Below are 112,387 nucleotides of genomic sequence, written 5' to 3'. Positions count from 1 at the left end.
GTGGCGGCAGAGCTCGAGCAACAGGGCTATGTGCGCGGCTGTCCGCTCAACAACCTCGCGCATGAACTGTCGCTGGCCGACGATGAATTTCGCTCGGCGCTGGCCAGGATCTTCGCCGGATGGCGGCAGGCGATCGCCGATAAGGTCCGCGCCGACCAACTGGAAGGCGGGGAGGGAGGGACCGATCCGGAGCGCTTTGCCGCGCTGGCTGTGGCGGCCTATTCCGGCGCCATGTCCATGGCCAAGACATCGCAGGATCCCGGGGTTTTGCGGGAGTGCTTGAAGGGATTGGAAGGGCTCCAGCCATCTTCGGTTGGACCGGCAGCAAGGCGACGCCGCAGGGTGTTGTTGCGGTAGACGCTGGCGGGACAGGATCGCCTTCGTTTGAAAACGTAAGAGCGCCTGCCACTATTCCTTCAGCGGCTTGATCGTCTCGAACCCCACCTCGCTCTGCGCGCTCGTTCCTTCGTCGTACCGCCGTGCCAGCACAGCCTGCAGGTCCGGCGAATAGAGCGCGGTGAAGGTGTCGATGACATTGCCATTATCGCCGGTGATCGTTTCGCCGACCACCAGCACATTGTATTTGCAGTCACCGAGCTTGTAGCTGTCCTTGCCCTTGACGGTCAAAGCCAGCGTCTCGGTACCCTTCGGCGCCTTCTTCGAAGACAGGCGCACGAATTCGGTCTTGCTCTTGGCGCCGGCCTTCAGCGGAAACAGCTTCTTCAAGTCGCCGAGCGGGATCATCGACAGCCGCCCGGTGTCGCTGTCGCGGAACACTTCGATCAACCCGGCATAGAGATACTGCGTCTGCGGCGAATCCGATTCGTACTTGTTGGCGACCGCGACCAAGCCGCCAGGCGCTGGCCGGAACTCGCTGCGGATGCCGGGCTTTTCGAGCACGAAGCCGGCTTTCGCGGATTTGCCGTCGACGCAGTCGGCAGCCTGCGCGGCGCCGGTGAGCATGGCGAACGTCATACCGATTGTGAGGGTCTTCATGCCTTCCTCCCCTGGATGCATGTTCCAAAGCAATGACAGACCCCCGCCGCGCTGTCGACCCAAGAGCTTTTCATGCCTTGGCATGAAAAGTCTCCAGGGCGCTGGACGGGCATTGAACTGGACGAGGCGGTTCAAGGATGTTTAATCGGGTCACGATGAAACGCTCTTCGCCAGCAACCATTTCGCGCCGCACCTTCATTGCCCGGATGGGGGGCCTCGCTGTCGCCTGCGCCTTTCCGCGCATGGCCTTCGGCCAGACCGGAAAGCGCATCCAGCCCATCAACGCCACCTTCCTCTTCATCGCCGATATCCATGCCTGCCGCATGGCGAGCGGGCTCAGTCCCAACTGCCTGCAGGAAGGCAAGACCGATGCAGCGCTTCTGCGCAACGTTGCGGCCCTGAACGCCATTGCCGACAAGAAGTGGCCGGCCGAGATCAACGGCGTTGCCACCGGCCTGCATTCGGCCGGCACCCGCATCGGCACGCCGCTCGGCCTCGTCACCGGGGGCGACATCACCGACGATGGCGGCGGCCAGGTCACCGAGCCCAGCGAAGGCACGCAGCTCCTGCAGTTCTCGCAGCGCTACCAGGAGGGCGTCGGGCCGGACCGCGTCCACATTCCCGTCTATGTAGGGCTCGGCAATCACGATCTCGACCAGAACGGCTCGCCGCCGCATGTCGACTGGTATCGCCGCGAATTGCGCGACTATGTCGAGGTCAACCACCGCCCCGGCGTGTTCTTCAAGCCGCTGGTGCCGGCGACCGAATACGACGTCGACACCGACTGCTATTCTTGGGATTGGGGCGGCCTGCATCTCATCCAGATGCACCGCTTCGCCGGCGACACCGGCCATGGCGCGCCGAGCAGCCTGCCCTGGCTGAAGCAGGACCTCGCCACCTATGCCGGCGACGGTCGTCCAGTCGTCCTGTTCCAGCACTATGGCTGGGATACTTTCTCGACCGAGCGCTGGGATCCGGTGAAACGCACCTATGATGACGACGGCGCGGGTCGTCCGCATTGGTGGGGCGAGGCCGACCGCCAGGCGCTGCTGGCCGCGATCAAGGGCTATAACGTCATCGCCGTCTTCCACGGCCACCAGCACGAAGTGCCGATGATCTACGAGCGCGACGGGCTCGATATCGTCAAGCCGAAGGCCGCCTATTTGGGCGGCTTCGCGCTGGCCAGGGTAACGGCCGACAACATGGATGTGGTGCTGGGCGAAGCGGCTGGCAACCATGGCGAGATCGTCTTCACCAACGCCTTCGCCAAGCAATTCCAGACATGAGGAAGGCCGCCTCGCGGCGGCCCCCGTCGTCAAGGCAAATGGCCAAGAGGTCAGAACGCTTTCTTGACCTTGTCCTTCACGTCGCCATAGGCCTTCTGCACCTTGCCGGCGATCTTGTCGGCGGCGCCTTCGACCTGGGTCCGCCGGTTGCCGGTGGCCTTGCCGGCCGCCTGCTTGACCGAACCCTTCATTTGCTTGGCAATGCCGGCGACCTGATCCCTGTTCACCATGCGCGCATCTCCTGGGTCTCGATCGGAGCCGGACGCGAGAACCGCATCCGGGTCTCATAACGTGCCGGAGCGGTTCGGGTTCCCGACGATAGCGTGGTCCTTGTACCGGTGGTTGCATCGAGCAATGCAATCCGGTTAGGGTTCGCCGCGGCTGCGGAGGGGCCAGCCCAGGGGGTATCGAGTTTGCATCTTCGCGTGGCCTTTGTCGCAGTTCTGATGGCCCTGGCCGGCTGCGTCGCAGACGATGTCGGGCCGATCAACGTGCTGACCACGCAAGCCGGCCACCCGTCGCCCACCTACATCCCCGATCCGGCCGATGACGGTTCGACCGTCGTCGGGCTGGCCTTCTCCGGCGGCGGCACCCGCGCGGCGGCTTTCTCCTACGGCGTGTTGCGGGCGCTGGACGATATCGTCATCGACGAACGGCCCAAACGCCGCACGCTGATCGACGACATCAGGATGATTTCGGGTGCCTCGGGAGGCGCCGTCGCCGCCGCCTATTTCGGCTACAAGGGCAGGGACGGCTATGGCGATTTTCGCGAACGCTTTCTCATCCAGGACGCGGAGGCCGACCTCAGGACATCGTTCTCGCCGGTCAACTTCGTCCGCGCCTATTATGGCGGCGTCAACGACCGCAGCGGTTTCGCCAGATGGCTGAACGACCATCTGTTCGACGGCGCGACATTCAAGGCCCTGCACAGACCGCAAGGGCCGATCGTCTGGATCAACGCCTCCGACATCTACAATCGCACGCCCTTCCTCTTCACCTACGACACCTTCGCCGCTCTGTGCAGCGACCTCGACAAGGTGCGGATTGCCGATGCTGTCGCGGCATCGGCCGCCGTGCCGATCGTCTTCGCGCCGATCGTGGTCTCGGCGACCAGTCCCCATTGCGGTTACCGCAGGCCGCAATGGCTGAACCAGGCGCTGGCCGACCGCAACGCCTCGCTGCGGCTCAAGGCCTACGCCAGCGCGCTGGATTCCTACCAGAACGCCGACCCGCTCGACTATGTGAAGCTGCTCGACGGCGGTCTGACCGACAATATCGGCGTCACCGGCTTCACGCTCGAGCGCTCCGCCGCGGGCACGCCTTACGGGCCGCTGTCGCCCTCGGCGGCGGTGCGCCTGAACACGCTGATCTTCATTGTCGCCGACGCCGGGAGCGACAGCGACGTGAGCTGGGCGAAGTCCCTGCACGGGCCAAAGGCTGCCGAACTCCTCGACGCCGTGACCAGCACCACGCTTGCCGCCTCGGTGCGCGACGAGTCCGATGCGCTGAAACTCGCCGTCTCGCAATGGAAGGGCGAGCTGGTGCGCTATCGTTGCGGGTTGCCGGCCTCGACAGTCTCCGCCTATCGCGGTTCGGCGGCCGGCTGGAACTGCCATGATGTCCGCCTTGTGGTCCAGCACCTGTCCTTTGCCGATGTCGACCCGGCGATGCAGGCGAAGCTCAACGAAATTCCGACCAGGCTGCGGCTGCCTGTCGACCAGGTAGACCTGACGGTCGAGGCCGGACGCAAGGCGATCGAGGTCAACCCTGACATAAAGGCGGCGGTCGCCGCGATCCAGGCCCGCGCCGGCGTCAGGTCGTCGGCGATGACGGCCGCCGAGGCGGATTGAAATCATCAGGAGACGGTTTTGGCGGAGTTCACCCTCTATATCGGCAACAAGTGCTTTTCCTCCTGGTCGCTCAGGCCATGGGTGGCGATGAAGCACCTGGAGATCCCTTTCGAGGAAGGCTTCGTGCGGCTGCGCACGCCGCAGACCGCGGCCAACCTCGCCAAGGTGTCGCCGACCGGCCTGGTGCCGGTGTTGAATCATCAAGGAAGGATCGTCTGGGAAACGCTTGCTATCCTTGAATATCTTGCTGAACTGTTCCCTGAGAAAAAGCTTTGGCCTGACGACCTTGGCGCCCGTCAACTGGCGCGTTCGGTGGCGACCGAGATGCATTCCGGCTTCCGTGAGGTGCGCTACGGCTGGCCGATGAATCTGCGCCGGCCGAAATCGCACAAGCCGCTCGATGCCGAGGGCGAGGCGCAGCGGGCCCGGATCGAGGCGATCTGGCGCCAGTGCCGCGAGCAATATGGCGAGGGCGGCCCGTTCCTGTTCGGCCATTTCACCGCGGCCGACGCCATGTATGCGCCGGTGGTCACGCGCTTCGACACCTATGGCGGCGAACTGGCGCCCGTCACCCGGGCCTATGTCGACGCGGTATTGGCGACGCCGGCAATGCGGCATTGGTATGCCGAAGCCGCCAAAGAACCTTGGCCTGAGCCCGGCCCGGACGAATAGAGCTATCCCGGAAGAGGGTATAACGTGCCTGGAATTGCGCAATGGATCCGCCCCAAGGGGCGACCGGCGGCAATAAGCTTTCGGAGAAGGAGCGATGGCCAGCAACGAAGCACCGCGTGAAGCCACGGCGTCGAAACTCTTCCATTGCCGTTTGATCCCGCCTCGGCCGGACTTCGCCTTCACCATGACGGAGGAGGAAAGGGCGCTGATGGGCCGGCATGCCGACTATCTGCGCGAGAAGCTTCGCGAAGGCATCATGATCATGGCAGGTCCGGTCGCCGATCCGGCCGGCCCATGGGGGCTTCTGATCCTGCGTGCCGGCAGCGAGGCGGAGGCGAGGGCCGTGACCGACGGCGACCCGGTGTCGAATTCGGGCCGCGGCTTCCGCTATGAGATCCTGCCGATGTTGAGCGTGATCATGTGAGGCCCGATAAAAACGCCTCTCTCGCGTTTTTATCGCTACCCTTTCCGGTCGGCCATTTCACAACGATGCGAGCTGCCAAGGAAGTCCTGGCCGCACGGGTTCGACTGAAGGGCAGGGCGGCGCAAATCGCGTCAACTGATCCGATGGCGGGCCTTCAAGCTTTGGCCGTGCGGCCTATGTGAAGGGGCGGGCCGGGTTCCTGGAGATTTCTCATGACATCCGCAAATTCAATACTCACAGGCAAGGTCGCGCTCGTCACCGGCGCTTCGTCCGGCATCGGCGAGACCACCGCCGCGGCTCTTGCCGCCGCCGGCGCGAAAGTCGCGGTCGCCGCCCGTCGTGCCGATCGCCTTGAAGCGCTGGTTGCCCGCATCGAGAAGGCGGGTGGCGTCGCTCTCGCCATTGAAGCCGATATCGCCAAGGCCGGCGACATCACTGCGATGGTCGACAAGGTCGTATCCGAGTGGGGGCGGCTCGACATCCTGGTCAACAATGCCGGCGTCATGCTGCTCGCTCCCGCGGCCGAAGCCGATCTCGACGACTGGCGGCGAATGATCGAGCTCAACCTGATCGGCCTGATGGCGACCACCAAGACGGCGCTGCCGCATCTCAAGGCCTCAAAGGGCCATGTCGTCAATGTCTCCTCGGTGGCCGGCCGCGTCGCCAACCCGGGCGCGACCGGTTACGCGGCGACCAAGTTCGGCGTGGTCGCCTTCTCGGAGTCGCTGCGCCGGGAGGTCTATGCCGACAAGGTGCGCGTCACCGTCATCGAGCCCGGCCTTGTGCGCACTGAGCTCGGCGATCACATCACCAACGCGCAATCCAAGGCCGGGCTAGAACACCGTCTCGCCACGATGGAAGCGCTGACCGCCGAGGATATTGCGAACGCCATTTTCTATGCCGTCAGCCAACCGCCAAGGGTCAACGTCAACGAGATACTTATCCGTCCGACCGATCAGGAGCGCTGAACAGCAAAACGCCTCTCGCGCTTTTACACGCGGGAGGCGCTTTTTGCTGTCAACCTTTCTCGATTGCTCTCGAATTGCTGACAGCATGGATAAAACCGGCAGCCGGCGAAAGAGTTCCCGGCAAGCGCAAAAAAAAATCCGCCGTCAATTATGTTGGTAGGATCGGCAGTTCGATGAATTGCCATATTGCTTTGTGCTCGATCATGGCTGAAGACCGGCGCGAGCGGAGAGAATGTCGATGGCCACCAAACGTGTGCCTCCAATCCAGATAGCCAGCAGTGCCACCATCGCCGATCTTGCCGATGGCCTGGACAAGCCGGTCGAATATGTCAGGCGCGTGCTTGAAAGGCTTGAGCGATGCAAGCGCGCCTTTGGCAATGCGCAGGTCCGGATCGCCGTGCTCAGTCGCGCCGAATGTCCGAACTATTTGATCGAATACGTCCGGGAGGATTCCAAGACGCTTCAGCGGACCACCCATCAGGATGCGGCCTATAGCGGCAGCACGCATCGTGAGCTTGGAACGCATCACATAGACGCGGCCGGGATGTGGTCGCCGGAAGAAATGAACATCACGGCGGTCTCGGCGCTGATCGGCCGCTTGCGTAACCCGAATGCGCCATCATCGCGCTTTTCCAACGAGGACTGATACATGGCCATAAAATTCGCCCCCAAGGACCAGCCGGCAGGGTCGCCTGCTACCGCGAAACCAGCCAGGCCTCCGCAGAAGGCGCCTGTCGAGGTTGCGACCGATCTGTTCAAGACGCCGGCCGAAGCACCGACGCGCAAGACCAAGAAGAAGTAATAGCCTTGCCGCAAGACCTCGGTCGCACCGCCTCCGGCCCTGCGCTGCTTGACCTGGCCGCTCAAGCCGGTTCGTCTCCGGACGTCGACCAGGTTGCCGTCTTCGATTGCCAGAGTTGCGGCGCTTGTTGTGCTTATGCAGCGGATTGGCCGCGCTTTTCGACCGAGGACGACGCCGAGCTCGAGCGCATCCCCGAAGCGCTGGTCGCCGCCGACCTGTCCGGCATTCGCTTCGAAAACGGCCGCTGCGCCGCGCTTCGCGGCGAAGTCGGCAAAGCGACTGCTTGTGGCATCTACGACGCGCGCCCGCATGTCTGCCACGCCTGCATGCCGGGCGACCCCGAGTGCTTGACGGCAAGGGCGGCGCACGGGCTGGCGATGCGCTAGGAGACGGCGCCGGCTTGCCCCGCCGCGCACCTCCCGGTACCTTCGCGCCGGGCAAGGCTGCGGAGGAAACCCATGAGCATCGAATTCCTGTTGACGTCGCTGATCATCGTGGCCTCGCCAGGCACCGGCGTCCTCTACACGCTGAGCGCAGGTCTTTCGCGCGGCGCACGCGCCTCGATCGTCGCCGCTTTCGCCTGCACGCTGGGCATCATCCCGCATATGGCGGCCGCCATCACCGGCCTCGCCGCTGTGCTGCACACCAGCGCCGTCGCTTTCGAGACGCTGAAATATCTCGGCGTCGCCTATCTGCTTTACATGGCCTGGAACACGCTGAAGGAGAAGGGCGGCTTGAACATCGACGAGAACGCCGCGCCGCGCTCGACCGCCAGGACCATCACCACCGGCATCCTGGTCAACGTGCTGAACCCGAAATTGTCGATCTTCTTCTTCGCCTTCCTGCCGCAATTCGTCAGCACCACCGAGCCGCATGCCTTTGCCAGGATGCTGGAGCTCTCCAGCGTCTTCATGCTGATGACCTTCGTCGTCTTTGCCGTCTACGGCGTGTTCGCGGCATCGGCGCGCAGCCATATCGTGTCGCGGCCGAAGGTGCTGACCTGGATGCGCCGCAGCTTTGCCGCCGCCTTCGTCATGCTCGGCGCGAAATTGGCGCTGGCTGACAGATAAGCCAGTCACTTATCCCTTCACATAGCCCATTGCCTCGACGATTTTGCCGTCCGCGACGCGCATCAGGTTGACGCCGCGCAGCGACTTGCCGTCGGACATCCAGAAGCGCCAGCGGATCGTGGCGCGGTCGCCGGCAACGTATGTCTCCTCGAGGTCGAAGTGGGTGCCGGGTCCGGTGGCGATCGCCGACCACAATTCGACGCAGGCCGCTTTGCCGGTGCGGCGGGCGCCGTCCGGCGCCGGCGTCGTGTTCTCGATCACGCAGTCTTCCGCCACCAGCTCGTCAAGTGCCGACGGATCGTGACGCTGGAAGACGTCGTTATAGCGCCGCATGATTTTCGCCGTCTCGACGGAGCGCTTGGCCGTTGCGATGTCGATGATCAATTCCTGGGTCATTGGATTCTCTCCCTGCGTTTCATTGAGCTGCCAGGCTCGCCTTGAGCGTGATAGTGGCGACGCCGGCCAATGCCCGCGAGACGAGGCAGGCCGCCTTGGCCTTCTGCGCCAGCCGCTCGAAATCCTCGGTCGAAATGCCGGCGACGTCGGCGTCCGTTTCGAGTTCGATGCGGGTGATCGTTGGCCCGGCCGTGGTGGCACCGAGATGCACCTTGGCGATCGTGTGGATGTTTTCGGCTGTATGGCCTTCGCCGCCGAGTATGGCGGTGAGCGCCATCGAGAAGCAGCCGGCATGCGCGGCCGCGATCAGTTCTTCCGGATTGGTGCCCGGGCCATTCTCGAAGCGGGACGGGAAGGAATAGGCGCCTTCGAACACGCCGCTGCCCAGCCGCAGCCGGCCGGATCCTTGCTTGAGCGTGCCTTGCCATCGGGCCGAGGCTTCACGGATTGTCATGGCTGGTCTCCTCTCTGTTTGCGAGAAAGCGCGGTGGTCAAACGCCTTCGATGACGACCTTGCCGAAGACGTTGCCCCGCTGGAAATAGCGGTAGGCCTCGCGCGCCCCGGCGAAGGGGAAGACCTTGTCGATGACCGGCTTCAGCCTGTGCGTGGCGACGGCGGCAAGCATTGCCTCCAGCCCGTTGCGGCTGCCCACGAACAGGCGGCCGATGGTGACGAGGCTGCGCTGGTACACGGCGCCGGGGATTTCGACCGATTTGCCGTTCTGGTCCTGCACGGTGAGCAGCACGATGCGCCCGTAAAGCGCGCTGGCGATCAGCGATTGCGGAAAAGTCGCCGGGCCGCCGGTCTCGACGGTCAGATCGATGCCGCCGGTCGCCTCGCGCAATTTCATGCCCCATTCCGGTGTTTCGGCCGCCGCGATCACGAGGTCGGCGCCGAGTGTCCGCAGTCTGTCGGCTTTCTCGGCGCGCGACGTGACGGCGGCGACGCGGCAACCCATGAGTTTGGCGAACTGCAACGCAAACAGCGCAACGCCGCCTGAGCCGATCACGAGAACCCATTGTCCGGGCTTTGGAATCTCCGCGCCGGTCAGCGCGCTCCAGGCGGTCAGCCCGGCGCAGGTGAAGGTCGCGGCCTCCTGCCAGGAGAGATGGACGGGCAGCCGCATCGCCCATTGCTCGTCGAGCAGCGCGTATTCGCTAAGCATGCCATCCAGCGTGCAACCGAGCTGGTCGACGACGCCCGGATGCATGCGGCCATCGATCCAGCGTACGAAATAGCTGCCGGTGACGCGGTCGCCTACGGCAAAGCGGCTCACGCCGTCGCCGACCGCGACGACTTCGCCGGCGCCGTCGCTCAATGGCACGATGCCCGCGCGGGATGCCAGAGGATAGGTGCCGTTGAGGATCATCGTGTCGCGGCGATTGAGCGAGGTGGCGTGCACCCGCACCAGAATCTGATTTGCCCCTGGCTTGGGCATTTCCGCCTCGCGCAACACCAGTTTGTCGGCGCCGCCTCGCTCCTCGAGCCGATAAGTTTGCATTGCAGCCTCCAAAATAAGTAGACCGATTTACATATTATGTAGACCGATTGTCATATTCGAGGCAAGTCCTATAATGCGGACTCCTGACAGAGGTTGACATTCGAGAGGTCGACGTTGGCGACGGACACACGCACCCGTATGATCGAGGCGACGGCGCGGCTCATCCGGCAGCGCGGCTATCACGGCACTTCGCTCAACGATATTCTGAGCGCCAGCGCCGCACCCCGCGGCTCGCTCTATTTCCATTTCCCCGGCGGCAAGGATCAGCTTGTCATCGAGGTGACGCGCGCCAGCGTTGCCGACGTCACGGAGCGGCTGGGCGCGGCGCTCTCGGAGGAAAGCGATCCCGCCGTTGCCGTGCATCACATCTACCAGTCGGTCGCGCGCATGCTGGAGGAGAACGAATTCTCGCTCGGATGCCCGGTTGCGCCGGTCGTGCTCGACGCGCCGAACAACGTACCGGATCTGGCAGAGATCTGCCGGTCGGCCTTCGAGCAGTGGATCGGCCTGCTGCGCCAGGCATTCGTCAGGGCAGGGGTGCCGGAGCGGCGCGCGCTGGCCTTGGCGCTACTGGTCGAATCCTCGCTCGAAGGCCTGATGGTGATCGCCCGCGCCACCCGCGACCGTACCCCGGTCTCGACCGTTGCCGACGAGGTGGCAGCGCTGGTCGAGCAAGCGGTGCTTGCCGGCAAAGTGGCGCAGCAGGCGGAGAGCGCCGCTTGAGCGGGCAGATCGAAAGGCCGACTGCAAAACCTTAAACAAAAAGGGCGCCTCTCAGCGCCCTTTCCGTATGCATTGGCCAGGTTGGCTGGATTAGAAATCCATGCCGCCCATGCCACCCATGCCGCCGCCGGGCATGCCGCCCGGCATACCGCCGGCAGCTTCCTTCTTCGGAGCTTCGGCGATCATGGCTTCGGTGGTGACGAGCAGGCCGGCGACCGAGGCCGCGTCCTGGAGAGCGGTGCGCACGACCTTGACCGGGTCGACGATGCCCATGGCGATCATGTCGCCATAGTCGCCGGTCTGGGCGTTGTAGCCGAAGGTCGCGCCCTTGTTCTCGAGGATCTTGCCAGCGACGATCGAAGCTTCCGCACCGGCGTTCGACGCGATCTGGCGGGCCGGGGCCTGCAGCGCGCGGCGCACGATGTTGATGCCGGCAGCCTGGTCGGAGTTGGCGCCGGTGGCCTTCACGTTGGCCGAAGCGCGCAGCAGGGCCACGCCACCGCCGGCAACGATGCCCTCTTCCACGGCCGCGCGGGTCGCGTTCAGCGCGTCGTCAACGCGGTCCTTCTTTTCCTTCACTTCCACTTCGGTCGCACCGCCGACGCGGATCACGGCAACGCCGCCGGCGAGCTTCGCCAGACGTTCCTGCAGCTTCTCCTTGTCGTAGTCCGAGGTGGTTTCCTCGATCTGCTGCTTGATCTGGGCGACACGGCCCTGGATCTCGGCCTTCTTGCCGGCGCCGTCGACGATGGTGGTGTTCTCCTTGGAGATCGACACCTTCTTGGCGCGGCCGAGCATGTTGAGGCCGACATTCTCGAGCTTGATGCCGAGGTCTTCCGAGATGACCTGGCCACCGGTGAGGATGGCGATGTCTTCCAGCATGGCCTTGCGGCGGTCACCGAAGCCCGGAGCCTTGACGGCGGCGATCTTCAGGCCACCGCGCAGCTTGTTGACGACCAGCGTGGCCAGGGCCTCGCCTTCGACGTCTTCCGAGATGATGAGCAGCGGCTTCGAGGTCTGAACGACGGCTTCCAGGACCGGCAGCATGGCCTGCAGGTTGGAGAGCTTCTTCTCGTGCAGCAGGATGTAGGCGTCTTCCAGATCGGCGACCATCTTGTCGGCGTTGGTGACGAAGTAGGGCGAGAGGTAGCCGCGGTCGAACTGCATGCCTTCGACGACTTCCAGCTCGGTCTCGGCGGTCTTGGCTTCCTCGACAGTGATGACGCCTTCGTTGCCGACCTTCTGCATCGCTTCCGCGATCATCTTGCCGACCGACTCGTCGCCATTGGCCGAGATCGTGCCCACCTGGGCGACTTCCTCGGAGGTCTTGATCTTCTTGGCGGCCTTGCCGAGAGCGGTGACGACTTCACCCACGGCGAGGTCGATGCCGCGCTTGAGGTCCATCGGGTTCATGCCGGCGGCAACGGCCTTGTTGCCTTCCTGGACGATCGCCTGGGCGAGAACGGTCGCGGTGGTCGTGCCGTCGCCGGCGATGTCGTTGGTCTTCGAAGCGACTTCGCGGACCATCTGCGCGCCCATGTTCTCGAACTTGTCCTCGAGCTCGATCTCCTTGGCGACGGTGACGCCGTCCTTGGTGATGCGCGGGGCGCCGAACGACTTGTCGATGACGACGTTGCGGCCCTTGGGGCCGAGGGTGACCTTCACCGCGTCGGCGAGGATGTTGACACCGCGCAGCATGCGCTCACGGGCGTCGCGGGAGAATTTTACGTCTTTTGCAGCCATTGTTAGCTCCTGACAGGGGCTCGGGAAGAGCCCGAAAATTCAATTGATGGAGAGGCCGATGATCAGCCGATGATGCCCATGATGTCGGATTCCTTCATGATCAGAAGGTCTTCGCCATTGAGCTTGACTTCAGTGCCCGACCACTTGCCGAACAGGATGCGGTCGCCGGCCTTCACGTCCAGCGGCACGAGCTTGCCGTTTTCGTCGCGAGCGCCGGAGCCGACGGCGATGATCTCGCCTTCCTGCGGCTTCTCCTTCGCCGTATCCGGGATGATGATCCCGCCGGCGGTCTTGGATTCGGATTCGACCCGGCGAACGACCACGCGGTCATGAAGCGGGCGGAACTTGGACTTTGCCATGTTGTCTTCCTCGAATGAGAACGGTGAGAACTGTTCCTCCATCCGGCGAGGCCGCCGGACATCAGTTAGCACTCACCAATAGCGAGTGCTAACGTGGCGCTGAAATAGGCTGGCGGGATATCAGAGTCAAGGCGCGCGCAAGGGGACTGCGGCGTGAAATTTTTCTTGCCAAGACGTGACGCTGAAAAAAACGGATCGTAGGCATGCACCAATACGGAAGCGCCGTGCTTCGCCGGCAAACGACGGCGAGCACGGCGTGGTGCGAAGGGCAAGCGGATCGGCGGCGCGGGCTAGCCGCCCTAGATGTTCATGCCGCCCGACACCTCGATGCGCTGGGCGTTGACCCAGCGATTGTCGTCGGAGAGCAGCGAGGCGATCATCGGCCCGATATCGTCGGCGACGCCGGCGCGACCGAGCGCGGTGACGCCGGCCACCATGCGGTTGATCTCGGCATTGTCGCGCACATGGCCGCCGTTGAAGTCCGTGGCGATCGCGCCGGGCGCCACGGTGTTGGCGGTGATGCCACGCTGGCCAAGCTCCTTGGCGAGGTAGCGGGTGAACACCTCGATGCCGCCCTTCATCATCGCATAGGCCGACGAGCCGGGGGCGGCGAAGCGGGCCAGTCCGCTCGAGATATTGATGATGCGGCCGCCGTCGTTGATCAGCGGCAGCAGCGCCTGGGTGAGGAAGAAGACGCCCTTGAGATGGGTGTTCATCAGCGTGTCGAATTCCTCTTCCGTCGTCTCGGCGATCATCTTGCGCAGGCCGGTGCCGGCATTGTTGACGAGATAGTCGAAACGATCGCGCTGCCAGGTCTCGCGAAGCGTCTTCTTCAGCGCTTCGACGAAGGCCGGAAAGGTGGCGACGGCGCCGGTGTCAAGCTCAAGCGCGGCGGCCCGGCCGCCTGCGGCCTCGATCTCGGCGATTGCAGCCTTGGCGTCATCGGCGCGCGACCGATAGGTGACGATGACGTCGACGCCCTTGTGGGCAAGGTGGATCGCGGTGTTGCGGCCGAGGCCGCGGCTGCCGCCCGTGATGAGGGCGATGGGACGAGTGGTCATGGCGAAATCTCCTTCTGTGTGGATGGAGATGCATATACTCGCCGGACCGGTCGATATAATCGGGCATGGATTGCCAACACTATTCAGTCTGTGCGAACAATCGGCGATGGACCGGTTCGACAGCATGCGGCTCTTCACTCGCGTCGTGGAACGGCGCAGCTTCACCGCGGCCGCCGCCGATCTTGGCCTGCCGCGCTCCAGCGCCACCGCGGCGATCAAGCAACTGGAAGAGCGGCTCGGCGTGCAACTGCTCCGCCGCACCACGCGCCATGTCACCACGACGCTTGACGGCGAAGCCTATTACCAGCGCTGCATCGGCATCCTCGCCGACATCGAGGACGCCGAGGGCGGCTTCGGCGCTCATGAGGTGCGCGGGCGCTTGAGCATCGACATCAACGGCAACATGGCCCGCACCTTCGTCATTCCGGAACTGCCGGCGCTGCTCGCCCGCTATCCCGGGCTCAGCGTGCATATCGGCGAGGGCGACCGCTTCGTCGACCTGGTACGCGAGGGCGTCGACTGCGTCGTGCGCGCCGGCACGCTGCCCGACAGCGACATGATCGCGCGCCGCATCGGCATGGCGCGTGAGGCGACGATTGCCAGCGCCGCCTATGTCGAGCGCCACGGCCTGCCGCGCTCACTGGATGAGCTTGCCGGGCACATGATGATCGGCTTCGTCTCGTCCCGCACCGGCCAGGTGATGCCTCTGGAATTCACCGTCGACGGCAAGATCCGCGAGATCGTCCTGCCGTCGCGCGTCACGGTTTCCAATTCCGACACCGCCGCCACGCTGGTGCGCCAGGGTTTCGGCCTCTACCAGGCCCCGCGCCGCCGCTTCGCCGCCGACATCGAAGCGGGCCGACTGATCGAGGTGCTGCCCGGCAATCCGCCGACGCCGACGCCGATCTCGGTGCTCTATCCGCCGAGCCGTCAGCTTTCGCCAAGGGTGAGGGTGTTTGTGGATTGGCTGGTCGAGATTCTGGGGCCGAAGCTGGATCCCTGATCGCGCTCAGAGGAACAACCTCAACTGCGTATGGATGATCGACCGGTAATCCTCGATCGTCCTCCGTCCGTCTGCCTCGTCCTGCGTCAGCGCCAGCCGCACGACTCCGCCGGCAAGCTGGAAGATCAGGAACACGACGCGCCCGAACGCCTCGCGTTGTTCAGACTTCAGCATCGGCGCGACGTGGTCGCAAAACATCTTGGCCTGAAGCCGCGTCTCGGCGATGTCGAGATGCTGCAGCGCCTTGTCGGCCTGGATGGCATTGTGCAGGTCCTGGATGGCCGGGTCCGCCGCGACGCGGGCGTGATAGTCGTCGAGCAGGCGGTCGGCCGCCGCGGTCACGTCGTCCAGCCCGCCTATCCCGGCGATGATCGCGCCGAAGCGCGCCCGGCTTTCCTCGGCAAAACGCTCGTAGAGCATCGCCAGGATCGCCGACTTGCTCGGGAAGTAATGATAGACGGTGGCGATCGGCCCGCCGGCCAGCGCGCCGACTTCCTTCATGGTCACCGCGTCGATGCCCTTTTCGCCGATCAGCCGCATGGTCGTGGCGAGGATCGCGTCGATGCGCTCGCGGCTGCGCTCCTGCTTCGGCCTCCGCCGCGGTTCCGTCGCCTTTCGCCTAGTCTGCGTCATGCGCCAAATCTCGTGGGGCTTTACGAATTCGCGGTTGACAAGAAACATGATCAAGTATCAGTTTCGCCAAATGCTGACAACTTGTCAGTTTTTCGATCGAGCTGCAAGGGAGGGCCTCGTGACCGCATCGCAAGCCGCGCAGGCGGACAATGGCGATTGGCTTGTCGGCAACCCGACGGGCCTGCAGCTGGCCTCGGCGCTGTGGATCGGTTCGGTCGGCCTGCTGATCCTCGGATTGCAGCCGGTGCTGCTCGGCGCGCTCTACGCCGAAGGTCACGTCACTGGCGACGAGCTGGCGCTGGTCGCCACCGCGGAGATGATCGCGATCGCCATCGGCTCTGCGATCGTGGCGATGCTGCTCCCTGCCAGGAACATGCGCTGGAAGAGCGCGGCGCTGCTCGTGCTGCTGGCGCTCGCCAATTTTTGGACCGCTTATGCCGGCAGCGCCAATGCGCTGATCGGCGCGCGCACGCTGGCCGGCCTCGCGGAGGGCGGGCTGGTCGCCGTCGCGACGGAACTGATCGCCCGCTCGCGCCGGGCCGAGCGCATCGGCGGCTATTTCGTTACGCTGCAGACCTTGGCGCAATGCGCGCTGGCGCTGATCCTCGCGCTCTATGCCGTGCCGCGAGCTGGCTCGGCCGGCGGCTTCATCGCGCTCGGCATCGTCTGCCTGCTTTCGCTCGCCGTCGCCTGGACCGTGCCGGACGACTATGCCGACCTTCCCAAGGAAGAGCAGTTCGCCAACGTTGCGACCGTGCCGGCGATCACCGCGCTTTTGTCGATCTTCTGCTATTTCATGTTCTTCGGCGCCGTCTGGGCTTTTCTCGAACCTATCGGCGCGCAGTTCGGCATCGACGGCCGCACCGTCGGCCTGATGGTTTCGGCAAGCCTCGCGGCGCAAGTGATCGGCGCCATGACCGCGACCGTCTTCGAGGCGCGCATCGACTATCGTTTTGCCATCACCGTCATCGGCATGGTGGCGGCGATCAGCTCGGCGCTGCTTGCCTCCGGCCCGGGTCTTTCGGTGTTCTGGGTGGTGGCGCTGGTGATGGGCTTCATCCTGCTCTTCATCGTGCCTTACCAGATCCGCCTCGCCATCACCGCCGACGAGACGCGCACCGCGGCACTTCTGGTGCCCGCCGCGCAACTTTTCGGCCTCGCCATAGGCCCAATTGCCGCTTCGCTTCTGATCGACGGCGCGAACTTCCGGTCGGTGCCGGAATTCGCCGCCGCGACCGCCTTGGCCAGCGTGCTTCTGCTCGGCGTCTTCGTGCTGGTCGCGCGGCGCCACGGCAAGGCCTGAGCGGGAGGACCAGGATGGCAAACGCCTGGAGCAACTGGTCCGGCTTCGTCACGGCGTCGCCGAAGCGGATCGCGACACCCGCCGATGTCGGCGAGCTGGCCGAGCTGGTGCGCTCGGCGCCCGGTCCGCTGCGCGTCGCCGGTGCCGGCCATTCCTTTACGCCGCTGGTGCAGTCCGAAGGCACGATCGTATCGCTGGAGAAGATTGAGGGGCTCGTTTCGCACGATGCGGCGAACAGCCGGGCGCGGGTGAGGGCGGGCACGCGGCTCGGCGCGCTGATGCACATCCTGCAGGATATCGGCCAGGGCCTGCCCAATATGGGCGACATCGACAAGCAGGCGATCGGCGGCGCGCTGGGCACGGCAACCCACGGCTCCGGCCCGACGCTCGGCGCCTATCACACGCAGCTGGAGGCGGTGCAGCTCGTCGACGGGCAGGGCAAGCTGCGCGAATACACCCGGGCAGGCAACCAGGACATGATCCACGCCACCGGCGTCGCGCTGGGCGCTTTCGGCGTGCTCGCCGAAGTGACGATGAACAATATTGCAACCTATCGGCTGCGCCGCCGCAAATGGGTGCTGCCGGTCGGCGACATGCTCAAGAGCTTCGAGACGATGATGGCCGCGCATCGGTCGGCCGAGTTCTACTACATCCCCTTCGCCGACTATGTGCAGTTCATCGCCAGCGATCTCAGCGACGCAGCGCCGACGACGCGGCCGACCGAAGACGACGAGGAAGGGCTGGCGACTTTGCGCAAGCTGCGGTCCGCGCTGCGCTGGCTGCCGTCGCTGCGCCGCGCCCTGATCAGGGGCGCGGTGAGGAAAGTGCCTGCGGAAGACTATGTGCAGGACTGGCTCAACGTCTACGCCAGCGACCGTCGCACCAAATTCAACGAGATGGAGTACCACCTGCCTTACGAGGAAGGTCCCAACGCATTGGCCGAGATCATCGCGCTGACGGAGAAGCACTTTCCGGAAGTCTATTTCCCGATGGAGGTGCGTTCCGTGGCGCCCGACGAGTTCTGGCTTTCGCCATTCTACAAAAGGCTGACCTGCTCGATCGCCATACACCATGATGCGGCGAACGATCCGCTGCCCTTCATGCGCGCCGCCGAGCCCATTTTCCGCAAGTATGGCGGCAGGCCGCATTGGGGCAAGATGCACAGCCTGAAGGCTGCGGATTTCAAGAAGCTTTATCCGCGCTGGGACGATGCGCTTGCCGTGCGCCGCGACATCGATCCGGACAACCGTTTCGTGTCGCCCTACATGGCCGGCCTGTTCGGCATCCAACCCGGCCCTTCTGGCATCCAAAGATGAGCGCCTATTTCGCCACCCTGTCCGACGCATTGAGGGCAGCCGACATTTTCCGGCCCTGCTTAGTGCTCGACCGCGACCGGCTGGACGGCAACATTGCGCTGGTGAAGGAGAGGCTGGCGCCGGGCTTGGCGGTGCGACTGGTCGACAAGTCGCTGCCTTGCATGCCGCTGCTCTCGCATGTCGCACGAGCGCTCGAAACCAACCGCTTCATGACCTTCCATCCGCCGGTGACGCAAGCCGTGCTCGACGCCTTTCCCGAGGGCGACCTGCTTTACGGCAAGCCGATGCCGGTCGGTGCCGCCAGGGCCGCGCTGACCAGGGGCGGCGCCGGCTGGTGGTCGCGCGTCTGCTGGCTGATCGACACGCCGGAGCGGCTCGCCGACTATGGCGCCTTGGCCGCCGCACTCGACACCGAACTGCGCTTCGCCTTCGAGGTCGATGTCGGCCTGCATCGCGGAGGTTTTCGTGACCCCGTCGAGATCAGGGCGCTCACGATACCGAAGCGCATGCGCTGCGAAGGCATCATGGCCTATGAGGCGCATGCGCCGGAGATACCCGGTCTGTTCGGCGGCGCGGCCAAGGCGCTGAAGCAGGCCTCTGCCAAGGCCGCGGAATTCGCCGCCGCCCTCGCTCCGGACCAGCGCCGCATCCTGAACATCGGCGGCTCGAAGACGGCGCTGCTGCATGGCGGCGGCGTCGCCAACGAGGTGTCGATCGGCTCGGCCTTCGTGCTGCCCAAGGATTTCGACACGCCCGGCCTGGGCGGCTTCCAGCCGGCGGCCTTCATCGCCACGCCGATCCTCAAGGCGCTCGATCCCATGCTGCCTGGTCCGCCGGCGGTTTCCAGGGCCTTACAGGCGCTTGGCCTCTTCCCGCGCAAGGGCTGCTATCTTTACGGAGGCAAATGGATGGCCGAGCCGGCGTTTCCCGAAGGCATGAAGCCGAACGGACTGATCGGTCTGTCCTCCAACCAGCAATTCATGGGCCTGCCGGCGGGTGCGGATGTAAAGCCCGGCGACTACGCCTTCCTGCGACCGACGCAGAGCGAGGCGGTGCTGCAGCATTTCGGGGCGATCGCGGTGTTTGCCGGCGGGCGGATCGTGGAGTTCTGGCCGGTGCTGCCGATGGGATGAGGGCGGTGCTATCCAGCCGCCGTCTCTCTCTCGTCGTTGGCCAAATGATACGGGTGGATCAGTATCTCTGCCGGGATATGCCATGCGCGATTGAGCTTGAACGCCATGTCCATGGTGATCGCGCGTTTGCGGCTCAGGATTTCGGAGGCGCGTGAAGATGAACCCAATAGCTGCACGAGCGCCGCCCGATTGAGGTTGGCCATTTCCATATGGGCGACAATTGCATCCACGGGGTCGGGTTCCTCGATAGGGTAATGCTTGGCTTCGTAGGCCTCGATAAGGGCAGCCAGGACATCGAAACGGTCGGCCTCAGGACTGCCGACCGCGGGTTCCTCTTCGAAATAGTGAGCAATCTCGGCAATTGCCCAATCGTAATCGGCCTCGGTCTTAATGGGTCGAATGTTTTCCATCACACCTTCTCTACGTCTATCTTGTCGTACTCGGCATGAGTGCCGACGAATTTGATCAGCAGCCGCTTGAATGTGTAGCTTACATGCACGACCAGGCGGTACTTGTTGCCTGCGATGTCGAAGACAACGCGGTTGTCAGCTACGAAGTCGACACTCGTCCCGAACTGCGCCTTGATGTCAGCTGATGTCTTCCACTCGACGTTGCTCGATGCATTGAACCAGGCGGTCAGCGGCGCTTTGGCCTGGGGGTGTTTGGTCCAGAATGTGACGAGCGTCTTCTTGCTGACGATTTGCATGGCCAGACATAGGCTTTTCCCATATCGGGAACAAGTGTCAAAATTACCAAAATGGGAAATCGGCTGCGCCGGCGCTTTTACGCTAATCGAGAGAGATGCGGGGTCGCAATTCTGATGTTTATTGACTAAGTCAACTAAATGGTTGATCCTGTTCAGGACAGGAGGAGATCCCATGACCATCCACGACCATCCCGGCAAGGAACGCATCGATACGGTACGTGCCTTCAATCGCTTCTATACCCGCCAGATCGGCCTGCTCGACGAGGGCTTGCTGAAGAGCCCGTTCTCGCTGACCGAGGCGCGGGTGCTTTACGAGCTTGCCCATCGCGACGGCCTCGTCGCCAGCGACCTGGTGCGCGACCTCGGCCTCGACCCCGGCTATGTCAGCCGGCTCCTCAAGAAATTCGAGGAGCGCGGCCTGGTCGAGCGCGAGGCAAGCGAGGCGGACGCGCGCCGCGCCTCGATCGCGCTGACGCCGGCCGGCAGGGAGGCCTTCGCGCCGCTCAACCAGGATTCGCACGACCAGGTGCGCGCGCTGCTCGATCGCCTGGTACCGGCCGACCAGGACCGGCTGGTCAAGGCCATGCGTACCGTGCAGGACCTGCTCGGCGACAGGCCTGAACCCAAGGTGCCCTATATCCTGCGGCCGCTGCAGGTTGGCGATATCGGCTGGGTCACGCGTCGCCAGGGCATGCTCTACGCGCAGGAATATGGCTGGGACGAAACCTACGAGGCGCTGGTCGCCGAAATCCTCGGCGAGTTCGTCAAGAACTTCGTCCCGCAATGGGAGCGCAGCTGGATCGCCGAGCGCGAAGGCGAAGTGGTCGGCTCGGTCTTCGTCGTGCGCAAGTCGCCCAAGGTCGCGAAGCTAAGACTGCTCTATGTGGAACCGTCGGCGCGCGGCCTTGGCATTGGCCGGCGGCTGGTCGACGAATGTATCACCTTCGCGCGTGCCAAGGGCTACAAGACGCTGACGCTGTGGACCAACGACATATTGGGCTCGGCCCGCCGCATCTACCAGGCCGCGGGCTTCAAGCTGGTCGACGAGGAACGCCATCATTCCTTCGGGAAGGATCTGGTCGGCCAGACCTGGAACCTGGAGCTTTAGGCTCCCTTATCCCAGGGGAGAAAGAGAAGGCGCCTCAACCCCTGATCGGCAGCCAGATCTTGCCGCCGCAGGAGCTGCCGATCGGCATCATCACCAGCTCGCTCGGCGCCTTCTTCGTCGTCACCATGCTGATGCGCCGCCGGGCATGATCTATCGCCCTGGACGGGCTTGCCCGACACCGCCGCCTGCGCTTTCATCGATCGCTAACCGTTCAGGGCGTTGCATAGCTGCCATGTCGGTTTGCCGGCTTTTGGCGTAAAGCATCTACTTGAATAGTAAGCACGCTTATTATATGTATCGCTCATGGTTTCAGATGGCATCGACAGATTGGGATTTTTGATCCACGACGTGCAGCGCCTGATGCGCAAGCGTTTCGAGGCGCGCGCCAGTGGGTTGGGTCTTTCCTCCGCGCAATGGCGACTGCTCGTCCGCGTCGCCAAGGAGGCCGGCGTCGCCCAGGCGCGGCTTGCCGAGCTCCTCGAAATCGAGCCGATCAGCGTTTCGCGCCTGGTCGACCGCATGGAGGAGGGCGGCTGGATCGAGCGCCGCCAGGACGCGACCGACCGGCGCGTGCGCATGATCTTCCCGACGGAGAAGGCAAACGCGGCCTATGCCGACGTCAAGAGCCTGGCCGGCGAGGTCTATGAGGAATCGTTGAGCGGCGTGTCGGCGGCGGAGCGCCGCGTCCTGATCCGCGTGCTGGACACCATCGTGCAGAATTTGACGGACGGCGAAACATCGTCTCTGGAAAAGATAAAGAATACGGAAGGCGCAGCAGCATGAACGCGGCAGCCAAGATAGAAGACGACAACGTCACCAAGCTTGCGCCGGCGCAGCCGGTCGCGGAAGCGCCGACGCAGCCGGCGGCCACTCCGGTCGCGGTGGCTCCCGAGCCGCAACCGGCCCCGGTCGCGCCAAAGAAGAAGCGCCGTCCCGGTCGCTTCCTGTTGATGGTCGCCCTGCCGCTCGCGCTGCTTGCGGGCGGCGCGTATGTCTGGGTGACGGGCGGCCGCTATCAGGAAACCGAGAACGCCAACCTGCAGCAGGCCAGGATTTCGGTCGCCTCCGACACGGCCGGCCGCATCGTCCAGGTCGGCATCGCCGACAACCAGCTGGTCAAGCAGGGCGACCTGCTCTTCGTCATCGATCCCGAGCCCTACAAGATCGCGCTGGCCCAGGCCGACGCGGCGGTCGCCGCCGCGCGCCTCAATGTCGAGCAGTTGCGTGCCGCCTACAGCCAGGCGACGGCGCAGCAAAAGTCCGCCAGCAGTGAGGTCGACTATGCGCAGTCGCAATATAACCGCGCCGCGGATCTAGCGCAGAAAGGCATCAACGCCAAGTCCTCGCTCGACCAGGCCCGCAACGACCTCGACAAGGCCAAGCAGCAGCTGGCCGTCGCGGAGCAGGGCATCATCAGCGCCAAGGCGGCGCTCGGCGGCAATCCGGACATCGAGACCGACAAGCATCCGACCGTGATGTCGGCTTTGGCCGCGCGCGACAAGGCCGCCTACAACCTGTCGCAGACGACGGTGAAGGCGCCGGCCGACGGCGTCATCTACCAGGCCGCCTCTTTCAAGGTCGGCCAGTATGTTTCCGTCGGCACCCCCCTGTTCGCGCTGGTCGAGACCGGCGACACCTGGATCGACGCCAATTTCAAGGAAACCCAGCTCACCAACATGAAGCCGGGCCAGAAGGCCGAGATCGTCGTCGACACCTATCCGGGCCGCACCTTCGAGGCGACCGTCAAGGCGATCGGCGCCGGCACGGGCGCGGAGTTCTCGCTGCTGCCCGCGCAAAACGCCACCGGCAACTGGGTCAAGGTCACGCAGCGCATTCCCGTGCGCCTGGAGCTGACCGATCCCGACGCCAAGATGGCGCTGCGCACCGGCATGAGCGCCACCGTCACCGTCGACACCGGCGTGGCGCGCGGCCTGCCGTCGATCTTCGGCCATGCCACGGCAGGGGAGCAGTAACGACAGCGGCGCCCGCCGGGACAAGGCGGGCAGGGGATTGGTCTGATGGCAGGAGTGGCGAGGATCGGCACGGCAGGCCGCTTGGCGGCTTGTTCGAAAGCTGGGACCTTGGCGCGGACCCGTCGGTCCTCAGGTTTCCGGGCGGCAGGCATCCGCTCCAACAGAGACTTTCGGTCGATGTAACCCCCACATCGATAGTCGCGTCCCACCGCGATGAAGGTCTCTCAACGGAAGGCTCGCCGCCCGGAAACCTAGAGCCGGATGATTTCAGGTCTGTTCGACCTGAAATCTGAATCCGGCTCTAAATCAAAGAGATAGAGCATGATGTCATCCGAAAACCGCTCCACACTTTTCGGCATCATGATCTAGTGTACACGTTTTTGTTACCTGCTGGAAGTTCAGCATTATGAGCACGCCCGAAGCCTTCAAAGAAGTGCCGCATCGCGGACTGATCACGGTCGCGCTGATGCTGGCGACGATCATGCAGGCGCTCGACACCACGATCGCCAACGTGGCGCTGCCGACCATGACCGGCGACCTCGGCGCGTCGCCCGACAACATCAACTGGGTGCTGACCTCCTATATCGTGGCCGCCGCGATCATGACGCCGGTCACCGGGTGGCTCGCCGACCGGCTCGGCCGCAAGGAACTGTTCCTCGGCTCCGTCGTCGGCTTCACCATCTTCTCCATGCTCTGCGGCCTCGCCTGGAGCCTCGAGACGATGGTGCTGTTCCGTCTGCTGCAGGGCGTCTTCGGCGCTGCCATCGTGCCGCTGTCGCAGACCTTCCTGCTCGACATCAACCCGAAGGAGCGCCACGGCCAGGCGATGGCGATCTGGGGCGCCGGCATCATGCTGGGGCCGATCCTGGGGCCGACGCTCGGCGGCTGGCTGACGGAAAACTTCAACTGGCGCTGGGTCTTCTTCATCAACCTGCCGGTCGGCATCCTCGCCTTCCTTGGCATGGCCGCCTATCTGCCCGTCATCGCCAAGCGCGTGCGCGGCTTCGACTTCTTCGGCTTCGCCATGATCTCGCTCGGCGTCGGCGCGCTGCAGCTTCTGCTCGATCGCGGCGGCGAGGTCGACTGGTTCAACTCGGCCGAGATCTGGATCGAGCTCGGCCTGTCGCTCACCGGCTTCTGGGTGTTCATCATTCATACGGTGACCGCCGAGCATCCCTTCATCGACCCGAAGATCTTCCTCGACCGCAATTTCGTGACCGGCCTGGGCTTCATCTTCGTCATGGGCGTGCTGATCCTGGCTTCGATGTCGCTCCTGCCGCCGATGCTTGCCAACATCTTCGGCTACCCGACCGTGACGATCGGCGTCGTGCTGGGGCCGCGCGGCATCGGCACCATGATCTCGATGCTGGTGGTCGGCCGCATCATGCACAGGATCGATGCGAGAATCCTCGTCGCCATCGGCTTCCTGCTCACCGCGCAGTCGCTCTACACCATGGCAAGCTTCACGCCGCAGATGGACAACTGGCTGATCCTCTCTTCGGGTGTCATCCAGGGCCTCGGCATGGGCATGGTATTCGTGCCGCTCTCGACGGTCGCCTTCGCCACGCTCGACGCGCGCTACCGCACCGACGCCACCTCGCTGTTCAGCCTGGTGCGCAATCTGGGCTCTTCCATAGGCGTGTCGGTGGTCGCGGCGCTGATGGTGCGCAACACGCAGATCAACCACACCGAGCTTTCGGCCTTCATCAACCCGTATAATCCCAATCTGTGGGCGGCCTCGCCGGCGGCGGCCAGCGGCGATCCGGCCGCGCTTTCGCAGGTCGACTTGGCCGTCAACGCCCAGGCGATGATGATCTCCTACATCAACGACTTCAAAATCCTCATGGTGATGACACTGGCCGCGATTCCCTTCGTCATCCTGCTGCGCAAGCCCAAGGCGGCGCCGGCGGGCGGGGCGCCCGCAGCCCATATGGACTAGGACCGCCACGCCGGTTGGTCCTAGATCGCAACCAGGACTGGCTGCATCGTTCCAGCATTAAGCGGTTGGATGAACGCGATGCAGAACCCGTCATTTCCCGTATTCGATCTAGGACAATTCGAGAGCGCGAGCGCTGCGCGGAAGAAGGCGCTCGGCGGCGAGGTCGACCACATCTGTCGCGGCACCGGGTTCCTGGCGATCAAGAACCACGGCGTTCCGCAATCCGTCATCGACGCCGCCTGGTCCAAGGCGAAGGCTTTCTTCGACCTGCCGCCCGAGGAAAAGCAGCGCTCGAAGGCGCCCTACAAGGGTTATCCCTACGGTTATCTCGGCCCCGAGCTCGAAGCGTTGGCAAAATCCCGCGACGTCGACACGCCGCCGGACTTGAAAGAGAGCTTCAACGGCGGGCCCCTCTGCCTGCCGCCGGGCATCAAGGACCCGGAGGCACTGGCCTTCTGCTATGCCGAGACGATCTGGCCGGGCGAGCCAGAAGGCTTCGTCGAAGCGTGGAAGGCCTATTACGCGGCTCTCGAGGACCTGGCGCTGCGCATCATGCGGGTCTTCGCCACCGCGCTTGGTCTGCCGGAAACCTATTTCGATCCTTTCCTCGATGCGCCGATCAGCGCGCTGAGGGCGCTGAACTATCCCGAGCAGCGTGTCGCGCCGAAGCCCGGCCAGATCCGCGCCGGCGCCCATACGGACTATGGCAGCCTGACCATCCTCCTGCCGCAGCCAGGGTCGCGCGGACTGCAGATCGTCACGCCGAGCGGCGAATGGGCCGAGGTGCCGCCGATCCCCGGCGCCTTCGTCATCAACATCGGCGACCTGATGGCGCGCTGGACCAATGACCGTTGGGTGTCGACCGTGCATCGCGTCGTCAACCCGCCGGCGGACGAAGGCGGCAGGGATCGCCGGCAGTCGATGGCGTTTTTCCACCAGCCGAACTGGGACGCCGAGATCGCGGTTCTGGACGCATGCCTGGCCGAGGGAGAAGCGCCGAAATACGGGCCGGTGCGCTCAGGGCCCTACCTGATGGGCAAGTTCAAGGCGACGACAAAGTAATGCATGTCGCCCAAAAGTGCATAGCGGTTTTGGGATAACGACATGCGCCAGACAAGAAGGCCGGCGATTTACCTGCCCAGCACCAACGACCAATAGCGCAGGGCGGGATCGCGGCCGTCGCGCACATAGGCCAGTCCGAAGCGGCTGAAATCCGGGTCGAGCATGTTGCGGCGGTGGCCGTCCGAATGCATCCAGATATCGAACAGCTTCTCAAGGTCGAAGCGGCCTTCGGCGATGTTTTCGGCCGCCGCGCCGCGTACGCCATTGTCCTTCATGCGCGAGGCGAAATCCTTGCCCCAGCCGGTGGTGTGGCTCATGCGCTCGCGCGAGGCCATGTAGCCGGCCTGCTGCAGCGCGGCCTGTTCGAGCTGCGCGTCGGGAGCGAGCGCCGGCAGCCCGGCGGCGCCGCGGATACTGGCAAGCGTCGCCGTGGCCGACGAAGAGACGCCGGCGCCTTCGCCGGTCGGCACTGTGACGGTGCCGCAGGCCGAGATGCCGGCAAGCGCCGCCAGGCCGGCGGCCTTGAGCAGCGAACGGCGGTTCAGGTCGGGGAGGGCTGTGATGGCGATGCTCATCTGGCCTCTGATACCGGCGATCATGGCTTTTGCCGGGCAGGGGATGAAAGGCAAGGGATGAAAATCGTCTGAAGCGGCGACTTTTCCCGGAAGATCGGCTATGATGCGGTCGTTCTTGAAGTGGCAGCCACGGGCGGCCACCGCAGGCGGTGACCGGCCCGCGTTGATCTGGCGCATGATTGCTTGGCGAGAACCTGCTGGTTTTCGGGCTCATGCACTGACGAACGGAGGACGGTTATGGCCGGTTTTCATGTCATGTCGGACGCCTATGGGATGCATGTGCAGCCCACGGTGCGCCGCATCTCCACCTCGGATCTTTGGGACGCGCTGAAGCTCGGCGCCGAGGATTTCTGGGCCAAGCCCTCGCACTATGTGTTTCTGTGCCTGATCTATCCGATCGTCGGCCTGATCCTGACGCAATGGAGCTCGGGCTCGAACGCCATCCAGCTCGTCTATCCGCTGATGTCCGGTTTCGCTCTGATCGGCCCGTTCGCGGCGATCGGCCTCTATGAGATCAGCCGCCGGCGCGAGCTCGGCATGAGCAGCCGCTGGCATCATGCGCTGGACGTGCGCCATTCTCCGGCGCTGCCGTCGATCGCGGTCATCGGCATTCTGCTCTTTGCGCTGTTCCTTTTGTGGCTGTTCACCGCGCAGTCGCTCTACACCAGCCTGTTCGGCGCCGAGCCGCCCGCCTCGGTCGGCGCATTCGTGCGCGACGTGCTGACGACCGGCAAGGGCTGGACGCTGATCCTCGTCGGCAACGCCGTCGGCTTCGTTTTCGCCGTCGTCGTTTTGGCCACCACGGTCATTGCCTTCCCGCTGCTGCTCGACCGCGACGTCGGTGCCGTCTCGGCGATCGAGACCTCGGCCCGCGCTGTCATGGCCAATCCGCTGACGATGGCGCTCTGGGGCCTGACCGTCGCGGTGTTGCTGGTGATCGGCTCGATCCCGCTGTTTGCCGGACTGGCCGTCGTCATGCCGATCCTTGGCCACGCGACCTGGCATCTCTACCGCAAGGTGGTCGAGCCGGAGCAGATCCGGCCTGTACGCCGGCCGATGTAGGACGGCAGCGTTCTTGGGGTGGCGGCTATCTCTGAGCTTCGGTCGCCATCTTCAAAGCCAGCGCCGTTAGCACCGTGCCCATCATCCAGCGCTGGATGACCAGCCAGAACGGCCGCCCGGCGAGGAAATTCGCGATCGAGCCGGCCGTCACCGCGATGATGGCGTTGACGGTGAGGCTGATCGAGATCTGCGTCACGCCGAGCACCAGAAGCTGCGACAGGACATGGCCCTTGGCCGGATTGATGAATTGGGGCAGCAGCGACAGATAGAGCACGGCCACCTTCGGATTGAGCAGGTTGGTCATCAGCCCCATGACGAAAAGCTTGCGCGGCTTGTCCCTGGGCAATTCGCGAACCTGGAAGGGCGAGCGTCCGCCGGGCTTCAGCGCCTGCCAGGCGAGCCACAGCAGATAGAGCGCGCCGGCGAAGCGAAGCGCGTCATAGGCGTAAGGCACGGCAAAGATGAGCGCGGTGATGCCCAAGGCCGCCGAGACCACATAGAACAGAAAGCCCAGCGCCACGCCGCCCAGAGAGATCAGTCCGGCTTTCGGCCCTTGCGACAGTGACCGCGAGATCAGGTAGATCATGTTCGGGCCTGGCGTAAGCACCATGCCGAGGCAGATCAGCGCAAAAGTGAGATGGTTGGCGGCGTCGGGCATCGGGGTCTCCGGAAGGTACCGGAGATGTGCGCTGCGTTGTTAAAACTCGCAAGGGCTTGTGATTGGCACCCGTTGCGCCAGCGCAAGGCGTGGCGAGATTCAGGTCAGGCCGAGTCGAAAATGGCGGTTTCCGAGAACCGGAGCGGAGCGTACTTAAAGTACGTGAGCACCGGAAGCGCAGGAACCCGCCATTTGCAGGCCGGCCTCACCTGAATATCGGCATGCCTTACCCGACCACGCGCAGATTCGACAACTCGTTGGCAATCTCCTTGAAGTTGTCGGACAGCGTCGCCCCGGTGGCGTTCCAGAACAGCTTGGCCGGTTTGCTGGGGTCGGTCGGATCCTTGCGGAAGCGGGAATCGGACGAGCAGGCCTTCAGCGCGGCCATCGCCTTCTGGTCGCTCGAGCTGGTCGAGGACATGTCGAGCGCGACCGTCATCACCATGATCTTGCCCGCCTTGGCGTTGTCGCACAGCTTCGCCATCTGCTCGTTCATCGCCGCGGTGTAGTTGCTCGACGAATAGTTGAACTGGCCGATGGCGCTCGACGTGCCGCCGAACAGGCGGGTGACCGAAGTGCCGTTATAGCCGACGCCGGTATAGCCATAGGCGGCATAGGTCGACTTGTTGCCGGCCGGGTCGGGATTGACCGTCGAATAGGTGTTCTCGCCGTCGGTGAGCACGATGACGACCTTGTCGTTGCCGCGCTCCGTTTCCAACCGTCCCTCGGTGAAGGGCGGGGCGCTCGACACGGTGCGCCAGCCCCAGGCCATGCCTTCGGGCACATTGGTGTTGCCGTTGGGCTGCATCAGGTCGATCGCCGCCTTGATGGCCGCAAGCCCGTCCGTGGTGGTGACGTCGGTGAGCGGCGTGATCGGCGTGGTGGTGCAGCTATAGTTGGGGCCCGCGCCCTTCGACAGCACCGGCGCATCGATCGGCCGGGGCATGAAATACTTGGCCATATTGGATTGGCGCGTCTTACCTGTGGTGCTCGACGGGTCGTCGTTCCACCAGCTGTTGGCGGCGCCGTAGGTGACCGGGTTCGGCTCGTCGGGATCCTGCGTCACCTTCCAATGGTTGCCGGGTTCGTCGGGCGCGAACATCGGCACGAACATGGTCGCAGGATCGCCGACGCCGATGCCGGTGTTGTTGGGACCGCCCGAGGCTGGCGTGTCGTCGACATTGTAGGGATAGGGACGCACCTCCACGCAACCCTGCCAGCTGGCGAACGGGCCATAGGTGTCGTTATAGTCATATTCGTTGTGGCTGCGCTTGCAGGTGTTGTCGGAGCGGTATTGATCGCAGACGACACGTTTGCTGCCGACGATGCGCTCGTGGCTGGTCACTACCTGCATGTCGCGATAGAGCGAGAAGCGGCTCAGCACCTGATCTTCCGTGTCGCCCCAGCCGGTGCCCTTCTTATACCAGATGCCGCTGATCTTCTGGGCGTATTTGTCGGGCGCATTCAGCGTCGACCAGTCGAAATTCTCGTTCGCTACCGGCGACAGCCCATAGACGTCCATCCAGGGGGCGTTGTCGTTGTCCGGCCCGACATTGACCGAGGCCGCGAACGGCACGAGGCTGAACTGGACCGGCTTGTCGATCTGCTTGATCTGCGACGCCTGATGGGCCAGCGTGTCGACGAGCTGCTTGGCGGCCTGCTTGAGCAGATCGATGCGCTTCTGTCCCGTGCCTGTGCCGGGCGTCGTCATCGAGCCCGAATTGTCGAGCACCATCGCCACTTCCAGCGTGTTCTTCAGCCGCACCTGGGAGCACATCTCGATCTGGATTGGCTTATGCGCATCGCCATCCGACGCGCCATTGAGCAGCGCCGCCGCCGGATAGAAATAGGGATGATAGGTAAGCGTCGCGCAAAGCTTCATCAGGCCGCCGCCGGTCTGGTTGCTCGGCAGCGTGACATCGAGCGAAAAGTTGCCGGGGTCGATACCGTTGAGGTTGGAATTGAAGAAGCCGACCGCGTAAGCCCTGATCTGGTCGTCGGTCGCGCCTTGCGAAAGCCGCCCCGCCGCGGCGAAATTGGCGGCGTCGAGCGCGTGCAGCACCATCTGTTTTTCGCGGTTGAGCTCGCCGAAATCGACACCCATGGCCACTGCGCCCATTATTGGGACCATGGCGACCGCAGTCATCAGGGCATAGTTGCCGCGGCGGTCGCGGCAGAAGTGACGCCAGAATTCACGCATTTCAGGTAAGCGGCCCCCCGCCGACGGATTTTCGCCGGACTACACTTCCACAAAACGCTGAAGGACCGGTTTGGCAAACCGCTCGATTGCTTAACGGCGGCTTCACGAACCGCTAACCAAACCAGTTGCCGTGGCATGGCCTGCAATGAAAAACGCCCGCCTCGCGACGGGCGTCGTGGACCGTTTGCCGTGCGGCTCAACTGACGATGCGCAGGTTCGACAGTTCGTTGCCGATCGCCTTGAAGTCGTCCGACAGCGTAGCGCCGGTCGAATTCCAGAACAGCTTCGCCGGCTTGGTCGGGTCGGTCGGATCCTTGCGGAAACGCGAATCCGATGAGCAGGCCGTAAGCGCCGAGATCGCCTTCTTCTCGGCGGTTTTTTGATTGCTGAGATCAAGGGAAACCGTCATGACGATGATGTTGTTGGCCTTGGCGTTGGCGCACAGCGTTTGCATCTGCTCGTCGAGAGCGGCGGTATAGTTGGCGTCCGTATAGGTGCTTTTGCCGACGGCTGAGCTGGTATTCATGAACAGGCGGGTCACCGAGCCCGAACCGGGATATGCCAGTCCTGTATATCCATAAGCGGCATAGGTTGATCTGTTCTTGGCGTAACTGCCATCGTTTACGGAACTATAGGTGTTGGCGCCATCCGTGAGCACGATGACAACCTTGTCGTTGCCTTTTTCGTTATTATCTCGGCCCTCGGTGAAAGGCTCATTGCTGGAGAGAGTTCTCCAGCCCCATGCGAGCCCCTCCGGCACGTTGGTGTTGCCGGTAGGCGTCATCGCATTTATGGCATTGAGGATTGTCTGCTTACCGGCGGTCGTCGTCACATCCTGCAACGGTGTGATCGGGCTCGTCGTGCAACCGGCATTGGGACCATCGTCTGCGGACACGGTCGAAGCGTTGTACGGTTTGGTTAGAAAATATTTCCGCATATCCGCCTGGCGTTTAGTCACTGCCAGACTGTCGCTCGAATCTATCCACCAATTGTTGCTGTAGCCCCAGGAGTTTGTGCTGGTGCGTGTGCTGTCGGTCCACAGATTACCTGCCTCGTCTGGCGCGAACATGGGAACGAAAAGCGTCGCGGGAGTGCCTGCCGCCGGAGTCGTGTCGTCAACATTATAGGGGTACGGCCGTGCCTCGACACAGCCTCCCCAAGCCTCATAGGGAGCAGTCGTGTAAGTGTATGTCTGGCATGAGCCGTTGCTGTTCCTTTTAGAGCAGGTTCGCGTAGTGGCCATGATATCGTCGTAAAGACTGAAGCGCGTTGCCTTCGTATTTTGGCTTGCGCCCCAACCGCTGCCGCGCTTGTAATAGATATCGCCGACTTTCTCGATGTACTTGTTCGGATCATAACCGGATCCAGTCTTGTACATCTGTGACCAATCGAAATCCTCATGATGGATGGGCGAAATGCCGTCCTGGTCCATCCAACTCTTGTCCTTGTTGGACGGGCCGACATTGACCGAGGCGGAGAATGGAACCAGCGAGAACTGCACAGGCTTGCTGACCTGCCGCATCAAATCGGCCTGCCCGGCCAGCATAGTCACCAATTCGGTAGCGGCGGTCTTGAGGAGTTCGATTCGTTGTTGGCCGGTGCCTGAACCGTTCAGGCTCATCGATCCGGAATTGTCGAGCACCAGCGCTACTTCCAACGTGTTCTTGAGGCGGATTTCCGATTTGGCCGAGAAGTTGAGGTTCGTCTGGCCGGGTGTTCCGCCAAGCAGTGCGACCGCGGCCGGCAGGAAGTAAGGTTGGTACTTGAGGGCGGCCTCCAGGACCAGCGTGCCGCCGCCCGCATTGTTGTTCGGCAGGGTTACCGTCAGCGTCGTGTTTGCCGGAAGGACGTGCCTGAGATTGGCCTCGAAGAATGTTTGGGCATAGGCCTTGGCGTCGGCATCGCTCGCGCCGGCGACGATTTGCTGTGCCGTCGCGATGCCGGCGGCGTCGAGCGCATTCAGCGTCTCCTGCCGCTGTCGCACCAACTCCGTATAGTCGACTGCCAGCGCCACGCCGCCCATCAGCGGTATCATGGTGATGGCCGTCATCAAGGCGTAGTTACCCCGCCTGTCGCGAAAAAAATCGAGGATCATTGCGCTTACCCCCGCCAAGGACCCATATTGGAATACGACCATGGTCGCATCTGGTTTGCTACCATGGTCATAAATCGTTAAATTTCAGCTTTCGCGAAATTATCAAGAATGCGTCGCCTCTTTGACGGCGCGTTAACCCTGCGCTTCCGGGCTGGCAATGTCGGCTCGCTTTGTGGAAATGGGGAAAGCTCGTGACAGGGCGGAGCGCTTCGGTTATGCGGGACCGGCCGTGGCAGCCTCTGAACCAAGGGTGGCTGTAAGCGGTCTTGCCAGGATCAAAATCAGGGACACGGCATGGCGAATCCGCCTGACATCATCACTTCGCTCGACGATCTGGCGGGGCGCTACGCGGCCATCCTGTGCGACGTGTGGGGCGTCGTGCACAACGGCGAATGGCATTTTCCGGCCGCCGCCGCGGCCCTTGCAAGGGCGCGCGCGGCCAAGCTGCCAGTCGTGCTCATCACCAATTCGCCGCGCCGCAGCGCCGACGTCGTCGCCCAGATGAAGGTCATCGGGGTTCCCGCCGATGCCTGCGACCGGGTCGTTACGTCGGGCGATGTGACCCGCGACCTGATCGCCGATGGGCCCAGGAAGATCTTCCACATCGGTCCCGAGCGCGATTTCACCCTCTATGACGGGCTCGACGTCGATCTCGTCGAGGAATTCGAGGCCTCTGGCATTGTCTGCACGGGCCTTTATGACGATGAGGTCGAGAAACCCGCCGACTATGCCGAGCTGCTGAGGCGGCTGCGTGCCCGCAATCTGCCGTTCATTTGCGCCAATCCGGATATCCTGGTGGAGCGCGGCGAGCGCACCATCTGGTGCGCCGGCGCGCTCGCGCGGGATTATGCGCAACTGGGCGGCCGCACATTGATCGCCGGCAAGCCCTTCGCGCCGATCTACGATGTCGCCATGAAGGAGGTCGCCGGCCTTCTCGGCCGGTCCGTCGAGCGCAGCGAGGTTCTCGCCATCGGCGACGGCATGATGACCGATGTCAAGGGCGCGGCCGACAACGGCTTTGATGTGCTCTATGTCTCCGGAGGCATCCATGCTCGCGACTATGGCGATCCGCTGCGGCCCGATCCGGAAAGGCTGGCCGGCTTCCTTGAAAAGCACGGCTACCGGCCGGTCGCCGTCATCCCGCGTCTGCAATAGGTTGGTGGTTTGGACATGACGGGCGCCTCGACATGAAGCAAGCCTTCGAACGTCTTTCGGCAGTCGCGCCGCTGCCCGCGCATCTGCGCGGCGGCATCGTGGCGATCGGTAATTTCGACGGTGTCCATCGTGGCCATCAGTCCGTCCTGGAGCGCGCGCTGACCGAAGCCCGCCGCAACGGCGTGCCGGCCCTGGTGCTGACCTTCGAGCCGCATCCGCGCAAGGTGTTCCGGCCACAGGTGCCGCTTTTCGTGCTGACGCCACCGCCGATGAAGGCGCGGCTGCTCGCCGGCCTCGGCTTTGCCGCTTTGGTCGAGCAGCCTTTCACGCGCGATTTTGCCTCGCTCTCGCCCGAGGCTTTCGTGACCGATGTGCTGGAGAAGAACCTCGGCATCCGCCACGCCGTCACCGGTTTCGACTTTCACTTCGGCAAGGACCGCCAGGGCGGCCCGGCCTTTCTGATGGCGGCCGGAGAACGGCACGGCTTCGGCGTGACGCTGGTCGACGCCTTCCGCGATGAAGGCGCCGAGGTGGTCTCGTCGAGCCGCATCCGGGAACTGCTCGCCGAGGGCAAGGTGGAGGAGGCCGCCGGCCTGCTCGGCTACCGTTTCACCGTCGAGGCCGAGGTGATCGGCGGTCAGCAGCTTGGCCGCACGCTGGGCTTCCCGACCGCCAATATGCGGCTTTCGCCGGAAGCGGCCTTGAAGGAAGGGATTTACGCCGTCCGCTTCCGTCGCGCGGATGGCACGCTCCACGACGGCGTTGCCAGCTTCGGCCGGCGTCCGACCGTGGACGACAACGGCGCGCCGCTCCTCGAAACATACGTCTTCGATTTTTCCGGTGATCTCTACGAAGAAACCTGCGAGGTGTCGTTCTTCGGCTTCCTGCGGTCCGAGCTCAAATTCGACGGTCTCGACGCGCTGGTGGCGCAGATGAAAAACGACGAGGCGGAGGCGAGGGCGCTGCTGGCGGGCGTGCGCCCGCTCTCGCAACTGGACGCCGAGATCGCGTTCTAGATCGTCTTCGGACGTAATCGTCGATTCAACCAGATGGCTCATCCGACTGGTGAAGCAGTTCAACTGAACACGCCGCTTCTCTTGAATGCGGCTGTTCTGATGCTGCGGCAGCGACGTGATATCTGGCGTAAAGGGGACAGATTTGATCGACCTAGAGTATTTTTGTATATTTTTATTTATTTAAAAATAATTTTTACGAGATTGTATTTAAATATATTGAGAAAGATTTTTAACATGCAATATGGTAACTTTTATAGGTAATTGTTCGTTCGTTATTGTACTTATAAGTCAGACTGTCTGTAATTTGGGTAAAGAGCGGAAAATTTGTTATTTTTCGCAGGGATTGAGAGTTTCTAATTATTCATGTAAAGAACTTGTGTGGCGGAGGGGTGGAATGATCGATAGACGCAGCCTGGTGATTGGCGGCACAACAATCGTTCTGGCCGGCTATGGCATCTCCGCCCCAATGAAAGTCGGACGGTTACAAGCATGGGCTATGCGAACAGGTCCGGGGCCAGGGTTGCCGCAAAGTTATCCCCTTGATCATACAGCTGTTGTAGGTGTCACGACGTCGAAGCAGTGGGGGTGCTTCGGTCGAACCGCAGCTGAAGATGGTGAAGAAAAGCGGATAATCGCCGAAGCTGACGGAGATGAGTTGTGGGCAACCGAGATCGGAGGAGCCGATGGCTCGGCTGGCATCGAACTGGATGTCACCGGAGCTTGCCAACAATGCTCTAACCGCTTGCTTTTGCCTGCAGGTATCGACGTAAACAAGGCGCACGGAAATGAGATTACGACGCCGTTGTTTGGCAAATATGGATTTGGCATTCCAGCACTTGTTACCCGCATCAAAGACGGCGCCCATGCCGTAAATCAAAACTTCCCTGGCCGGATATCGGACCGCGCAGTTGCGGCTGCTGTGAAACATGTCCAAGTGAACAACACCGAAGAATGGTCTGTCGTCGAGGGATATCTGGAATCGCTGTTTCGTCCTTCGCTGGGGCCAGATTGGCCTGCGTGCAAGGCCGACCTCTCGCACGTGTACTACGCTCTTTATAATTATCGAGAAGCGCTGTTCAGCCAGTATTCGAAGGGTCACATCACAAAGGCAGATTTCGTGACCCGTCTTCAGGGTGCGCTGAGCGGAGCCATTCAGTTGGTCGCCGAGATCGTAACACCAAGCAAATCGAATGCGGCTGTGGCGATCTTGCCCGAGGTCCAAGCTGCGTTTGTGCTGCACAACAATTGATCAGTCGGGCAGCGGAGGGGAAGAAAATGCATATCGCTCTTATGTTTGCCTCGCCTCTGCTGAGCCTTGCACTGGTGGCTACGGCCCAGGCCGAAGGGCATTTCACGGGTAATCTTACATTTCACCCGGTTGGATGCGAGAAGGTCCGTGAATGCTACCTTGATGAGACCTTTCACTATGTCGATAGCAAAGGGGGAGATTGGGAGGCCCAAAAGGATGACAAGACTGATGGCGCGTCGATCCCGGACTGGGCGCAGCGCATTGTCGGGTACCCTTTCGATCCAAGTTTCATTCGCGCGGCCGTCATTCACGATCACTATTGCGACCGTCATGTCCGAAGCATGTTGCAGACGCATTGGGTATTTTACGATGGGTTGCTCGCCAGCCATGTCTCGCCAGCCAAGGCTAAGATAATGTATGCGGCAATCTTGATCGGTGGGCCGAAATGGATTGATCTCATCCCCGGCAAGCCTTGCAAGCAAGGAGCCACTTGCATTCAACGCGTGTCAAAGGTTCAACTACCAAGTGAGGCATATGTCACAACCGCGGAGGACGCCCACAGCGTAATTGCTCGTGGACCTCAATACGACGAGCCGCAGGTGAGGGCGGCTATTGAAGAAATTCGCCGGAAAATCGAGTTAAACCCGGAAGCTGTTTCCGAAGACGATATCCTCGCGGAAGCCCGCAAACTTCCTCAAAATCAATTCTTCTTCGATAATATCGACGGGGTCGTCATCAACCCACCTCAAAATGATGTTCGACAATAGGTGAGGTGTACTGGAGGTGCGAACCAGCAGCGTTTGACGGTCCTTGTCCGCGCCGCCTGCTCCTACCGCTTCAGCGCCAGCCCGATGGCGATGAAGCTCCAGCCCTGGAAGACCAGGTCGATGGCCAGGAACATGCCGAGGATCCACAGGCTGTTGACCGGCCATCCCACGGCGATGATCAGGCCGAGCAGGATGCTGATGACGCCGGCCACCAGCAGCCATCCCCAGCCTTGCTCCGGCCTGTGGTTGAAGGCGACCCAGGACCTGAGCAGCCCGGAGGCGATGAGCGCGATTGCGAGCAGCAGCGTCAGCACCGCCGAGGCGAGCAACGGGTTGTCGAAGGCGAAGAAGCCTGCGACGGCGTAGAGCAGGCCGCTCAGCAGCCAGTAGAAGAACCGGCCCCAGGTCTTGACGCCGAAGGCATGGATGATCTCGATCACGCCGGCCATCAGCATCAGCCAGCCGACCACATAGACCGAGGCGACGGTGGCGATGAACAGATTACCGAACGCGATGCCGCCGAAGATCAGCAGCAACACGCCGAGCGCCACGAACCATCCCCACTTGTCCCGCGTCTGGCCTATCGCGTCCTTGAGAGCGTCGCCTGGCAGAGTCATGGTTTCATCTCCCTCGAAATTCACCACCGGTTGTGCGGCTAAGGGAAGCTAAACTGAATGGCACTGGCCGTCCAGCAACACGGGCCGAACCGCAGGCGGCCGGTCGTCTATGACCGTAACGCGGTCACTCTTACACCGGACCTCGTCTTTGAACGGCGCAAGCGTCGCCTCCAATGTCTCCCGGCCGGCCTGCTCCCAGCTTCGCGCCACGAATTCTCTAGCCTTCGCTTCGTATGGAGCACGGGCCGCGGGCGAGATGATCCACTCCCGCATAGTGCTTTCCCATCCTTCGACGTCGAGCGGATCGAGGCAGAGTCCTGACGAGCCGACCACTTCGGAGATGGCTCCGCCCGTCGAGGCGATCAGTGCCTTTCCGTAGGCCAGCGCCTCGACGGGTGGCAACCCGTATCCTTCATAGAGTGACGGGTACACGCAGAACGCACTGTTCTGGTAGAGGATGGAGAGCATTGCGTCGTCGACATTATAGAGATGAATCAGGCTTTTGCCGTAGCCGGGATGGCTGTGAAGCTTCTCCAGGATTCCGTCGACCATCCAGCCGCTGCGGCCGACGAAAACCAGCTTCATGCCGCTGCGCGCGACCGTTCCATCCAGGACGAGGCGTCTCCAGACATCCATGAGCAGCGAATGGTTCTTGCGTGGTTCGATGGTGGAAACGAACAGGATGTAGCGATCCGTCTCGATCCCGTCCGGCGGGCGGCCGTCCGCCTTCGATTTGCGGGCGCTGTCGCAGCCGAGGGGGACCAGTTTCAGCTCCGGCAGGTGGATGCCGAGCTTGGCGGCATAGTCCTCTACATCGGTGGTGACGCGCCTCGACGTCAGGACGAAGCGGTCCGCAAGCCCGGCCGCCAGGTTCACATAGCCCGTGAATCTCTTGACGTCGTGCGGCTTGTACCATTCGGGAAACTGGATCGGGATGATGTCGTTCAAGAGCAGGATCAGCTTTGCGCCGGCGGGGCGCGCATCGCTCGAAATGACCGCGACGTCGGTATGCGCCCAGTCGCTGTTCATCAGCAGCAGATGGTCGCCGGGCGAGAGATCGTATTTCTCGCCTGCCACGGTCCTGAGCGGGACGATCCGCACGCGTGAGCCGTCCTCGCGAGCGACTTGCCGCCGCTCGTTTTCCTTCATCAGCCGGTTTTCGATCCGTTCGAGGAAACGAAGGAAAGGGTTGCCGGGATTGCGCCGGCCGAACGCGCCGATTTCCGTTATCAGGACCCGGCGCGGCTTCATCATCGCCATCAGCAATTGCCGTGCCCAGTTCGGCCAGCGATCGTAAAACCGCATCTTGATGCGGGCCGGATCCGGGTAAAAGCTCATGTCGCACGAAATGTCGCCGGCGATGATTTCCGCCGCCATATCAGGCGAAACCTGTCTGAGGACCCGCTCGATCGGGTCGAAGACCGTGAAGGCCACCTCGGAGGCCTTGAATGCAGCCGCCGCGGCCGCGTAGTGGCGTTGCACGCGGACCAGGCCGACCGGAGGCCCGAGCCAGCGCACCATACTCGTGAGATCGACGACAAGACGCATCATTCGGGCCAATCAGTTGAGCCGCATTCTTGGTGGACGCGCGATCATCCTGCGCCAGGCCAATCGAGGTCCGAGGGCGAGTGTCTTCAAAGAAGGGGCGCCGACAGCTGCGAGGAACAGCAGCTTCAAAGTGAGGGCCATCGGTATGTCCGCGGTTCGCAGCATCAGCTCGATGTCGCGCCTTTCCAGGCTGGAGACGCCGACCCCCGTGGCCGCGCGCGATGCCAGAAACGCTGCGATGGCCTGCGCGGGCTGGCCGTTCGCGTCGAACGGCTCGGCGCGATGGCGACGCAACAGCGCCGACTGCCGGGCCAATGCCGCGGCCGCCTTTTGCTGGTCCTGCTTTAGGCGCGATACTTGTCCCGGATGCGATCTCAGCTTCACGAGCGGCATTTCCATGTTGGCCAGTTTTCCCGTCTCGGAAAGCCGCAGCCATAGATCGTAGTCTTCGGCATAGGTGAACGCGCGACGGTAGCCTCCCGCGCGCCGGACGGCCTCGGTCTGGAACATCACCGTCGGGTGAAGCATGGGATTGTACCTGGCGAGCGCTTCCCGCAACGGGTCGTTGCCGGTAGGCACGTCGATCGGCCTCAGCAGCTTTCCGTCCCGGTCGATCTGCAATCCCGCCGTGCCGAGCAGCTGCAAATCGGCATCCGCTTCGAAACACGCCACCTGCAGGCGCAACCTGTTGGGCAGCGAGACGTCGTCGCAATCCATGCGCGCCACAAGAGGGGCCTGCGCGAGCGAAATCCCCATGTTCAGCGCATCGACGATCCCCTTGCCGCTGTTGGCGACAACTTTGACGCGGCTGTCACGGTCGCCGATCGAGGCCGCGATCGCGGCGCTGTCATCGCAAGATCCATCGTCCACGACGATGACTTCGATATCCGCCAGATCCTGATCCAGGATGCTTTGCAGGGCCTCGCCGATATATTGCGCGCCGTCTCTCACCGGAATGATCACGCTTACTGTCGGCAACAGAATAGTCCTTGCGATGGCCGGCCGGGATCGAATGGCCGTTGAATTGTCGGATGCCGGCAGCCTGGCGTCAAAATTCCAATTCCAAAGTTCCGTCGATCTGTCGACTGTCAATTTCCATGTCGAGCCGATCCGGGCGAGATCTCAAGAGCGGGGGCGAGCAGCCGCAGGACCGCTTCGCGCTTTTTCGCCTTCAACGAGAGGTCGCCGTCGAGGCCGACTTCATGAAGCCAGCTTCCCCGCCATTCGCAATAGGCCTGTCTGACATCAATCCCCGGCAAGACGGCGAATGCGGTTATCGGCCGTTGCGGCACCGTGTTCGGGTCCACATGTCGATAAAGCACCTCCCAATTGGCTCCGCCGGTGTCGAGACCGGCGAACCAGTCGAGCCCGAAATCGAGAGGCTCGCGGCCGACGGCGTCGAATCGAAAGAAACAATAGCCGGCCCACAAGAACCATCGCGCGCCTGCCCAGCGCAGATCGCCGTAAAAAGCCGTGGCTTCAAGAGGTTCGAAGGGGTCGCATGGCTGCGTCGGAAAAAGATCCTGGTCCAGGAATCCGAATGCGGCCGGCGCGGCAGGCTCGAGCACATTGTGCCACATCCAGTTGAGCGCCGCGCCATGCGACCGGCTCGGGTTTTTCACAGTCCACGGATTGGCGGGCAGCCTGACATAGGCGGCGCCATGGTCCGCGCATATCTGCCTGTTCTCGCGCGCGAAAGCGTCACCGATGCTGTTGTCGGCCACAATGTGGAGGTCGTGACGAACAAGTCCTCGGGTCAGCCGCAACTGCAGGTCCAGGCACCGAGGATCGTCGAAGGCAACAGTAAGCAGCACATGGCGGCCCCGGGCGGCATCGCGGATACCCGGAATGTCGTCACCCTCGACCGGTTGATGCACAAACCTCCGGTCGATTTTTCGGTAACGGGCAGTCTTGATGGCATGTGTCAGCGGCTGCAGCCTCAGCCATTGCCGCCAGTCGTATTCGCGCAGGGCCTTTGGCACGGTATGGCGGCTTTCAGTCGAATCGGGCCTGGCAATAGCGATCGACCGGGGGAATTTGCATGAGCGCGCTCCAACTGGTTTTGGAAAAGCTCGAACGCGACAGCATCCAAGTCTCTTGATAACCGATTATATACAGAATATTCGTATTTTCGACACGACTGACATTTAAGCGCCCTGCTTGTTTTTTGAACGGAGAAGTCCGGGCGCACCCGGAGTCTCTTCGTCGATCTTGGGGGGTAAGGCGGCGCTCCGGAAAACGTGATGAGAATCTGCTGTGCGATCTCTGCCCTCTTCATGAACGGGGGTCTGCAGAGAGATTGTCTGAATATCAGCGACCGACTGGTTAGGCGCGGCCATAATGTAACGATCCTGACGACGCGCCAAGTCGGCCATGTCGAGAGTTCGGCGACGATAAAAGTCCATCCGGCGCGTGTTCTCTCCAACCCGGGCACCGAATATGCCTTGGGAAGGACCGTACTGGCGGTCCGGCGCGACTTCGACTGTGTGGTCGGTTTCAACAAGATGGCCGGCCTGGATATCTACTATGCCGGCGACCCGCCTTATTTTGCGTCGAAGCTCGGATGGTGGCGGCCGTTCTCGCCCCGCTTCATGCGCCAGCAGAACCTCGAATCGATGATCTTTGCCCCCGGCAACACTGTGCAGATCATCGCGCTCAGCGAACACCAGGCAGCGCTTTACCGCGACTTCTGGCGGACCGAGGAATCCCGCATTCACGTCGTCGGGCCGACGCTCGACCCGAAACGGCGCCGACCGGAGCTGCTGACCGGCGACCGTAATGAAATCCGCGATCGTTTCGGGCTTCCTCGTGAGGCCGCCATTGCCTTGACCATCGCCAACAAACTGAAGGTGAAAGGTCTTGACCGGGTGGCAAAGGCTCTTCAATCGGTCCCGGACATCCATTGGCTGGTCGCCGGTTTTCGCAAGAACGGCGAAGAAGAAACCCGTCTTCGCGGCCTGATCGCCAAATACGGCATATCGGAACGGGTCACGCTGCTGGGCATCCAGGAAGATATCCCGGCGATCGTGGTTGCGAGCGATTTCATGCTGCACGCGGCGCGTTTGGAAAATACCGGCACGGTGATCCTTGAGGCGCTCGCGAACGGCCTGCCGGTCATCGCCTCGGACGCGTGCGGATATGCAAAATATGTCGAAGCCAGCGGGGCGGGACTGGTGGTGCCCAATCGCGACGATCCCGAAATCTGGCGGCAGGCGATCCGGAAGGCCGGCGACCCGGCGGTCCGCGCGCAATGGCACCGGGCGGCCCTTGCCTACGGAGCGTCAAACCCGCTTACCGGCGGACTGGAAGCGGCCTGCGATCTGATCGAGAACTTGCGCCGCAATGGGCGTGTTGGCTGAAGCGCGTCGCGATCTTTCAGATCGCTCCATGCGCTTTAGGTTTTCGATTTTGCGCATGTCTTTATCCCGAAACCGGTTCCCGCTTTCGGGGTCGGTTGGTCTGCCGGGGGCGATGTTACCGGTTTTAAGTCAAATTTTACCGAACGCACGGCATGGCTTGAGCGCTGGCGGGTAGTGCCGTCGGCGCGTTTCGCGTAAGGGGTGACGATGCGTATTGTCGGGAAGATTCCGCTGGCCGTTGCCATGGGTTTGTTGACCGCGCCTGCCGCGCAGGCGGGCGAGGGCAGCTGGATTTCCGGCAACTGGTATCTGACATTGGGCGCCACCGGCCTCGTCGCGCCGAATTTCGAGGGCGGCAAGAAATATATGTTCAGCGCCCAGCCGATCATATCGCTCGGCAAGGTCGGCCCCGAGGCGCGCTTCACCTCGCGCAACGACAACATCTCGCTGGCGCTGATCGATGACGGTTCCGTTCGCGCCGGCTTGACCGGCAAGTTCATATTCTCGCGCGACAGCAAGGACGAGCTGAAAGGCCTCGATCCGGTGCGCTGGGGCGGCGAGGTGGGCGGCTTCTTCGAATTCTATCCACTGGATTGGGTAAGGGCGCGGGCGGAGCTCAGGCACGGTATTCGCGCCCATAACGGTTTCGTTGCGGATATCGCCGCGGACGCCTTCTACGACATCACGCCGACGATGCGCATTTCCGGCGGCCCGCGCGTCTCCTTCGCCTCGTCCAACTATTTCGACGCCTATTACGGCGTCAACGCCAAGGAAGCGGTTGCTTCGGGCTTGAGCGAGTACCATCCGGGCGGCGGGCTGAAGTCGACGGGCCTCGGCGGCGCGATCACATGGAAGGTGACCGAGCCGATGACGGCGAGCGTCTTCACCGAATATTCGCGCCTGATGGGGCCGGCTGCCGATTCCAGCCTGGTGAAGGAACGGGGCGACCGCAACCAATGGACCTTCGGTGTCTCGACCACTTACCGCTTCAATTTCACCATGTAGGCCGCGAAAGCGGCTTCATGCCTTGAAATCCGCGCTTTATTCCTGCCGCGCCATCCGCTAAAAGCCACGCCATGACGAGCTTTTCGCGCCTTTTCGCGATCGCGATACGAATTACGGGCCCGGTGTTCCGGGCGGCCTGAGCGCCGCTGGAGCCGCCGGGAGTTTTCGCGCGCGCCCCTCGCGTTTTTTCATGAACATCAGCGCATATCGCCCGAAGGTGGCTTCGGTTTTGGGAAAACGATATGCGTCAAAGCAAGACTTGAACGCCCGGCTTTTGTCGTCGGGTACCCTGAGATGGCAGATCAATGACCGACACCGTTGAGACGATCGACTATTCCAAAACGCTCTATTTGCCGCAGACGGATTTCCCGATGCGCGCCGGGCTGCCCGAGAAGGAACCTGGCCTGGTCAAGCGCTGGCAGGACATGGACCTTTACAAAAAGCTGCGCGAGGAGGCCGCCGGCCGCGAGAAATTCGTGCTGCATGACGGCCCGCCCTACGCCAACGGCAACATCCATATCGGCCATGCGCTGAACAAGATCCTCAAGGATGTCATCAACCGCTCCTTCCAGATGCGCGGCTACGATGCCAATTACGTGCCGGGCTGGGACTGCCACGGCCTGCCGATCGAATGGAAGATCGAGGAGCAGTATCGCGCCAAGGGCAAGAACAAGGACGAGGTGCCGGTCAACGAGTTCCGCAGGGAATGCCGCGACTTCGCCGCCAACTGGATCAAGGTCCAGGGCGGTGAGTTCCAGCGCCTCGGCGTCGTCGGCGATTTCGACAATCCCTATACGACCATGGCTTACCATGCCGAGTCGCGCATCGCCGGCGAGCTTTTGAAATTCGCCATGTCGGGTCAGCTCTACCGCGGCTCGAAGCCGGTGATGTGGAGCGTGGTCGAGCGCACCGCGCTTGCCGAGGCCGAGGTCGAGTATCAGGATTACGAAAGCGATACGATCTGGGTGAAATTCCCGGTCGCGAGCCTCGCCCAGCCGGTCGCCGGCGTCGCGCCGGCGCTGGATGGGGCAGCGCTCGATCTGGTCGAGGCGCATGTCGTCATCTGGACGACCACGCCCTGGACCATCCCCGGTAACCGCGCCGTGAGCTATTCGCCGCGCATCGCCTATGGCCTCTACGAGGTGACGGCGGCCGAGAACGCCTTCGGCCCGCAGCCCGGCGAGAAGCTGATCTTTGCCGACGCCTTGGCCGAGGAATGTGCCGCCAAGGCCAAGGTCACGTTGAACAGACTTCACAGCGTAGCGCCGGAACAGCTTGGAAAGCTTACGCTTTCGCATCCTTTCAAAGGCCTGGGCGGCGGCTATGAATATCCGGTGCCGATGGTGGCGGGCGAGCATGTCACGGACGATGCCGGCACCGGCTTCGTGCACACCGCGCCCGGCCATGGCCGCGAGGACTTCGACGCCTGGATGGAAGCGGCCGCTGACCTTCGGGCACGCGGCGTCGACACCACGATCCCCTTCACCGTCGACGATGCCGGCTTCTTCACCAAGGACGCGCCGGGCTTCGGTCCGGGACGCGAGGGCGGTGCGGCGCGCGTCATCGACGACAACGGCAAGAAGGGCAATGCCAACCAGGCGGTCATCGACGAGCTGATCAAGCGCAACGCGCTTTTCGCGCGCGGCCGGCTGAAGCACAGCTATCCGCACTCGTGGCGCTCCAAGAAGCCGGTCATCTTCCGCAACACGCCGCAATGGTTCGTCTATATGGACAAGGACCTCGGCGACGGCACGACGCTGCGCAGCCGCGCGCTGAAGGCGATCGATGACACACGCTTCGTGCCGGCGGCGGGCCAGAACCGTATCCGCGCCATGATCGAGGAGCGCCCCGACTGGGTGCTGTCGCGCCAGCGCGCCTGGGGCGTGCCGATCGCCGTCTTCGCCGACGAGGACGGCAACGTGCTCAAGGACGAGGCCGTCAACCAGCGCATCATGGACGCTTTCGAGAAGGAAGGCGCCGACGCCTGGTTCGCCGAAGGCGCCAAGGAGCGCTTCCTCGGCAATCACGATGCCTCGAAATGGCGCCAGGTGATGGACATCCTCGACGTCTGGTTCGATTCCGGCTCGACGCATGTCTTCACGCTGGAAGACCGTCCGGACCTCAAATGGCCGGCCGACGTCTATCTCGAGGGCTCGGACCAGCATCGCGGCTGGTTCCATTCCTCGCTGCTCGAAAGCTGCGGCACCAGGGGCAGGGCGCCCTACGACACGGTCATCACCCATGGCTTCACCATGGACGAGGAAGGCCGCAAGATGTCGAAGTCGCTCGGCAACACCGTCGTGCCGCAGGATGTCATCAAGCAGTCCGGCGCCGATATCCTGCGGCTCTGGGTGGTGACGACCGATTATTGGGAAGACCAGCGCCTCGGCAAGAACGTGCTGCAGACCAATATCGACGCCTACCGCAAGCTCAGGAATACCATCCGCTGGATGCTGGGCACGCTTGCCCATGACGACGGCCAGGATGTGCCGGTCGAGGCCATGCCGGAACTGGAGCGGCTGATGCTGCACCGGCTGTCCGAGCTGGACGAGGTGGTGCGTCAGGGCTACGACGCGTTCGAGTTCAAACGCATCACCCGCGCGCTGCTCGACTTCATGGTGGTGGAGCTTTCGGCCTTCTATTTCGATATCCGCAAGGACGCGCTTTACTGCGACGGTCCGTCGAGCCTGCGCCGCAGGGCCGCCGTGCAGGTGGTGCGCCACCTCTTCGAATGCTTGGTGAAGTGGCTGGCCCCGATGCTGCCCTTCACCACCGAGGAGGCCTGGCTCGACCGCCATCCGGAAGCCGTCTCGGTGCATCTCGACCAGTTCCCGGCGATCCCGCAGAATTGGCGCAACGAGGCGCTGGCCGAGAAATGGCGCAAGGTGAGGCAGGTGCGCCGCGTCGTCACCGGCGCGCTGGAGATAGCGCGCGCCGAGAAGCTGATCGGTTCCTCGCTCGAGGCCGTGCCGGTGGTCACCATAGACGACGCCGCGCTGGAAGCCGCGATCGCCGATGTCGATATGGCCGAGATGGCGATCACCAGCGACCTCGTCATCAGCCGCGGCAAGGCGCCGGAAGGCGCCTTCACGCTCGACGACGTCAAGGGCGTGGCGGTTGTGGTGGAGAACGCCGAGGACCGCGGCCTGGTCAAATGCGCGCGCTCCTGGCGCTACACCGCCGACGTCGGCCAGGATCCGGAATTTCCAGATGTCTCGGCCCGCGACGCCGCAGTGTTGCACGAGCTGCAGGCTCTTGGACGGCTGTAATCCTGTTCATAAGCCGGTGCACAAATGCCACGCACGGGCGGCCTCAAACCGCCCGTGCGTTGCCCTTAACAAGTGGTTGAGGTAAACACGCGACACTCCGGCAGACAAATTGTCGCCGGATTTCCATCGCAAGTGCGGGGAAGAAGGGGACCGTGCCGTTGGCCGGTGGCGACCGAAAGGCTGTTAGAGTGGGACTTTTTGGCATGACCGACAGAACGTTTGCGCGCGCCGCGCTGGTGGCGCCGCTTGTGGTATCGGCCATCGCCCTGTCGGGCTGCATGAGCTCGCCCACCTACGGAACCGACAAGACGGCTGCCGCGCAGCTCTTCGATGATGTCTCCGGTGCTGCCTCGATCACGCCGAAGCGCAAGGATCCGATTGATTACAAGCCGCGCCCCGACTTGGTGAAGCCTATCCCGGGGCAGAAGGAAAACTTGCCGCCACCGCAGGAAAGCATCCAGACGGCAAGCGCCGATTGGCCCGAATCGCCGGAGGCGCGCCGCGCCCGCATCCGCGCCGACGCCACCGCCCACCAGAACGATCCCAGCTATCAGCCTGAAGCCGCCGAGGACGTGCAGACAGATCCCGAGGCAGTGAAGAAAGCGATGGCGGAATCTGGATCCAGCCACCCCCCGCGCTGGTCGCCGGATGATTCCAGCGTTACGCGTCGCAATGAGATTCAGCGCCGGCTCGCCGAGCAGAAGCAAGGCGACCCGACCGTTCGCAAATATCTGAGCGAGCCGCCGCTCGCCTATCGCCAGGCTGCCACGACGGCACCGCAGAACGAGCTCGGCGAGGACGAGTACAAGAAGGAGCGCCGGCTCAAGGCGCAGGCCGAAGGCAAGAAGAGCGGCTGGTTCGACTGGCTGGGTCTGTAAGGGCTGCCCTGGGGCTATCTAGGTCCCGCGTTTTTCCCGAAAGAAATCCTTGAGGATGAGGGCGGCTTCGCCCTCGCCGATTCCCGGATAGATGTCCGGCGCGTGATGACATGTGGGCGAGGCGAAGAAGCGCACGCCGTTGACCACCGCGCCGCCTTTCTCGTCGCCGGCGCCGAAATAAAGCCGCCTGAGCCTGGCGAAGGAGATCGCGCCGGCACACATGGCGCAAGGCTCCAGCGTCACATAGAGATCGTGGTCGGTCAGTCGCTCGCTGGCGAGCTTCCGGCAGGCCTCGCGTATGGCCAGCATCTCGGCATGCGCCGTCGGGTCCGAAAGCTCGCGTGTGCGGTTGCCGGCTTTCGCGACCACGGTGCTGCCGCTGGCGATCACCGCGCCGACGGGCACTTCGCCACGGCGGGCGGCCGCTTCGGCTTCTTCAAGCGCCAAGGCCATGAAATCCGGTCGTTTCAAGCGATTTCCATTCCGATTACTTCTCGCCACCCGAGAGTGATCCTGTTATCTAGCGCGAGACCCAGAAAACCGGAATCGGTTTTTGCCGCGCTGGCAAATGCGCGAAAATCAAGATGACACTGCCTGCGTTGGGCGTCCGAAAGGGCGCGCGGCGCCGTAGCAGGCGAAGACGAGCAAAGTAATGGACGACGACAAGAAATCTTCACGCGGGCCGCGCAAAGGTGGCTCGAAGCCAGCCGGCCCGCGCGGCGGCAAGCCGGGCTTCGGCGCCAAGAAGCCATTTGCCAAGCGTGAACGGCCGATGGCCGCCGAAGGCGAGCGCGACTTCAAGCGCTACAAGCCGCGTGAGACGGGTGAGGGTGCGGAGCGCGGCGAACGGCCCTTCCGCAAAGGTCCGCGCCCGGAAGGCAAGCCGTTCGAGAAGCGCGAGGGCCGCAAGCCCTATGCGCCGCGCGGGGAGCGGCCGATGGCTGCGGAAGGAGAGCGCCCGGCGCGCGACTTCAAGCGCAGCTACAAGCCGCGCGAGGTCAGTGAAGGAGCCGAGCGCGGCGAACGGCCGTTCCGCAAAGGCCCGCCGCGCGACGGCAAGCCCTTTGAGAAACGCGAAGGCCGAAAGCCCTATGCTCCACACGGCGACCGGCCGGCGGCAGCCGAAGGTGACCGCGGCGAACGCCGTTTCGACCGTCCCAAGCGCGAGTTCGGCGATCGGCCCGGACGCGACTTTGCCGATCGGCCCAAGCGTGATTTCAGCGATCGTCCGCGCGCCGCAAGGCCGGAAGGCGGTTTCAAGCCACGACCGCGTCCCACGGAAGCGGCGCCGGAGAGCGGTGAGCGCATCGCCAAGCGGCTGGCGCGCGCCGGCATCGCCTCGCGCCGCGACGCCGAGGAGTTGATCGCGGCGGGCCGCGTCAAGGTCAACGGCAAGGTGCTGGACTCGCCCGCCTTCAACGTCAGCGCCAGCGACGTCATCCATCTCGACGGCATGGAGATCCCGCCGATCGAGCGCACGCGTCTCTTCCTGTTCCACAAGCCGGCGGGCGTCGTCACCACCAACCGCGATCCGGAAGGCCGCAAGACCGTCTTCGACGTGCTGCCGTCCGACCTGCCGCGATTGATGACAATCGGCCGGCTCGACATCAACACCGAGGGCCTGCTGCTGCTCACCAATGACGGCGGTCTGTCGCGCGTGCTCGAGCTGCCGGCCACCGGCTGGCTGCGGCGCTACCGCGCGCGCGTCCACGGCAAGGTCGAGGAGAGCGCGCTGGCGAGCCTGCGCGACGGCATTGCCGTTGATGGGGTCTTCTACGGTTCGATCGAAGCCTCGCTCGATCGCGAGCAGGGCACCAATGCGTGGCTGACCCTAGGCCTGCGCGAAGGCAAGAACCGCGAGGTGAAGAACATCCTCGGCGCGCTTGGCCTCGAGGTGACGCGGCTGATCCGCATCTCCTACGGGCCGTTCCAACTCGAGGATCTGCCGGAAGGCCATGTGCTCGAGATCAAGGGCCGCGTGCTGCGCGAACAGCTCGGCGAGCGGCTGATCGAGGAATCCGGCGCCAATTTCGATGCCGAGATCCAGAAGCCGTTTTCCAACAAGCCGGTGCGCGGTGGCGGTCCGCGCCGCGAAGAGGCCGACCGGCCGAAATTCACGCGCGACGGCGACCGCCTGCCGATCGGCGAGGGCGGGCTGATCAAGGCGCGCAAGCGCCGCGAAGGCAGCCGCGACGAGGCGCTGAGCAAGCTCTCGACAAAACCGGACAGGGCGTTTGGCGAGCGCGGCGCAAAATCCGAGCGCGGCGGGTTCGGCGACAAGCCCCGTTTCGGCGGCAAGAAATCCGAGCGCGAGCAGCGGCCGATCGAGCCGCCGGGCCAGCGCAAGGCCAATGTGTGGATGGCGCCGGGTGCCCGGCCGATCGGCAAGGGCAGGGCGGAAGCCGACGCCGCCAGGGCCGCCGAGGCGAAGGCGCGCAAGGCGTCCTACAAGCCGGGCGGCAAGGGCAAGCCAGGCGCAAAGCCGTTCGGCAAGCCTCGCGGCGAGCGTCCCGAAGGCGATGGCGGCGACAGGCCGCGCGGTCCGAAGAGGGGCGGCGATGCGGATCGTCGGCGGTGAGTTCCGCGGGCGTCCGCTGGCGACGCCGAAAAGCAATGCCATCCGCCCGACCACCGACCGCACCCGCGAGGCCGTGTTCAACGTCCTGGCGCATCGCCACGCTGAAAAGCTGGAAGGCGGCCGCGTGCTCGACCTCTTCGCCGGCACGGGCGCGCTCGGACTTGAGGCGTTGTCGCGCGGCGCCTCCTACTGCGTCTTCATCGAGGAATCGACGGAGGGGCGAGGCCTGATCCGCGAGAATGTCGAAGCCTATGGCCTCACCGGCCGCACCAAGATCTTCCGCCGCGACGCCACGCATCTCGGCGAAGCCGGCACGATCTCGCCCTTCGGGTTGGTCTTTGCCGATCCGCCCTATGGCAAGGGGCTCGGCGAGCGCGCGCTGCGCTCGGCCAAGGCCGGCGGCTGGCTTTTGCCTGGCGCGCTCTGCGTCGTCGAGGAGGCTGCCTCGGCGCCGTTCGAACCGGGCGCCGGTTTTTCCGTGATCGACGAGCGCAATTACGGTGAAACGGTCATCCGCTTCATCGAAGCCGGCTAGGTTGTTTTAGCAACGCCTCGAAAATGCCGAACAATTCGCTTTGCCTCGCTGGCGAACCTTGCCTATCGTCGCGCAATCGGAACCGGAGACCTTGATGACACCAACGGGGATTGGGCTGCGAGCGGCGCTTCTTGTCGGCACGCTGGCGCTCGCTGCGGCTCCGGCCCGCGGGGCCGACGATGGCGAGGTCAAGGATTTCCTGCTCGACAACGGCATGGAAGTGGTCGTCATCCCGGACCACCGCGCCCCGATCGTCACGCACATGGTCTGGTACAAGATCGGCAGCGCCGACGAGCCGCCCGGCAAATCCGGCATCGCGCATTTCTTCGAGCACCTGATGTTCAAGGCCACGACCAACCACGCCGCGGGCGAATTCGACCGCGCCGTGTCCGAGATCGGCGGCTCCAACAACGCCTTCACCTCGTATGATTATACCGCCTTCCACGAGACGGTGCCGCCTTCCGCCCTCGAACAGATGATGGGCTTCGAGGCCGATCGCATGCGCAACCTCATCCTGACCGACGATGTCATCAAGACCGAGCGCGACGTGATCCTCGAGGAGCGACGCTCGCGCATCGACGGTAATCCCCAGGCGGTGCTCGACGAGGAGGTCGATGCGACGCTCTGGCAGAACCAGCCCTACCGCATTCCGGTGATCGGCTGGATGCAGGAGATGGAGCAGCTGAACCGTCCGGACGCGAAAGCCTTCTACGACGCCTATTATCGGCCGAACAACGCCGTTTTGGTGGTGGCGGGCGATGTCGATCCCGACGCGGTGAAGGCGATGGCCGAAAGGACCTACGGTAAGGTCGCTCGCGGCCCGGACCTGCGGCCGCGCATCCGCCCCGTGGAGCCCGAGCAGAACACGAAGCGCACGGTGACGCTGACCGACGCGCGCGTCTCGGTGCCGAATTTTTCGACGCAATGGGTCGTGCCCTCCTATCACACGGCCAGGCCCGGCGAAGCCGAGGCGCTCGACCTGCTTGCCGAGATCCTCGGCGGCGACAACCGCAGCAGGTTGTACCAGCAGCTCGTCGTCAAGCAGGGTATCGCTTCCGAGACCGGCGCCTACTTCCAGGGCACCATGCTCGACGCCACCAACTTCACCGTCTATGGCGCCCCGCGCGGCGACGCCAGGCTTGCCGACGTCGAGGCGGCGGTCGATGCCGAGATCGCCCGCATCGTCAAGGACGGCGTGAGCGACGATGAATTGGAGCGGGCCAAGACCCGTTACGTGCGCTCCATGATCTTTGCGCGCGACAAGCAGGACGACATGGCCAACATGTATGGCTCGACGCTTGCCACGGGCGGCAATGTCAAGGACGTCCAGGAATGGCCGGACCGCATCCGCAAGGTGACCGCCGATGACGTCAAGGCGGTCGCGGCCCGCTACCTGGTGCTCGATCGCTCCACCACCGGCTACCTCTTGCCGCAGCAACAGGCGGGGAATTGATGATGAGCCTGGCAATCGTAACGGCAAAGAGCGTCTCTTCCCCAGAGGCGGAAGGTGGCAGGGTCTACCGCGCCGTCGCCACCCTTTGCTTCGCCCTGTTCTTCCTTTTGCTGCCGGCGCTGGCGCATGCCGAGATGAACATCCAGGAGGTGAAGTCGAAGAAGGGCGTCACCGCCTGGCTGGTGGAAGACCATTCGATCCCGCTGATTGCGATCCGTTTCGTCTTCGACGGCGGTTCGGCACAGGATCCCGCCGGCAAGGAAGGCCTGGTCAACCTGATGACCGGCCTGTTCGACGAGGGCGCCGGCGACCTCGACAGCGAGGCCTTCCAGCTGAAGCTCGACGATGCCGGCGCCGAGATGAGTTTTCAGGCGGCGCGCGATGGCACCTATGGCTCGATGCGCATGCTGTCCGACCAGAAGGACGAGGCTTTTGGCCTGCTGAAGCTGGCGGTGAACAGCCCGCGCTTCGATCAGGCCCCGATCGACCGCATTCGCGCCCAGATACTCTCCGGCATCCTCGCCAATGAGCGGGACCCCAACACGATCGGCCAGCAGCGCTGGCTGCGCGCGATCTACGGCCAGCACCCGTACGCGCGGCCGGACGAAGGCAACAAAGGCAGCCTCGCTTCCATCACCGCCGACGACCTCAGGGCCTTCCACAAGGCGAATTTCGCCCGTGGCGGCCTGCGTGTGGCGGTGGTGGGCGATATCGACGCCGCCACGTTGAGCGGCAAGCTTGACGAGGTGTTCGGCAACCTGCCGGACAGGCAGACGCTGGCGCCGATTGCCGACATCAGGCCGAAGCTCGGCCAGCAACTCGAAGTGAATTACGACCTGCCGCAGACTTCCCTGCAGCTTGCCTGGCCGGGGGTGAAGCGGAGCGATCCCGATTTCTACGCCGCCGTGCTGATGAACGAGATTCTCGGCGGTTCGACATTCACGTCGCGGCTTTATGAGCAGGTGCGCGAGAAGCGCGGCCTTGCCTACAGCGTCAGCTCCGATCTCGTCGATCACGAGCATTCCAACGCGCTGGTGGTGACGACGGCGACGCGTTCCGACCGCGCGGCCCAAACGCTTTCGATCGTGCGCCAGGTGGTGAAGGACATGGCCGAGAACGGCCCGACCGAGGAGGAGCTCGCGGCGACCAAGAAATACATGGTCGGCGCCTACGCCATCAGCAATCTGGATTCCTCCAGCTCCATCGCCGCGACACTGGTGGAGCTGCAGATCGATGATCTCGGCATCGATTACATCAAGCGGCGCGCGGCTCTCATCAACGCGGTGACGCTGGCCGACGTCAAGGCGGCGGCGAGGAAGCTCCTGTCGGCGGATCCCGCGGTGATGGTCATCGGGCCGCCGCTGGTGCTGGTGGCGGGAGGCGGCAAGGGATGAGCCCGACCTTCGGGGTGGCCTTCGGCGGCGGTGGCGCGCGCGGTCTTGCGCATATCCATATCATCGAGGCTCTCGACGAGCTTGGCATCACGCCGGCGGCGATTGCCGGCTCGTCGATCGGCGCCATCATGGGCGCCGGCATGGCGTCGGGCATGAAGGGTACCGAGATTCACGATTACGCCCGGTCGATCCTCGGCAGTAGGGCCGAAGTGGCGGCGCGCATGTGGCGCTCGCGGCCGGGCACGATCGCGGAGGCCATGCAGGGCGGCATCCGCGTCAGCCAGTTCAACATCGAGCGCATTCTGAAGGCTTTCCTGCCCGAGGCGATTCCGCAGACGTTCGAGGCGCTGAAGATCCCGCTCAAGGTGACGGCGACCGATTATTTCGGCCACAGCCTTGCGGTGTTTGCCGAAGGCGACCTGCATTCGGCGCTTGCCGCTTCGGCGGCCATTCCGGCGGTCTTCCGGCCGGTGACGCGCGAGGGCCGCGTGCTGATCGATGGCGGCATCTACAACCCCGTGCCTTTCGACCTCATCGAGAAGGATGCCGACATCATCATCGCCGTCGATGTCGTCGGCGCGCCGAGCGAGGCCGAGCGCAGGCATCCGACCACCGTCGACCTGATGTATGGCGCCACCCAGCTGATGATGCAGTCGATCATCGCCAACAAGCTCAGGCAGCATCCGCCGGATATTCTGATTCGGCCGAATGTCTCGAAATACCGCGTGCTCGAATTCCTCAAGATCGAGACGCTGATGGCCGAGACTATCGAGATCAAGGACGAACTGAAGCGCGCCGTCGAGAAGGCCGTGGAAGCGCATGGCGGCAGGCAAGGCCAGAAGAAAGTGGTCTGAGGGCGTCGGCCGGTTTCGCCGTTTCGCGGCGTGGGAACGACTGAGGTCTGATAAGCGTGGCGCAAAGGTCCCTCGTAAAATAAGACCTAAGAATAGCATCAAGTATTCTTTACGCTGATTGGCCTTAGCTGCCTGCAAGTTTGACTATTGTCATTAACTCTTCATCGAATTGCCCGTTGACGCACGCTGCGGTAGAGTTAATAATATCCTAATATAGAGTAGCGTGAACAATCTCCCGACCGGCAACAACGAGTACCGCGCTACTGGGGGTAGGGGAAACACAGCGCGGTGTCTGTGCCGCGTTAGCCGTCATCATCCGATCGCCAGCCGTCGTGAGCCGTCATCTGCTGCTCGCTGGCCGGAGTCGGTGAGCGCGGCTTGCCGGACGCCAAGCTGATCCTCCTCACTGAATTCGGGCACCGATCTCGGCGCCTTTGGCATGGGGTAGTTCGCCGCCCTGGGCGGCCAAAAGGGGCGCGCATGCGCCCGCGGAGGATGGACATGAGTCTCGATATAGGTTTCGGCGTTCTTCTTGATGCAACCACCATTGGCTCGGGCACGGGCAACTATGATTCCTTCCTGCGTCTGCAGGCGACAGGTATCGAGGAAGGATTCAATACGGATCAGAACGGAAATGTTCTCGACGACAAGTCGTCGTTCACGCACAGCCTGCAATATGGCAACATTCAGTCAATCAATGTCGATGGAACCGATTACGTCGAGTTTCGGCTCGATCTCAACGAAAGCAACAACGCTACTAACGCTGATATCACGCTGACTGGTTTGAAGATCTATATTTCAAGTGCTGACGCTACCCTTGCCGATTACAATGATGGATTTGCTGGGTTCACGACCGTCTTCGATCTTTCCGACCCCCAGCTCCTCATAGACTCCAATCACGGATCTGGTACGGACGATTATCGGGTTCTCATTCCCGTTAGCCTTTTCGAATCCAAGGGGGTGACGGCGGACTCCTACGTGACGCTCTTTTCGAGCTTTTCGGGGGCGAACGGCGGCTTCGAGGAATGGCGCACAATCACGACCTCCAGTGGTGTTGAGGATCAACCCGCGATCGCTATCGACAAAGTGACGGTGGACGGCTCCGCATCGGGCGACGGCCTGACCGTGCTGGTCAACGACGCGATTTCCTGGCAGTACACGGTGACCAACACCGGCAATGTCGCTTTGTCGAATGTCGTCGTCACCGACGATAAGGGCGTAGCGGTTTCCGCCGTGCTCGGTGTCGACGCCTCTCACAATATCGGCGACGTCAATAATAACGGGCTGCTTGACGTCGGCGAAGTCTGGAAGTTCACCGGTTCCGGCCAGGCGATCAAAGGCGACTATTCCAATATCGGTTCGGTCTCCGCATCGGCAAACGGCACCACGGTCACCGACTCTGATGGCTCCAGTTATTTTGGCGCCGATCCCGAGATCGCCATCAACAAGGTGACGGTGGACGACGGGATCAAGGGCGACGGCCTCAATATCCTGTCGGGTGAGGCAATCTCTTGGGAGTACACCGTCACCAATGCGGGCAATGTCGCCCTGTCGGGTGTGACGGTGACCGACAGCGATTCCAGCGTGACGCCGGTAGCTGTGTTTGGGGCCGACAATGTCCACAACATCGGCGACACCAACAACGACGGCCAGCTCGATGTCGGCGAGACTTGGATCTACACGGCCAGTGGTGTGGCAGGCAAGGACTCCTACAGCAACATCGGGTCGGCCTCGGGTTCATTCACTGACGACGCTAGCCACACCAGGACCGATACGGAGACTGACGCCTCCAGCTACTTCGGCGCCGATCCCCATATCACGCTCGACAAGAAGACGAATGGCGTCGACCACGGCCTCAACATCTTCCAGGGTCAGGCAGTCACCTGGACCTACGATGTCACCAATGACGGCAATGTTGCCTTGGCCAACGTGGTCGTGAAGGATGACAACGGCACTTCCGGCAATACTGGCGACGACTTCAATGCGACGGCCATCACCAGTGGCGGGTTCAACACGGGCGACACCAACGGAAACGGCCTGCTCGACCCTGGCGAGACGTGGCATTACCAGGCCACGGGCACGGCGCAACTAGGCAACTATGTGAACAATGCCACTGCCACGACCGACGCGTATACCGATACGGCTGGTCATCCGCGCACGCCGAGCGCCACTGACAGCAGCGACTATGAGGGCTTCTCCAACAAGGCGTTGACGCAGGGTTTTTGGGGCAGCCATACCGACGCCTGGGACAATATCGCCAACAACGAGGGCAATCCGACCAAGAGCGCCGTCGCCAGTGGCGTTTTGTCTAGCGTGGATGTCAACCCGCGCACTGACGGCTACCTGCTGCTTGGTGACACCAACGCCAACGGCGTCGCTGATGACCAACACGATCTGCTGATCTCGATAAACCTAGCGAAATCCATCGAATCCGCTTCGGCTGGCGGCGACGCCCGCCTGATCATGCTGCAGCAGGCGATCGCCACGCAGCTCAACATCAACAATGGCGTCGCCCAGCCCAACAACCTCATCGACGAAGCAGTGATGTGGCTGAAGGGACAGGGCGCTTGGGCCGGTCTCGGCGTCAATGTCGATACCAACAACGACGGCATAGTCGACCAGAACGGCTCGGCGCTGGCGGGCAGCGCTGTGAAAACGAGCTCCACGGCTTGGACGAAATATGTCGACGTTACCGATGCCAGCACAGGCATCACGGACTGGAACGGAGGCAAGGAAGCCGACGGCGAAGGCCTGAAGAACGCGCTGATGTATTTTAACCAGGGCCAGTTAGTGACCTCCGGCCCTGGCGGCCATGTCGCCTGGTTCGACGGCAGCAACATCGTCAACGAGCACCCGAACACGCTCGACCAGTTCTGGGTGACGTTGCACGAGGTGGGAGGCCTGACGGGCATCAGCTGAGCGTTGTGGTGTAATCGGCCTTAGCGAAACCGGCATGGCAACAACCGGCATCTTCGGCGCAGGGCGGGCGAGAGCCAGGCTGGCAGGCCTCGCCCTCCTCATCCTCGGCGTGGCGATTCTTGCGAGCTGGTCGCTCTCAAGGGGCGCGGTGTTTGGCGCAACAGCGATCGCCGGCTTCGGCGGCCTGATCTTATTTCGCGCACGTCCGGCCGATTTCGGTGGGCGCGACGCGGCTGCGAAAGTTGCCGCGTCCGTCCGGTCGGCCGGAAAACCTGCCAAGCGCCCGCAAGGCTCGGAGCTTGCCGAAGCCCTTCGCGCCTGCCGCTCCGCCTTTCTTGCGGTCGGGTTGTTCAGCGGCGTGCTCAACGTCCTGATGCTCGCCGGCTCGCTCTATATGCTCGAGGTCTACGACCGCGTGCTGCCGAGCCGCAGCGTGCCGACGCTCATCGGCCTCTCGGTCCTGCTCCTCGTCCTCTACAGCGGGCAGGGTGTGCTCGAATTCGTGCGCGGACGCGTATTGGTCCGCATCGGCGGCGCGCTTGACGAAGCGCTCGGCGGCCGCGTCTATCAATCGATTTTGCGCCTACCGCTTAAGACGGGCCGCGACGGCGACAGCTTGCAGCCGATGCGCGACCTGGACAGCATCCGCGTCTTCCTGTCGGGCAGCGGGCCAACGGCACTTTTCGACCTGCCCTGGCTGCCGCTCTATTTGTTCATCATCTTCATGTTCCACTGGCTGCTTGGCGTGACGGCGCTCGTCGGCGCGATGGTGCTCGTCGCGCTCACGATCATGGCCGAACGGCTGACGCGCAAGCCGGTGTCATCGGGAACCTCGAGCGGCATCCGCCGCAACGGGCTGATCAGCGCTGCCAATCGCAATGCGGAAGTTGTTGCCGCCATGGGCATGGCCGGTGGTCTTACCGCGCTGTGGGAAGATGCCAACCTCGATTACATCGCCGAGCAACGCAAGGTGAGCGACGTCGCAGCTGGTTTCGGCGCGGTGTCGAGGGTGCTGCGCATGCTGCTGCAGTCGTCGATGCTCGGCCTTGGCGCCTGGCTGGTCATCGAGGGGCAGGCGACGGCGGGTATCATCATCACCGCCTCCATCCTCAGCGGCCGCGCGCTGGCCCCGGTCGATCTTGCGATCGCCAATTGGAAAGGCTTCGTCACCGCTCGCCAGGGCTGGCAGCGGCTGAACCGCGTGCTGGCGGCGTTGCCTGCTGAAACCGCGCCGATGCTGCTGCCGCCGCCGACCACGAATGTCAGCGCGCACAACGTTGGGGTCGCTGCGCCGGGTAACCAGCGGCTGCTGGTTCAGGACGCGAACTTTGCCATGGAGGCCGGTCACGGCGTTGGCATCATCGGGCCGAGCGGCTCGGGTAAATCCACGCTGGTGCGCGCGCTTGTCGGAGCGTGGCTCCCAGCCATAGGCAGGATAAAGCTGGACGGCGCCGACCTCGATCAGTGGTCGCAGGCCGAGCGTGGCCGCCACATCGGCTATCTGCCGCAGGACGTGGAGCTATTTGCCGGGACGGTGGCGGAGAACATCGCCCGTTTCGAACCCGATGCCGATGCCGGCGCCATCATTGCCGCGGCGAAGGCGGCGGGGGCGCACGAGCTCATCGTCGGGTTCCGTGAAGGCTACGAAACCGAGATCGGCGACCATGGCGAGGCGCTGTCGGCCGGCCAGCGCCAGCGCATCGCGTTGGCGCGCGCGCTCTATCGCGATCCTTTCCTCGTCGTGCTGGACGAGCCGAACTCCAACCTCGACATGGACGGCGAGCAGGCCCTCATCAAGGCAATGTTGCGTGTGCGCGAACGTGGCGGCATCGTCGTGATCGTCGCGCATCGGCCCAACGTGCTGACAGCCGTCGATTTCGTGCTGGCGATGAACCAGGGACGCATCCACGCCTTCGGCCCGAAAGACGAGGTATTCGCCAAAATGTTTCCGACGCTGCGGTCCGTGCCGGCTGCCGCCCCGCCGTTACGAGTGGCAGCCGAGAACGCTCCGCGCGCTCTCGGCGACGGAACGGAGGGAGGGCGCTGACATGGCTGCTTCGGGCGCGTCCCATGCCTCGATCCGCTTCTATACGCGGCTTGGCGTCGGCATCGTAATCTTGCTTGCCGGCGGCGTTGGCGGCTGGGCGTCGGTCACCGAGATCGCCGGCGCGGTCATCGCCCCCGGCACCCTCGTCGTCGATTCTCACGTCAAGGACGTGCAGCATTCCACCGGCGGCATCATTGCGGAGATCGATGCCCGGGACGGCGACCGAGTGAAAGCCGGCGACCTTTTGCTCCGCCTCGACCGCACCGTGCCGGCGGCAAACCTTGGCGTGGTGAGCAAAGCGCTCGACCAGCTCGCCGCGCGCAAGGCGCGCCTCGATTCGGAACGCCGCGGCAGCGACGCCATTATCTTTCCGAACGAGCTTTTGGAGCGCGTTGCAGATCCTGACGTCGCCGAGGCGGTGGCTGGCGAAAAACAGCATTTCGAGACGCGTCGTACATCGCGCGCGGGTCAGAAGAGCCAGCTCCTGGAACGCATCGCCCAACTGGAGAAGGAGATCGTCGGCGACACGGCACAGGCGCAGGCAAAAGGAAAGGAGATAGAGCTTGTGCAGAAGGAGCTCGCTTCCGTGCGAACGCTTTGGGCCAAGAAGCTCATCTCGATCGACCGGCTGACCCAGACCGAGCGAGAAGCCACGCGCCTAGACGGTGAGCGCGGCCAGCTTATCGCGGCCCAGGCTCAGGCGCAGGGGCGGATCGCCGAGACCAAGCTGCAGATCATCCAGATCGATCTTGACCTCAGCACCGAAGTGAACAAGGACCTGCGCGATGTCGACGGCCAGATGGGCGAGCTTCTGGAGCGCAAGGTCGCCGCCGAGGATCAATTGAAGCGGGTCGACATCCGCGCGCCGCAGGACGGTATCGTGCAGCAGTCGATCGCCTATACGGTCGGCGGCGTGGTGAAGCCAGGCGAGACGATCATGCAGGTCGTGCCCGACAATGACAGTCTGGCGGTGGAAGCCAAGATCGCGCCGAGCGACATCGACCAGCTGTGGGTCGGTCAGCCCGCTTCGCTGCGCTTTTCGGCCTTCAACCAGCGCACCACGCCGCAGATCGACGGCGTGGTCGAACGGACCTCGCCCGACATCACCACCGACCAACGCACGGGCGTCAGCTATTACACGGTGCGCATCACCACGACCGCCGCGGAGGTCGCGCGGCTCGGCGAGGTCAAGCTGGTCCCTGGCATGCCGGTGGAATCCTTCATCAAGACCGAGGATCGCTCGGTGATGTCTTATCTGGTCAAGCCGCTGCAGGATCAGATCAGCCGGGCCTTTAGACAGTAGCTTCCGAGTACCATCGTTGCGGGGTCGAATCTCGCGTTCCGATCGTCACCCATTTTCAGCGCCCAAAAAAGAAAAGCCCGCCGAATGGCGGGCTTTCCTGCTTTGGCTGGAGGCCTTTGCTTAGTTGAACTTGTACTTGGCGTCGATCCGCACGGTGTGGAAGGACGGCGTCGTGTTCGCGATCCCGCTCGGGATAGGGAACACGTCCGAGAAGTCTTCCTTGGCGAACTGCGAGTAGCGATATTCGATACCCACAGTCGTCTTTTCCGACAGGGCCGTTTCCAGGCCCGCGCCGACCGAGAAGCCGCTGGAGCCCCAGTCGACATCGAGCGGTGCCGGTGCATCAAGCTTGAAGTGTTGCCAGCTATAGCCGGCGAGCGCATAGGCCAGCGTCGCTTCGTTGACCTTCATGCCGATACGGCCCAGCACGTCGAAGCCATAGTCGGCGTTGAGGCTGATCGAGTCGACGCCACCACCCAGGAGGCCGCCCAGCTCAAGCTTCGATTTGATGCCGGAGAGGCGCGCGTCCACGAGACCGCCGACCACCCAGCTGCCCATGTCCTGATCGTAGCCGATGCTGGCCTCGCCGAACACGCCTTCGCCGCCCAAGCCGTTGAACTTGACGTCAGCCGGCGGAATTTCAACCTGATGCACGACCGCGCCGGCACCAAGCCCGCCGCCGACATAGAAGCCAGTCCAGTTGTAGGAAGGCGTCTCGAAGCTCGCGGCGCCGCCATCATTGGCATTGAAGCGGTAGCTGGCAGCAACCTCGAAGGTATGACGCGAGGTGTCCAGATTGAGCGTACCATCCGGTGCCCCAAACTGGGAAAGCAGATCGTCCTTCGTGCTGAAGCGCGTGTAGCGGTACTCGCCCTTGAGCGTCCAGTTGTTGTTGATGGCGGTTTCGAGACCGGCGCCGACGAAGTAGCCGCCCTGATCCCAATCCATGCCGAAACCGGCATTGGTGTCGAGCTTGTACTTCTGCCAGGCATAGCCGCCCAGGACATAGCCCAGCGTGCTCGGCGTCAGCAGGTAGCCGGCGCGCACGCCAACGTCAAAACCGTAGGTTTCCTTGATGTCGGCGCTGAGACCCCCAAGGGCACCTACATCCAGCGAGGTCTTGATCGTGCCGACATGCGCGTCGATCAGGCCGCCGAGCAGGAAGCGCTGCGAAACCATGTAGTCGTAGCCGACGGTTGCCTGTCCGTAGATGCCTTCACCACCGATGCCGTTCAGCGAAAGACCCGGGATGAAGTCGCTGCTGAGCTTGTGCACATTGGCGCCGGCGCCGACGCCGAAGCCGACATAGACGCCGCTCCAGTTGAAGCCGGGAGCCGCCTGCTCCTGGACGTCGGCGGCATGCGCGGCCGACATCAAAGCGACGGCCGAAACAGCGCCCAGCAGAACGGATTTCGCGGAAAGACGAAGAAACATAGCCCATAACCCCAAGTTAAAACCCGGCGATCTTCTAGCAGGGGTTGTCGAAATTAGTGGTGGCAGAAATGCCACACCCATAGGCAAACTACCGCAACGGCAGGCGCAATTCCGGCGATGCTCCCAGAAAAGGTCGGTGAGCTGCGGAAGGGCGGCAGGGTCTGGTCCGACCACTTGTCCGACACTGGACCAGTCGCGGGAAATGACCCTTGCGCGACGTTGGGCTTCAGTCTAGTCTTCCCTTGAGAAAACCTTTTCCCAAACCACTATTTCGACGTCCGCCCCCGGGTCCGAATGGAGCAGGTTTCTGTGAGAAAAGGTTTTCTCAACTTGGGAGGTCCTGCGCCGAAAATGGTTTCAGACGCCGAATCAGCGCCTGTCTTTGCCAAGCCGCCCGTCACTCTGCGCGAGGTGGCGGCGGCCGCCGGCGTCAGCGTGGCGACGGCGTCCAAGGCGCTGAACGGGCAGGGGCGCATGACGGCGGAGACGCGCGAGCGCATCCGCGAGACGGCGCGGCTGCTTGGCTTCCGGCCGAACAGCCTGGCGCAGAGCCTGTTGCGCAAGCGCTCCTTCACCGTCGGCCTGCTCACCAACGATACATACGGCCGCTTCTCGCTGCCGCTGATGGCCGGCGTTTCGGATGCGCTGGTCGACAAGGGCGTCTCGGTGTTCCTGTGCAATGTCGAGGACGACCCAAGGCTCGGCCAGCTGCATGTCGAAGCCATGCTCGACAAGCGTGTCGACGGCATCGTCGCCACGGGAAAACGCATCGACCGCCATTTGCCGGTCGATCTCTCCAATCTGCGCATTCCAGTCGTCTACGCTTTCACCCAGCCGGATCCCGGCGCGGTCGGCCTGGTCTCCGACGACGCCGGTGGCGCACGGCTGGCGGTGGAACACTTTTTGCGGCTCGGGCGCCGGCGCGTCGCCCATGTCACCGGGCCGGCGAGTTTTGCTGTGGTGCACACGCGGGCCGAGGCCTACCGGGACGTCCTGAGGGAAAACGGCCTGGCCGTCGGCGAGCCGCTGCTGGGCGCCTGGTCGGAAGGCTGGGGGCATGAGGCCGTGGCGAAGCTGTTCGGCAGGGCGAACAGGGAAGGCTGGCCGAACGCTGTCTTTTGCGGCAACGACCAGATCGCGCGCGGCGTCATCGATGCGCTGCGCGAGCGCGGCATCCGCGTGCCCGACGATGTCGGCGTCATCGGCTTCGACAATTGGGAGATCGTGGCCGAGGCGACGCGCCCGCCGCTCACCTCCGTCGACATGAATTTGGCGAGCCTCGGCCGCGAGGCCGGGCTTGCCCTGCTTTCGCTCGTCGACGGCCAACCGGCCGCGCCGGGCATCAGGAAACTGCCGTGCCGGCTGGTGGTGCGTCAGTCAGGATGAGCAACAAGGCTACGCGTCCGCCGGGCGGCGTGGCCGAAACAGGGAGGAGAACCATGAGGAGGAGTAACGTGAAGACCATGCTTGCCAAGCTCGCGCTTGCCGCGGCCGTCATCGGCGGCGGCCTGCAGGCGGCGTCCGCCGAGACCGCCAACATCTGGGTGCGTGCCGACGGCTCGAACTTCATGCCGCGCATCGTTGACGCCTTCAACAAGGCGAACAAGGACCAGATCAAGCTCGACATCATTCCCAATGCCGAGATCATCCCGAAATATGGCGCCGCCGCCGCCGGCGGCACCGCGCCCGACGCGCTCTCGCTCGACCTGATCTACACGCCGTCCTTCGCCGCCGCCGGCCAGTTGGAGGACATCACCGACTGGGCGAAATCCTTGCCCTATTTTTCGAGCCTCTCGCCTGCGCATGTGAAGACCGGCACCTATAAGGACCGCATCTACGGCCTGCCGTTCTCGGCCGATGCCTCGGTCCTGATCTGGAACAAGAAGCTGTTCAAGCAGGCGGGGCTGGATCCCGAGAAGGGGCCGACCAACTGGGCCGAGATCGAGGCCGACGCCGAGAAGGTCAACGCGCTCGGGGGCGACATCAAGGGCTTCTACTTCTCCGGCAATTGCGGCGGCTGCAACATCTTCACCTTCACGCCGCTGATCTGGGCCTCGGGCGGCGACATCCTGTCCGAGGACGGCTCGAAGGCGACACTCGACAGCCCGCAGCTGCGCGGCGCGATCGACCTCTACCGCTCGATGGTCAAGAAGGGCCTGGTGCCCGAGGGCGCCCAGACCGACACCGGCGCCAATTTCTTCGCCGCCTTCGCCGGCGGCAAGATCGGCATCTCGCCATCCGGCGCCTTCGCCATCGGCGCGCTCAACACCCAATACCCCGACGTCGACTATGGCATCACCTTCCTGCCGGGCAAGGATGGCGGCTGGTCGTCCTTCGCCGGCGGCGACAATTTCGTCGTCACCAAGGGCACCAAGAAGATCGCCGTGGTGAAGGAGTTCCTGGACTTCGCCTATTCGCTGGAGGGCCAGACCATCCTCGCCAAATATGGCAGCCTGCCGGTGCGAAACGACATCGCCAAGGACGCGCTGAAGGACCTCGACCCGCGCTACCAGGTGGCCGCGGAGGCGATGGCCAAGGGCAAGACGCCCTATTCGGTGGTCTTCAACGACCTGATCAACTCCGCCAATGGTCCGTGGACGCAGATGATCAACGAGGTCTTCTTCGGCGACGACGTCGACGGCGCCATCAAGAATGCGCAGGATACGATGCAGTCGATCATCGACCAGGCGCCGAACAAGTAGGCGCCTGCCTTAACCTCCCCCTCGAGGGGAGGTCGGACCGCAGGTCCGGGTGGGGTCGCCCGCGAAGCGCTCAACGCTATCTCCCCGTTGGCGCGTCGCGGAGGACTTCACCCCCGGCCTGCGGCCGGACCCTCCCCGAGCGGGAGCGAGATATGGCGCATACCCGGAGACCAGGCATGAGTTCGATCGCAATAGCGCCGGCGCCTTACCTCCCCCTTGAGGGGAGGTCGGACCGCAGGTCCGGGTGGGGTCGCTGTGGCAGTGCTCGACGTTCATTGTCGTTGGCGCGCGTCGCGGAGGACCCCACCCCCGGCCTGCGGCCGGACCCTCCCCTCGAGGGGGAGGGGGACGCCGCGCCAACGGAAGAGCGGCCATGACCGCTATTGCAGCAACCTCGGTCCGCGCCAAACCCCGCGCCACCACCAGCCTGCGGCAGTGGGTGGGTCTCCTTTATGTCCTGCCGGCCGTCGCTTTCGTTGTCGTCTTCTTCGTCATCCCGCTCGGCATGACGGCGTGGATGTCGCTCCACAACTGGCCGCTGATGGGGGAGCATTCCTTCATCGGCCTCGACAATTACGCCGCTATCCTGCGCGACACGCGCTTCTGGAACGCGCTCAAATTCACCTTCTACTACACGGTGATCGTCACCATCGCGATCTTCGCCGTCGCCTTTCCGCTGGCGATCTTCATCGAGCGGCCGCGGCCGCTCACCAATCTCTACCGCACCGCTTTCTTCATGCCGGCGGTAGTCGGCTTCGCCTCGGCGAGCCTGCTCTGGTCGTGGCTGCTCAACGTCGATTCCGGCCTGTTCAGCCCCGCCGCTTACGGCCTCGGCCTGACCGCAAGGAAGGTCAATCTTCTCGCCACGTTCCAGCCGGCCTTCTGGTCGATCATCGCCATGGTGGTCTGGAAGGTCGCCGGCTTCACCATGATCATCCTGATGACCGGGCTGCAGTCGATCCCGCAGGACCTGCAGGAGGCGGCGGTCATCGACGGGGCAGGGCCGGTCGCAAGGTTCCGGGCGATCACCTTGCCCTTGATGCGCCGCACGCTGGCGCTGGCGCTGATCCTGTCGGTCGCCGGATCGATCCTTGCCTTCGACCAGTTCTACATCATCCTGCGCGGCGGCCCGCGCAACCAGACGCTGACGGCGGTCTACTGGATCTTCAACCAGTCCTTCGTCTCGTTCAAGCTCGGCTACGGCGCGGCGCTCTCGATGGTGCTGCTGGTCATCCTGGTGGCGCTGAGCCTCATCCAGCTCTGGCTGCTGCGCAAGCCCGAGGGGCTCGACTGATGGCCGAGGCGATGTCGCGCAACCGCAAAGTCGGTTTCAGCCTCGCCAGGCATTCTACCGGCATGATCGCGTCGGTGCTGTTCCTGGCGCCGATCGTGTGGACGGTATTGTCGACCTTCAAGCCGGCTCAGGAGGCGCGTCAGCCGCCGCTGCCGCCATGGCCGACCACCGGCTTCTCGATCGAGAACTACGAGACGCTGAACAGCTTCGGCGACGGGCTCTGGGTCTCGGCGCAGAACAGCATCTACGTCTCGGTGATGACGGTCCTGCTCTCGGTGCTGGTCAGCGTGCTCGCCGGCTATGGCTTCTCGCGCTTCCGCTTCCCGTTCCGGGATTTCTTCTTCGTCCTCATCCTGTCGACGATCATGATCCCGTTCCAGTCGATCCTGACGCCGATCTTCCTGGTGCTGACTAGGCTCGGCCTGCACAACACACTGACCGGGCTGGTCTGCGTCTATGTCACGCTGCAGCTTCCCTTCTCGATCTTCATGATGCGCAACGCTTTCGACGCCGTGCCGCGCGAGATCGAGGAGGCGGCGCGCATGGACGGCGCCAACAACGTCACCATGCTGATCAAGGTGATGCTGCCGCTGGTCTGGCCGGGCGTCGTCACCATCGCGCTCTTCGCCTTCCTCGGCGCCTGGAACGAGTTCCTGGCGGCGCTCGTGCTGATGACCGACCAGTCCAAATTCACCTTGCCGGTGATGATGACCGCGCTTCAGTCCGGCCGCTTCGGCGCCATCGACTGGGGCGCGGTGCAGGCCGGAGTCACGGTGATGATGGTGCCTTGCCTGATCCTGTTCCTGGCGCTGCAGCGCTTCTACATCCGCGGCCTCATGGCCGGGGCCGTCAAGTAATTCGAATGGAGTGAAATCATGACCGCATCGCAGCCCGCCGCGCAGACCGGCACCTCCGCCAGGCCGAAGCTCGCTTTCCGGCCGTTGCCAGTGCCACAGGTCGATGTCCGCGGTTTCTGGGGCGACCGGGTCGACGCGGTCGCCGCCAAGACCGCCGGCATCCTCTATGACCGCTGCGTCGAGGCGCGCATGCTGGAGCAGATCGACCCGGACCGGCCGTCGCCGGGTGTCGTCATCCCGTTCCATGTCAGCGACGGTTTCACCTCGCGCACCGTGACGACGCAGATGTTCTGGGATTCCGATTGGGGCAAGACGATCGAGACCGCCGCCTATTCGCTCTACCGGCGCCGCAATCCCGATCTCGAGAAGAAGATCGACGCCGTCATCGACATGTACGGCAAGCTGCAGCAGGAGGACGGCTATCTCTCCAGCTGGTACCAGCGCATCCAGCCCGGCCTGCGCTGGACCAACCTGCGCGACTGCCACGAGCTCTATTGCGCCGGCCATCTGATCGAGGGCGCGGTCGCTTACTTTCAGGCGACGGGAAAACGCAAGCTGCTCGACGTCATGAGCCGCTACGCCGACCACATCGCCGACACCTTTGGTCCCGAGCCCGGCAAGCGGAAGGGCTATTGCGGCCATGAGGAGATCGAGCTGGCGCTGGTCAGGCTCGCCCGCGCCACCGGCAAAGACAGATATATGAAGCTGGCTAAGTATTTCATCGACCAGCGTGGCCAGCAGCCGCATTACTTCGACGAGGAGGCGATGGCGCGCGGCGCCGACCCCAAGGATTTCCACTTCAAGACCTATGAATACAACCAGTCGCACAGACCGGTGCGCGAGCAGGACAAGGTCGTCGGCCACGCGGTCAGGGCCATGTATCTCTATTCAGGCATGGCCGACATCGCGACCGAATATGGCGACGATACGCTGAAGGTCGCGCTCGAGCGGCTCTGGGACGATCTGACGACGAAGAGCCTCTACGTCACCGGCGGCCTCGGTCCCTCGAAAGACAATGAGGGTTTCACCAATGACTACGACCTGCCCAACGAGACCGCCTATGCCGAGACCTGCGCCTCGGTCGGCCTGGTGTTCTGGGCGAGCCGCATGCTCGGCATGGGCCCGAACGCGCGTTACGCCGACATGATGGAGCGGGCGCTTTACAACGGCTCGATCTCGGGCCTGTCGCTCGACGGCTCGCTATTCTTCTACGAGAACCCGCTGGAGAGCCGGGGCGGCCATCATCGCTGGAAATGGCACCGCTGCCCGTGCTGTCCGCCCAATATCGGCCGCATGGTGGCCTCCATCGGCAGCTACTTCTACGGTCTCGCCGACGATGCGCTTGCCGTGCACCTCTATGGCGACTCGACCGCGCGCTTCGAGATCGCCGGCCGGCAGGTGAGCCTTGTCCAGACCAGCAACTATCCATGGGACGGCGCGGTCGCGATCGAGGTCGGGCCGGAGGCGCCGGTTACGTTCACGCTTCACCTGCGCGTGCCCGCCTGGTGCCGCAAGGCGGCACTTCGGGTCAACGGCAAGCTCGTCGATCTCGAAGCGGCGACGGTCGACGGCTATGCCGCGATCCGCCGCGAATGGCGTCAGGGCGACAAGGTCGAGCTCGACCTCGAAATGTCGATGGCCCGCCTTTTCGCCAACCCCAATGTGCGCCAGGACATCGGCCGCGTCGCGCTGGCGCGCGGTCCGCTCATCTACTGCGTCGAGGAGACCGACAATGGCGGCGGGCTGCACCGGATCGCCTTGCCGCGCGAGGCCAGGCTCGAGGCCCGCAAGGAGCCGAACCTGCTCGGCGGCATCGTCACCCTCTCAGCCATCGGCAGCAGGGCCGAGACGGAAAACTGGGGCCACAATCTCTATCGACCAGAGCCGCCGGCGGCAGAGGAGACGACAGTCAGGGCAATTCCGTACTTTGCCTGGGACAATCGCGATCCCGGCGAGATGCTGGTCTGGCTGAGGGAAGGGTAGGCGCGCCGCCGCTACAAATGCACAAAGGCCGTCAGCGGCAGGTGGTCGGAGGCAACGCGCGACAGCGGCGTGTCATGCGCCTCGACCGCTGAAACAAGGTCGTGCCGGTTGCCCAGGATGCGGTCGAGCGCCAGCACGGGCAGGCCCGACGGGAAGGTGGGCACCGCCGGCGGCGTCGGCCCGAAGGTCGTGTGCAGCGTGTTCAGCGCCGAGCGGTTGCCGAGCCGCCATTCGTTGAGGTCGCCCAGCAGCAGCGTCGGCCTTTCGTCGGCGCTGCTCATGATGTCGAGCACGACGCGGGCCTGCTCGGACCGCGAGCGGCGCAACAGGCCGAGATGGGCGGCGATGACGCGCAGGCTGCGTTTCTCGTCGAGATCGATCTCGGCCACCAGCGCGCCCCGCGGCTCCAGTCCCGGCAGCTTGATCTGGTGGACGTCGCGCACGCTGCCGCGCTTGAACAGAAGCACGTTGCCGCGCCAGCCATGGCCCTTGCCGTTGCCGATGACCGGCACCGGAACCAGCCCGGTATCGTGTTCCAGGCGGGCAAGGTCGAGCAGCCCGGCCCTGTCGCCGAAGCGGTTATCGGCCTCCTGCAGGGCGATCACGTCGGGGCTGATCTCTCGGATGACGCGCGCCGTCCTTTCGGGGTCGAACCTGCGGTCCGTGCCGATGCATTTGTGGACATTGTAGGAGGCAACGACGATCTCGGCGCCATTGACACGCTTGCGCGGCGTCGCCTTCGCCTTACGCGCATTTCTGGCGCGGATCGACAGGAGCACGGTCTCCGGTAGGCTGCGTCCTTTGATGTCGTCTATCTCCATGATCCTGCTGCTCGATTTCCTGCGCTAAAGATAGGGCGATCCCAGCCACAGCAAACGGTCGAAGACTCGGATTGCGAATGGTCTTGCCTTCAGCGTCTGCAGCGTCACCGGCTGTGCCGTGGAGATGGCCGCGCCGATGCGGGCGTCGATCTCGGCGGCGAAGTTTTCATCCAGGACTTCCATGTCGATCTCGAAATTCAGCCTCAGCGAGCGCGCGTCCAGATTGGAGGAGCCGACATAGGCCCACACCCCGTCGATCGCCATCAGCTTCGAATGGTCGAACGAGCCTTCATGGCGCCAGACGCGGCAATAATGCTTCAAAACCTGGTCGAACTGCGCCGTCATCGCATGGTCGACGAGGAAAAGGTTGTTCACCGCCGGCACCACGATGTCGATTTCGACACCGCGCCGGCCGGCCGTGGTCAGTGCGCTGATGAACTCGCGGTCCGGCAGGAAATAGGGGGACATGATGCGGATCGACTTGCGGGCGACCGAAAACGCGCCCATCAGCAGCTTGAGATTGGTTTCGTTGGAGGCATCCGGCCCGGTCGCCACCGCGCGCACCAGCATCGGCTGCCCCGGCGGCGGCACGGCGCGCTCGACCTGCCACGGTCCGTCCTTCAAGGTCTCGTTGCCGGCGAAGCGCCAGTCCTCGGCGGCAACCGAGAACAGGTCGGCCACCACCGGTCCGGTGACCACGAAATGCGTGTCGCGCGAACTGTCTGAACCGGCGAATTCCGCCGAGAATCCCTTGCGGATGTTCATGCCTCCCGTGAACGCCACCGTGCCGTCGACGACCAGGATCTTCCTGTGGGTCCGGAGATTGGCATAGGGAAGTCTCAGGCCCATGACGATGTTGCCGTTGAAGAGATCGACGGTGACGTCGGCCTCCCTGAGCTGCTTCAGGATGCTGGGCACCGAGTAGCGCACGCCGACGGCGTCGATCAGCACGCGTACGGTGACGCCGCGCTTGACGGCGTTGCCGAGCGACTGGACGAAAAGCGCGCCCACCGCGTCATTGTCGAAGATGTAGGTTTCCAGAAGCACGCTTTTCTGCGCGGCGTCGATCGCCCGGCACATTGCCGTATAGGCTTCGTCGCCGGTCTTGAGCACGGCGATGGTGTTTCCCGAGGTGAGGAGGCGCCGCGCCACCCTGTCGCCAAGCGTCTTCAGCCCGGTGAAACGCTGGCCGTATTCGGCGTTGATCAAAGCTTCGAGCGCGACGTCGCGGTCATGCCTTGCGGCGGCGGCCTCCGGCGAGACCGGCCGCATGGCGCTGATCGTCGCGCGGCGGATGCGGTTGATCCCGGCGATGGCGTAGATAATTGCGCCGAGGAAAGGCGACAACAGCATCACGCCCACCCAGCCGGTAGCCGCGCGCACGTCTTCCTTCGTCATGATGGCGTGGACGATGCCCACCGCCGCCATCGCCAGCGAAAGGACCAGGATAAGCGTCGACCAGTGACTCGCAATCGCCTCGAACATCGGCCCGACTATTGTGCGAGCCGGTGCGGAAGGCAATGCGCGCGGTCAAGGCTATTTCGGCTAATGCGCGCCAGCGCGGTGATGGACCGCTGCAATGTCCACGGCGCACGCCATTTTCCTGGTTTGCCGCATGAAGAATGTCACGAGGCGGACGCGGCGACTTTGGGGCGTGTTCCGCGTCCGAACTCGACGTCCCAACTGCGTTCCGCCGGCGCGGCTTCGCCGCTCAGCCCGAGTTTCGGGAAAAGCAGCTCCGCGACGTTGAAAGCCTCTTCGAGATGCGGGTAGGCGGACGCGATGATCGTTTCGATGCCGATCTCCTGATACTCGCGGATTCGCGCCGCGACATTGTCGGGATTGCCGACGAGCGCGGTTCCGGCGCCGCCGCGCACCAGCCCGGGACCGGCCCACAGATTCGGACCGATGACCAGTCTGTCCCGCCGGCCCTGATGCAGCGCCGACATGCGCTTTTGCCCTACCGATTCCGAGATGTTGACGAAGCCGTTCTGGGCCTCGGCGATCAGCTCGTCGGTCACGTGGCTGATCAGCCGGTCGGCGGCGGCCCAGGCCTCGTCCTCGGTTTCGCGCACGATCAGATGAATGCGCAGGCCGAAGCGGATCGTGCGGCCTTGCGCCGCCGCCGCTTTTTTCACGCGTCCGATCTTTTCGGCAAGCTGGTCCACCGGTTCGCCCCAGCTCAGATAGGCGTCCACATGCTTGGCGGCGATCGCGATGCCGGCATCGGAAGAACCTCCGAACCAGAGCGGGGGATGCGGTTGCTGGATGGGCGGGAAGGAGATGTCGGTGCCATGCGCCGAAAGGTACTTGCCCTCGAAATCCGCCGGCTCGCCTGACAGGATGCGCCGCCAGATGGTCAGGAACTCGTCCGTCTGCGCATAGCGCTCGTCGTGAGCGAGCTTGTTGCCGTCGCCGGCGAGGTCGGCTGGATCGGCGCCGGTGACGACGTTGAGCAGCACCCGGCCGCCGGAGATGCGGTCCAGCGTGGCGGCATGGCGCGCGAATAGCGCCGGCGTCCCGCTGCCCGGCCGCAGCGCCACGAGGAACTTCAGCCGTTCGGTAAGCGGGATCAGCCCGGCGGCCACGATCCAGGCGTCCTCGCACCGTGTTCCGGTGGGCAAGAGCACGCCCTTGAAGCCAAGCCGGTCGGCGGCTTGCGCGATCTCCTTGAGATAGCCGAAGGTTGCCGGCCGGTGACGCTCGTCTGTGCCGAGATAGGGGCCGTCGCCATGGGTCGGAAGATACCAGTAGAGATCGAGTGGACGTGCGTTGTTGCCGGACATCGGATTGTCTCCTTCAGCGATTGCGGAATCCGTGGGAGCAGGCCTCAGAGCTTGCCTTTCCAGGGGATGAGGCGGTGTTCCAGCCAGCGCATGCCGCTGGTGAAGGCGAAGGCGAGGATGGCGATGACGATGAGGCCGACGAACACGACGTCGGTCGCGAGGAAGTTGGCCGCGGACATGATCATGTAGCCGAGCCCGGATTGGGCTGCGATCAGCTCGGCCGCGACCAGCGTCGACAATCCGGCGCCGATGGCGATCTTCAGGCCAGTCAGGATTTCCGGCAAGGCGGATGGCAGGATGATGCTGGTGAACAGTTGCAACCGGCTCGCCCCGAGGGACAGGGCGGCATTGATGCGCTCCACGGGCACCGATCGGACACCCGCCTGAGCGGCGAAGCAGATCGGGGCAAAGGTCGATAGCGACAGGAGGACGATCTTGGAGGTCTCGCCGATGCCGAGCCATATGATGAGCAGGGGGAGATAGGCCAGCGGTGGCAAACCCCAGTAGAGATCGATCGGCACGCTGAAGATGCCTCTGACCCAGCGATTGAGCCCCATCAGCAGGCCAAGCGGAATGCCCACGAAGATGCCCACGCCGAGTGCCGCGGCAATGCGGCCGAGGCTTGCCAGCGTGTGGTCGAGCAGCGTGCCGTTGGCATAGCCGTCGGCCGCGACGACGCTGAACTGGGTCAGCACATCGGCCGGCGACGGCAGGAACAGCGGCGACGCCCAGCCGAATTGCGCAGCCAGGAACCACAAGGCAACCAGCGCGGCCAGCGTGACCAGGCTGATGCCGAGCGTCTTTGTCGATGCGGGCCGGCGCGACCGGAACGACGGCTTTCGTTCAGTTGTCGCGGGCGGGAACGAGGTTCCGGAATTGGCGGCAAGCGTCATTGCAAGGTTCCTGTATGGGCGGCTTCCGGCTGATGGATGAGCGAGCGGATTTCCTGTCGCAGTTCGATGAAACGCGGGTCGGACTGGATCGGTCCGATGTCGCCGTTTTCCGCGAAATCGCGAACGAAGTCGGCGTCGAACCGCGCAACGATGCGGCCCGGTCGGGGTGACATCACAACGATGGTCGTGCCGAGCGTGAGGGCTTCCTCGATCGAATGGGTGATGAACAGGATCTGCTTGCCGGTCTTGGCCCAGACCGAGGCCAGAAGCTGCTGCATGGTCTCGCGCGTCAGGCTGTCGAGGGCGCCGAACGGCTCGTCCATCAAAAGGATCTTTGGGTCGGTGGCCAGCGCCCGGGCGATGCCGACGCGCTGGCGCATGCCGCCCGACAATTCATAGGGTGGCTTTTCCGCGAAATCGGCGAGCCCGACCAGTTCCAACAGGTGCCTCGACCGCTCGCGACGTTCGGTGCGCGACACGCCTCGGTATTTCAGGCCGAGCGCAACGTTGTCCAGCACGCTGGCCCATGGCAGCAGGGTATCTTTCTGGAACACGACGCCACGATCGCCGCCGGGCGCCACGATTTCCCGTCCGTCCAGCGTGATCGTGCCTTCGGAGAGCGGCAGGAAGCCGGCGATCGCGTTCAGCAATGTCGACTTGCCGCACCCGGAAGCACCGACCGCGACAACGATCGAAGCGGGAGCGATATCGAGCGTGACGTGATCGAGCGCATGCACGTCCTGGCCATCGGAAGCCGGAAAGGTGACGCTGGCATCGCGGATTCGAAGCATGGTGACCTCCAGGCGGTCCGGCTGGCGCGCCAGCCGGACCGCGCTTTCTTCAAGGGTTGCTAGTTCGAGGCCTTGGCCACTTCCGCATATTGCGGATCGGCGAAAGCCGCGTAGCTGTCCTTGACCGAGGTGATCTTGTGCTGATCCTTCAGGAAGCCGGCGGTGTCCTTGAGGATTTTCGCGACTGCGCTCTTCTCTCCGCCGCCCAGCCATTTGCTGGAGACCTGTTCGTCGAGCGGCGGAACGACCGTCGTCTTCAACTGCTCCGAATTCTCGGCGGGCGTGCCGCCTTGCAATTTTGCAATCAGCTTGGCGTTCTCTGACTCCGGGCCCCAGGCGGCCGGGTTGCTCAGATAAGCCTGGTTATAGCCGTCGATCAGCCGCGTATACTGGCCGAGGAACTCCGGATTGGCCTTGGCGAACGCGCCCGTGACGACCAGCGCGCTGAAGGTCGGCGCGCCGCGATCGGCGACCTGGCCTGCCGTGAGCAGAACCTTGCCGTTCTTCTTGAGCTCCGAAAGAGCCGGATCCCAGACGAAGCCGCCGTCAATGTCGCCGCGCTTCCAGGCCGCGACGATCTCGGGCTGTGGAATGGCTATGACCTGGGTTTCCTTTTCGGAAATGCCTTCCTGCTTGAGCACGGCCAGAAGCTGGTAGTGGTCGGTCGAGACCGGGGCAGCGGCGAGCTTCTTGCCGCGCAAATCCGCCGGCGACTTGATTTCGGGCCGCACCACCAGGGCCTCGCCGTCACGAGAGACCGACGAGACGTAGAACGCCTTCACGTCGATGCCCTTGCTGACCGCCGCCGAGAACGGGCTTGATCCGACATCGCCGATCTGGACGTCGCCGGATGCGATGGCTGCGAAAATGTCGGCGCCGGAATTGAAGCGGCGGAATTCGATGTTCCAGCCGGTCTTCTTGGCAAGGTCGCCATTGGCGATGCCGAGATTATAGGGGTTGGCGCCGGTCTGGTACGCTATGACGACCTTCTTGCCGTCGGCCGCGTCCGCCGCGGTGTGGACGGAGGCCAGGGCAAGCCCGAAAAGGGCGGCGGAAATCAATTTTCGCATGGGCTTTAATCCTTTGAACAGGGGGCGGAGCCTCGATTGCAGCCAACCAGAGGGCCGTGAATTAAAGTCCACTAAGATTATAGAATTAGACAGGAACGGTATTTCGAAAGCGCGGTCCCCGACGAAAAAGAATTGAGCTGAAATGCGGGGTGACACCAAAGCGGCATTCTATGCGGGCGAGGTCTGTGCGTTGCGCATGCCAGCCAGAGCGAGGCCAGGGCGGGGCCTATGATCGGCCGGCGGCTTGCTGCCTGGCGGCGAGAACCGCGGTCATCCGTTCAGCCAGCTCCGCGACCGGCCCGGTCTTTTCCCAGGCATAGAGCGAGACCGCCATCGAGGGCTCGGCGCCGAACGCCGCATAAGGCTGGACATGCCGCCCGGCCACCGTGCTTTTGGGCAGCAACGACAGGCCGAGCCCAGCCTCCACGCCGACCAGCACGTTGCGCAGGCTGCTGCCGGAGAAGGCGATGTACCAGCGGCGTTGTTCGCGTTCGATCCGCTCGAACATGGCCTCGCGATAGAGCCCGCCGGGCGGAAAGGCGACCAGCGGGATGGGGTCGGGCCAATCGGATTGCCGGTTCGCGCTTTCGAACCACGCCATGGGTTCGGGAAAGCTCGCCCGGCAGTCGGGCTCGGCTGCGGCTTCCTTGACCACCACGATGTCGAACTCGCCGGCGCGGTAGCGCCGCGTCAGGTCGCGGCTCAAGCCGGCGGTGACATCCAACCGCGCCGCGCGGTTGTCCCTGGCGAAACCGCCGAACACGTCCGCCATCTGCGAATTGACGATATCCTCGGGCACGCCGATCCGCACGGGCGAGGTGCCGGCCGGATCGCCAAGCGCCGTTTCCGCTTCGTGCTGCAGGGCAAGGATGCGCCGCGCGTAGCCGAGCAGGCGCTCGCCCGCGGCCGTCGGCCGGATCGGCCTTGTGTCACGGTCGACAAGGCCCTGGCCGACCGCGTCCTCGAGCCGGGCAAGCTGCTGGCTGATCGTCGACTGCGTCATGTTGAGCCGCTCCGCCGCCTGCGTGAAGCTGCCGGCGTCGGCAATCGCGATGAAGGCACGCAGAAGGCGCGGATCGAGCATCTTTCCCATTTCCTCGGTGCATCGGTGCGCAATCATTTAAAACCATAATGCAATGAATGCATATATTTAATTTCTAAATGCCGTTGCGCGGACCTATCTGGAAGTGCGGACAAGGCCATGCGTTGGCCGCTGCCGCAGGAGCCAGGAATGCCTCGTCTCTTTTTTGCCTTTGCCTTGCTGGTGCTCGCGTCCGTTGCGGCGGTCGCGTCAGGAGAAACCATGCGCACGACCCCTTTGCACGCCGCGGCCGCCGCCGATGACGTGGACGCCATCGGCAGGCTTTTGTCGCAAGGCGCCGCGATCGACGCGCGCGACGGCACCGGCGCCACGCCGCTGCTCGTTGCCACGCACGACAACAGAATTGCCGCAGCCGGGGCGCTGATCGCGGCCGGAGCGGACGTCAACGCCAAGGACAATATCGAGGACAGCCCTTACCTCTACGCCGGCGCGCGCGGGCATCTGGAAATCCTGAAGCTGGCTCTCGCGCATGGCGCCGACCTGAAGAGCATCAACCGCTATGGCGGCACCGCGCTCATCCCGGCGTCCGAGCGCGGCCATGTAGAGACCGTGCGCACGCTGATCGAAGCCGGTGTCGACGTCGACCATGTCAACAAGCTCGGTTGGACCGCGCTGCTCGAGGCGATCATCCTCGGCGACGGCGGCGAGCGCCATCAGCAGATCGTTTCGCTGCTCATCAAGGCCGGGGCCAACGTCGATCTCGCCGACGGCGATGGCGTGACGCCGCTGCGGCATGCGCGTGACCGAGGCTTCAAGGAGATCGAGAAGCTCCTCCTGGCCGCTGGCGCGAGGTGAGAAAAATGGACGGCGCCATGAGCGGACAGAAAGGTATCGAGGCCGCTTCCAGCCGTTTCCTCATGCTTGCCGTTGTGGCCCTGGTCGGGCTCAACCTCAGGCCGTTCATCACCGGCATCGGCCCGCTGGCGGCGGGCGTGCGGGCCGAGACGGGTCTCGGCACCCAGGGCATCGCGCTGCTGACGCTGGTGCCGATGCTGCTGATGGGGATTTTCGCCTTTGCCGGGCCGTTCGTGCAGGCGCGTATCGGCGCCAGCCGGGCGGTCATCGCGGCGCTCGCCATTCTCGCCGTCGCATCGTTCCTGCGCCTCTTCGTATCGACGGGCCTCGATATGGTGGGCACAGCCGCCTTGCTCGGCCTTGGGGCAGCTGTTGTCCAGGCCGTGTTTCCAGGCATCATCAAGCGGCAGTTCCCTCGCAGTGTCAGCCTCGTCATGGGGCTTTATTCCTCGATGCTGATGGGCGGCGGCGCGCTTGGCGCGCAACTCGCGCCGCTGATCGCCACGGCCTCGGGCGACTGGCATTTCGGGCTCGCCTGGATGGCGTTGCCGGCTTTGGTCGCGGTGGCGCTCGCCTTGGCCTGCTTGCCGCGAGACGCCGCCCGCCCGCAAGGCAGGAACGCGACGGCGAATTTCCTCAGGCGGCCGCGCACCTGGCTGCTGATGGCCTGTTTCGGCCTCGTCAATGGCGGCTACTCGACCTCGGTGGCATGGCTTGCGCCTTATTATCAGGAGCAAGGCTGGACGGCCGCTTCCAGCGGCGGCCTGCTGGCGGTCATGGCCGTCGGACAGGCGTTTTCGGCCCTGCTGCTGCCAGCCCTTGCCGGCAAAAGCGTGGATCGCCGGCCATGGCTCTGGCTGACCTTGGCCATGCAGGCGGTTGGTTTTGCAGGGTTGATCCTGCAGCCCGGGACCGCGCCCTTCGTCCTCGCGCTGTTGCTGGGAGCGGGGCTCGGCGGTTCCTTCTCGCTCACCATGATCGTCGCGCTCGAACATCTGCCGGATCCGGCGGAGGCCGGCGCGCTCTCGGCCATGATGCAAGGCGGCGGCTTTCTCGTCGCCGCGATACCGCCCTGGATCGTCGCGGTGCTGCACGACATGACCGGCGGTTTTCGCGCCGGCTGGCTGCTGCATCTGGCCTGTATCGCCATCGTGACGGTGCTGACCTTCCGCCTTGCGCCTGACAGCTACGGACGGTCCATGAGGCTCTCAGCGCTTGGCGCGTCAGCGCCCTAGGTTCGGCTGCACAGGGCCGGACTCTAGCGATAACCGGCCTCGTCGGCGCGATGCAGTTTTGGGCCGCGTTCCTGGATCGGTTCCAGAGCCTTTTCCACCGGCACATTTGGGGCCTCATGGATGCGTGTCAGCGCGCCTGCCGGGTTTCGAGCCCATTTGACAGCATTGACAAGCACCCGCCTGACATTGGCGTCATGATAGGTCGGATAGGTCTCGTGGCCTGGACGGAAATAGAAGATATTGCCCGCGCCGCGCCGCCAGGTCATGCCGGAACGGAACACTTCGCCTCCTTGAAACCAGGAGATGAAGACCGTTTCGAGCGGCTCCGGCACCGAAAACTGTTCGCCATACATCTCCTCGTTTTCGAGAACGAAATTCTCGTCGAGGCCGGCAGCGATCGGATGTCGTGGGCTGATGACCCACAGGCGCTCGCGTTCGCCCGCCTCGCGCCACTTGAGCGAGCAGGGGGTGCCCATCAAACGTTTGAATATCTTCGAGAAATGCGCGGAATGCAGGACGATCAGACCCATGCCCTCCCAGACGCGTTTCGCGACACGTTCGACAACCTCATCCGCTACCTCGCCATGGGCTCTGTGGCCCCACCACAACAGCACGTCGGTCTCATCGAGGCGCGACTGCGGCAGACCATGCTCGGCTTCCTGCAAGGTGGCGGTGGTCGCCTCGATCCCCGGATCGCTGTTCAGCGCCCCGGCGATGGTTGCATGCATGCCTTCGGGATATATCCCGCGAACGACTTCATTGGTGTTCTCGTGGATATTTTCGCCCCACACGACGGCACGGATCGGCATATTGGCTCTCCTGGAATTTTGCGATGGATGGGCGGGGAAGGCCTCGATGATCTTCCCACTGTTGGATTCACGGTGCGTGTGCCACGCTATCGCGGACAATGAGCTCCGGCTCGATTATCGTCTGGGTCGGCTGTGCCTCGCCGTTCTCGATGATGTTCAGGAGCGCACGGCACGCGGAACGCCCCCAGGCGCGGCGCGGCAGCCTCACGGTGGTAAGCGAGGGTGTCACCGCGGCTGAGTACTGCATGTCGTCGAAGCCGACGACTGATATGGTTTTGGGCACTTGGACACCGCTCTTGGCAAGGCCGTGGAGCACTCCTAGCGCGACTTCGTCGTTGTGCGCGAAGACCGCGGTCGGCATGGGATCCATCCCGATAATCGCCAACGCGGCTCTCATCCCGTACTCCATCGACAAATTGTCGCTGAGAATGAGGCTGTCGTCGGCGGTGACGCCGGCAGCCTTCAATGCGTCGTTGAAACCTTTATGACGTTGGGCGATGCCGCTGGCCCCGAGCGGACCGCAAACCTGCGCGATACGTCGATGACCATGTGCCAGAAGGCATTCGGCCGCGAGGCCGCCTCCTTTTGCAAAGTCGATCGTAACCAGCGGAAGGTCCGCTTCCGGGAACGGGTTGCAACTGACGAGCTTCAACCCGATGGCCGAAGCCACGTTCTCATAATAGCCGACGTTCAGGATCAGCCCGTCCGCACGCCCTCGGCGTATCATGTCGAAATATTTGTCCGCGGACCGCGGACCGCCTTCGGTATCGCCCATGAGCACGATGTAGTCGTTGGCGCGGGCCTCCTCTTCGGCACCTTTGAAGAAGTCGGCAAAGAACGCGTTGCTGATATTCGAGACCAGGACCACGATCGTCCGTGTCGAGCCCCTGCGAAAGTCGACGGCCAATTGGTTGAATTGGTAGCCGACGTCATTCGCGACCGCGATTATCCGGTCTCGCGTTTGCGGGCTGACGTCGTCCGGCTTCGCAAAGGCACGAGACACGGTCGCCAGGGAAACGTTTGCAAGCCGCGCGATGTCGCGAAGAGTCGGGCGTTTGTTCTCGGTTTCAATCAAGCCGCGCTCATTTTGTTGTTCCTGTCGATCGTCTTGCCGGTTTCGTCGAACAGATGGAGATGCTTCCGGTCCGGCTTGAGGCCAACCGCCTCGCCGACGGCATACTCTCTTTGGCCGTCCAAATTTGCAATCAGCGAGCCGACCTCCGGCACCCGAACGTGCATGATCGTGTTGCTGCCCAAACGCTCGACCAGGGAAACCGTGCCTGTCCATAGCCGATCGTCTCCGGCGGCGGCCACATGTTCCGGACGAATGCCGACGACATGAGCGCCATTCTGCGCCGCCCAAGCTCCTTTTATGAAGTTCATCTTCGGTGAGCCGATAAAACCCGCGACAAATGTATTGAGCGGGCAATTGTAGAGCTCCATTGGAGTTCCCACCTGCTCGATCCTGCCGCCATTGAGGACCACGATCTTGTCCGCCATCGTCATTGCCTCGACCTGATCGTGAGTGACGTACACCATCGTGGTTCCCAGCCGATGATGCAGCTCGCTCAGTTCCACCCTTGTCTCGGAGCGCAGTGCGGCATCAAGATTTGAGAGCGGCTCGTCAAGGAGAAACACCTGCGGATTTCGTACGATCGCCCGGCCGATCGCCACGCGCTGGCGTTGTCCGCCCGAGAGTTGGGATGGGCGGCGATCCAGCAATTCGGTCAGCTTCAGGGTTGAGGCCGCCGCCTCGACCTTGGTCTTGATTTCCGTCTTGGGGCGCTTCTCGAGCATCAGGCTGAACGCCATATTTTCCGCGACGGTCATTTGCGGATAGAGCGCATAGGACTGGAACACCATGGCGATGTTGCGCTCTTTCGGCGAAAGCCCGTTGGCAACCCTGCCTCCGATCGACAGTTGCCCCCCGCTGATTTCTTCCAGTCCGGCGATCATGCGCAGGAGAGTCGATTTTCCGCACCCTGAGGGCCCGACAAAAACGACGAACTCTCCATCCGCGATCGATAGGTTGATGCCGTGTATGACCTGGTTCGGGCCAAACGTCTTCATGATATTCTTGAGTTCGAGGGCGGCCATCTGACCTCTCCTAATGTCCTTTGCGCACGGCGACGATATGCTCGACATAGCCCGGGCGCGCTTTTTGCAGTTGCCGTGGTTCCCTGCCTGCAATCATTTCCGAAATGTCGTCGGCGATCATCCGTCCGATGAGGTGCCGTCCTCCTTCCACTGCCGCCGCCCGGTGCGGGGACAGGATCGAGTTGGGCAGGGACCGGACAGGGTCGTCGAGGGAAACAGGCTCGCTTGGAAAGACGTCGATGGCGACACGTATGTGCCTGTCGCGGGCCGCCTTCATCAGCGCGTCGAAATCCACAAGGTGCGCGCGGCTGATAAGCACCACCAGCGTTCCTCGTTTCATCCTGCGGATTGCCGTCTCATCGACCAAACCTCGGTTTTGGTCGGTCGGCGTCGCGGCTATGACGACGCAACGGCTGTGCTCGATAAGTTCATCCAGGCTCATGAGCTCGACGCCCGGAATCGTAACGTTCTCAGCCTTGAGCCAAGGGTCGAAGGCTGCGATCCTCGGCGAAAAGGGCTGAAGCAGACGGGTCAGCTCGCGGGCGATGGAACCGTATCCCACGAAACCAACCGTCTGATCATAGAGCGAAAAATCGGTCGTCGGATTGTCGTCCAGCCAATGCTCATATCCGGCCTGGAACGCGAGATGTTCCTCGACCATGCCTCGACCGCCGGCAATCATCATTCCCAACGCCATCTCAGCCACTGAATTGCGGAAACCCGGCGCGCAGCTCAGAACGGACACTCCCCTTTCGAAGCAAGCCTGATAGTCGACGCTGGGCGGAAAATTGCCCGAGACCTCGATGATCGCTTGCAGGTTCGTCGCCTGCGCCAGGCGTTGCCGATCCATCATCGGACGCGAGGCGACCAGGAACCTCATGGTTTCAAGATTGGCGTCCAACGTTTCCTGGGGCATCGACCAGTTGGTGCCGCCAATAATATTGCAGGCGCTTTCGAGCCGGCGATAGTCGGATGCGGAGAATAGTTCCTCGAGTTTGCGCCAATATTGGTCGAGCACAAGAATTGGTTTCACAATTGTTTCCTATTTGACTGCGCCTTGGGTCATGCCTCTGACGAAGTGGCCCTGAAAGATGAGAAAGAGAGCCACCACCGGGAGCGCCATGATCACGGTTCCGGCCGACAGGCCGGAAATGTCCCGGGTCTGTGAGCCCTGGAAAAACAACAGGCCCACCGCGAGCGTTCTTTTGGAATCTTGCGGCAGAAGCAGCAGGCGCAGGAGCAGATCGTTCCAGCTCCACACGAATTCGAGAAGAGCAGTGGTGATCACGACGGGAACCGAGGCCGGCATTATGATGCGCCGATAGATTTGCCACTCGCTCGCGCCGTCGACCCTGGCGGCTTCGTGGAGCGCCATCGGGATTTTCTTGAAGTATGACTCGAAGAGGAACACGAAGACGGGCAGGGCGAGCGCGACGTCCGAAAGGATGACGCCCAGATGCGTGTTTATGAGCCCGAATGTCCGCACCGTGGTGTAGAGCGGCAGCACGATCGCGGCGGCCGGCACCATCATTCCCAGCAAAAACCAGAGGCTGAGGGCGGTCTTGAACTTGAGGCGCAGAAAGTGAAGCGCGTATGCCACCATCGAGGCGAGCGCGATCATGATGGCGGCATCGACGATCGAGATCAGCGCCGTGTTTATGAAGTACCGGCTGAACCCTCCGTCCGTCCAAACGCGAATGAAATTCTCGAATGTCGGATGGGCTGGCGGAAGCCAGGCAGCTTCACCCTGCTCGGTTGCCGGCTTGATCGACGCAAGGAGGGTGAGAACCGACGGCAAGGTCATCAGCACAGCGAATGCGATGAGAAATACCAGGACGAGCAGAGGCATCTCAGCGCTCCCGACGCTCTTGGAAATTGAGGTAGATCGCGGTGATAAGGGTGACGATCACGAGAAGCGCCACGCTGATCGCGGAGCCATAGCCGTATTCGTTCTGCAGCGCGCCGCGCTTGTACATGTAGGTCGCCAGGATCTCGCTGGACCGGATCGGGCCGCCTTGCGTCGTCGACCAGATCAGGTCGAACGATTTGAATGCGTGGGTGAGCGTGAGGATAAAAACCACGGCAGTGATCGGCTTCAGAGCCGGCAGCGTGACATAGCGAAAGAGCTGGTATCTGTTCGCGCCGTCGATGCGCGCGGCGTCGTAGAGGTCCTCGTCGACGGCCTGCAGCCCCGCCATGAAGATCATCACGCTCAGCCCTATGCTGGACCAGCAATGTGCGATGGCGAGCGCTGGAAGGACGAGAGAGGGCACGCCCAGCCATGGATGGGCCAGGAAACTGAATCCGAGATCCCGAAGCACCTCATTGATGACGCCGTAGGGCTGGTACATCCATCGCCAGATGACCGCCACCGTGACAGGCGCGAGCACGATCGGCACCGTGATGGCGGTTTGCAGGAGCGCTCGGCCGCGGGCCACGCGCGAAAGCAAGGTTGCAAGTATCAGCCCCAGGCCGACATTGATCACAACGATGATCGCGGCCCACCAACAGGTGTTCCAGAAGGCCTCCAGGAAGATTGGATCGAAAAAGAGCTGGATATAGTTCCGCAGGCCGACCCACGTCTTGACGGGGCTGATGCCGTCCCAGTCGGTAAACGAGAACCGGACGACCGACAGCGTGGGCAGGAACGAGAAGACGAGGTACAGCACGCAGGCCGGCAGCAGAAAGGTCGTGGGGGTCAACCAATCGGATCGCCGCCCGCCTTCCGCCAGGGTCATGGCCGAAGCAGTCATTTGAGTTGTCCTTTGAAGACTGTGGCTTCCCCCGCTCGTATCGGCGGGGGAAGCAGCCGCTTTGTCGCCTATTTCGCGATGCCACCCGGCGCGAGGATGGTTCCGGCCTTCTTGGCCGTTTCCCATTCCTTCTCGATGGACTGGACGAACTGGTCGGGTGTCATCGAGTCGAGAAGGAGCGCCTGCAGCCCATCATAGGTGACGGTGGTCAGGTTCGCCGGCATTACCGTGTCGAGATAGGCGGGTACCGTCCCATTCGCGCGCACCTGGTTGATGCTGTTGTTCATGTCCTGGAGGAGGGACGGGATCTTCGCCTCCTTCAACTCGGCCTCGAGAGGGCCGACCGGCACCGTTCCTTCGTTCAGCAGCGTGACGCGCCCCTCCTGGCTAAAGAACATGTAGTTCAGGAAATCCGCCGCGGCATCTTGCTTCGTGGAGGTCTTGCGGATGTACCAGCCCGACCCGATCGCCTCCGTCGGATAGACCTTTTGGTTCGCCTCCAGCGGCGGCATCTGGAACACGCCAAAGTCTTTGATGCGGTCGCCCGCGGTTTGGACGCCCTGCGAAATGACGAACGTTCCGGTGTAGACCATCGGTATCTTGCCGGCCCAGAAGGCATCCATGGTCTCTGCTTGCCCGGTGCCGACCGGATAAGGGCCGAAGAAGCCGTCCTTGGCCATTTGCTGCAGCTTCTCGGTCGCTTTCAGGAATGGCTCGTCCGTCCAGGATCCGTTCCCGAACATGACTTTATCAAGACCGTCCGGGCCGGCATATCTGCCGAAAAGCATCGACTGGATATGGGAAATCGGCCACTTGTCGGCTCCGCCCAACCCGATTGGGGTTTCGTAGCCGGCGTCCTTCAGCTTCTTTATGGCCGCTTCGAGCTCCGACCATGTCGTAGGGATCTCGATACCGGCCTTCGAAAAGGCTTCCTTATTGTAGAACATGCCGGTGGATTCGACTTCGTTGCCGACCGCCCATAGCTTTCCGCTCGAAGACGTCACATTTTCAACCGCCTTCGAGATGAACTTTTCCCAACCGTATTTTTTGTAGTAGGGCGTCAAGTCGGCGACCAGACCGCCCTGGATCAAGGCCGCCGGTTGACCGGGACCGGTGCCGAAGGTGAACAGGTCAGGTCCTTCTCCCGATGACAGCGCGGGCACGAGTGCCGGATTGAACAGGTCCGAGCTGTTCTTGACGACATTGACTTTGACGTCCGGGTGCTTCGCGGAATATGCGGCGGCCAGCTTGTCATAGACGTTTGTCGAGCCGGGTTCACCGGCCACCCAGACAAGCAGTTCTTCCTGCGCTCGTGCCGGCTTCATGATTGCGATGGCCATCGCAAATCCCAGTGCGCACGCTTTGAATGCGTTCATTCCAAATCCTCCCGACAAAGCCGCGTCATGCGACTAACAGCAAATGTAACCGGTTTCATTTGTGAAAACAAGCAAGAATCGAGCGGATCCGGCGGAGGCCGGCGCGCTGTCGGCCATGATGCAAGGCTACGCACGGTCCATGAAGCTCTCAGCGCTTGGCGCATTGGCGCCTTAGGGCCGTGCCGTGGTGGGATGTCACTGCCTGGCCGCGTTTGGCCGTTGTCGTTGCGCCGTCAGCCGTCGGTCGAGACGGTTACGGTCCTCCAGGCTTCGATCTCTTGCTGCAGGCGCTGGATGCGCTCGGACACGAGCTTGAGGGCGTCGCTGCCAAGCAGGAGCTGCGGGGGTGGGGTTTCGGATTCCACCAAAGCCAACACGGCCGTCGCGAGCTTCTCGGGATCGCCAAGCTGCTTGCCGCTTTTCGCCTGCCGGGCCTCCCGGATCGGATCAAACAGCGCATCGTAATCCTCGATGGACCTTTCGGTCCGGACCATGGAGCGTCCCGCCCAGTCCGTCCGGAAGGAGCCCGGGCAGACGGCAGTCACGCGAACGCCGAACGGGGCCATTTCCGAACGCATCACTTCCGAAATGCCCTGGAGCGCGAACTTGCTGCCGCAGTAGTAGGCGATGCCCGGCATGGTAATCATGCCGCCCATCGAGGTGACATTGACGATGAATCCGCGGCGTCGCTCGCGGAACCTGGGAAGAAACGCCTTGGCGACAGCCACGGCGCCGAAGACGTTCACGTCGAACTGGCGCCGCATCTCTTCGAGCGGCGACTCTTCGAGCACGCCTTCATGGCCATAGCCGGCATTGTTGATCAGGACGTCGACGGGCCCATGCTCTTCCTCCGCCTGTGCGATGATGTGCGGCACGCGGTCGAACTCCGTCACATCGCAGATGACCGTCCGGATCGCGGGAAGGGTTCTGGCAAGTGCCGCGCGTGACGCCTCGGACCGAACGGTGCCGATGACCGTGTGGCCCATCTGTATGGCGGCGGAAGCGATGGCGAGGCCAAAGCCGGAATTGGCGCCGGTGATGAAGAAGGTCTTTCTTGCCATGGTTTGCGGTCCTTCATTGATGGATGGCGCCTTGGCAAATAGTATGGAGCGGTGGCATCTTCGATTGCGATTTCTATGAATGGCTTGCCAAATCCTATTGGAACGGACGTTGGACGAAGACGGGAACTGGTCGAGCTGGCCGGAGCTCTCGCCGAACGCAATGGGTACAACGCGACCGCGCTCGGGAGCGTGCGGGTGCTCCGGACGGAGGCAGTGCTCCATGACGTCCCGGTGCTTTATGAACCGGGCGCGGTGTTCGTCCTGCAGGGAAGCAAGCGGGGCATCCTCGAGCGGGAAGTCTATCTCTACGATGAAGAGCATTATCTGGCGGTGTCGGTGCCTGTTCCGTTTCGAATGGAGTCGACGGCCAGCCCCGATCGCCCGCTGCTTGCAGTCTATGTCGAGTTCGACATGCGGCTGGCGGCCGAGATTGCCGCGCAACTGGAGAGGCATTCCGCAATGGAAAACGACAGGCCGCGAAGTCTCGTATCGAGCAGGATGGGGGCCGACATCGAGGATATCCTGCTTCGCCTGCTGAAGGCGCTTCGCAACCCTGCCGAAATCGTCGTCCTTGGCTCAAGCCTTCTGCGCGAGCTGCATTACCGGGTGCTGATCGGCCCGCAAGGCGGCGCCATGATCGCGGCCCTGCAGCAAAGCGGCAGGTCGGGCAGCATCGTGCGGAGCCTCGCATGGCTGCGGGAAAACTATGGCTCTGAAATCTCGGTAGCCGATCTGGCGAGAGACGCTGGCATGAGCGTGCCTTCCTACCACGTTCATTTCAAGGAGATGACCGGAAGCAGCCCGATGCAGTACGTGAAAGCCATGCGGCTCCACGAGGCAAGACTGATGATCGCACGCAAGGGCACGATCGCTCAGGTCGCGGCTTCGGTTGGTTATGCGAGCGCGGCTCAGTTCAGCCGCGACTTCAAGCGGCATTTCGGACGCACGGCTTCAGAAGAGATGAACTGGGTCCGTCGCCACCTGGGCGAGATCGCCTGGGCAGAATAGTCCGCCATTGGCGGCAGCCTAAAGCGCGTCGCGATCTTTCAGATTCGCTCCATGCGCTTTAGGTTTTTTGATCTTACGCATGTCCTTATCCCGAAACCGGTTCCCACTTTCGGGAGACATGCTTTTAAAGCTTCCTGAAGAAGCCCGACAGGATGTTCGGACCCGCTTCGCCGGGCCGCAGCCTGATCCCATCCTCGAAGCAGTTCAGCGTCACGCATTCGAACCCGTTGTGCGCGAGCAGCGCCACCAGCGAGTCGCGGTCGAAATGGTGCAGATGCTCGTTGGGCAAGCGCATGCGCCACTTGGCGAACCACGCGTCGCCGTCGGTGCCGAGCTCGCGCCAGCGGCAATAAGGGACGGCGACGGCCAGGTGGCGGGTCTGAAGGCGGGACAGGAAACTGAGATCGGGGATGTGCTCGAGCACGTCGAACATGGCGACGAGGTCCCACGTGCCGGCGAGCGCCTCATCCCAATCGACGAAGCGGACACCCTTGGGCAGGGGAAATTCCGCGATATCGCAGCCGGCGCAATCGGCGACGCCGGTTATCTTGGCGGCTTCGATGAACGTGCCCGTGCCATATCCGATCTCCAGCACGGAGCGGGGAATCTCGCCGGTGATGCCAAGCACCCAGCCAAGCCGCTGATAGCCGAGCTTGATGGTCCGGTCGCTCAGGTCCTCGTAATAGGAGATGTATTTCTTGTCGTATTTGATCGGCGTGAAGTCGATCTGGTGGATGACGCCGAACCCGTCCAGCTCATAGTTGTCCAACATTGTCCGCGCGGCCCCCGGAATTCCTTACATGATCAGTTACACGCAGCCGCGGCCTTGAGCGCTTCGGCGCGGGAAGCTGCGGGCAGATTTCCGATCCGTCGGACAGCAGCGTAGAATCTCGGATAGTCGCCGGAGCATAAGTCGAACAAGCGGAGGAACGCTGGAACGTCTTCGCCATAGACAGCGGTCGCGGCAAGCTTCGCGTTGTTGATGGGGCTATCGAACCAGGCGTCGTATCCGCGATATCCGGCCCATCGCTTGTCGCGCATTTGCCGATAGCGCATCCTCAGCCTGTCGATCGTGGCTGCCTTGGCGGCGGCCATCTGCTCCGGGGTGCGGGGACTTCCATAGACCTGTCGCAACTCGTCCCGGGTTTTCGATATCAGCCCGAGAAAATCCGCCTTGCGCTTGCGATCGGCTTCGTAGCTGCGCAATCCGGCGCGATTGCCGGTGGCGCGCAGCCATTTCCTCGTACCGGTGGTTTCGACGGAAACTGCGAAAGCCTCGTTGAACGCGGAGTCGCCGTTCACGTAGATTTTCTGATGCGCCAGCTCGTGGAAGATAAGGCTTGCGAGGTAGGTGTCGTTCTGGCGCAGCATGGTGCTGAGCAGCGGATCGCTGAACCAGCCCAGCGTGGAGTACGCCGTGATGCCCGTCACATAGACGTCCAGCCCTTGCCGCTGCAGTGCAGCGGCATTTTCGAGCGCGTCCTTGCGCGAGAAATAGCCCTTGTAGGGAACGCAGCCGAAGACCGGAAAGCACCATGTTACCGGCGCGAGCGAGAATTGCGGCGCGGCGAAGACCGCCAGGGTCACATCGTTTCGGCCGACATCGACATAACTGCGGTAGCTGCTGTTGTTGGGCAACGCCAGTTCTTCCGTGGCAAAGCGGCGTATGGCGCTGGCCGACGTCAGCTTGGCGCGCAGTGGTTCCGGCGTCGAGGGGTCGCGGATCAGCTTCGCGACATTCTTGCGCGCCGCCATGATCTCGACATGGCCCTCCAACGATTGCGCATAATAGGAAATGCTGGTGCACCCGGCCAAGCCGGACGCCAGGATCGCCGCGGCAAGCAATCGAAAAACGCGCTTCAAAGCCTGCCCACCGCTTGCTCATCTCTCCATGGAGCAAATGTCTCCATTCGCTCCGGAGTCTCAAACAGGCGCGCCTGTTTTCGTCAAGACCTGGAGAGGAGGCGGCAGTCGAACCTTCAATTTCTCAGGGCCATCAGGCCATCAACGGAGATTTCACGCCTGCCTCGCCATCAGCCGCAGCCACGGCGCAAGATGGAAAGCCGCCATCAGGAGATACATCGGCGCCATGCCAGTGAGCACGGTAGCTTCCGGGCCCGACATGCAGGTCATGTCATGGCCGCCATAGGCGGCCGTCAGCAGCGCCATCGCTGCGAAGGTCGGCGCCGCGGCGAGGCAAAGCCAGTCAGCGAGGCCGAAGCCGCTCAGGTTGGTCGGGCGAGGGGAGTCGATGCTCATGATAGCCACCTTTTGAAGCGGTTGGGTTTCCTGCCCATGGACACAAGGGCGAAGCAGGATCGGCTCCGGCGGCGCGGGTTGCGCCGCCGGAGTCGCTTCGCACTCAGGCGCTCTTGTTGCGGAACGCCGCTTCGCCGGCATCCGACACCTCGACCCATCTCTGGTCGGGGGCGGCACCTTCTTCGTAATTGTCGTGCCAGTTCCACCACTTGTAGGTCTGGGTCTGCGGATAGCCCTCGGGCGAATCCTCCCACACCTCCTGGCGGCCGAGCGGCGTGACGTCGAGATAGCTCCAGACGGTGCCGAACGCCTCGTCGCCACGGTTGTTGACGAAGTAGGTGCGGAAGATGCGCTTGCCGTCATGGATGAAGACGTTGTGGCCGTGCCATTCGTCGACGCCGAAATCCTTATCCCAGCTGTCGGTGATGGTGTACCAGGGCATCTTCCAGTCCATCCGCTCCGTCAGCCGCTGGATGTCGGCCTGCGGTGCGCGCGAGGCATAGGCAAGCGTGGTGTCGCGGGCGTTGAGGTGGGCGAGGTTGCCGACCTGGTCTGCGCCGAGCGAGCAGCCGCGGCAGGCATGTTCGGGCCAGCCATAGACGCCCGGCTCGAAGAAGGCGCGGTAGATGACGAGCTGGCGGCGGCCTTCGAACATGTCGAGCAGGCTCACCTTGCCGTTCGGACCTTCGAACACATAGTCCTTCTTCACTTCCATCCACGGCATGCGGCGTCGTTCGGCGGCCAAGGCATCGCGGGCGCGGGTCATCGCCTTTTCCTTCACCAGCATCTCTTCATAGGCGCCTTCCCACGCTTCCTGCGAAACGACCGGTGGTGTCTTCATGTGTTGGGTCATTGCTCTTGTCCCGTTCTTGGGTTTGGTTGGGGGTGACGAGGACAGACATAGGGCCGCATGCTGCGATGGTGAGAGTTACAAGTGTGACGCGATTTGCTGCGGCGGGCCTTGAGGCGACGGCATGGACTCGCTGATCAATGCCGCCGGCCGCGCGCTTGCCGCGGGCGATCCCCTCGGCGCCCTGAAGCGCGTCGCGCTGCGCGACGATGCGCCGGCGCTGGCGTTGCGCGGCATCGCGATGGCGCAGCTCGGCGATTTCGCCAAGGCCAAGGCGCTGCTGAAGGACGCCGCCCGCGCCTTCAGCCCGCGGGAAGCGGTGGCGCGCGCCCGCTGCGTCGTCGCCGAGGCCGAGATCGCGCTGGTTTCGCGCGACCTCGGCTGGCCGGAGAAGGCTCTGCGATCCGCCCGCGCGACGCTTGCCGCACATGGCGACCGGCTGAACGCCGCCTACGCCGGCAGTCTCGAGGCGCGGCGCCTCATCCTGATCGGCCGTCTCGATGAGGCGGAGCGCCTGCTCTTGGACTTCGATCCGGCGCCGCTGCCGCCGGTGGCGCGCGTCGCGCATGAACTGGCCGCGGCCGGCATCGCGGTCCGGCGCCTCAGGACAAAGGCGGCGCGCTCCGCCTTCGGCCGGGCATCGCTTGCCGCTTACGAAGCCAACATTCCCGCGCTGAAGGCTGAGGTCGAAGCGGCATCCCTGGTGCTGAACACGCCCGTCGGCCGGCTGATCGCGCGCGGCGCGGAGAAAGAACTGCTGCTCGACGAGGTCGAGGCGCTGCTGAACTCTGGCACGCTGGTCATCGATGCATGCCGTAACGTCGTGCGCAAAGCCGACGCGGTCGTGTCGCTGGCTACAAGACCCGTGCTGTTCGCGCTGGCGCGCGCTCTTGCCGAGGCGTGGCCGGCCGACGCATCACGCGAGACGCTGCTCAAGCGCGCCTTCCGGGCCAGGCATGCCGACGAATCGCATCGCGCGCGGCTGAGGGTCGAGATGGGGCGGCTGCGCGCCGAGCTTGCCGGCTTGGCCGAAATCAACGCGACCGCCGCCGGTTTTGCCCTGACGCCGCTCAACGCCGCCGAGGTCGTCGTGCTGGCGCCGCCGGTCGAGGAGGAGCACGGCGCGGTGCTCGCCTTCCTGACTGATGGCGAGGCCTGGTCGAGCTCGGCGCTGGCGATCGCGCTTGGCGCCAGCGCGCGCACCGTGCAGAGGGCGCTGGAAGAGCTGTCGGCACAGCGTAAGGTGCAGGGGGTCGGTCGTGGCCGGGCGCGTCGCTGGATGATGCCGCCGGTGACCGGATTCCCGACTGTGTTGTTACTCCCGGGTCCGCTGCCGACCGACTAGTCTGCGGCCATTGTTCGAATGGAGATCGAAGATGAAACGAGCCGCTGCCGAGATCCTGCGTGAATACGGACCGTTCCCCGGCGTCGAGCGCGTCAACGGCGTTACCTATGACGGCGAAAATGTCTGGTTCGCCAGTGGCGACAAGCTGAATGCGCTCGATCCGGACAGCGGCGAGATCGTGCGCACGATCGATGTGGCCTCGCATGCCGGTACCGCCTTCGACGGCGAGTATCTCTACCAGATTGCCGAGGATCGCATCCACAAGGTGGACCCGAAGGTCGGCAAGGTCGTCGCAACCATTCCCGCCCCTGGCAATGGAGGCGATTCAGGCATGGCCTGGGCCGAGGGTTCGCTCTGGGTCGGCGAATACCGGGCACATAAGATCCATCAGATCGATCCCGAGACGGGCAAGGTGATCCGCACGATCGAATCGAAGCGCGTCGTCACCGGCGTTACCTGGGTCGATGGCGAGCTCTGGCATGCCACATGGGAGGGCGAGGAGGGCGATCTGGTGCGCGTCGATCCCGACACGGGCGACGTGCTGCAGGAACTGGCGATGCCCTCCGGCGTGTCGGGGCTGGAATCCGACGGCGGCGGCTGCTTCTTCTGCGGTGGCGGGAGCAGCGGCAAGATCAAGGCCGCGCGCCGTCCGGGACATAGCGATAAGTAACAGATTGGCGGAAGGGGCGGCCCGATCAGGCCGCTTCGCGCGCCGGCCGCGTCATGGGCTTGCTGGAGGCCTTGGCGGCGTTCGGCCCGTCGACATGCGCCCAGGCCGGACGCTCGAACAGGAAGGTGCCGAAGCCGACGCGCTTGACGATGAAATAGAGCACCACCGGACTGATGACCGAGACGAGCAGCACGGCGAGGCTAAGCCAGCCGGTGTCGGTCAGAAGACCGCTCGCCAGCATGACGCCGCGGAAGATCGACATCGGGATGGTGAAGGCGACATAGACGACCAGCGAATGCTCGCCGAGCCACCGCAGCCATTCCATGGAAGTGAATTTCGACAGGAAGCCGCCGGCGACGCAGAGCGCCACCGCGCCGGCGACGGCGAGCGCAAGATGCAGCGGCGGCCACGCCGCCAGGCCCATCTGCATGCCGACCGGTTGCATGGCGTAGCCCGGCGAATAGACGAGCAGGCCATTGACGAGCGCCCACGCAAGCAGGCCCGCAACGGCGACCGCCGGACGGCCTTGCGTCCATTCGACCAGCCTGAATATCAGCGGCGCCAGCACGAAGCCGAGATAGAAGAACACGAAATAGGCCGCGAATTGCTCGAGCGCGTAGCTGTCAGGCTTCGGCGCCCACATCTGCAGCGCGGCGGCAGCCAAGATGACGATCCAATGCGGCACTCTGAATTCGCGCAGCACGCGGATGACGATGCCGAACACCGCCAGCATGTAGATGAACCACAAGACGCCATAGGGCTGGACGACGGCCATCGCGAGGTCGTGCAACATGCCGGCGGGATCGCCGCTGAAGATGCCGATCTTCAGCCCGATCGAGATGATCGCCCAGAGCACGTAGAAATAGAGATAGTGGACGACGCGCCGATCGACATAGCGCCGCCACGGCCGGTCGATCACCTGCGACAGGAACAGGCCCGAGATCAGGAAGAATTCCGGCATGCGGAAGGGCGTCGCAAAACCGATGACATAATGCAGGAAGCCGACGCCGCCGGTATACTCACCGGTGTTGTAGGCCGAATACATCATCACCACCAGGAGGATGGAAAGGCCTTTGGCCGTATCCACCCACGGCATGCGGTTCGGGCTGCTCATGTGCGATCTCGAGGAAATTCAACTGCCGCTATTGTAGCCGGCCGGCGAATGCCTCGCAGCAACAAGCTTACGATATCGTAAACGGAAACCTTGTTCGGGGCCGACGTTAACCATCGCCCGACGCCGGAGACAAAGAGGCCGGAGGTGTCTCGCGCATCGCTATCGCCACGACCGCGCCCGACAGGAAGGTCAGCGCGGCGATTGCCCCGATCGCCGCGACGAAGCCGAAGAAGTCGGCGATCAGTCCGGCGGACAGCGCCCCGATCGCGTAGCCGAGGTCGCGCCAGAAGCGATAGACGCTGAGCGAGCGCGCCCGCCAGGAAGGGTGCGACGCGTCCGATACCGCCGCGATCAGGCTCGGATAGACCATTGCCGTGCCGAGACCGAGCAAAAGACTGGCCAGCAGCCACCAGCCGAAATCGCGCGTCATGGCGGTCAAGAGAAGCCCTGCCGCCTGCACCCACATGCCGGCGACGATCAAGCCCTTGCGTCCCCAGCGGTCGCTCAATGGTCCGGTGGCGACCTGAAGGATGCCCCACACCGCCGGATAGACCGCCTTGAGGATGCCGATCCGCTCGACGCCCAGTCCGTTGGCGACGAAGAAGAGCGGAAACAGGCCCCAACTCATGCCGTCATTCAGGTTATTGACCAGGCCGGCCTGCGAGGCCGCGAACAGGTTGCGGTCGCCGAACGAGGTCAGCATGAAGATCTCGCGGAAGCTGAGCGGCGAAGCTTGTTTTGGATGGTTGGCCAGCTCCAGCCGCACATGCTCGCGCGTGTCGCGCACGAGCAGGATCGACAGCGCCGCGCCCAGGATCGCATAGCCGACGCCGAGATAGATCGGCACCGGACGCAGTCCGTAGCGGCTCGCGAGATAGCCCGTGAGGAAAGCCGTAACGCCGACGGCGAGGTAGCCGGCGAACTCGTTGAGGCCGACGGCGAGCCCGCGCGATTTCGGCCCGACCAGGTCCACCTTCATGATCACTGTCATCGACCAGGCAAACCCCTGGTTGATGCCGAGAAGCGCGTTGGCGGCAACGATCCAGCCCCAGCTCGGTGCTGAGATGATGATGAACGGCACCGGCAGGCCGAACAGCCAGCCGAGGATCAGCACGCGCTTGCGGCCCCATGTGTCGGCGAGCTGGCCGGAGACAAGGTTGGCGCAGGCCTTGACCACGCCGAAGCTGACGATGAAGGAGACGACCAGCGTGGTCGATGCGACGCCGAACTCCTCCGAGCCGATCAGCGGCACCACGGTCCGCTCGATCCCGACCATGCCGCCGACGAAGGCGTTGATCAGCACCAGCAGCGAAAACTGCTTCCAGTTGGCCTTGAGGCCGAGCGCGACGCCCGATGCCGTTGCGCTCAAGATTTCGCCCCGGCATTCGCGGCCCGGTTCCGGGCAGCGTCCGGCGGCGGGGGAGGGATGTCGGCGGTCATCGCCGTGACGAACTGGTTCTCGTCCTCGATGCGGAACGCCTTGTTGAAGCGGCGCTCGAAGCCGATCGTCGAGGTCGGTTTGCCGCTCAGCGACCGGCCGCAGACCGAGCCCGAATAGGCGCCCGGCAGCACCTCGATATGGTCGGGCAATTCCTTCAGCCGGCGCACGCTGGCATAGAGCGCACGCGCCCCGTCCTCTGCGCTGGAAGCAAGCTCGGTACGGCCGAGATCGCCGACCATCAGCGTATGCCCGGTCAGCACGAACCAGGGCTCGGCTGATCGCGTTCGGTCGGTGACTAGAAGGCTCAGATGCTCCGGCGTGTGGCCCGGCGTGTGCATGACGGTCGCCGTAACATTGCCGAGCTCCAGCACCTCGCCGTCCTTCACGCGGCGGAACGGGAAGCCCGCCTCGGCGCCCTCGAAGAGCACGTATTCGGCTCCGGTCGCCTCCGCGAGCTTCCGCCCGGCCGAGATATGATCGGCGTGGATATGCGTGTCGACGACATAGAGGATGCGCATGCCGGTTGCGCGCGCCGCCTCGACATAGGGCGCGATGTCGCCGACCGGGTCGACGACCGCCGCTGAAGCCTTGCCGCCGCAGCCGAACAGGTAGGAGGCCGCGACCGGATCGGTGTGCAGGAACTGCCTGAGAATCATCGGTTTTTCCTCCGAACGGGACCGCGCCAGGCTGGATCGCACGGCTTGACAGCAATGGCCGAACCCATCATTCAATAACTTGATTGAATGACGCTGCGTCACGGAAGGACCGATGTCAATCCGCAATTCGAAACAGGCGCTCTACGAACAGTTCGCGATCGTCGCCAAGGCGCTCGGCCATCCGCTGCGCCTGGAGATGATCGAGCATCTGGCGCAAGGCGCGCGCAGCGTCGAGGCTCTTGCCGCCAAGCTCGGCCAGCCGATCGCCAACATCTCCCAGCATCTGCAGGCGCTGCGCCGCGCCGGCATCGTTTCGGCCGAGCGCGACGGCAAGTTCGTGCATTATTCGCTGGCCGACGAGAGCGTGCTGTCGGCCTTCGCCGCCATTCGCGGCGTTGCCGAACGCCGGCTTGCCGAGGTCGATCGCATCGTGCGCGGCTATTTCGATGCGCGCGACGCCATGCGGCCAGTCACGCGCGGGGAGCTCCAAGCGCTGATGCGCGATGGGCTGGTGACGCTGATCGACGTCCGCCCGGCGGACGAGTTCGCGCTCGGCCATGTGCCCGGTGCGATCAATGTGCCGCTCAGCGAAATCAAGGCGTGGTCCGGCGGTGCCGATACCGGCAAGGAGGTCGTCGCCTATTGCCGCGGCCCTTGGTGCGTGATGTCTTTCGAAGCGGTGGCGTCGCTGCGCTCGCTCGGCCATTCCGCGCGCCGTCTCGAGGACGGAATGCCGGAATGGAAAGCCGCTGGCCTGCCGGTGGAAATCGTCGCCTGACGATGCGGCTGACTAGAGCGTCGATTCCGCTAAAGCCGGCGGTTCAAGCATCATCTGCGATGATCATAACGAGCAAAGCAGCCGTGTCCTCTTCGGGGCCGGAATCAGAAGCGGTTCAGCAGGCCACGCGGAAGATCCAACGCCTTCTTGAACCAGGGAGTGCGCGGCGGGACTACGGCTGCCTTCGGCGAAGGCATCGCCGAGCAACTTTCCTGCATTTTCGTCCATGAAGGACTGTTAAGCACCACGTCGCAGCGCGCGAGATGAGCCTGCCCCGCAAAAACCAAACAAGCGTAACCTCCCACTGGAAACGTCTGGCCATCTCCCCGACATGAAGAGCCCAAAGCAGCCGTCGGCACCCTAGGTGCGCCGCCCGGACAATAATCGGCGATCTTGTTCCAGGAAAAGACGTTCTGGTCGGTTTCGCAGCGAGCGAGATAATTATTGGAACCTGCCGCCAGGCAGGAATACTGACCCAGCTCGAACTCACCATTCGGAGCGAGACACTTTGCGTCCGCCGAGGTTACGGCAGCGATCCCGGCAAATGCCACGGCAGATACGAACAAACCCAGGTTGCGTTGGTTCAAATCGCGCCCTCCAATCGGACTGATCGCATGTCCGGATTGCGGCAGAATTCTGTATGGCGTTCAGCGCAATCGGCGGCGATTGCCAGGCACTGCGGTCATCGACCAGGTCGATGGCCGTGCTAAGGCGCGAGCGCAACGTAGGTTTTCTACGGGTTAACAAGGTTGTTGCCTGACCACGGTTGCAGTGCGACGGACTTCGGTGCACATCCTCGATGTCCACGATCGCTGCGTACTCCACCCTCATGGAAATCTTTGCATGACTCGCGTTCTCATCTTCGTCAACAGTACCGGCTCCAAGCCAGGTCTTCTTGTGCCGTGGCTCCTCGAGCGTGATGTCGAATTCAACGTGCGCATCGGTGCCGTGAGCGGCTCTCCCACGCCTGACGATCTCGAGGATTATGACGGACTGGTGCTCCTCGGTGGGGGATACATGCCCGACGATGTCGCGCGTGGTCCCTGGCTCGCGGGTGAGGCAGATCTCACGCGAGCGGCACTCGCGCGGGGTACACCGTTGCTGGGGATCTGCCTCGGCGGACAAATGCTCGCGCATGTGGGCGGCGGCACGGTTGCTGCGAACACGGGAGTACCCGAGAAGGGGTCGACTCGCATAAGGCTCACCGCTGATGCCGAAAACGACCCGGTCTTCTCAGCCGTGCCGAAGGAAACCGCTTTCATCGAGAGCCACGTTGATCGCATCACCGTACTCCCCCCCGGGGCGGTGCTCCTGGCGTCAAGCGAGGCGTGCGAGTTCCAGGCATTCCGCCTCGGACCGGTTGCGTGGGGAACGCAGTTCCATCCCGAGGTGAGTGCCGAGAACGTGCGCGACTGGAACGCCGCGGAACTCGCGACGCTCGGATTCGACAAGGAGACGCTCGTCGCGGAGGCCGAGGCGGCGGATGTGGCAATGCGGAGGGACGCCGAAGCACTCGTTGGAGCTTGGGTGCAGGTGGTCCGCTCCCGCGGGTGAGGTCTCTGGTAGCCCAAGCGTTCTCGTCAAATGGAGTTGATCGATCAGGCAATTGCCAACGTCGACGCTTGGCTTACCGACAACCTGAAGTGTGGTTCGCGGCAGGCGTCCGCTTTTGGGTAGCGGCAAAACGAGTCTCAAGGGCCGAGATGCGGCGCAAAGCTGTCAGCCGCGCCGGCTTTACTCGGCGTCTGCTTACATCATTTGGTCGCCCAAAAGCCGCTGGGCGGAAAACCGCCGAACACCGATTTCACCGCCGACCTGAAGGCCGCAGCCACACGACGGCATGCCGGAGTGGAACGCCGCCAGCCTGTCTGTGGCCCGTGAGGCCTGGCTGGTTGGAAGGCGCGGAACGTCGGCAGACGGAAGGCCACAGGCTACGGACAGTGCCTCGGCTCGATTTGGGACTGGCCAACAGGCAGCCCATCTTCCTAAATTACTTTTCCAGCCCGCCATCTTGCAGGTGGTAACACTGACACCAGGAAGGAAGCCATGCTGTCTACCGTTGATTTGGAGCGTTGGCCGGACCTGCCTTACGCCGCCTGGAAGGACAGCTACGATACTCTCCACCTGTGGACCCAGATCGTCGGCAAGATCCGCTTGATGCGCGAGCCCTGGCTGAACCATTCCTGGCATGTCCCGCTTTATGTGACCGTGCGCGGCCTTACGACCTCGCCGATCCCCGATGGCGATCGGGCATTCCAGATTGATTTCGACTTCATAGACCATCTGTTGTGGGTGAGGACGAGCGAGGGTCACTTCCGCCAGGTGATGCTCGCGCCGAAGACTGTTGCGGAGTTCTATGGCGAGGTGACCGTCGCGCTTGCCGAACTCGGGCTCGCGACACCGATTTTCGCGCAGCCGTCCGAAATCGCCGACGGCATCCGGTTCGAACAGGACCATGTCCACGCCTCTTACGACCCCGACTATGCGACCCGCTTCTGGCGCATCCTGCTCTCGACGCACGAGGTCTTTTCGCGGTTCCGTACGGGATTTCTGGGCAAGGTCAGCCCCGTCCATTTCTTCTGGGGCGGCTTTGATCTGGCGGTGACGCGCTTTTCAGGCAGGCGCGCGCCGCTGCATCCTGGCGGTATTCCGCGCCTGTCTGACACCGTCACCCAGGAAGCCTATTCGCATGAGGTGAGCAGTGCCGGTTTTTGGCCGGGCGGCGGACCGATCGACTATCCAGCCTTCTATTCCTATGCCTATCCGGCACCTGACGGCTACGCGTTGGCGGTGGTCGAGCCGCAGCAGGCATTCTTCTCCAAAGAGCTGGGTGAATTCCTTCTTCCCCTCGACGCTGTGCGCCACGCGGGGGATCCGGATGCCACGCTCATGTCGTTTCTGCAGAGCAGCTACGAGGCGGCGGCGGTACTTGGCAAATGGGATCGTGCTGCTCTGGAATGCTCTGTCGGCGTGCCTTGCCGGCCGCGCCCTTTGTGACGCGGCAAAAGCTGAACTCAACGACCGACATGGGCGCAAAAGAAGACCGGTCGGCAATACACGCTGATATTGGGCTCTGCCTGGTCACAGGCGAGCCGTTTCAACGTTGCCGCAGATATCAGTCCTTGGCGCGCTCGACGTAAGAACCGTCGGCGGTCATCACCACGATGCGCGTGCCGGCGGAGATGTGCGGCGGCACGGCGGTGCGCACGCCGTTGGAGAGCACGGCGGGCTTGTAGGAGGAAGATGCCGTCTGGCCCTTGGTGACCGGCTCGGTCTCGACAACTTCGAAGGTGGCGCGCTGCGGCAGCACCAGCGAGATCGGCACGCCGTTGAACTGCGCCAGCTGCACGGCCATGCCTTCCTGCAGGTAAGGCGCGAAGTCGCCGACCACGGCTTCCGAGGCCACGACCTGGTCGTAGCTTTCCGGGTTCATGAAGTGAAAGCCTTCGCCGTCGGAATAGAGGAAGGTGTGCTCGCGCTCCTCGACATAGGCGCGCTCGACCATTTCGGTCGTGCGGTAGCGCTCCGAGACCTTCACCCCGTCGCCGATGCGGCGCATGTCGAGCTGGGTCACCGGCGTGCCCTTGCCAGGGTGGATGTTTTCGGCAAAGAGGATGACATAGAGCTTGCCGTCCTTATCGACGACGTTGCCTTTGCGTAAGGAGCTGGCGATGACCTTGACCACGATATTCGATCCCGTTCGAGTTTTTCGGCCTGCAAGCGTCGATTTCCGCGAAGCGGCGACGGCGGCCATCGCGTGCGCCCTAGCGCATCTTGCGCCGAACCGCCAGCCTTCCCAGCGATTTTCCTGCCCATGACCGCCGCTTCGCCCTGGTGGACGCCGCATGTCCATGCCGATCGCCGGCCCCGGCTGATGGCGCGCAACGCCATCGCCGCTGCACTTCGCGGCTGGTTCGCGGAACGCGATTTTATCGAGGTGACGACCTCGGCGCTGCAGGTTTCTCCGGGCAACGAAGCGCACCTCGCCGCCTTCGCCACCGAGGCGATCGGGCCCGACGCGTCGCGCCGGCCGCTCTATCTCCACACCTCGCCCGAATTCGCCTGCAAGAAGCTGCTCGCCGCCGGCGAGGAGCGTATTTTCAGCCTCGGCCCGGTCTGGCGCAACCGCGAGCGCGGGCCGCTGCATCACCCTGAATTCACCATGCTCGAATGGTACCGCGTTGGCGAAACCTACGAGACCCTGATGGTCGACTGCGCCGAGTTCCTGGCGCTCGCCGCGGAAAAAGCTGGTGCCAAAAGCTTCCGATTTCGCGGTCGCGAGGCCGATCCGTTCGCCGAGCCGGAGCGGTTGAGCGTCGCGGAGGCCTTTACGCGCTACGCCGGCATCGACCTGCTCGCGACCGTTTCGGTTGATGGCAGCACCGACCGCGAAGCGCTTCACGAGGCGCTGGCCGGAGCCGGCCTGCGCACCGCGCCCGACGACAACTGGGCCGACCTCTTCAGCCGGGTGATGGTGGAGAAGATCGAGCCGGCGCTGGGGCAGGGACGGGCCACCATCCTTTACGGCTATCCGATTTCCGAAGCGGCGCTGGCCCGCCCGAGCGCTGAGGACCCGCGCGTCGCCGAACGCTTCGAGCTCTATTGCTGCGGCGTCGAGCTTGCCAACGCGTTTGGTGAACTGACCGATCCGGCTGAGCAGCGCCGCCGCTTTGCCGCCGAGATGGACGAGAAGGAACGCGTCTATCGCGAGCGCTATCCGCTGGACGAGGATTTCCTCGCCGCTTTGGCCATCATGCCGCAGGCCAGCGGCTCGGCGCTGGGCTTCGATCGGCTGGTGATGCTGGCGACAGGGGCGACGAAGATCGAGGATGTGATCTGGGCGCCGGTGGCCGGCTGACACCCTTCGCGCCGCTGCGGCAAAGCATCCGACACGAACCTCGGCGATTGCCTTGAGATTGCCGCATCCGCCATTGCACAAGCGTCGGTGGAACAATAGATGGTGCAAATGCATCCATAGATAATGCGCAAGCACCCGTAGGACGGGGATGACCCTGCAGACGCCCTGACGGGCTGCGTGAACAAACAGGAACGACCTTATGACCGATAAGCTCGACGCTGCGAAATTGACCGATCGCGTCGCGGCCCTCGTCGAGGCTGCCAGGCGCGCCAGCGCCGACGCGGCCGACGCGGTGGCGGTGCGTGGCCGCTCGGCCGGCGTGTCGGTGCGGCTGGGCAAGGTTGAGGGCACCGAATCATCGGAGAGCGAGGATGTATCGCTGCGCGTCTTCGTCGGCCAGCGCGTAGCAAGCGTCTCGGCGACCGCGGCTTCCGATCCGAAGGCGCTCGCCGAACGCGCGGTGGCCATGGCCAAGGTCTCGCCCGAGGATCCGTTCCAGGGCCTTGCCGATCCCGCGCTGCTTGCCCGCAATCTGCGCGATCTCGACCTTTTCGACCCGACCGAGGTGTCGGCCGACCAGTTGAAGGAGGCAGCCCTTGCCGCCGAGGCGGCGGCATTGGCCGTCAAGGGTGTCACCAATTCCGCGGGCAGCAGCGCCGGCGCCGGCCTGGGCGGCCTGGTGCTCGCCACCTCGCATGGCTTTGTCGGCCAGTACGTCGCCTCGCGTTTCTCGCGCTCGACCAGCGTCATCGCGGGTGAGGGAACCGCGATGGAGCGCGACTACGAATTCTCCTCGCGCCAGCATTTCGCCGATCTCGACGCGCCGGAAGAGATCGGCCGCAAGGCCGGCGAACGCACGGTGCGCCGGCTCGGCGCGCGCAAGGCGGCGACCGGCCCGGTCGACGTAGTGTTCGATCCACGCGTCGCGCGCGGCATAGCCGGCCATCTGGCCGGCGCCATCAACGGCGCGGCGGTCGCCCGCAAGACCAGCTTCCTGCGCGACATGATGGGCAAGCAGGTGGCGTCGGCCGGTATAACCGTCACCGACGAGCCTTTGCGGCGGCGCGGCCAGGCCTCGCGCCCCTTCGACGGCGAAGGCGTCGAGGGCGACAAGCTGTTGATGGTCGAGAAGGGCGTCTTGAACCACTGGTTCCTGTCGACGTCGGCCGCGCGCGAGCTCGGCCTCGTCACCAATGGACGCGGCTCGCGCAGCGGTTCGTCCGTTTCGCCGTCCTCGACCAACCTTGCCATCGAGCCCGGCGAACGTTCGCCGGAAGACCTCATCGCATCGCTGAAGCGCGGCTTCTATGTCACCGAGGTGTTCGGCCAGGGCGTCGACATGGTCACCGGCGAATACAGTCGCGGCGCCTCCGGCTACTGGATCGAGAACGGCGCCTTGGCCTATCCGGTGGCCGAGGTGACGATCGCCTCGAACCTGAAAGCCATGTTCCTCAACATGGTGCCGGCGAACGATCTCGACCGCAATTTCGGCACCGCGGCGCCGACGCTCCTGATCGAAGGGATGACCCTTGCCGGCGCTTGACCAATTGACATCGAGCGCCGCCCGCGACGACCTCGCTTTGCTGCGCGATGCCGCCCGCGAGGCCGGCGCCATCGCCATGGGCTATTTCGGCAACAATCCGCAGGTGTGGATGAAGGGCGGCACTTCGCCGGTCAGCGAGGCTGACCACGCGGCGGACGCCTATCTGCGCGAGACCCTGCTCAGGGCGCGTCCGGATTATGGCTGGCTGTCGGAAGAGACCGCCGATGACCATGCCAGGCTGTCGGCCCGCCGCACCTTCGTCGTCGACCCGATCGACGGCACGCGCGGCTTTCTCGATGGCCTGCATTCCTGGTGCGTCAGCGTCGCCGTGGTCGAGGACGGGCGCTCGCTCGCCGGCGTGCTCGAATGCCCGGCCAAAGGCGAAACCTATTGGGCGCTGCCGGGCGAGGGCGCCTATCTCAACGACAAGCGCATCCATGTGCGTCCGCTGGGCGAAAGCGTCGATATCGGCGGGCCCAAGCCGCTGGTCGACCTGCTGCCGCAAGCCTGGCAGGACAGGCTGCGGCGGACCGCCTACATTCCCTCGCTTGCCTATCGGCTGGCCATGATCGCCGCCGGCAAGCTCGACGCGACCTTCGTCAAGCCGAGCGCGCATGACTGGGACATCGCCGCCGCCGATCTCATCCTCACCGAGGCTGGCGGCGCGCTTCTCGACCGCGCCGGCAAGCCGCCGCGCTACGCCGGCGAGGTGATCAATCACGGCGCGCTCGCCGCCGGCAGCGGCGAATTGCTCGGCGTGCTCGCCGGCGTCATTGCCGGCGTTGACCAAGAGTGAGTCGGCCCGCAGTTCCAAAATCGGCTGCTTTGGGCTAAACGTTTCACAAAACTCATGAATCTGCGAAGGATCGGCATGGCCGCGGAAGACGGAAAGAAGCAGCTTTTGCACCTGGTGTTCGGCGGCGAGCTGAAAAAGCTGGGTGGAACCGAGTTTCGTGACCTGGACGCGCTCGACATCGTCGGCATCTACCCCGACTATCGATCGGCGCACGCCGCATGGAAGGCGAAGGCGCAGGCCAGTGTCGACAATGCCCATATGCGCTATTTCGTTGTTCATCTGCACCGTCTGCTCGATCCAGAATCGCAGGTCGGCGGTTGACGTCGATGGAGCATGAAGCGGTGAACGGGGCGACCGGGCGGCGAGCCGCCAGGCGCAGCGGAACGCGCACGCTATGGCGGCGCATCCGCGAGCCTTTGGCGCAGTCGACTTTCGTCAAGAACTTCATCGCCAACCTTTTCGCCTGGTTCCTGCGGCTGATTCGGCTCACCAGCCCGATGGTCGAGGGCTCGACCCAGGTCGCCGGCGGCGCTTACGCGCATCTTGAGCCCGGCATCATCGCGCTCTGGCACGGTCAGCATCTTCTGACTCCCGCCTATTATCCCGAGGGCCGGCCGCTGGTCGCCATGGTCTCGCGCAGCGCCGACGCCGAGCTCCAGGCGCTGATGATCGAGAAGTTCGGCATCGAGGCGGTGCGCGGTTCCGGCGGCCGCGACAGTTCGAGGCATCTCGACAAGGGCGGCGCCAAGGCATTGATCGCGCTCAAGAAATCCCTCGTCGCCGGCAAGAACGTCGCCATGATCGCCGACATTCCGAACGGCACGCCGCGCGATGCCGGGCTTGGCATCGTTCTTCTGGCAAAGCTTTCCGGCCGGCCGATCCTGCCCTCGGCCATCGCCACCAGCCGCCGCAAGGTGCTGGAGAAGAGCTGGGACAAGACCACCATCAACCTGCCCTTTGGCCGCTCGGCGGTCATCGTGGGCCCGCCTGTCTTCGTGCCGGCCGATGCCGACGACGCCGAGATGGAGCGCAAGCGCCAGGAGGTGACCGTCTCGCTGAACGCCGCGACGGCGGAGGCCTATCGCCTCGTGGATGGCGGCAAATGAGCGAGCGTTGGGCGCGCGCTGCCCTGACCGCCTACCGCTATGCGGGAGCGGCCGCCTATCCGCTGATTGGTCCCTACGTCGCCTGGCGCGCCTCGCGCGGCAAGGAGGATCGCGCCCGCCGGCGCGAGCGCTACGGCGTTGCCGGCCGTCCGCGGCCGGAAGGACCGGTGATCTGGATCCATGCGGCGAGCGTCGGCGAGACGATCGCGGTGGTGCCGCTGGTCGAGAGCATCCTCGACTTTGGCGTCAACGTCGTTCTGACCACCGGCACAGTGACCTCGGCCAAGGTTGCCGAAGAGCGCCTCGGCAGCCGCATCATCCACCAATATGTACCGCTCGATCTCAAGCCCGCGGTAAGCCGTTTCCTCGATCACTGGCGGCCGGAACTGGCGATCATCGCCGAATCGGAAATCTGGCCGATGACCATCCTGGAGCTCGGCGCCCGCAACGTGCCGCAGGTTCTGGTCAACGGCCGCCTGTCGGACCGCTCCTTCATGTCCTGGAAGAAGCGCTCCGGCGTCGCCGAGGCGCTGTTCGAGAATCTCGCCCATGTCATCGCCCAGTCAGATGTCGACGGCGAGCGGTTCCGCGCGCTGGGCGCCCGGCCGGTCACCGTTTCCGGCAACCTCAAGGTCGATACCAACCCGCCGCCGGTCGACGAGTGGGCACTGGCTACCCTGCAGCGCCAGATCGGCGACCGCCCGACCTGGGCGGCGATCTCGACCCATGACGGCGAGGAAGTCGTGGCCGCGGAGGTCCATGCCAGCCTGCATAAGCGCCATCACGGGCTCTTGACCATCATCGTGCCGCGTCACCCCGACCGCGCCGATGCGCTTGCCGCGCAGATTTCCGGCATGGGCCTGGCGGTGGCAAGGCGCAGCAAGGGAGACCGCATCTCGCCCGAGACCGATATCCTTCTGGGCGACACGATCGGCGAAATGGGTCTTTACCTGAGGCTGACCGAGATCGCTTTCGTCGGCCGCTCGCTGACTTCGGAAGGCGGCCAGAACCCGCTCGAGCCGGCGATGCTCGAAACCGCGGTGCTGGCCGGCCGCAACGTGCAGAATTTCCGTGAGGCCTATCAACGCCTGCTCGATAGCGGCGGCGCCAAGCTGGTGCGCGACCGCGACATGCTGACCGGCGCCGTCAATTTCCTTTTGACCAACGAAGTGGCGCGCCACGAAATGATGGCGGCGGGCGCTGCCACCGTCGACGAGATGCGCGGCGCGCTTGCCCGCACGCTGAAATCGCTGGAGCCCTATATCCAGCCGCTGGTCGTCAAGGCGCGCCTGAAAGGCGCAAACGGGCGCTAGAGCAATTCCAGGAAAAGTGTGTAACGGTTTTTCCGTCCGGAATTGCGTAAAACAAGGGGTAGAGCGCATGACGCCAAAAATCGGGACCGGTTTTTGGAAAAGCCCATGCGCGGAGCCGAGACGCGTGGGACAGGCGCGATGACCAGCGAAGCGCCACCCTTCTGGTGGGAAAAGCCGGACTGGCGCGTGCTTGCGCTGTCGCCGGCATCGGCGGTCTATGGGCTGGTCGCCGGCCGCCGTATGCGCCACGCCCCGCGCGAGAAGGTCGCAGCACCCGTGCTGTGCGTCGGCAACCTTACCGTCGGCGGCAGCGGCAAGACGCCGGTCGCCATCGCTTTGGCCAAGCGGGCCAAGCGCATGCGGCTCACGCCCGGCTTCCTGTCGCGCGGCCATGGTGGCTCGTTTGCCAAGCCGCATGTCGTCGATGCGCATCACGATGCCGCCAAGCATGTCGGCGACGAGCCGCTGCTGCTCGCCGAACATGCGCCTGTCGCGGTGACGGCCAACCGCGCCGCCGGCGCGAAGCTGCTTATCGAGCAACATGGCTGCGACTTTCTGATCATGGATGACGGGTTCCAGTCGGCGCGCATCCATATCGACTATGCGCTGGTGGTGGTCGACGCCCGCTTCGGCATCGGCAACGGTCGCGTCATCCCGGGTGGGCCGCTTCGCGCCAAGGTCGTCGACCAGCTGGTGTTCACCAGCGGCTTGCTGAAGATGGGCGAGGGAACCGCTGCCGACGGCGTCGTGCGCCAGGCGGCGCGCGCCGGGCGGCCGATCTTCCTGGCGCATGTCGAGCCGGCTGACCCGTCGCGCTTCACCGGCGGCCGCTTCCTAGCCTTCGCCGGCATCGGCCATCCGGAAAAATTCTTCGATACGGTGCACGGCGCGGGCGGCGAAGTGGTTCAGTCGCGCGCCTTTCCTGACCATCATGTCTACGCCCAGGACGAGCTTGCCGACCTCCAGGCGCTTGCCCGGCAGGAGGGGCTGCGCCTCGTCACCACGGCAAAGGACGCCGCGCGGCTGCGCCATGGCGAGGCGCCCGCCGGTTTCCTCGATCAATTGGATGTGCTCGATATCGAGGCCGTGTTTGAGCTCGATCACGTGCCCGAACGCATCATCGACGAGACACTGGACGCCTGGCGCCAGCGCAAGATGCGGGGCTGAGCTTCGGGATGTGCCTGCCGCCCGGGCGTTCTGCCGTCAGTCGATGAGCCGGCGGAAGTAGCGCACGGTGTCGCCAAGCCCGTCTTCGAGGGTGACACGAGGAGACCAGTCCAACGCCGACCGCGCCAGGCTTATGTCGGGTTGGCGCTGCTGGGGGTCGTCTTGGGGGAGGGGCTTGAACTCGATCCTGGACTTGCCGCCGACAATGCCCAGCACCAGTTCGGCCAGTTCCAGGATCGTGACTTCCGCAGGATTGCCAACGTTGAGCGGGCCCACGAAATCGTCGGGCGTGGCCATCATCCGGGCCAAGGCATCCACAAGATCGTCGACATAGCAGAAGCTGCGCGTGTGGCTTCCGTCGCCATAGATGGTTATGGGGTCGTTCCGCAGCGCCTGGACGATGAAATTGCTGACCACGCGTCCGTCCGACGGGTGCATGCGCGGCCCGTATGTATTGAAGATGCGTACCACCTTGATCGGCACTTTCGACTGGCGCCAATAGTCGAAGAACAGCGCTTCGGCGCATCTTTTGCCTTCGTCGTAGCAGCTGCGCGGCCCGATCGGATTGACATGGCCCCAATACGCTTCGGTCTGGGGATGGACCTGCGGATCGCCGTAGACCTCCGACGTCGACGCCTGGAGGATCCTTGCCCCGGAAGCGCATGCAAGATCGAGCATGTTGATCGCGCCATAGACGCAGGCCTTGGTCGTCTCGACCGGAATGCGCTGATAGTGAACCGGCGAGGCCGGGCAGGCGAGGTTGAAGATCTCATCCGTTTCGACTTTGAGAGGCAAGGTGACGTCGTGCCTCAGAAACTCGAAATGTGGATTGCCCAAAAGGTGGCGGATGTTTTCCTCCGAGCCGGTGGAAAGATTGTCGGCACATATTACGTGCCGGCCTTGTGTCAGCAGCAGGTCGCATAGATGCGAGCCGATAAAGCCGGCACCACCCGTTACAAGAACCTTCACAATAATCCCCCCGTACCCGTCGCCTTTGCCGTGTATAGCCCCGGAAACGCGAAAGTGTCAGCATCGCAATGAGGGCCAGGACCATCAGTCGTGAGGGGAAGGGTGGCCGCTTCTACCCCGCGCGCATCGCCTTCAGGATCGCCTCGTCGCGCTCGACATTAAGCTTGCTTTCGAAGTCGAAATGCCAATCCTTGTCGCGCGGCGCGGACGTCGAGGCGTCGCCGCGCCGGATTTTCTGATCGAGGTCGGCCAGCGATCGCGACCAATAGTGATTGATCCTCAATATATCGAGCTTGGGAGACATGCCGGGGACGATGATCCGTCGATGGGTATCCAGCCCTTCACCGGACAGGAATTTCGACAGATGGACGCCCGGCTTGTAGACCATGCGGGGGTTGACGATTGTCTTGGCTGTCGTGATGTCCGGCCCGGCCCGCATCGTGTAGGCTTCGATCACCGGGCCTTGTGGCCTTTCGACATGGCCGGAAGAGCCGTAATACGCCTGCCAGACACAGACGCCCGGCAGGTCGCGATAAGCCTTGAGGACGGAGCGCACGTCACGCCCGTCGGGCGCAAAAAGAAACTCGTCGATATCGAAAAGCCCGATCCACAGTGCTTCATGCCAGTGCCTGCGGATACAATCCTCATAGGCCGACAACTGCCCCACCGGCCACGGCCAATCGACCAGCGTGACCAGCCCTTCCCGGATGAACGGCTCCAACACTGTCTTGAAGTCGTCAGTCGAGAAGTTGTTGTAGAGATAGAAATGCTCAAATCCCACATTGCGGTGGAATCTGATCCATTCGGCGAGGAAAGGCGCTTCCTCGCGGAAGATGGCGCAGGCCGTCAGGTTGAATCGTGGAGCTTTTGATACCGCCCGATCGCGCAATCTCGCACGCATGACAAGCGGCATGCGAACAAAGGTCTTGAGAGATTTCCTTAAGTTTTTCAATGCGGTACCCTAAGCGCTTTCAAGCTTGATTGCCTCGGCGCCATGGGCTCGCATGACCTATCCCCGCTTGCGCAATTCCGGGTGCATCTCGATCTCGCGGGCAAGCGAGACCGTCGCGTTCACATAGGGCTCCTGCCGGGCGACGCTCCAATATTTGAGCTCGTCGAGGGGAATGTTCTCGCCTGTTACCGCGCAGCGCACGAAGGAGCCGGGGCTGGTGACCTGGAAGTCGCCGTCTAGGTAGCGGATCCGGGCTTCCCTGCCGCCCGGGCCTTCGAAACGGTTCATCATGAAAGGACGCTTGCGTTCATCGGGTTTCAATCGCCACAAATCGCAAGCAACGTCAAGCTTGACGCAATGCTCGTGCCGTATGGCTTAAGCGGAAAAATGGTTTTTCGGAAACCGTCATGGACATCACCTCGACCCGCTTGAACGCGCTGATCGGTGAAGCGCTCACCCCGCAGCCGGTGCCGTTGCCCAAGGCCGATCCGGCGACGGCTGCTTTGATCAAGACGCTGGTCCAGCCGCCGGCGCCCTCGACGGGCCAGGCGGCGCAAATCGCGGCCCAGTCGCTGCAAAGCGCGCAGCCGCGCCCTTCCGCCCAGGCATCGCAACGCCTGTCGTCCTCCGAGGTCGAGGATGCTTACCGGGCCGTCATGGAGCCCGATGCCGCCTCCGACGATAGGCCGGCAAGACCCTCGACGGGCAGGGCGGCGACGGATACCGATCAGGTTCCGCGAGGCGCCTCACCGCAGGTAGCGTTTGTCGACAATGCGTCCAGGCCCGTGGTTGCGCCGGCACCGTCCACATTTTCGCCGGCCGTCGCTTCCGCTGCGATGCTGGTCGCGGCCAACGCCAATGCGCCGCAGCCTCGTGGTGCCGCTGTCCGTCCGGCTGGCCACGCGCCGCGCTCCGATTCCGCCGCAGTATCGCTCTGGACGATATCGGTAGTCACGGCCGTCGTCTCGGCTATGACCGCGACGATCATGGTGCTGTTGCTTCGCTAATTCTGGTCAGACATCATCGTGCAGGAACGCTTCGAGCTTTTCCGGAGCAAGCCCCGCCTGTTCGGCGATGCGTTTGGCAAGTTCGGCCGCCGCCGCGCGCGGCCGACCGACCGGGCGGTCCATCCAATAGGAAACCGGATTGAGCGCGACGCGCTCATCGACGCCGACGATACGGCCGGATTGAAGCTGGTCCGCCGTCAGCGGCGGCCGTGCCAGCGCAATGCCCAGCCCGTGCGCCGCCGCGTCCAGCACCAGATTATAGTCCTCGAAACGCCTGTCCTGCGGACGCGGACGGTAATCGACGTCTTGTGCGGCAAACCATGCGCGCCATGCGGACGCGTCGGAATCGTTGATCAGCGGGAATTTCAAGAGTCGGGCAGGATCACCACGCCCGATCTCCTTGGCGAGTTCCGGCGAGGCGATCGGGAAAATATGCTCCTCGAAAAGCTGCACCGAGACGCGGCCGGGAATGCGACCGCGCCCGCAGCGCACCGAAAGGTCGATACCCTCGTCGGCGAGGTCGGCCTGGCGGTTGTCGACGTCGAGCACGATGCGCAGCTTGGTCGGATGGTTCTCCAATGCGGCCATGCGCGGCATCAGCCAAAGCCCGCTGACCGAGGGGATGGAGGCCAGCCGCACCACGGCGGTGCCACGCGGTTCGACCCAGCGGTCGGAGTTGAACGAGATCAGCGCGAAGGCCTCGGCGGTCCTCAAATGCAGGCGGTTGCCCTCGATCGTCAGCGTAACGCCGCGGGCGTTGCGCTCGAACACCTTCAGGCCCAGCCAGTCCTCCAGCTTGGCGATCTGGCGGCTGACCGCGCCGTGGGTGAGATTGAGTTTTTCCGCCGCCGCCGAGAAGCTCCCGGTCCGCGCCGCCGCGTCGAAGGCACGCAAGGTTTCCAAGGGCAGGAGCTGTTCCGAGCTGTGATCCATGCTCACAGCTGACCCTCGAATTGGTCGTTTGTCAATTGGCCGGCAATGGCGTTTTCTGCATCCATGGCACAGGAAGACGAGGTTACGGCAATGAGCGCTTACACCGGCACGTTGAATGAGACACAGCGCATGGACACGACCGCCGCGGTCGCGGTGACGTTGACGGTCATCGGATGGGCCTCGGCCTTCCCGGCGATCCGCGCCGGCCTGGCCGCCTTCCAGCCGCTCGAACTCGGCGCGCTGCGCTTTGCCATCGCGGCGGTCCCGGCCGCCATATTCCTCGCGGTGAGGCGCCCGGCACTGCCCAGGGTCGACGAGCTGTGGCGCTTCGCCTTCGGCGGAGCCATCTTCGTTGCGCTTTACACCGCCATGCTCAATTTCGGCGAGCTCACCGTCTCGGCGGGTGCGGCCGGCTTCATCATCAATGTCAGCCCGATCTTCACCGCCATCATGGCCATGGCGCTGCTCGGCGAACGCTTCTCGGGGGTTGCCTGGCTGGGCACCGTCATTTCCTTCACCGGCATCGGCATCATCGCGGTGGCCGACGGCCACGGCCTGCATTTCAATGCCGGCGCGCTGCTGGTGCTTGGCTCGGCGCTCTGCTCGGCCGTCAACACCATCGTCCAGAAGCCGCTCTTTGCCCGCCATCATCCGCTGATGATATCCGCCTCCAACATGGTGCTCGGCGCGCTTTGCCTGTCGCCGTTCCTGCCTCAAGCGTTTTCGCAGGCAGCGGTCGCCGACACCGCCGGTCTCGGCGCCGCCATCTATCTCGGCATCGTGCCGTCGTTGATCGCCTATGCAGCCTGGGCGACCGCGTTGTCGCGCCTGCCGGCCGCGCGCGCCTCGAACTTCCTCTACCTCGTCTCGCCGACCTCCGCCTTGATCGGCTTCTTCTGGCTCGGCGAAGTGCCGAGCCTGCTCGGCATCCTCGGCGGCGCGCTGGCGCTGGGCGGAGTCATTGTGGTGAATTTGAAGCGGTAAGTCAGAAGGCTGGAGCATTTCCCGATTCAATAAAAGAGCCGCATCGAGCGGCTCTTTTATTGTTCCCCCTCATCCGGCCGCTCCGCGGCCACCTTCTCCCCGTTGGGGCTAGCGTGCGCACACATTTGCTTCGTTGTGTGGTCAAGTGTGAAGAAGCGCTGTCGGAAAATGGCTTGAAGTGTTTGAATCGTATGTGATTCTGTAGCTGCCATTGT

Annotated in this window: 108 protein-coding genes (1 of these 108 cut by a window edge); 59 read left to right on the top strand and 49 right to left on the bottom strand. The window is 63.6% G+C overall.

From position 1 onward, the window contains the following. Positions 1 to 357, top strand: partial view of a TetR/AcrR family transcriptional regulator gene (locus tag RFM41_RS29950; protein WP_320252873.1) — the 3' portion only. The gene continues 291 nt to the left of window position 1, outside the view; only the last 357 of its 648 coding nucleotides appear in the window; its start codon lies beyond the left edge, outside the window; its stop codon occupies positions 355 to 357. Positions 358 to 408: 51 nt separating this feature from the next. Here the strand turns inward: RFM41_RS29950 and RFM41_RS29945 are convergent, their stop codons facing one another. Continuing rightward, entirely contained in the window at positions 409 to 996 is a 588-nt protein-coding gene (locus RFM41_RS29945; protein ID WP_320252872.1) for a hypothetical protein, read from the bottom strand. Positions 997 to 1,151: 155 nt separating this feature from the next. Between RFM41_RS29945 and RFM41_RS29940 the strand changes: the two genes are divergently transcribed. Further along, complete coding sequence (locus RFM41_RS29940; RefSeq protein WP_320252871.1) at positions 1,152 to 2,282, top strand: metallophosphoesterase; 1,131 nt, start codon at positions 1,152 to 1,154, stop codon at positions 2,280 to 2,282. A gap of 50 nt (positions 2,283 to 2,332) precedes the next feature. Here RFM41_RS29940 and RFM41_RS29935 read toward each other — a convergent pair whose 3' ends face one another. After that, on the bottom strand, positions 2,333 to 2,512 hold the full coding sequence (locus RFM41_RS29935) for a CsbD family protein (protein ID WP_112130324.1): 180 nt from the start codon (positions 2,510 to 2,512) through the stop codon (positions 2,333 to 2,335). Between the two features lie 216 nt (positions 2,513 to 2,728). On the opposite strand from RFM41_RS29935, the gene RFM41_RS29930 reads away from it, so the two are divergent. From RFM41_RS29930 to RFM41_RS29895, 8 genes are all read left to right on the top strand, one after another. Further along, on the top strand, positions 2,729 to 4,132 hold the full coding sequence (locus tag RFM41_RS29930; protein WP_320252895.1) for a patatin-like phospholipase family protein: 1,404 nt from the start codon (positions 2,729 to 2,731) through the stop codon (positions 4,130 to 4,132). Between the two features lie 18 nt (positions 4,133 to 4,150). Then, a complete protein-coding gene (locus RFM41_RS29925) occupies positions 4,151 to 4,804 on the top strand; it encodes a glutathione S-transferase family protein (RefSeq protein WP_320252870.1) in 654 nt (217 codons plus the stop codon). Between the two features lie 94 nt (positions 4,805 to 4,898). After that, entirely contained in the window at positions 4,899 to 5,228 is a 330-nt protein-coding gene (locus RFM41_RS29920; RefSeq protein WP_320252869.1) for a YciI family protein, read from the top strand. Between the two features lie 212 nt (positions 5,229 to 5,440). After that, positions 5,441 to 6,196 carry an SDR family NAD(P)-dependent oxidoreductase gene (locus tag RFM41_RS29915; RefSeq protein WP_320252868.1) on the top strand — a complete coding sequence of 252 codons (756 nt, stop codon included), beginning with the start codon at positions 5,441 to 5,443 and terminating at the stop codon, positions 6,194 to 6,196. A 232-nt stretch (positions 6,197 to 6,428) separates the two neighbouring features. Then, positions 6,429 to 6,842 (top strand): hypothetical protein, encoded by a 414-nt coding sequence (locus RFM41_RS29910; protein WP_320252867.1) that lies wholly within the window; start codon positions 6,429 to 6,431, stop codon positions 6,840 to 6,842. A gap of 3 nt (positions 6,843 to 6,845) precedes the next feature. Then, complete coding sequence (locus RFM41_RS29905) at positions 6,846 to 6,998, top strand: hypothetical protein (protein ID WP_320252866.1); 153 nt, start codon at positions 6,846 to 6,848, stop codon at positions 6,996 to 6,998. 53 nt (positions 6,999 to 7,051) lie between these two features. After that, on the top strand, positions 7,052 to 7,384 hold the full coding sequence (locus RFM41_RS29900; protein WP_320252894.1) for a YkgJ family cysteine cluster protein: 333 nt from the start codon (positions 7,052 to 7,054) through the stop codon (positions 7,382 to 7,384). Positions 7,385 to 7,456: 72 nt separating this feature from the next. Next, on the top strand, positions 7,457 to 8,068 hold the full coding sequence (locus RFM41_RS29895) for a LysE family translocator (RefSeq protein WP_320252865.1): 612 nt from the start codon (positions 7,457 to 7,459) through the stop codon (positions 8,066 to 8,068). 9 nt (positions 8,069 to 8,077) lie between these two features. On the opposite strand, the gene RFM41_RS29890 is transcribed toward RFM41_RS29895, so the two are convergent. Genes RFM41_RS29890 through RFM41_RS29880 form a run of 3 tightly spaced genes read right to left on the bottom strand, consistent with a single transcriptional unit; the run spans position 8,078 to position 9,966 of the window. Next, positions 8,078 to 8,464: a nuclear transport factor 2 family protein gene (locus RFM41_RS29890; RefSeq protein WP_320252864.1), complete on the bottom strand. Its 387-nt coding sequence runs from the start codon at positions 8,462 to 8,464 to the stop codon at positions 8,078 to 8,080. Between the two features lie 19 nt (positions 8,465 to 8,483). Beyond that, positions 8,484 to 8,918 (bottom strand): OsmC family protein, encoded by a 435-nt coding sequence (locus tag RFM41_RS29885; RefSeq protein WP_320252863.1) that lies wholly within the window; start codon positions 8,916 to 8,918, stop codon positions 8,484 to 8,486. 37 nt (positions 8,919 to 8,955) lie between these two features. Next, positions 8,956 to 9,966 carry a zinc-dependent alcohol dehydrogenase family protein gene (locus RFM41_RS29880; protein ID WP_320252862.1) on the bottom strand — a complete coding sequence of 337 codons (1,011 nt, stop codon included), beginning with the start codon at positions 9,964 to 9,966 and terminating at the stop codon, positions 8,956 to 8,958. A 114-nt stretch (positions 9,967 to 10,080) separates the two neighbouring features. On the opposite strand from RFM41_RS29880, the gene RFM41_RS29875 reads away from it, so the two are divergent. Beyond that, positions 10,081 to 10,689, top strand: a complete 609-nt coding sequence (locus RFM41_RS29875; RefSeq protein ID WP_320252861.1) for a TetR/AcrR family transcriptional regulator — start codon at positions 10,081 to 10,083, stop codon at positions 10,687 to 10,689. A 90-nt stretch (positions 10,690 to 10,779) separates the two neighbouring features. On the opposite strand, the gene groL is transcribed toward RFM41_RS29875, so the two are convergent. The 3 genes from groL to RFM41_RS29860 form a co-directional block, all read right to left on the bottom strand. Beyond that, a complete protein-coding gene (gene groL / locus RFM41_RS29870) occupies positions 10,780 to 12,432 on the bottom strand; it encodes a chaperonin GroEL (RefSeq protein ID WP_041009631.1) in 1,653 nt (550 codons plus the stop codon). Between the two features lie 62 nt (positions 12,433 to 12,494). Then, positions 12,495 to 12,791 carry a co-chaperone GroES gene (gene groES / locus RFM41_RS29865; RefSeq protein WP_073987612.1) on the bottom strand — a complete coding sequence of 99 codons (297 nt, stop codon included), beginning with the start codon at positions 12,789 to 12,791 and terminating at the stop codon, positions 12,495 to 12,497. Between the two features lie 299 nt (positions 12,792 to 13,090). Further along, positions 13,091 to 13,852: an SDR family NAD(P)-dependent oxidoreductase gene (locus RFM41_RS29860; RefSeq protein WP_320252860.1), complete on the bottom strand. Its 762-nt coding sequence runs from the start codon at positions 13,850 to 13,852 to the stop codon at positions 13,091 to 13,093. 106 nt (positions 13,853 to 13,958) lie between these two features. Between RFM41_RS29860 and RFM41_RS29855 the strand changes: the two genes are divergently transcribed. Continuing rightward, positions 13,959 to 14,855: a LysR family transcriptional regulator gene (locus RFM41_RS29855; RefSeq protein WP_320252859.1), complete on the top strand. Its 897-nt coding sequence runs from the start codon at positions 13,959 to 13,961 to the stop codon at positions 14,853 to 14,855. Positions 14,856 to 14,861: 6 nt separating this feature from the next. Here the strand turns inward: RFM41_RS29855 and RFM41_RS29850 are convergent, their stop codons facing one another. Next, positions 14,862 to 15,488 carry a TetR/AcrR family transcriptional regulator gene (locus tag RFM41_RS29850; protein ID WP_320252858.1) on the bottom strand — a complete coding sequence of 209 codons (627 nt, stop codon included), beginning with the start codon at positions 15,486 to 15,488 and terminating at the stop codon, positions 14,862 to 14,864. Positions 15,489 to 15,606: 118 nt separating this feature from the next. Between RFM41_RS29850 and RFM41_RS29845 the strand changes: the two genes are divergently transcribed. The 3 genes from RFM41_RS29845 to RFM41_RS29835 are packed head-to-tail and all read left to right on the top strand — an operon-like array spanning position 15,607 to position 19,240. Continuing rightward, positions 15,607 to 16,791: an MFS transporter gene (locus tag RFM41_RS29845; RefSeq protein WP_320252857.1), complete on the top strand. Its 1,185-nt coding sequence runs from the start codon at positions 15,607 to 15,609 to the stop codon at positions 16,789 to 16,791. A 14-nt stretch (positions 16,792 to 16,805) separates the two neighbouring features. Next, positions 16,806 to 18,107 (top strand): D-arabinono-1,4-lactone oxidase, encoded by a 1,302-nt coding sequence (locus tag RFM41_RS29840; RefSeq protein WP_320252856.1) that lies wholly within the window; start codon positions 16,806 to 16,808, stop codon positions 18,105 to 18,107. Next, entirely contained in the window at positions 18,104 to 19,240 is a 1,137-nt protein-coding gene (locus RFM41_RS29835; RefSeq protein ID WP_320252855.1) for an alanine racemase, read from the top strand. Before RFM41_RS29840 ends, RFM41_RS29835 begins: the two co-directional genes overlap by 4 nt. Before the next feature lie 8 nt (positions 19,241 to 19,248). Here the strand turns inward: RFM41_RS29835 and RFM41_RS29830 are convergent, their stop codons facing one another. Then, complete coding sequence (locus RFM41_RS29830; protein ID WP_320252854.1) at positions 19,249 to 19,650, bottom strand: helix-turn-helix domain-containing protein; 402 nt, start codon at positions 19,648 to 19,650, stop codon at positions 19,249 to 19,251. Continuing rightward, a complete protein-coding gene (locus RFM41_RS29825; RefSeq protein ID WP_320252893.1) occupies positions 19,650 to 19,946 on the bottom strand; it encodes a type II toxin-antitoxin system HigB family toxin in 297 nt (98 codons plus the stop codon). Before RFM41_RS29825 ends, RFM41_RS29830 begins: the two co-directional genes overlap by 1 nt. A gap of 172 nt (positions 19,947 to 20,118) precedes the next feature. Here RFM41_RS29825 and RFM41_RS29820 point away from each other — a divergent pair, with 172 nt between their 5' ends. From RFM41_RS29820 to RFM41_RS29800, 5 genes are all read left to right on the top strand, one after another. Next, positions 20,119 to 21,054 carry a bifunctional helix-turn-helix transcriptional regulator/GNAT family N-acetyltransferase gene (locus RFM41_RS29820; RefSeq protein WP_320252853.1) on the top strand — a complete coding sequence of 312 codons (936 nt, stop codon included), beginning with the start codon at positions 20,119 to 20,121 and terminating at the stop codon, positions 21,052 to 21,054. 303 nt (positions 21,055 to 21,357) lie between these two features. After that, complete coding sequence (locus RFM41_RS29815; protein WP_320252852.1) at positions 21,358 to 21,837, top strand: MarR family winged helix-turn-helix transcriptional regulator; 480 nt, start codon at positions 21,358 to 21,360, stop codon at positions 21,835 to 21,837. Continuing rightward, complete coding sequence (locus tag RFM41_RS29810; protein WP_320252851.1) at positions 21,834 to 23,027, top strand: HlyD family secretion protein; 1,194 nt, start codon at positions 21,834 to 21,836, stop codon at positions 23,025 to 23,027. Before RFM41_RS29815 ends, RFM41_RS29810 begins: the two co-directional genes overlap by 4 nt. A gap of 406 nt (positions 23,028 to 23,433) precedes the next feature. Then, the gene (locus RFM41_RS29805) at positions 23,434 to 24,966 is read left to right on the top strand and encodes a DHA2 family efflux MFS transporter permease subunit (protein ID WP_320252850.1); all 1,533 of its coding nucleotides are present in this window, start codon (positions 23,434 to 23,436) and stop codon (positions 24,964 to 24,966) included. Between the two features lie 78 nt (positions 24,967 to 25,044). Then, positions 25,045 to 26,028, top strand: coding sequence for an isopenicillin N synthase family dioxygenase (locus tag RFM41_RS29800; protein ID WP_320252849.1), 984 nt, complete (start codon positions 25,045 to 25,047; stop codon positions 26,026 to 26,028). Positions 26,029 to 26,096: 68 nt separating this feature from the next. On the opposite strand, the gene RFM41_RS29795 is transcribed toward RFM41_RS29800, so the two are convergent. Further along, complete coding sequence (locus RFM41_RS29795) at positions 26,097 to 26,603, bottom strand: CAP domain-containing protein (protein ID WP_320252892.1); 507 nt, start codon at positions 26,601 to 26,603, stop codon at positions 26,097 to 26,099. A 237-nt stretch (positions 26,604 to 26,840) separates the two neighbouring features. Between RFM41_RS29795 and RFM41_RS29790 the strand changes: the two genes are divergently transcribed. Continuing rightward, positions 26,841 to 27,665, top strand: coding sequence for a DUF2189 domain-containing protein (locus tag RFM41_RS29790; protein WP_320252848.1), 825 nt, complete (start codon positions 26,841 to 26,843; stop codon positions 27,663 to 27,665). Between the two features lie 25 nt (positions 27,666 to 27,690). Here RFM41_RS29790 and RFM41_RS29785 read toward each other — a convergent pair whose 3' ends face one another. The 3 genes from RFM41_RS29785 to RFM41_RS29775 all read right to left on the bottom strand — a co-directional run bounded on the left by RFM41_RS29785 (position 27,691) and on the right by RFM41_RS29775 (position 32,618). Beyond that, the gene (locus RFM41_RS29785) at positions 27,691 to 28,323 is read right to left on the bottom strand and encodes a LysE family translocator (protein ID WP_320252847.1); all 633 of its coding nucleotides are present in this window, start codon (positions 28,321 to 28,323) and stop codon (positions 27,691 to 27,693) included. 226 nt (positions 28,324 to 28,549) lie between these two features. Further along, positions 28,550 to 30,523, bottom strand: coding sequence for a pilus assembly protein TadG-related protein (locus RFM41_RS29780; RefSeq protein WP_320319323.1), 1,974 nt, complete (start codon positions 30,521 to 30,523; stop codon positions 28,550 to 28,552). 196 nt (positions 30,524 to 30,719) lie between these two features. Then, complete coding sequence (locus RFM41_RS29775; protein ID WP_320252845.1) at positions 30,720 to 32,618, bottom strand: pilus assembly protein TadG-related protein; 1,899 nt, start codon at positions 32,616 to 32,618, stop codon at positions 30,720 to 30,722. Between the two features lie 294 nt (positions 32,619 to 32,912). Between RFM41_RS29775 and RFM41_RS29770 the strand changes: the two genes are divergently transcribed. The 4 genes from RFM41_RS29770 to RFM41_RS29755 all read left to right on the top strand — a co-directional run bounded on the left by RFM41_RS29770 (position 32,913) and on the right by RFM41_RS29755 (position 36,805). Beyond that, positions 32,913 to 33,773, top strand: coding sequence for a TIGR01459 family HAD-type hydrolase (locus RFM41_RS29770; RefSeq protein ID WP_320252844.1), 861 nt, complete (start codon positions 32,913 to 32,915; stop codon positions 33,771 to 33,773). A 32-nt stretch (positions 33,774 to 33,805) separates the two neighbouring features. Then, on the top strand, positions 33,806 to 34,789 hold the full coding sequence (locus RFM41_RS29765; RefSeq protein WP_320252843.1) for a bifunctional riboflavin kinase/FAD synthetase: 984 nt from the start codon (positions 33,806 to 33,808) through the stop codon (positions 34,787 to 34,789). 394 nt (positions 34,790 to 35,183) lie between these two features. Next, positions 35,184 to 36,038 (top strand): hypothetical protein, encoded by an 855-nt coding sequence (locus RFM41_RS29760; RefSeq protein ID WP_320252842.1) that lies wholly within the window; start codon positions 35,184 to 35,186, stop codon positions 36,036 to 36,038. 26 nt (positions 36,039 to 36,064) lie between these two features. Then, on the top strand, positions 36,065 to 36,805 hold the full coding sequence (locus tag RFM41_RS29755; RefSeq protein ID WP_320252841.1) for a DUF1353 domain-containing protein: 741 nt from the start codon (positions 36,065 to 36,067) through the stop codon (positions 36,803 to 36,805). A gap of 62 nt (positions 36,806 to 36,867) precedes the next feature. On the opposite strand, the gene RFM41_RS29750 is transcribed toward RFM41_RS29755, so the two are convergent. From RFM41_RS29750 to RFM41_RS29735, 4 genes are all read right to left on the bottom strand, one after another. Beyond that, a complete protein-coding gene (locus RFM41_RS29750) occupies positions 36,868 to 37,422 on the bottom strand; it encodes an HdeD family acid-resistance protein (RefSeq protein ID WP_320252840.1) in 555 nt (184 codons plus the stop codon). Between the two features lie 48 nt (positions 37,423 to 37,470). After that, positions 37,471 to 38,970, bottom strand: coding sequence for a glycosyltransferase family 4 protein (locus RFM41_RS29745; protein WP_320252839.1), 1,500 nt, complete (start codon positions 38,968 to 38,970; stop codon positions 37,471 to 37,473). Between the two features lie 12 nt (positions 38,971 to 38,982). Beyond that, the gene (locus RFM41_RS29740; protein ID WP_320252838.1) at positions 38,983 to 39,933 is read right to left on the bottom strand and encodes a glycosyltransferase; all 951 of its coding nucleotides are present in this window, start codon (positions 39,931 to 39,933) and stop codon (positions 38,983 to 38,985) included. Between the two features lie 125 nt (positions 39,934 to 40,058). Next, the gene (locus RFM41_RS29735) at positions 40,059 to 40,952 is read right to left on the bottom strand and encodes a hypothetical protein (RefSeq protein WP_320252837.1); all 894 of its coding nucleotides are present in this window, start codon (positions 40,950 to 40,952) and stop codon (positions 40,059 to 40,061) included. A 261-nt stretch (positions 40,953 to 41,213) separates the two neighbouring features. On the opposite strand from RFM41_RS29735, the gene RFM41_RS29730 reads away from it, so the two are divergent. The 4 genes from RFM41_RS29730 to RFM41_RS29715 all read left to right on the top strand — a co-directional run bounded on the left by RFM41_RS29730 (position 41,214) and on the right by RFM41_RS29715 (position 47,481). Continuing rightward, positions 41,214 to 42,329, top strand: coding sequence for a glycosyltransferase family 4 protein (locus RFM41_RS29730; protein ID WP_320252836.1), 1,116 nt, complete (start codon positions 41,214 to 41,216; stop codon positions 42,327 to 42,329). A gap of 207 nt (positions 42,330 to 42,536) precedes the next feature. After that, positions 42,537 to 43,334 (top strand): MipA/OmpV family protein, encoded by a 798-nt coding sequence (locus RFM41_RS29725; protein ID WP_320252835.1) that lies wholly within the window; start codon positions 42,537 to 42,539, stop codon positions 43,332 to 43,334. Positions 43,335 to 43,639: 305 nt separating this feature from the next. After that, positions 43,640 to 46,603: an isoleucine--tRNA ligase gene (ileS, locus tag RFM41_RS29720; RefSeq protein WP_320252834.1), complete on the top strand. Its 2,964-nt coding sequence runs from the start codon at positions 43,640 to 43,642 to the stop codon at positions 46,601 to 46,603. 203 nt (positions 46,604 to 46,806) lie between these two features. Next, positions 46,807 to 47,481, top strand: coding sequence for a hypothetical protein (locus tag RFM41_RS29715; RefSeq protein WP_320252891.1), 675 nt, complete (start codon positions 46,807 to 46,809; stop codon positions 47,479 to 47,481). A gap of 18 nt (positions 47,482 to 47,499) precedes the next feature. Here RFM41_RS29715 and RFM41_RS29710 read toward each other — a convergent pair whose 3' ends face one another. Beyond that, positions 47,500 to 47,952: a nucleoside deaminase gene (locus RFM41_RS29710; RefSeq protein ID WP_320252833.1), complete on the bottom strand. Its 453-nt coding sequence runs from the start codon at positions 47,950 to 47,952 to the stop codon at positions 47,500 to 47,502. A gap of 181 nt (positions 47,953 to 48,133) precedes the next feature. Here RFM41_RS29710 and RFM41_RS29705 point away from each other — a divergent pair, with 181 nt between their 5' ends. The 8 genes from RFM41_RS29705 (at position 48,134) to RFM41_RS29670 (ending at position 60,564) form a co-directional block, all read left to right on the top strand. Further along, positions 48,134 to 50,059 carry a pseudouridine synthase gene (locus RFM41_RS29705; protein ID WP_320252832.1) on the top strand — a complete coding sequence of 642 codons (1,926 nt, stop codon included), beginning with the start codon at positions 48,134 to 48,136 and terminating at the stop codon, positions 50,057 to 50,059. Next, complete coding sequence (gene rsmD / locus RFM41_RS29700; RefSeq protein ID WP_320252831.1) at positions 50,040 to 50,594, top strand: 16S rRNA (guanine(966)-N(2))-methyltransferase RsmD; 555 nt, start codon at positions 50,040 to 50,042, stop codon at positions 50,592 to 50,594. Before RFM41_RS29705 ends, rsmD begins: the two co-directional genes overlap by 20 nt. 94 nt (positions 50,595 to 50,688) lie before the next feature. After that, positions 50,689 to 52,047 (top strand): M16 family metallopeptidase, encoded by a 1,359-nt coding sequence (locus tag RFM41_RS29695; protein WP_320252830.1) that lies wholly within the window; start codon positions 50,689 to 50,691, stop codon positions 52,045 to 52,047. 2 nt (positions 52,048 to 52,049) lie between these two features. Continuing rightward, entirely contained in the window at positions 52,050 to 53,441 is a 1,392-nt protein-coding gene (locus RFM41_RS29690) for a M16 family metallopeptidase (RefSeq protein WP_320252829.1), read from the top strand. After that, positions 53,438 to 54,295, top strand: coding sequence for a patatin-like phospholipase family protein (locus tag RFM41_RS29685; protein WP_320252828.1), 858 nt, complete (start codon positions 53,438 to 53,440; stop codon positions 54,293 to 54,295). The genes RFM41_RS29690 and RFM41_RS29685 overlap by 4 nt, the downstream gene beginning before the upstream one ends. 501 nt (positions 54,296 to 54,796) lie before the next feature. After that, positions 54,797 to 57,214, top strand: a complete 2,418-nt coding sequence (locus RFM41_RS29680; protein WP_320252827.1) for a CLIPPER-2 domain-containing protein — start codon at positions 54,797 to 54,799, stop codon at positions 57,212 to 57,214. A 187-nt stretch (positions 57,215 to 57,401) separates the two neighbouring features. Next, positions 57,402 to 59,261 (top strand): type I secretion system permease/ATPase, encoded by a 1,860-nt coding sequence (locus RFM41_RS29675; RefSeq protein WP_430691575.1) that lies wholly within the window; start codon positions 57,402 to 57,404, stop codon positions 59,259 to 59,261. A gap of 1 nt (position 59,262) precedes the next feature. Continuing rightward, positions 59,263 to 60,564, top strand: coding sequence for an HlyD family type I secretion periplasmic adaptor subunit (locus RFM41_RS29670; RefSeq protein ID WP_320252826.1), 1,302 nt, complete (start codon positions 59,263 to 59,265; stop codon positions 60,562 to 60,564). 120 nt (positions 60,565 to 60,684) lie between these two features. On the opposite strand, the gene RFM41_RS29665 is transcribed toward RFM41_RS29670, so the two are convergent. After that, positions 60,685 to 61,998 carry an outer membrane protein gene (locus RFM41_RS29665; protein WP_320252825.1) on the bottom strand — a complete coding sequence of 438 codons (1,314 nt, stop codon included), beginning with the start codon at positions 61,996 to 61,998 and terminating at the stop codon, positions 60,685 to 60,687. 351 nt (positions 61,999 to 62,349) lie between these two features. On the opposite strand from RFM41_RS29665, the gene RFM41_RS29660 reads away from it, so the two are divergent. The 5 genes from RFM41_RS29660 to RFM41_RS29640 all read left to right on the top strand — a co-directional run bounded on the left by RFM41_RS29660 (position 62,350) and on the right by RFM41_RS29640 (position 68,834). Further along, positions 62,350 to 63,384 carry a LacI family DNA-binding transcriptional regulator gene (locus RFM41_RS29660; protein ID WP_320252824.1) on the top strand — a complete coding sequence of 345 codons (1,035 nt, stop codon included), beginning with the start codon at positions 62,350 to 62,352 and terminating at the stop codon, positions 63,382 to 63,384. Between the two features lie 77 nt (positions 63,385 to 63,461). Further along, positions 63,462 to 64,700 (top strand): ABC transporter substrate-binding protein, encoded by a 1,239-nt coding sequence (locus tag RFM41_RS29655; protein ID WP_430708741.1) that lies wholly within the window; start codon positions 63,462 to 63,464, stop codon positions 64,698 to 64,700. Positions 64,701 to 65,073: 373 nt separating this feature from the next. After that, complete coding sequence (locus RFM41_RS29650) at positions 65,074 to 65,994, top strand: carbohydrate ABC transporter permease (protein WP_320252823.1); 921 nt, start codon at positions 65,074 to 65,076, stop codon at positions 65,992 to 65,994. Beyond that, positions 65,994 to 66,851, top strand: a complete 858-nt coding sequence (locus RFM41_RS29645; RefSeq protein ID WP_320252822.1) for a carbohydrate ABC transporter permease — start codon at positions 65,994 to 65,996, stop codon at positions 66,849 to 66,851. The genes RFM41_RS29650 and RFM41_RS29645 overlap by 1 nt, the downstream gene beginning before the upstream one ends. A gap of 18 nt (positions 66,852 to 66,869) precedes the next feature. Beyond that, complete coding sequence (locus tag RFM41_RS29640) at positions 66,870 to 68,834, top strand: glycoside hydrolase family 127 protein (RefSeq protein WP_320252821.1); 1,965 nt, start codon at positions 66,870 to 66,872, stop codon at positions 68,832 to 68,834. 11 nt (positions 68,835 to 68,845) lie between these two features. On the opposite strand, the gene RFM41_RS29635 is transcribed toward RFM41_RS29640, so the two are convergent. From RFM41_RS29635 to RFM41_RS29605, 7 genes are all read right to left on the bottom strand, one after another. Beyond that, a complete protein-coding gene (locus RFM41_RS29635) occupies positions 68,846 to 69,655 on the bottom strand; it encodes an endonuclease/exonuclease/phosphatase family protein (protein ID WP_320252820.1) in 810 nt (269 codons plus the stop codon). A gap of 24 nt (positions 69,656 to 69,679) precedes the next feature. Next, positions 69,680 to 71,140 (bottom strand): phospholipase D-like domain-containing protein, encoded by a 1,461-nt coding sequence (locus RFM41_RS29630; protein WP_320252819.1) that lies wholly within the window; start codon positions 71,138 to 71,140, stop codon positions 69,680 to 69,682. Positions 71,141 to 71,280: 140 nt separating this feature from the next. Beyond that, positions 71,281 to 72,441, bottom strand: a complete 1,161-nt coding sequence (gene ssuD / locus RFM41_RS29625; RefSeq protein ID WP_320252818.1) for an FMNH2-dependent alkanesulfonate monooxygenase — start codon at positions 72,439 to 72,441, stop codon at positions 71,281 to 71,283. 44 nt (positions 72,442 to 72,485) lie between these two features. Next, complete coding sequence (locus RFM41_RS29620) at positions 72,486 to 73,334, bottom strand: ABC transporter permease subunit (protein WP_320252817.1); 849 nt, start codon at positions 73,332 to 73,334, stop codon at positions 72,486 to 72,488. Then, the gene (locus tag RFM41_RS29615; RefSeq protein ID WP_320252816.1) at positions 73,331 to 74,125 is read right to left on the bottom strand and encodes a taurine ABC transporter ATP-binding protein; all 795 of its coding nucleotides are present in this window, start codon (positions 74,123 to 74,125) and stop codon (positions 73,331 to 73,333) included. Before RFM41_RS29615 ends, RFM41_RS29620 begins: the two co-directional genes overlap by 4 nt. Before the next feature lie 59 nt (positions 74,126 to 74,184). After that, positions 74,185 to 75,195, bottom strand: a complete 1,011-nt coding sequence (gene tauA / locus RFM41_RS29610) for a taurine ABC transporter substrate-binding protein (protein WP_320252815.1) — start codon at positions 75,193 to 75,195, stop codon at positions 74,185 to 74,187. 226 nt (positions 75,196 to 75,421) lie between these two features. Next, entirely contained in the window at positions 75,422 to 76,279 is an 858-nt protein-coding gene (locus RFM41_RS29605) for a LysR family transcriptional regulator (RefSeq protein WP_320252814.1), read from the bottom strand. Positions 76,280 to 76,426: 147 nt separating this feature from the next. Between RFM41_RS29605 and RFM41_RS29600 the strand changes: the two genes are divergently transcribed. Continuing rightward, positions 76,427 to 77,092: an ankyrin repeat domain-containing protein gene (locus RFM41_RS29600; protein WP_430691572.1), complete on the top strand. Its 666-nt coding sequence runs from the start codon at positions 76,427 to 76,429 to the stop codon at positions 77,090 to 77,092. Between the two features lie 17 nt (positions 77,093 to 77,109). Further along, the gene (locus tag RFM41_RS29595) at positions 77,110 to 78,327 is read left to right on the top strand and encodes a cyanate transporter (RefSeq protein WP_320252813.1); all 1,218 of its coding nucleotides are present in this window, start codon (positions 77,110 to 77,112) and stop codon (positions 78,325 to 78,327) included. Positions 78,328 to 78,350: 23 nt separating this feature from the next. On the opposite strand, the gene RFM41_RS29590 is transcribed toward RFM41_RS29595, so the two are convergent. The 8 genes from RFM41_RS29590 to RFM41_RS29555 all read right to left on the bottom strand — a co-directional run bounded on the left by RFM41_RS29590 (position 78,351) and on the right by RFM41_RS29555 (position 86,423). Beyond that, entirely contained in the window at positions 78,351 to 79,136 is a 786-nt protein-coding gene (locus tag RFM41_RS29590; protein ID WP_320252812.1) for a ThuA domain-containing protein, read from the bottom strand. A gap of 67 nt (positions 79,137 to 79,203) precedes the next feature. Further along, on the bottom strand, positions 79,204 to 80,211 hold the full coding sequence (locus RFM41_RS29585; RefSeq protein WP_320252811.1) for a LacI family DNA-binding transcriptional regulator: 1,008 nt from the start codon (positions 80,209 to 80,211) through the stop codon (positions 79,204 to 79,206). Next, positions 80,208 to 81,233, bottom strand: a complete 1,026-nt coding sequence (locus RFM41_RS29580) for an ABC transporter ATP-binding protein (RefSeq protein ID WP_320252810.1) — start codon at positions 81,231 to 81,233, stop codon at positions 80,208 to 80,210. The genes RFM41_RS29585 and RFM41_RS29580 overlap by 4 nt, the downstream gene beginning before the upstream one ends. A 10-nt stretch (positions 81,234 to 81,243) precedes the next feature. Next, on the bottom strand, positions 81,244 to 82,266 hold the full coding sequence (locus RFM41_RS29575) for an NAD(P)-dependent oxidoreductase (RefSeq protein WP_320252809.1): 1,023 nt from the start codon (positions 82,264 to 82,266) through the stop codon (positions 81,244 to 81,246). 9 nt (positions 82,267 to 82,275) lie between these two features. After that, a complete protein-coding gene (locus RFM41_RS29570; RefSeq protein ID WP_320252808.1) occupies positions 82,276 to 83,082 on the bottom strand; it encodes a carbohydrate ABC transporter permease in 807 nt (268 codons plus the stop codon). A 1-nt stretch (position 83,083) separates the two neighbouring features. Then, positions 83,084 to 83,986 carry a carbohydrate ABC transporter permease gene (locus RFM41_RS29565; RefSeq protein WP_320252807.1) on the bottom strand — a complete coding sequence of 301 codons (903 nt, stop codon included), beginning with the start codon at positions 83,984 to 83,986 and terminating at the stop codon, positions 83,084 to 83,086. A gap of 68 nt (positions 83,987 to 84,054) precedes the next feature. After that, positions 84,055 to 85,362, bottom strand: a complete 1,308-nt coding sequence (locus tag RFM41_RS29560) for an ABC transporter substrate-binding protein (RefSeq protein WP_320252805.1) — start codon at positions 85,360 to 85,362, stop codon at positions 84,055 to 84,057. A gap of 233 nt (positions 85,363 to 85,595) precedes the next feature. Further along, positions 85,596 to 86,423, bottom strand: coding sequence for an oxidoreductase (locus tag RFM41_RS29555; protein ID WP_320252803.1), 828 nt, complete (start codon positions 86,421 to 86,423; stop codon positions 85,596 to 85,598). A gap of 75 nt (positions 86,424 to 86,498) precedes the next feature. Between RFM41_RS29555 and RFM41_RS29550 the strand changes: the two genes are divergently transcribed. After that, a complete protein-coding gene (locus tag RFM41_RS29550; protein WP_320252888.1) occupies positions 86,499 to 87,431 on the top strand; it encodes an AraC family transcriptional regulator in 933 nt (310 codons plus the stop codon). 124 nt (positions 87,432 to 87,555) lie between these two features. Here RFM41_RS29550 and RFM41_RS29545 read toward each other — a convergent pair whose 3' ends face one another. From RFM41_RS29545 to RFM41_RS29530, 4 genes are all read right to left on the bottom strand, one after another. Beyond that, positions 87,556 to 88,203 carry a class I SAM-dependent methyltransferase gene (locus tag RFM41_RS29545; protein ID WP_320252802.1) on the bottom strand — a complete coding sequence of 216 codons (648 nt, stop codon included), beginning with the start codon at positions 88,201 to 88,203 and terminating at the stop codon, positions 87,556 to 87,558. A 32-nt stretch (positions 88,204 to 88,235) separates the two neighbouring features. After that, positions 88,236 to 89,294, bottom strand: a complete 1,059-nt coding sequence (locus tag RFM41_RS29540) for an aminopeptidase (RefSeq protein WP_320252801.1) — start codon at positions 89,292 to 89,294, stop codon at positions 88,236 to 88,238. A gap of 153 nt (positions 89,295 to 89,447) precedes the next feature. Next, positions 89,448 to 89,690 carry a hypothetical protein gene (locus RFM41_RS29535; RefSeq protein ID WP_430691571.1) on the bottom strand — a complete coding sequence of 81 codons (243 nt, stop codon included), beginning with the start codon at positions 89,688 to 89,690 and terminating at the stop codon, positions 89,448 to 89,450. Positions 89,691 to 89,793: 103 nt separating this feature from the next. Next, positions 89,794 to 90,543 (bottom strand): DUF899 domain-containing protein, encoded by a 750-nt coding sequence (locus RFM41_RS29530; protein WP_320252800.1) that lies wholly within the window; start codon positions 90,541 to 90,543, stop codon positions 89,794 to 89,796. Positions 90,544 to 90,664: 121 nt separating this feature from the next. Between RFM41_RS29530 and RFM41_RS29525 the strand changes: the two genes are divergently transcribed. Both RFM41_RS29525 and RFM41_RS29520 read left to right on the top strand, forming a co-directional pair. Further along, positions 90,665 to 91,885 carry a helix-turn-helix domain-containing protein gene (locus RFM41_RS29525; RefSeq protein WP_320252799.1) on the top strand — a complete coding sequence of 407 codons (1,221 nt, stop codon included), beginning with the start codon at positions 90,665 to 90,667 and terminating at the stop codon, positions 91,883 to 91,885. A gap of 31 nt (positions 91,886 to 91,916) precedes the next feature. After that, positions 91,917 to 92,555 (top strand): Vgb family protein, encoded by a 639-nt coding sequence (locus RFM41_RS29520; RefSeq protein WP_320252798.1) that lies wholly within the window; start codon positions 91,917 to 91,919, stop codon positions 92,553 to 92,555. Positions 92,556 to 92,580: 25 nt separating this feature from the next. Here the strand turns inward: RFM41_RS29520 and RFM41_RS29515 are convergent, their stop codons facing one another. The 3 genes from RFM41_RS29515 to RFM41_RS29505 all read right to left on the bottom strand — a co-directional run bounded on the left by RFM41_RS29515 (position 92,581) and on the right by RFM41_RS29505 (position 95,766). Then, positions 92,581 to 93,669, bottom strand: a complete 1,089-nt coding sequence (locus tag RFM41_RS29515; RefSeq protein ID WP_320252797.1) for an acyltransferase family protein — start codon at positions 93,667 to 93,669, stop codon at positions 92,581 to 92,583. A 106-nt stretch (positions 93,670 to 93,775) separates the two neighbouring features. After that, positions 93,776 to 95,038, bottom strand: a complete 1,263-nt coding sequence (locus tag RFM41_RS29510) for an MFS transporter (RefSeq protein ID WP_320252796.1) — start codon at positions 95,036 to 95,038, stop codon at positions 93,776 to 93,778. Continuing rightward, on the bottom strand, positions 95,035 to 95,766 hold the full coding sequence (locus tag RFM41_RS29505) for an MBL fold metallo-hydrolase (RefSeq protein WP_320252795.1): 732 nt from the start codon (positions 95,764 to 95,766) through the stop codon (positions 95,035 to 95,037). Before RFM41_RS29505 ends, RFM41_RS29510 begins: the two co-directional genes overlap by 4 nt. Positions 95,767 to 95,878: 112 nt before the next feature. Here RFM41_RS29505 and RFM41_RS29500 point away from each other — a divergent pair, with 112 nt between their 5' ends. Further along, complete coding sequence (locus RFM41_RS29500; RefSeq protein ID WP_320252794.1) at positions 95,879 to 96,544, top strand: ArsR/SmtB family transcription factor; 666 nt, start codon at positions 95,879 to 95,881, stop codon at positions 96,542 to 96,544. Positions 96,545 to 96,648: 104 nt separating this feature from the next. Here the strand turns inward: RFM41_RS29500 and RFM41_RS29495 are convergent, their stop codons facing one another. Next, positions 96,649 to 97,131, bottom strand: a complete 483-nt coding sequence (locus RFM41_RS29495) for a hypothetical protein (protein WP_320252793.1) — start codon at positions 97,129 to 97,131, stop codon at positions 96,649 to 96,651. Between the two features lie 256 nt (positions 97,132 to 97,387). On the opposite strand from RFM41_RS29495, the gene RFM41_RS29490 reads away from it, so the two are divergent. Together RFM41_RS29490 and RFM41_RS29485 are read left to right on the top strand one after the other, a co-directional pair. After that, positions 97,388 to 98,098 (top strand): type 1 glutamine amidotransferase, encoded by a 711-nt coding sequence (locus RFM41_RS29490; RefSeq protein WP_320252792.1) that lies wholly within the window; start codon positions 97,388 to 97,390, stop codon positions 98,096 to 98,098. Between the two features lie 492 nt (positions 98,099 to 98,590). After that, positions 98,591 to 99,541: a DUF5996 family protein gene (locus tag RFM41_RS29485; protein ID WP_320252791.1), complete on the top strand. Its 951-nt coding sequence runs from the start codon at positions 98,591 to 98,593 to the stop codon at positions 99,539 to 99,541. 118 nt (positions 99,542 to 99,659) lie between these two features. Here the strand turns inward: RFM41_RS29485 and efp are convergent, their stop codons facing one another. After that, positions 99,660 to 100,229, bottom strand: a complete 570-nt coding sequence (gene efp, locus RFM41_RS29480; protein WP_073986329.1) for an elongation factor P — start codon at positions 100,227 to 100,229, stop codon at positions 99,660 to 99,662. A gap of 129 nt (positions 100,230 to 100,358) precedes the next feature. On the opposite strand from efp, the gene epmA reads away from it, so the two are divergent. The 7 genes from epmA (at position 100,359) to lpxK (ending at position 107,327) form a co-directional block, all read left to right on the top strand. Beyond that, positions 100,359 to 101,402 (top strand): EF-P lysine aminoacylase EpmA, encoded by a 1,044-nt coding sequence (gene epmA, locus RFM41_RS29475; RefSeq protein WP_320252790.1) that lies wholly within the window; start codon positions 100,359 to 100,361, stop codon positions 101,400 to 101,402. 199 nt (positions 101,403 to 101,601) lie between these two features. Continuing rightward, positions 101,602 to 102,945 (top strand): TldD/PmbA family protein, encoded by a 1,344-nt coding sequence (locus RFM41_RS29470; protein ID WP_320252789.1) that lies wholly within the window; start codon positions 101,602 to 101,604, stop codon positions 102,943 to 102,945. Beyond that, a complete protein-coding gene (locus RFM41_RS29465; RefSeq protein WP_320252788.1) occupies positions 102,932 to 103,741 on the top strand; it encodes a 3'(2'),5'-bisphosphate nucleotidase CysQ in 810 nt (269 codons plus the stop codon). Before RFM41_RS29470 ends, RFM41_RS29465 begins: the two co-directional genes overlap by 14 nt. A 75-nt stretch (positions 103,742 to 103,816) precedes the next feature. Continuing rightward, positions 103,817 to 104,062 carry a DUF4170 domain-containing protein gene (locus RFM41_RS29460; RefSeq protein ID WP_320252787.1) on the top strand — a complete coding sequence of 82 codons (246 nt, stop codon included), beginning with the start codon at positions 103,817 to 103,819 and terminating at the stop codon, positions 104,060 to 104,062. A 5-nt stretch (positions 104,063 to 104,067) separates the two neighbouring features. After that, positions 104,068 to 104,847, top strand: a complete 780-nt coding sequence (locus RFM41_RS29455) for a lysophospholipid acyltransferase family protein (RefSeq protein ID WP_320252786.1) — start codon at positions 104,068 to 104,070, stop codon at positions 104,845 to 104,847. Next, positions 104,844 to 106,160: a lipid IV(A) 3-deoxy-D-manno-octulosonic acid transferase gene (waaA, locus tag RFM41_RS29450; protein WP_320252785.1), complete on the top strand. Its 1,317-nt coding sequence runs from the start codon at positions 104,844 to 104,846 to the stop codon at positions 106,158 to 106,160. Before RFM41_RS29455 ends, waaA begins: the two co-directional genes overlap by 4 nt. Positions 106,161 to 106,298: 138 nt before the next feature. After that, positions 106,299 to 107,327 (top strand): tetraacyldisaccharide 4'-kinase, encoded by a 1,029-nt coding sequence (gene lpxK / locus RFM41_RS29445; RefSeq protein ID WP_320252887.1) that lies wholly within the window; start codon positions 106,299 to 106,301, stop codon positions 107,325 to 107,327. 36 nt (positions 107,328 to 107,363) lie between these two features. Here lpxK and RFM41_RS29440 read toward each other — a convergent pair whose 3' ends face one another. The 3 genes from RFM41_RS29440 to RFM41_RS29430 form a co-directional block, all read right to left on the bottom strand. Further along, positions 107,364 to 108,296 (bottom strand): UDP-glucuronic acid decarboxylase family protein, encoded by a 933-nt coding sequence (locus tag RFM41_RS29440; RefSeq protein WP_430691570.1) that lies wholly within the window; start codon positions 108,294 to 108,296, stop codon positions 107,364 to 107,366. A gap of 112 nt (positions 108,297 to 108,408) precedes the next feature. Then, positions 108,409 to 109,197 (bottom strand): glycosyltransferase family 92 protein, encoded by a 789-nt coding sequence (locus tag RFM41_RS29435; RefSeq protein ID WP_320252784.1) that lies wholly within the window; start codon positions 109,195 to 109,197, stop codon positions 108,409 to 108,411. A 108-nt stretch (positions 109,198 to 109,305) separates the two neighbouring features. Next, positions 109,306 to 109,539: a DUF2093 domain-containing protein gene (locus RFM41_RS29430; RefSeq protein WP_320252783.1), complete on the bottom strand. Its 234-nt coding sequence runs from the start codon at positions 109,537 to 109,539 to the stop codon at positions 109,306 to 109,308. 116 nt (positions 109,540 to 109,655) lie between these two features. On the opposite strand from RFM41_RS29430, the gene RFM41_RS29425 reads away from it, so the two are divergent. Next, positions 109,656 to 110,255 carry a hypothetical protein gene (locus tag RFM41_RS29425; protein WP_320252782.1) on the top strand — a complete coding sequence of 200 codons (600 nt, stop codon included), beginning with the start codon at positions 109,656 to 109,658 and terminating at the stop codon, positions 110,253 to 110,255. Positions 110,256 to 110,261: 6 nt separating this feature from the next. Here the strand turns inward: RFM41_RS29425 and RFM41_RS29420 are convergent, their stop codons facing one another. Continuing rightward, the gene (locus RFM41_RS29420) at positions 110,262 to 111,188 is read right to left on the bottom strand and encodes a LysR substrate-binding domain-containing protein (RefSeq protein WP_320252781.1); all 927 of its coding nucleotides are present in this window, start codon (positions 111,186 to 111,188) and stop codon (positions 110,262 to 110,264) included. 90 nt (positions 111,189 to 111,278) lie between these two features. Here RFM41_RS29420 and RFM41_RS29415 point away from each other — a divergent pair, with 90 nt between their 5' ends. Then, the gene (locus tag RFM41_RS29415; RefSeq protein ID WP_320252780.1) at positions 111,279 to 112,172 is read left to right on the top strand and encodes a DMT family transporter; all 894 of its coding nucleotides are present in this window, start codon (positions 111,279 to 111,281) and stop codon (positions 112,170 to 112,172) included. The last annotated feature ends 215 nt before the right edge of the window (positions 112,173 to 112,387 follow it).

This window comes from Mesorhizobium vachelliae (genome assembly GCF_033977325.1).
In the GTDB taxonomy this organism is placed as follows: domain Bacteria; phylum Pseudomonadota; class Alphaproteobacteria; order Rhizobiales; family Rhizobiaceae; genus Mesorhizobium; species Mesorhizobium vachelliae.
This window is presented reverse-complemented; position numbering and strand designations above follow the sequence as displayed.

Excerpts from the sequence above, each read along its gene's own strand:
- RFM41_RS29850 (WP_320252858.1), bottom strand. The coding sequence starts at position 15,488 with ATGACGCAGACTAGGCGAAAGGCGACGGAACCGCGGCGGAGGCCGAAG.
- RFM41_RS29595 (WP_320252813.1), top strand. The coding sequence starts at position 77,110 with ATGAGCGGACAGAAAGGTATCGAGGCCGCTTCCAGCCGTTTCCTCATG.
- RFM41_RS29800 (WP_320252849.1), top strand. The coding sequence starts at position 25,045 with ATGCAGAACCCGTCATTTCCCGTATTCGATCTAGGACAATTCGAGAGC.
- RFM41_RS29415 (WP_320252780.1), top strand. The coding sequence starts at position 111,279 with ATGAGCGCTTACACCGGCACGTTGAATGAGACACAGCGCATGGACACG.
- RFM41_RS29830 (WP_320252854.1), bottom strand. The coding sequence starts at position 19,650 with ATGGAAAACATTCGACCCATTAAGACCGAGGCCGATTACGATTGGGCA.
- RFM41_RS29660 (WP_320252824.1), top strand. The coding sequence starts at position 62,350 with ATGGTTTCAGACGCCGAATCAGCGCCTGTCTTTGCCAAGCCGCCCGTC.
- RFM41_RS29730 (WP_320252836.1), top strand. The coding sequence starts at position 41,214 with ATGAGAATCTGCTGTGCGATCTCTGCCCTCTTCATGAACGGGGGTCTG.
- epmA (WP_320252790.1), top strand. The coding sequence starts at position 100,359 with ATGACCGCCGCTTCGCCCTGGTGGACGCCGCATGTCCATGCCGATCGC.
- RFM41_RS29645 (WP_320252822.1), top strand. The coding sequence starts at position 65,994 with ATGGCCGAGGCGATGTCGCGCAACCGCAAAGTCGGTTTCAGCCTCGCC.
- RFM41_RS29780 (WP_320319323.1), bottom strand. The coding sequence starts at position 30,523 with ATGCGTGAATTCTGGCGTCACTTCTGCCGCGACCGCCGCGGCAACTAT.
- RFM41_RS29615 (WP_320252816.1), bottom strand. The coding sequence starts at position 74,125 with ATGCTTCGAATCCGCGATGCCAGCGTCACCTTTCCGGCTTCCGATGGC.
- RFM41_RS29935 (WP_112130324.1), bottom strand. The coding sequence starts at position 2,512 with ATGGTGAACAGGGATCAGGTCGCCGGCATTGCCAAGCAAATGAAGGGT.
- RFM41_RS29885 (WP_320252863.1), bottom strand. The coding sequence starts at position 8,918 with ATGACAATCCGTGAAGCCTCGGCCCGATGGCAAGGCACGCTCAAGCAA.
- RFM41_RS29430 (WP_320252783.1), bottom strand. The coding sequence starts at position 109,539 with ATGATGAACCGTTTCGAAGGCCCGGGCGGCAGGGAAGCCCGGATCCGC.
- RFM41_RS29840 (WP_320252856.1), top strand. The coding sequence starts at position 16,806 with ATGGCAAACGCCTGGAGCAACTGGTCCGGCTTCGTCACGGCGTCGCCG.
- ssuD (WP_320252818.1), bottom strand. The coding sequence starts at position 72,441 with ATGTCCGGCAACAACGCACGTCCACTCGATCTCTACTGGTATCTTCCG.
- RFM41_RS29680 (WP_320252827.1), top strand. The coding sequence starts at position 54,797 with ATGAGTCTCGATATAGGTTTCGGCGTTCTTCTTGATGCAACCACCATT.
- lpxK (WP_320252887.1), top strand. The coding sequence starts at position 106,299 with ATGACCAGCGAAGCGCCACCCTTCTGGTGGGAAAAGCCGGACTGGCGC.
- RFM41_RS29425 (WP_320252782.1), top strand. The coding sequence starts at position 109,656 with ATGGACATCACCTCGACCCGCTTGAACGCGCTGATCGGTGAAGCGCTC.
- RFM41_RS29470 (WP_320252789.1), top strand. The coding sequence starts at position 101,602 with ATGACCGATAAGCTCGACGCTGCGAAATTGACCGATCGCGTCGCGGCC.
- RFM41_RS29550 (WP_320252888.1), top strand. The coding sequence starts at position 86,499 with ATGAATGGCTTGCCAAATCCTATTGGAACGGACGTTGGACGAAGACGG.
- RFM41_RS29915 (WP_320252868.1), top strand. The coding sequence starts at position 5,441 with ATGACATCCGCAAATTCAATACTCACAGGCAAGGTCGCGCTCGTCACC.
- RFM41_RS29785 (WP_320252847.1), bottom strand. The coding sequence starts at position 28,323 with ATGCCCGACGCCGCCAACCATCTCACTTTTGCGCTGATCTGCCTCGGC.
- RFM41_RS29760 (WP_320252842.1), top strand. The coding sequence starts at position 35,184 with ATGATCGATAGACGCAGCCTGGTGATTGGCGGCACAACAATCGTTCTG.
- RFM41_RS29570 (WP_320252808.1), bottom strand. The coding sequence starts at position 83,082 with ATGCCTCTGCTCGTCCTGGTATTTCTCATCGCATTCGCTGTGCTGATG.
- RFM41_RS29665 (WP_320252825.1), bottom strand. The coding sequence starts at position 61,998 with ATGTTTCTTCGTCTTTCCGCGAAATCCGTTCTGCTGGGCGCTGTTTCG.
- RFM41_RS29765 (WP_320252843.1), top strand. The coding sequence starts at position 33,806 with ATGAAGCAAGCCTTCGAACGTCTTTCGGCAGTCGCGCCGCTGCCCGCG.
- RFM41_RS29750 (WP_320252840.1), bottom strand. The coding sequence starts at position 37,422 with ATGACTCTGCCAGGCGACGCTCTCAAGGACGCGATAGGCCAGACGCGG.
- RFM41_RS29640 (WP_320252821.1), top strand. The coding sequence starts at position 66,870 with ATGACCGCATCGCAGCCCGCCGCGCAGACCGGCACCTCCGCCAGGCCG.
- RFM41_RS29455 (WP_320252786.1), top strand. The coding sequence starts at position 104,068 with ATGGAGCATGAAGCGGTGAACGGGGCGACCGGGCGGCGAGCCGCCAGG.
- RFM41_RS29485 (WP_320252791.1), top strand. The coding sequence starts at position 98,591 with ATGCTGTCTACCGTTGATTTGGAGCGTTGGCCGGACCTGCCTTACGCC.
- tauA (WP_320252815.1), bottom strand. The coding sequence starts at position 75,195 with ATGCGAAAATTGATTTCCGCCGCCCTTTTCGGGCTTGCCCTGGCCTCC.
- RFM41_RS29600 (WP_430691572.1), top strand. The coding sequence starts at position 76,427 with ATGCCTCGTCTCTTTTTTGCCTTTGCCTTGCTGGTGCTCGCGTCCGTT.
- RFM41_RS29590 (WP_320252812.1), bottom strand. The coding sequence starts at position 79,136 with ATGCCGATCCGTGCCGTCGTGTGGGGCGAAAATATCCACGAGAACACC.
- RFM41_RS29705 (WP_320252832.1), top strand. The coding sequence starts at position 48,134 with ATGGACGACGACAAGAAATCTTCACGCGGGCCGCGCAAAGGTGGCTCG.
- RFM41_RS29755 (WP_320252841.1), top strand. The coding sequence starts at position 36,065 with ATGCATATCGCTCTTATGTTTGCCTCGCCTCTGCTGAGCCTTGCACTG.
- RFM41_RS29565 (WP_320252807.1), bottom strand. The coding sequence starts at position 83,986 with ATGACTGCTTCGGCCATGACCCTGGCGGAAGGCGGGCGGCGATCCGAT.
- RFM41_RS29910 (WP_320252867.1), top strand. The coding sequence starts at position 6,429 with ATGTCGATGGCCACCAAACGTGTGCCTCCAATCCAGATAGCCAGCAGT.
- RFM41_RS29905 (WP_320252866.1), top strand. The coding sequence starts at position 6,846 with ATGGCCATAAAATTCGCCCCCAAGGACCAGCCGGCAGGGTCGCCTGCT.
- RFM41_RS29895 (WP_320252865.1), top strand. The coding sequence starts at position 7,457 with ATGAGCATCGAATTCCTGTTGACGTCGCTGATCATCGTGGCCTCGCCA.
- RFM41_RS29520 (WP_320252798.1), top strand. The coding sequence starts at position 91,917 with ATGAAACGAGCCGCTGCCGAGATCCTGCGTGAATACGGACCGTTCCCC.
- RFM41_RS29810 (WP_320252851.1), top strand. The coding sequence starts at position 21,834 with ATGAACGCGGCAGCCAAGATAGAAGACGACAACGTCACCAAGCTTGCG.
- RFM41_RS29715 (WP_320252891.1), top strand. The coding sequence starts at position 46,807 with ATGACCGACAGAACGTTTGCGCGCGCCGCGCTGGTGGCGCCGCTTGTG.
- RFM41_RS29685 (WP_320252828.1), top strand. The coding sequence starts at position 53,438 with ATGAGCCCGACCTTCGGGGTGGCCTTCGGCGGCGGTGGCGCGCGCGGT.
- RFM41_RS29530 (WP_320252800.1), bottom strand. The coding sequence starts at position 90,543 with ATGACCCAACACATGAAGACACCACCGGTCGTTTCGCAGGAAGCGTGG.
- RFM41_RS29695 (WP_320252830.1), top strand. The coding sequence starts at position 50,689 with ATGACACCAACGGGGATTGGGCTGCGAGCGGCGCTTCTTGTCGGCACG.
- RFM41_RS29605 (WP_320252814.1), bottom strand. The coding sequence starts at position 76,279 with ATGCTCGATCCGCGCCTTCTGCGTGCCTTCATCGCGATTGCCGACGCC.
- RFM41_RS29690 (WP_320252829.1), top strand. The coding sequence starts at position 52,050 with ATGAGCCTGGCAATCGTAACGGCAAAGAGCGTCTCTTCCCCAGAGGCG.
- RFM41_RS29560 (WP_320252805.1), bottom strand. The coding sequence starts at position 85,362 with ATGAACGCATTCAAAGCGTGCGCACTGGGATTTGCGATGGCCATCGCA.
- RFM41_RS29930 (WP_320252895.1), top strand. The coding sequence starts at position 2,729 with ATGGCCCTGGCCGGCTGCGTCGCAGACGATGTCGGGCCGATCAACGTG.
- RFM41_RS29490 (WP_320252792.1), top strand. The coding sequence starts at position 97,388 with ATGACTCGCGTTCTCATCTTCGTCAACAGTACCGGCTCCAAGCCAGGT.
- RFM41_RS29515 (WP_320252797.1), bottom strand. The coding sequence starts at position 93,669 with ATGAGCAGCCCGAACCGCATGCCGTGGGTGGATACGGCCAAAGGCCTT.
- RFM41_RS29435 (WP_320252784.1), bottom strand. The coding sequence starts at position 109,197 with ATGCGTGCGAGATTGCGCGATCGGGCGGTATCAAAAGCTCCACGATTC.
- RFM41_RS29725 (WP_320252835.1), top strand. The coding sequence starts at position 42,537 with ATGCGTATTGTCGGGAAGATTCCGCTGGCCGTTGCCATGGGTTTGTTG.
- RFM41_RS29940 (WP_320252871.1), top strand. The coding sequence starts at position 1,152 with ATGAAACGCTCTTCGCCAGCAACCATTTCGCGCCGCACCTTCATTGCC.
- RFM41_RS29815 (WP_320252852.1), top strand. The coding sequence starts at position 21,358 with ATGGTTTCAGATGGCATCGACAGATTGGGATTTTTGATCCACGACGTG.
- RFM41_RS29630 (WP_320252819.1), bottom strand. The coding sequence starts at position 71,140 with ATGTTCGAGGCGATTGCGAGTCACTGGTCGACGCTTATCCTGGTCCTT.
- RFM41_RS29790 (WP_320252848.1), top strand. The coding sequence starts at position 26,841 with ATGGCCGGTTTTCATGTCATGTCGGACGCCTATGGGATGCATGTGCAG.
- RFM41_RS29635 (WP_320252820.1), bottom strand. The coding sequence starts at position 69,655 with ATGGAGATAGACGACATCAAAGGACGCAGCCTACCGGAGACCGTGCTC.
- RFM41_RS29890 (WP_320252864.1), bottom strand. The coding sequence starts at position 8,464 with ATGACCCAGGAATTGATCATCGACATCGCAACGGCCAAGCGCTCCGTC.
- ileS (WP_320252834.1), top strand. The coding sequence starts at position 43,640 with ATGACCGACACCGTTGAGACGATCGACTATTCCAAAACGCTCTATTTG.
- RFM41_RS29860 (WP_320252860.1), bottom strand. The coding sequence starts at position 13,852 with ATGACCACTCGTCCCATCGCCCTCATCACGGGCGGCAGCCGCGGCCTC.
- RFM41_RS29535 (WP_430691571.1), bottom strand. The coding sequence starts at position 89,690 with ATGAGCATCGACTCCCCTCGCCCGACCAACCTGAGCGGCTTCGGCCTC.
- RFM41_RS29505 (WP_320252795.1), bottom strand. The coding sequence starts at position 95,766 with ATGATTCTCAGGCAGTTCCTGCACACCGATCCGGTCGCGGCCTCCTAC.
- RFM41_RS29555 (WP_320252803.1), bottom strand. The coding sequence starts at position 86,423 with ATGGCAAGAAAGACCTTCTTCATCACCGGCGCCAATTCCGGCTTTGGC.
- RFM41_RS29825 (WP_320252893.1), bottom strand. The coding sequence starts at position 19,946 with ATGCAAATCGTCAGCAAGAAGACGCTCGTCACATTCTGGACCAAACAC.
- RFM41_RS29775 (WP_320252845.1), bottom strand. The coding sequence starts at position 32,618 with ATGATCCTCGATTTTTTTCGCGACAGGCGGGGTAACTACGCCTTGATG.
- RFM41_RS29670 (WP_320252826.1), top strand. The coding sequence starts at position 59,263 with ATGGCTGCTTCGGGCGCGTCCCATGCCTCGATCCGCTTCTATACGCGG.
- RFM41_RS29525 (WP_320252799.1), top strand. The coding sequence starts at position 90,665 with ATGGACTCGCTGATCAATGCCGCCGGCCGCGCGCTTGCCGCGGGCGAT.
- RFM41_RS29795 (WP_320252892.1), bottom strand. The coding sequence starts at position 26,603 with ATGAGCATCGCCATCACAGCCCTCCCCGACCTGAACCGCCGTTCGCTG.
- RFM41_RS29880 (WP_320252862.1), bottom strand. The coding sequence starts at position 9,966 with ATGCAAACTTATCGGCTCGAGGAGCGAGGCGGCGCCGACAAACTGGTG.
- RFM41_RS29620 (WP_320252817.1), bottom strand. The coding sequence starts at position 73,334 with ATGACGCTTGCCGCCAATTCCGGAACCTCGTTCCCGCCCGCGACAACT.
- RFM41_RS29580 (WP_320252810.1), bottom strand. The coding sequence starts at position 81,233 with ATGGCCGCCCTCGAACTCAAGAATATCATGAAGACGTTTGGCCCGAAC.
- groES (WP_073987612.1), bottom strand. The coding sequence starts at position 12,791 with ATGGCAAAGTCCAAGTTCCGCCCGCTTCATGACCGCGTGGTCGTTCGC.
- RFM41_RS29745 (WP_320252839.1), bottom strand. The coding sequence starts at position 38,970 with ATGCGTCTTGTCGTCGATCTCACGAGTATGGTGCGCTGGCTCGGGCCT.
- rsmD (WP_320252831.1), top strand. The coding sequence starts at position 50,040 with ATGCGGATCGTCGGCGGTGAGTTCCGCGGGCGTCCGCTGGCGACGCCG.
- RFM41_RS29655 (WP_430708741.1), top strand. The coding sequence starts at position 63,462 with ATGCTTGCCAAGCTCGCGCTTGCCGCGGCCGTCATCGGCGGCGGCCTG.
- RFM41_RS29460 (WP_320252787.1), top strand. The coding sequence starts at position 103,817 with ATGGCCGCGGAAGACGGAAAGAAGCAGCTTTTGCACCTGGTGTTCGGC.
- RFM41_RS29835 (WP_320252855.1), top strand. The coding sequence starts at position 18,104 with ATGAGCGCCTATTTCGCCACCCTGTCCGACGCATTGAGGGCAGCCGAC.
- RFM41_RS29500 (WP_320252794.1), top strand. The coding sequence starts at position 95,879 with ATGTCAATCCGCAATTCGAAACAGGCGCTCTACGAACAGTTCGCGATC.
- RFM41_RS29650 (WP_320252823.1), top strand. The coding sequence starts at position 65,074 with ATGACCGCTATTGCAGCAACCTCGGTCCGCGCCAAACCCCGCGCCACC.
- groL (WP_041009631.1), bottom strand. The coding sequence starts at position 12,432 with ATGGCTGCAAAAGACGTAAAATTCTCCCGCGACGCCCGTGAGCGCATG.
- waaA (WP_320252785.1), top strand. The coding sequence starts at position 104,844 with ATGAGCGAGCGTTGGGCGCGCGCTGCCCTGACCGCCTACCGCTATGCG.
- RFM41_RS29545 (WP_320252802.1), bottom strand. The coding sequence starts at position 88,203 with ATGTTGGACAACTATGAGCTGGACGGGTTCGGCGTCATCCACCAGATC.
- RFM41_RS29820 (WP_320252853.1), top strand. The coding sequence starts at position 20,119 with ATGACCATCCACGACCATCCCGGCAAGGAACGCATCGATACGGTACGT.
- RFM41_RS29920 (WP_320252869.1), top strand. The coding sequence starts at position 4,899 with ATGGCCAGCAACGAAGCACCGCGTGAAGCCACGGCGTCGAAACTCTTC.
- RFM41_RS29855 (WP_320252859.1), top strand. The coding sequence starts at position 13,959 with ATGGACCGGTTCGACAGCATGCGGCTCTTCACTCGCGTCGTGGAACGG.
- RFM41_RS29770 (WP_320252844.1), top strand. The coding sequence starts at position 32,913 with ATGGCGAATCCGCCTGACATCATCACTTCGCTCGACGATCTGGCGGGG.
- RFM41_RS29805 (WP_320252850.1), top strand. The coding sequence starts at position 23,434 with ATGAGCACGCCCGAAGCCTTCAAAGAAGTGCCGCATCGCGGACTGATC.
- RFM41_RS29945 (WP_320252872.1), bottom strand. The coding sequence starts at position 996 with ATGAAGACCCTCACAATCGGTATGACGTTCGCCATGCTCACCGGCGCC.
- RFM41_RS29420 (WP_320252781.1), bottom strand. The coding sequence starts at position 111,188 with ATGGATCACAGCTCGGAACAGCTCCTGCCCTTGGAAACCTTGCGTGCC.